Genomic DNA, 113729 nt, shown 5'->3' with positions numbered 1-113729 from the left:
TTTCCCCATTGCGGAACCGCGAAAACGACAGGTCCAGACCGCCCTCAGCCAATGTACGGTCATATTGCTGCAATTCGTAGTCGCCTGTTTCGCCGATAAACAGGGAAAATACGGTTAGAGTATCACCTTGGATCCGGCCCCAGACAAAGGGTTCGCCCTGCATCGGGTCAAGCGGTACTTCGTGACCGAACACATTGCGTTTCATCGCAGCCGAAAAAACATCTGCCCGGTCGGACTGTTTGAAATCAATCGAGAATTTCTGTTCCTTGATGCGGCCATCCGCCTTGTAGGTCGTTGTGGTCCAACTGATGTTAAAACCGTTCTTCATCTCGTGAATCGACACGCTCATGTCGCGTGGCGTTTCGGTACCGTCATCATCGACAACACTTGCAGATCCAACATAGTCGCCGACAAAAGGCGAAATATCCGCCGCTTGGACAGGAACGCCAGATAATGCGATCAAAAACAGGAAGCCCAGCGAAAAGACTATATATTTCAAGAAATAAGTCTGAACCAATTTGCCCACCGGAGCCTCCAATATGGTGATCCTATTATTGTAGCGGACACGTATGCACGCACAATGCGATTCACAAGAAATTTCACCGTCCCTTCCACCTATACCTCTGGCACCCTTAAGTTTATGGTGCGCGCAACTGGCCGATTGCTCTGCAACTATGTTGCGGGTAAATGGCATACGAACGTATACACTACGGAGTGACAGATGTCTCAGACCCGCACCGAATCCGACAGCTTTGGCCCGTTGGAGGTTCCTTCTGACAAGTATTGGGGTGCCCAAACGCAGCGATCGATCATGAACTTCCCGATCGGTTGGGAAAAGCAACCCGTTGCCATCGTGCGCGCGCTGGGCGTGATCAAAAAAGCCTGTGCGATGGAAAACAAAGCCATTGGTAAGCTGGATGCAAAGATCGCGGATGCTATCATTCAAGCCGCTGGCGAAGTGATCGAAGGCAAGTTTGACGACAATTTTCCTCTGGTCGTCTGGCAGACCGGTTCGGGTACGCAGTCGAACATGAACTCGAACGAGGTGATCGCCAACCGCGCGATCGAAATCCTGGGCGGCGTTATTGGTTCGAAAGAGCCTGTTCACCCCAACGACCACTGCAACATGGGCCAATCGTCGAACGACACCTTCCCCACTGCCATGCATATCGCCACCGCGATGAGCGTGCGCGATGTGCTGTTGCCGGGTCTTGAAAAATTCGCTTCGGCGCTGGAAGCCAAAGCAAAAGAGTTTGCAGGCATCATCAAAATCGGCCGGACCCATACTCAGGACGCGACGCCACTGACGCTAGAACAGGAATTTGGCGGTTATGCGCACCAGATCCGTCAGGGTATCGCCCGTGTCCATGCGTCGATGCCCGGAATTTATGAACTGGCGCAAGGTGGTACGGCTGTTGGTACTGGCCTGAACACCCATAACGGCTGGGATGAGGCCGTGGCCAAGAACATGGCAGACATCACCGGCCTGCCCTTCATCACCGCACCGAACAAGTTCGAGGCACTGGCCGCCCATGACGCCATGGTGTTCCTGTCGGGCGCTTTGGCGACCATCGCGGGCTCTTGCTATAAAATCGCCAACGACATCCGTCTGCTGGGTTCCGGCCCGCGCTCGGGTCTGGGTGAGTTGATCTTGCCGGAAAACGAACCTGGTTCGTCAATCATGCCGGGTAAGGTGAACCCAACACAGGCCGAGGCGCTGACCCAAGTGGCCGCGCATGTCATGGGCAATGACGCAGCGATGAAGTTTGCCGGTTCGCAAGGTCACTTCCAGCTGAACGTCTATAACCCGATGATGTCCTATAACCTGCTGCAATCGATTCAACTGCTGGGCGACGCAACCGATAGCTTTACCGAGCGGATGCTGCTGGGCATCAAGGCTAATGAGCCGCGCATCGACAAGCTGATGAAGGAATCGCTGATGCTGGTGACCGCTCTGGCCCCGACGATTGGCTATGACAACGCCACAAAGGTTGCCAAAACCGCACACAAAAACGGCACCACCCTCAAGGAAGAGGCCATCGCCCTGGGTTTTGTGGATGAAGAGACCTTTGACGCCGTTGTCCGCCCCGAACATATGATCGGCCCGAAAGACTGATGGGTAAGCCGGTCAATCTGAACCGGTACAGAAAAGCAAAGGCTCGGGCCGAGAAAAAGGCCCGCGCCGACCAGAACGCTGTCAAATTCGGGCGCAACAAGGTCGAAAAGGTCGAGGCCAAGTTCGAGCAGGACAAACAGCGCCGCGACATGGACAATCACGAGTTGGATGAATGAGCGGTCGCCCGGTCAAACGCTCACTGACTTTGAAAGGTCATCGCACTTCGGTGTCCCTTGAGGATGAGTTCTGGCAAGCCTTTCGCGACATTTCGAAAGAAAAAGAAATGGCAATAAATGCGTTGGCGGCTGAGATTGACGTCGAACGTGACCCCGATATCGGTCTAGCTTCAGCCATTCGCGTCTATGTTCTGAATTGGTACCGCACCCGCGATTGATGCTTGTCACCCTGTTTCCTTTGCATGTACCCTGATCCGGAACAAAAGGGGTACATCATATGAGCAAGACTGTAACCGGACCCGATGGACAACCGCGCTGCGCTTGGTGCCAAGCCGCCCCTGAGTTCTTTGAGTATCACGATCAAGAATGGGGCTATCCGGTCGCGGACGATCAGCGATTGTTCGAAAAGCTGTGCCTTGAAAGCTTTCAGTCCGGACTTAGTTGGCGAACAATTCTGAACAAGCGCGAGAATTTTCGCAAAGCGTTTAATCAATTCGATTTTAACGCTGTAGCTGCATTTACTAATGCAGACATCGAGCGTCTCTTACAGAACGAAGGCATCATACGTCATCGCGGCAAGATCGAGGCCGTGATCAACAATGCCCGCTGCGCGCAGGACCTTATCGTGGCCGAGGGGTCTCTGGCCGCTTATGTGTGGCGATACGAGGCCGACAACCCGCCTGCGCCGCAAACTGCGTCAACCTCGGCCGAGTCCATTGCAATGTCGAAGGATTTGAAAAAGCGGGGTTGGAAGTTTGTTGGGCCAACCACGGTATTTGCTTTCATGCAGGCCATGGGGTTGGTCAACGACCACGCAATCGGCTGTACCATGCGTGAAAAAGCGGCGCAGATGCGCCGCGAATTCATCAAGCCGGAATAGCGCCTCTTAGACTGAGGCGCGGAAGATCTTGTCGATATTGCCGCCCAGAGCCGTATTGAACTCAGCATCTGATTGCTGTTTGGACAGCCCTTCGGTCAACGCGCGCGAAAACGACGCAATCATCTTGCCGTTCTGGTTCAGCAGATCACAGGCTTGCTCGGTCGAATAACCACCAGACAAGGCCACTACGCGGACAACACGAGGGTGGTCGGCCAGTTCGTCGAACAGGTTGGCATTGGTGGGGATGGTCAGTTTCAACATGATGTCCTGCCCCTCGTCCAGTTGATCGAGGTTCTTCAGGATTTCGGCCTTCAGAATATCCTCGGCCTCGGCCTTGGTGGCGGAATTGATGTTCACTTCGGGCTCGACAATCGGAACCATGCCTGCGGCAACAACCACGCGCGCGACGTCAAATTGCTGGGCAACTACGGCGGCAATTCCTTCGGCGTTGGCTTCATGGATCACCGAGCGTTCCTTGGTGCCGAACACGCCATCCACCTTGGCCAGTGTTTCCGTCAGGCCAGGAATCGGTTTCATCATCTGTACACCGTTGGCCTGATCTTCCAGACCCTTGTCGATCTTCAGGAACGGCACGATACCTTTCTGCGACCACAGGTAATCGGCGACTTTGCGGCCATCGATTTCCTCGCCCAGCGTGCGTTCGAACAGGATCGCGCCGATCACTTTGTCCTTGGTAAAGTCGTCAGCCAGAATAATGCGGGCGCGCATCTTCTGGATTTCACCGAACATTTCCTCGTCCGAGCTATAGTCCGAGGCCTCAACCCCATAAAGAGCCAGCGCCTTGGGCGTCGACCCGCCGCTTTGATCCAGGGCCGCAATGAAACCCGCGCCGTTGGACATCTGCTCGCGCTGTTCTGCTTTGGACATAAGACTTTCCCGTTTAACAATGATTCCGCATTTTGCACTCGCATACAGCAAGGCGGCGGGCGATGGTAGCGTGTTAGCGCTCAACCACGCGCAGCCAGATGCCATCTTTGGACCGTACCGTCAGATGCGCCACTGGCACTGGTGTGCGATCTTCAACCAGTTCGAACCGGAAATTTCGCAACAACATCGACAACAGCAATGGCCCTTCGACCATGGCGAACCCGGCCCCGGTACACACGCGGGGACCGGCGGAAAACGGGATATATGCGTAGCGCTGGCAGGTTTTACCGTTTTCGGTAGACCATCGAGTAGGATCGAAATCATCGGGTCGATCCCACAAACGCTCTTGCCGATGCAGGTGCCAGGGGCTGATAACGATCTGCGCGCCCTTGGGAATGTCCCGCCCCCGGAATTGTTCAGGGCACGTCGCCTCGCGCACCATCATCGGTACCGGAGGGTACAGGCGCAGCGCCTCGCGAAATACATCGCGGCTGAGCTTCAATCTGGACACTGCGCTAAAGCTGGGATCATTCAGAATATCCGCCTCAGCGCTTAGTTTTTCCTGCCATTCGGGGTAAAGCGCCATCAAATACAGCGTCCAGGCCAGCGCTGATGCACTGGTTTCATGCCCAGCCAGGAAAAAGATGGCGACCTGATCCACCATCTCCTGCGTGTCGAAACAATGACCGGTTTTCGGATCAGGTGTGGTCATGATCTTGGTTGCCAAGTCGTCCGGCGCTTGACCCGTGGCGATCAGATCGGCACGCTCTGCTATTAGACCCGAAATCAAAGCCCGGATATCCTGCGCGTTTCTGCGTGTATTGCGCGCATGCAACCGGGGCACCCACTTCGGTACCGGAATAAAGGCCGCCAGGTTCAACAAAGGCTGTTGCCGCTGATAGGCTCGGAACTTTTCGAACACCTGCGCGGCTACTTCATGTTCAATCGGAACTGAGAAGAGCGTTCGGAAAATCACGTCCGCCGCGGCGTGGCTGGTAACCTCCTCGCATTCAATCACCTGCCCCGCTTGCCCTTTCAACCGCGTGACACAGGCTTGCACGGCTTCCAGCATGGCTGGGAATGTGTCTTTCAACCGCCCGCCTTCAAAGGCCGGGTCGATGATGCGGCGCTGCCGTTTCCAGGTCTCACCATTGGTCAGAAAGACCGAGTCACCCAATAGCGGGCGCAACCCCTCGCTTATGCGACCAGATTTCGGGAAATCGTCGGGGCGCTGCTTAAGGACGGTTTCCACAAGCTCGGGCTGGTTGATCATGTAGGACCGAAAGAACGGCGTTCGGAACTCGGCCATCCAGGCCCGGTACAGGCGCTGTGGCTGGGCCGATAACAGGTCCTTGCGGAACAGTTTCAGATAGCGCCACAGAGAGACCTTATCCGGGCGGGATGTTGGTTTGGGCGGCTTCACGGAAGAACCGACCTGTATTTCGAAACCGGCTGGTCGATACGCGATTTTGACGGATCACGGCCTTGAAACCTTTGCGCCAATGAAAGCGGCCCTGCGGTAACGCGGAAATAGTCATAATCGCCAGGGCGATCAAACGCGCAGAGATACTGAAAATGCAGCCGGAAAAACCGCCAGCGCAGCTCGTGCCAGCGTTCTGGCGACAGAGTCTGTGTAAAGGCCGCGGACAGCACCAGCGGCCAACGTTTTTGATCGGGGGCAACGCCACTGACGCCCACTGGGTCACATAGAGCAAAGGCACACCCGTCCCCCGGGGCGGACACGTCAACCCAGGTGAGTTCACTTCGGGTCGACAGAAATTGCAGATCGGTGCGCAAATCCCTGGCGCTTGGCAGGAATGAGACCATAGGCACCACCTGCCCAAGGCTTAGAAAGGACAGGATCGGGCCGTCACTGGGAAGGTTTTGCGAACGGATCAGATCAGCCAGCACCATCACACCAAGATGCGCCCCCGATGAATGGCCAACGACCAGAACCTCATCCACATCCGTCTCAAGTGCGCATTGAATATGTTCGGCAAAGTCGGCCAGACGTGAGCGTAACTCGGCTGGGGTGGCGCCATTCAACGCGGCCGAATAGGCATAGTCGTGCATCAGGTAATACGCAAACAAGCGATTATCGATCTTGCGAAACCAATGCAGCAAGCCATAAGCGGCCGCTATTGCCGGCACCATGGCCAACCACCCAGCAACAGGCCATAGCAACGCCGCAAATATCCACAGCACGCCTAGCGACAGGGCCAATTGCGCAATCAGCATGCCGACAGGATACAACGCTGCAATCACTGGCCCTTTGCGCAAGCGCATAAGGCGCCACAATGCCCCTGACTCAATGTAAATCCAGGCCGTGCGCACAAGCTGCAAGTAGGCCGCGGGGATCGAATTCGACATGCTGTCGCGCACGATGTCCGACCAGACCAAGACCTCAATATCTGCCTCGACGTCGACGCCATCCTGGTGCGAGCGGACATGCCAGCCGTACGGACCGTCACCTGATTTGGGCGCCAGTGAGATCTCGTAGCCTGAGATTTTCGCCTGCGTCCGACCTTCTTTTCGGTACAGCTCTCGGTATCGCCGAGGGTGAATCGGATCGTAGCCGGGTATGTAGAAAACCCGACGCCGTCTTACTTGAGGCTGATTTGTGTGACTGCTCATGGCCTTACCTTCTGCGGCGCAGGTTAACGCAGCCTTGCCGCCAAGGTAAGTCAGATCATCCGAAATTGGCGAGTGCGGGGAAGGTTTCCAACAGCCACCAGCTGAACTCGGTGAACAGGCCAGTGATCAGCATGATGCCGACGAACAGCAGCAGACCCCCCATGACCTTTTCAATCGTTCCCATGTAAGGCTTGATCCGGTTCATCACTGACATCGACCGGTTTAGGAACATCGCGGCCAGTAGGAACGGAATACCCAGACCTGCCGCATAAACACCCAGCAACAACGTACCCCGCGCCACCGAGGACTCGGACGCCGCCAGCGACAGGATCGCACCCAGTTGCGGTCCGATGCACGGAGTCCAGCCGAACGCAAAGGCCAGACCCAGGATATAGGCACCAAAAACCGAGCCACCGGAATCTCCGGTTTCGATCCGCGCCTCACGATCCAGGAAAGGAATGCGGAAAACATTCAGGAAATGCAGACCAAAGACAATCACCACTGCACCGGAGAGTTTGGCGAAAAGCACCTGGTTCTGCAGCACGAATACCCCAAAGGCCGATGCTGTGAACCCCAATAACAAGAACACCGTGGACAGACCCAGCACAAAGAACAGCGCCGACATCGTCGCCTTACGCCGCGCACGCGCCTCATCCTGCATCTCGTTGATGGTCACACCGCTCATATACGCCAGATAAGGTGGCACGATGGGCAGAACGCAAGGCGACAAGAAGCTGATCAGCCCGCCCAGCATCGCGATGAACATGGCGGGCAGCAGGCCCGCGTCTATGATATCAATTCCGAACATAAATCAGCACATATGGTATCAACCCCGCCACGTCACGGGGCCATTCGGTCACATCCCCGTGCTTGGACGCTGGACACTGCGTCAACTTGGAAATATCTGCACATTATGTCTAGCCCCACTGAAACATTGGATGCGCTGGGTCTTTTGTGCCCTTTGCCCGTCCTGAAAGCCAGAAAACGCCTTAAATCTATGCCCTCGGGGGCAATTTTGCGCGTGTTGGCCGATGATCCTGCCGCCATCATCGATGTTCCGCATTTCTGCACCGAAAGTGGGCACCAGCTGGTGTCACAAGAGGATGCGGACGGACATCAGATCTACCTGATACAAAAATCAGGCTGAGGTGGAAACACGTCTGGTTCAAGAAAAAGGCGGGCTCAAAGCCCGCCTTTCTTATTTATTGCCCCAAGGACCACCACCCGCGCCGTTTCGGCTTGGGCGGTTCGCTGGGTTGCTCAGGCTCTTCGGCCACAACTTCCAGAACAGGCTCAGGCGTTTCTGCAACCGGCTCTTCCAGCGCTACTTCGACTTCAGCGGTCTGGACAGTCTCGGCAACCTCTTCCACAGCTTCTTCAGCTTCGACAGCTACTTCGGTAATCACTTCTGTCTCGGTTACCTCATTCGCTGTCGGCGCATCGGGTTCCGCTGAAACCGGTTCGGTCACCACCTCAGCAGCTTCGGGCTGTTCAACGGCTTGTTCCGGCGCAGGTTCTTCTGCAGTGGTTTCCTCGGCCTGCTTAGCGACTGCTTCCTCAGCTTTATCAGCGGGTGTTTCGTCAGTTGCTTCAACCGTTTCCGCGTCCTTCTTACGACGGCGCGGCGCACGGCGGCGCTTCGGTTTTTCAGCCTTTTCTTCCGCAGCAGGTTCTTCGGGTTGAGCCTCAGCAGATGCTTCATCCGTAGCTTCGGCTGCGGTCTCACCGTCCTCTGCACCAGTTTCAGGTGTATCCCCCGAGCCGTTGCTTTTCTTACGACGACGGCGGCGACGTTTGCGCTTGGGCTTAGTCTCTTCTTCGGCCTGAACCGCCGTTTCTTCTTCGACGGCTTCGTCCTCGTCCGCATCCACCAGATCCATCAGCGTTGCGTCCACGGATACAACCGGCGCTGTCGCCTCAGGCACGATACGGCTGGCGGTCTTAAACTTCTCCATCGAGAAATCGGGACTGACCAGATGCACGTCGCCTTCGATGCGAACTGACAAGCCATAACGTGCTTCGATCTGCGCAATATGTTCCCGCTTTTGGTTCATCAGGAAGTTAGAGATACTGACCGGGCAGCGCACCAGAACCTCGCGCGAGCGGCGGCGAGTGCCCTCCTCTTCGATCTGACGCAGGATGGTCAGCGCCATGTTGTCATCCGACCGGATCAACCCGGTGCCATGACAGGATGGGCACGGCTGTGTTGTCGCCTCCAGCATGCCAGGGCGCAGACGCTGTCGGCTCATCTCCATCAGGCCAAAGCCGGATATCCGACCCACCTGAATACGCGCGCGGTCTGTCTTGAGCTTGTCTTTCAGACGCTTTTCAACGGCCGAGTTGTTCTTACGCTCGTCCATGTCGATAAAGTCGATGACAATCAGACCTGCAAGATCGCGCAACCGAAGTTGCCGCGCCACTTCTTCAGCGGCCTCAAGATTGGTCTTAAGCGCGGTTTCCTCGATCGAACCTTCCTTGGTCGCCCGACCCGAGTTCACGTCAATCGCCACCAGCGCTTCGGTCACGCCGATCACAATATAACCGCCGGATTTCAACTGTACCGTCGGATTGAACATGCCGGTCAGATAGCTTTCGACCTGATAGCGTGCGAACAGCGGCAGGGCGTCTTCATACCGTTTCACGTTCTTCGCGTGGGACGGCATGATCATTTTCATGAAGTCCTTGGCGATGCGGTAACCGCCTTCACCCTCGACCAGAACCTCATCAATCTCACGATTATAGAGATCGCGGATCGACCGTTTGATCAGGTCGCCCTCTTCATAAATCTTGGCGGGCGCGATGGACTTCAGCGTCAGCTCGCGGATCTGCTCCCACATGCGCTGCAGATACTCATAGTCGCGTTTGATTTCGGACTTGGTGCGCTTGGCCCCCGCAGTCCGAATGATCAGGCCCGCACCAGTCGGCACGTCAATTTCAGCCGCGATTTCCTTTAGTTTCTTACGATCCGGGGCATTGGTGATCTTGCGGCTGATGCCACCGCCACGCGCGGTGTTGGGCATCAGAACGCAATAGCGACCCGCCAGCGACAGGTATGTGGTCAACGCGGCGCCCTTGTTGCCACGCTCTTCCTTGACGACTTGTACCAGCAGAACCTGGCGTACCTTGATCACTTCTTGAATCTTATAGCGACGCGGACGCGGCTTGCGCGGCGGACGGATGTCCTCGCTGTCGTCCTCATCAGCAACTGACTCAATGCTGTCATCTTTAGCCGATGCATCTGAACGAGGTTTTTCTTCGGCCTCGTCTTCGTCTTCGGCGTCGGTTTTGGTGGCTTCCGCAGCAGGCGCGTCGTCTGCGTTGTCGTCCGCAGCGCTTTCGGCTTCAGCTTCCCCTTCGGGAGAGGCATCTTTCGCCTCTACGTCTGCAGTTTCTTCTACAGGCACCGCAGATTCCTCTTCCGTGGCGGCTTCCTCAGCCTCGGCAGCAGGCTCCTCCGCGGTCGCAGGCTCTTCTGCCTCAGCGGCAGGTGCCTCAACTTCATCCGAGGCTTCTGCGTCATCGCTGGGTTCCTCAACCGGCGTCTCAGCGACATGATCCATCGGAGAGGTGCCTTCTGGAACAGACAGATCAGCCCCTTCTTCGCCCTCATCCAGATCAATCGTTTCCATGCCTGTTGGCTCAGACGAAACCTCGATGGATTCGACTGCGTCGTCAGATTTCACATCCGCCGCCTTGGTCCGCGACCGGGACCGGCGCTTTTTAGGCTTGGCTTCTTCCGCCTCGTCCCGCGCCTTCATCGCCTCGGCATAGGCGCGCTCTTCTTCCATCAGCGCTTCGCGGTCGGCGACCGGAATCTGATAGTAATCCGGGTGGATTTCCGAGAACGCGAGGAACCCATGCCGGTTCCCGCCGTAATCCACAAAGGCCGCCTGAAGGGACGGTTCTACTCGCGTAACTTTTGCTAGATAGATATTGCCAGCAAGCTGACGTTTGTTTTCGGACTCAAAATCGAACTCCTCGACCTTGTTTCCGTCGACCACCACAACGCGGGTTTCCTCCGCGTGGGTGGCATCGATAAGCATTTTCTTAGCCATTTGTCCTTGGTGCACCGCGCCAAACGCGTTGTCCTGTCCCGTCCGGGAGGACAGGCGCTTTTGGGGTGGTGTCTTGTCAGGGCGATATCGGACGGCGCGCGGCAGGGTCTGGCGCTGTGGCCCCCTGCCCGTACACTCGATCGTTGCGCGCGCGTCATCGCGGTTCTTCTCCGACAGGCGCGGAATGCCGCGTCCTGCCCATTTTTTCCTTTCGCCCGCTCAGGCGGGCTCAGGCGTTCAACTGCCCGGTTAAGGGCATAATCGGTCTGCTTTGCCTCGTGGGGATCATCACCATCCGCGGCAGAGCAGCGAAACTCAAAGCTTGGGGTTTAAGAGCGCAAAAAGGCCCGGCCCGTTCCGCCACCATAAAGGTAGTCCTGTGGAAAAGACAATGGGCAAACTGCACGGTTCACTCCGAACACCGGCCAGGATCGCTTCATCTGGCCAAAAATACCTGGGGGAGTGAATTGGTCCAAAGGGCCAAGAGAGGGGTTGACCCCTCTCTGGTGTTTACAGGTAATCCGAACGCTGCAGGCTGTATTTGGCCATTTTCTCGTTCAACGTCCGTCGCGGCAGGCATAGCTCTTCCATCACGGACGCAATCGAGCCCTTGTGACGGCGCATCGTGTTGTCGATCAGCATCCGTTCGAACGCCTCGACATATTCCTTCAGCGGCTTGCCCTCAGTCGTCATAACCGGCTGCATTTCTTCGTGATCCGACATCAGCAACGAGGCAATCGTCCCGGAGCCCCGGCGAGATTGCAGCACGGCGCGTTCGGCGATGTTGATCAACTGGCGCACATTGCCTGGCCACGGGGCCTGCAGCAACTGCGCGGCCTCCTGCGCGCTGACCTGCGGTGCGTCACAGCCATATTCTTCAGCAAATTGCTCACTCAAGCGCGTGAACAGCGTCAGGATATCTTCTCCGCGCTGGCGCAAGGGCGGCATGGTGATCCGAAGCGCGGCCAGGCGATAAAACAGGTCCGGGCGCAGGACATCTTCGCTGGTCTTACCCGCCTCCTGCAGGTTCGAAATCGCAACGATCCGCGTCTCGGCCGGTGTACCCTGATCATTCATGACGCTCAGCAGTCGGGCCTGAAGCGTGTCACTGAGGGCTTCGACATCTTCCAGCACCAACGTCCCACCGCGCGCCTCTTCAATCGCGGGCAGTTGCGCGTCTTCGGGCATCATCGGACCGAACAGACGTTTCGACAGCGCCTCTTCTTCCAGCGCTGCGCACGAAACCAGAACGAATTTCTTGCCCGCCCGGCTGCCAACAGCATGCAGAGCATGCGCAACCAGGGTTTTACCCGTGCCGGTCTCACCGTCGATCAGAACATGGCCGTCCGCCTGCCCCAAATCCAGGATATCCTCTCGCAAGCGCTCCATCACCGGGCTGGCCCCGATCAGTTTGTTCATGATCTGAGTGCCGCCGGACAGCTCGCGCCGCAAGGCCCGGTTGTCCAATGTCAGACGGCGTGCATTGCTGGCGCGTTTTGCCAGTTCTGACATGCGGTCCGGGTTGAAAGGCTTTTCAAGAAAGTCGAACGCGCCCACGCGCATCGCCTCAACCGCCATCGGAACATCGCCGTGACCGGTGATCATGATGACCGGTAAGGTGCTATCAGCCCCCATCAGCTTTTTCAGCAATTGAATGCCATCCATTCCCGGCATCTTGATGTCCGAGATGACAATGCCCGGATAATCCGGTCCCAGTACCTTCAGCGCGTCCTCGGCGCTCGAGAACGTTTCAGTGTCATATCCCGACAGTGCCAGCCATTGGCTGATCGACTGGCGCATGTCCTGTTCGTCATCCACAATGGCGATTTTCATGGCCTGTGCCATAGTCATTCCTTTGTTATTCAGCGGCCTCCAGGCCGTCGCTTCCTAGTATCGGCAATTGCATCTCAAACACCGCGCCGCCGTGCTGGCCGTTGCGCGCAGTCAACCGTCCCCCATGGTCGTTCACGATACCCGACGAGATGGCAAGCCCCAACCCGACCCCATCGCCGGGCTGCTTGGTGGTGTAGAAGGGCTCGAACAGATTCTCGATATTCTTGATCCCGTGACCATTGTCGCGGACGGTCAGCACCGCCATGTCACCAGCTGCCAGGATGATTTCAACATCCGGCTCTGATACAGATTTGGTGGCGTCCAGCGCATTGCGCAAGAGGTTCACCATCACTTGTTCGATCCGCATCCGGTCCCCCATCACTATAACGGGTTCTTCGGGCAGGATCTGCGTTATTTTAACGTGTCGCTGCCGCAGCTGCGGTTCCATCATTGACAGGCTGGAAGCCAGCGCTTCGCCAAGATTTACTGGTGAAAACGCATCCGCGCCCTTGCGCGCATAGGATTTAAGCTGTCGGGTGATCGCCCCCATCCGTTCGATCAAGCCGTCGATGCGACCAAAGCTGGCCAACGCCTCTTCGGGGCGGTTTCTGCGCAGCAACAGACGCGCGCCTGCCAGATAAGTTTTCATTGCAGCCAGCGGTTGATTCAGCTCGTGGCTGACAGCGGCCGACATCTCACCCAAGGCCGCAAGTTTCGAACTCTGCGCCAGCGTTTGCTCGGCAACTTCCAGTGTCTTTTCAACCCGTTCACGTTCAGCAATTTCCCGCTGTAGCCGCATGTTCAATGCGCGAAGCTCTGCCGACTCGCGCTGGAACAACGCCATCCGCAGCGTCGCCCGGCGGCTCAGCGCGTAAAAGGCCAGCGCCAGCAGAATAGCGAATCCCATGATTTCGAGCGCCAGAACGCTGTTCACCTTTTCCCGGATCGACGCATAGGTGGTGAATGACGTCATTTGCCAACCGCGGAATGGAATGCGCGTCTCCATGCGCATCACGGCCTCACCCTGCAGGTAGGCATCAGGCGGCAAGGCGGTCCAATCGGTCGTTGCCCGGATTGCGCGCTGGATGGCCCCTTCGGGCGGCTGACGCAGCATCGCCTCGCCTTCTTGCACGCCGCGCCACTGTGGTTCGGTCGACAAGATGATCGTGCCGGTACTATCCGCCACCATCACCGCGTCCGAAATCCCTGCCCAGGCCAGTTCGAATTTGTGCAAATCGACCTCAACCACGATGACGCCAAGGATTTCGGCGTTGGCTTCCATACGACGCGAATAGACAAAGCTATAGCCGCCGGATTCCTTCGGGATTACCGTAAAGATCGTGGCGTTTGAGCGTACAGCATCAATGAAATAAGGCAAACTCCTGTGTGCCTCCCCCAAACGGTTGCGATCGGTGGAGGCGACCGAACGCCCATCCCCATCCAACAGCATCAGCGAGGCTGCTCCAATTTCTTCCACAAATGAGATCAGTCGCTGGGTCGACAGAGAATAATCGCTGGATTGAAGCGCTGAGATCAGCGTGGGATCCCGCGAAAGCAGCTGCGGCACAATCGCATTTCTGCGTAGTTCGCTCAGCAGGTTGCCGGAATACAGGGCTAGACGCAACTCGGCGCGGTTGCGGGTGGACTCAGTAAATCTGTCCGTTAGCAGCCGGTTTGTGACCCAAATTGTCGCTACAGCGACCACCAGCAGTGTAATGACAGCCAATCGCAGGCGCCACCCAAGGGGCGCGCCGCGAAAAGGTTTTGTCAGAATGGACCAGCCAGAGCGAACATCAGAACTCATCCCGGGAAATTACGCGGGCTTGATCGCAACCTCAAGTCACGCAGGTGCGAGGACCCCCGACAATGCGCGGAACAATGCCGTTCCGTCAGTGCCGCCGTGACCTTCATCCGCCGCCCGTTCAGGATGCGGCATCATCCCCAACACCCGGCGGTTTTCCGACAGGATACCAGCAATATCACCGACCGAGCCGTTTGGATTCTCGGTATAGGTGAATGCAATCCGATCCTGATCCCGTAACGCAGCCAGAGTGGTGTCATCCGCGAAATAATTGCCGTCATGGTGTGCAATCGGAATACCGATCACATCACCGGCGTTGTAACCTTGGGTAAAGGCGCTGTCGCTGGTTTCCACCTTCAGACCGACAGTTTTGCAGATGTATTTCAGACCCGCATTGCGCAGCAATGCACCCGGTAGAACGCCGGTTTCTGTCAGAATCTGGAAGCCATTACAGACACCCACGGCATAACCACCACGGTTGGTATGTTCGACGACCGCCTTGCAGATCGGCGATTGCGCGGCAATCGCGCCGCAACGCAGGTAGTCACCATAGGAAAACCCGCCGGGAACGCCCACGATGTCGATGCCCGCGGGCAGCGCGGCATCCTTGTGCCAGACCATGTCGACCTGAAACCCCGCCTGTTCAAAAGCGACGGCAAGGTCCCGGTCACAGTTGGACCCAGGGAATACAATAACAGCAGCGCGCATGGCGGGGCCTCCGGAGTAAAGGGTCAGACCAGTTCGATTTCGTAGCGTTCGATGACCGTGTTGGCCAACAGCTTTTCGCACATCTCGGTGATGTCGGCCTCGGTCGCGCCTGCAGCCAGCTCAAGGTCGATCACCTTGCCTTGACGCACGCCTTCGACCTGGTCGAAGCCCATAGCGCCCAATGCGTGCCGCACTGCTTCACCCTGCGGGTCAAGGACCCCATTCTTGAGCATCACATGCACCCGTGCTTTCATTCCTGCAACTCCAGCTAAGGGCCATGGTTCCGGGCCCGTTCCGTTGCGCGGGGGATAACGCGACAAACCGCGTTCGACAACCCTTGTCCGCACACAGTTTGCCGCAGGTGTGACGCTCAGCCACTGCCGGTTAATCCGGGGTAACGCGCATCAATGGCGTTAAACGTTCCAGTCAGCACCATTTCAACAGCCACGGCCACAAGAATGATTGCCATAACGCGGGTGATCACGTTAATCATTGTCGGCCCGAAAAACCGTGAGATCGGGTCGGCGAACAGCAGCCCCAGCCCCACAATGGCGCAGGCGATCAGTACGGCGGAGCCTAGTGTCACGATCTCGGCCCCATCCGACAGCGTATGAGCAAACACGATGGTCGTGGCAATCGTGCCGGGTCCGATGGTCAGGGGTATTGCCAACGGTACGACGGCAATGTTGCTTTTCTTCTTTTCGCCCTCTGCAACCGCCCTTTGATCACCTTTTGGCGGGTCAGACGCGTTCAGCATCGACATGCCGACCCCCAGAATGATCAACCCGCCGGCAATGCGGAAGGACGGGATGTCGATGCCGAAGACCGCCAGAATCTCTTCGCCAACCAATACCGCGATCAAGGCCACGACAACCACTGTTCCGGTTACGACCAGTGCCACGCGCTTGCGTTCGGGACCCGAGTAGCCTTCGGTCATACTTAGAAAGATCGGGATACCGTAAAGCGGATTGAAGATCGCCAGTAACGCCGCGAGGAATTTCAGAAAAACCGCCTGATCGAACAATTCGGCCATTTCGTGACTATCCTTGATTGCACCTGCCCCGACAATGCGAAGGTGCGGACCGTCTGTCAAACCACCAGAGCAAAAGAAAAAAGCGCCGTCTTAGAAACGGCGCTTTTGACAGAATTTACATCTGAAAACCGGCTTAGTTGATCAGCGTGGGCTTGGTCACGTTGCTTTTTGGCAGAACGCCCAGACGTCGTGCGACCTCTGAATAGGCATCAGTCAGATTGCCCAGATCGCGGCGGAACACGTCCTTGTCCAGTTTCTGTCCGGTTTCGATATCCCATAGGCGGCAGCTGTCCGGACTGATCTCGTCCGCGATAATCAGACGCTGATAGTCGCCGTCATAAACGCGGCCAATCTCAATCTTGAAATCGACCAGACGGATGCCCACGGCCAGCATCACGCCGCTCAGGAAATCATTCACGCGCAGCGCAAGGCTCAGGATATCTTCCATGTCCTGCTGGCTCGCCCAGCCAAAGGCGGCAATGTGTTCCTCGGTTACCAGAGGATCACCCAGCGCATCATCCTTATAGCAGTATTCCACGATCGGGCGCGGTAACTGCGTTCCTTCGGCAATGCCAAGACGTTTCGACATCGTACCGGCGGCATAGTTGCGCACGATCACTTCAAGCGGCACGATCTCGCAGCTGCGCACTAACTGTTCGCGCATGTTCAGGCGGCGAATAAAGTGGGTCGGTACGCCGATCTGGGTCAGGCCGTTCATGAAGAACTCGCTCAGGCGGTTGTTCAGCACGCCCTTGCCGTCGATCACGTCCTTTTTCTCGGCGTTGAACGCGGTGGCATCATCCTTGAAATATTGCACGATGGTGCCCGGCTCTGGGCCTTCATACAGAATCTTAGCTTTACCTTCGTAGATTTTCTTGCGACGCGCCATAAGCGACCCTTCCAGTCTGGTAAGAGGGAATGAGTCCCCTCACGTTGGCGTCCTCATAGTGCAAGCCCCCCTTTCCCGCAAGTTCGCACACAAGAAAGACTTTGATACAACGCAAATCCCTTGCACGCGGCGTCCTGTATGGTCATATCAACATCAACGATATGTTACTCGAAGAGGTCCCCAACCTATGACGACGTTTGACGAACGCGAATACGCATTTGAAGCCAAGTTTGCGCATGATGAAGAGATGCAGTTCAAGGCACAGGCCCGCTGCAACAAACTGCTTGGCCTATGGGCCGCGGAAAAGCTGGGCAAAACCGGTGACGAAGCGGAAGAATACGCCAAAGCCGTCGTGAAATCCGATTTTGAAGAAGCCGGTCACGAAGACGTCGTGCGCAAGGTTTCCGGCGATCTGGGTGCTTTGTCGTCTGACGATGAAATTCGCGCCAAGATGGCCGAGCTTCTGCCCGAAGCCAAGTCGCAGATTCTTAGCGAGACTGACTAAGGGCTTTTGCCCCACCTCATGATCTTCATGAGATTTATGAGTTTGCTTTGGCGTCCCGGTCATGAGACACGGGGCGCCTCTGTTATTATCAGGCCACTTGCGCCTTTTTCCGGATAACCCCAATGACAAATGCATTGACCGAACTTCTCAAGACCAAAGATGCCATTTTGGCAGACGGTGCAACTGGGACCAACCTGTTCAACATGGGTTTGCAATCGGGTGATGCGCCCGAATTGTGGAACGTGGACGCGCCGAATAAAATCCGCGCTCTATATCAAAGCTCGGTGGACGCGGGCAGTGATCTTTTCTTGACCAATACTTTCGGGGGCACGTCGGCCCGGTTAAAGCTGCATGATGCGCAAAACCGCGTGGCCGAGTTGAACCGGATCGGTGCCGAGTTGGGACGTGAGGTTGCTGACAAAGCCGGACGCCCGATCGTTGTGGCCGGATCGGTCGGCCCAACCGGCGAGATTCTGGTGCCCGTTGGCAGCCTGACCCATGCCGACGCCGTCGAAATGTTCCATGAACAGGCCGACGCGCTCAAGGCTGGTGGCGCCGATGTTGTGTGGCTGGAAACCATAAGCGCCCCTGAAGAATTCCGCGCCGCTGCCGAGGCGTTCGCTTTGGCCGATATGCCCTGGTGCGGCACCATGAGCTTTGACACCGCTGGGCGTACCATGATGGGTGTTACTTCGTCCGACCTGGCCCAACTGGTCGAAACCCTGCCCAACCCGCCGATTGCTTTCGGGGCCAACTGCGGCACCGGTGCGTCGGATATCCTACGCACCGTTCTGGGCTTTGCCGCGCAAGGCACCGAGCGGCCCGTGATCTCGAAGGGCAATGCCGGTATTCCGAAATACGTGGATGGCCACATCCACTATGACGGGACGCCCGAGTTGATGGGTGAATACGCCGCCATGGCGCGCGATGCTGGGGCCACAATCATCGGCGGTTGCTGCGGTACCATGCCCGACCACCTGCGCAAAATGCGCGAAGCGTTGGACACAAAACCGCGCGGGTCACGCCCGACCTTGGATCAGATTACGGATGCCCTGGGGCCGTTTTCCTCGGCTTCGGATGGTACCGGCGACGAAGCCAACGCGCCCGAGCGGCGCACGCGCCGCCGCCGCCGCGCCTGAACGGTTCAGCGCCCCTCGAATTTCGGGGGGCGTTTTTCCATGAAGGCGACGACACCTTCGGCAAAATCACGGCTGCGCCCGCATTCCCCTTGTAAATGTGCTTCGGCGGCCAATTGCTGTGGCAGCGTTTTCTCATACGTCCCGCGGATGGCCTGTTTGATCGCGCCAAAGCCGGCTGTGGGACCATTCGCCAGATAGGCTGCACGTTTGCGCCAATGGGCATCGAATGTGTCGTCGGACACGGCTTCCCAGATCAGACCCCATTCATCAGCCTGCCGTGCGCTGATCTTGTCCGCGAATAAGGCGGCCCCCATCGCTTTGGCGAACCCCATCTGACGCGGCATGAACCACGTACCGCCCGCATCCGGCAACAACCCGATCCGGGCGAACGCCTGCAGGAAGTATGCGCTTTCGGTGGCGATCACCACATCAGCGCACAGCGCAAGGTTTGCCCCTGCCCCGGCTGCCGGTCCGTTCACAGCCGCAATGGTGGGCACCGGGCAATCATAGATCGTTTCCAGCATCGGTTCATATTCATCACGCAGCGTGCGTTCTAAATCGACCTTGCCGGTGCTGGACGCATCACCCAGATCCTGTCCTGAACAAAAGGCGCTTCCCGCTCCGGTCAGAACGATCGCCCTTGCATGACGCGCCGCATGTTTCATTGCATGAGTGACTTCGGCCCGCATCTGCGCGGTCATCGCGTTCATCTTGTCGGGCCGGTTCAGGGTGACAACAGCCAAATCATCCGTGATGTCCAAAAGGATTGTTTCGTATTCCATGAACCTTCCCCCAATTCCAAACTTTTCGGAACCCTGACCGAAATGGAGGGGAAGGAAAAGATGAACGCGGGGTCAGTCTTCAAGAATCTGGCGCAAACGCTCTTTCTCAGCCTCGCTGAGCGTGTCCTTTTCACCCGTGATCTGAACCCGGGACCGTTTTCGCAGGAAACTCCAGCCCATGACGGCTGCGATCAACAACATGATCGGGCCCGCAAGCCACAGCATCAGATTCGATCCCGAAGTGGTTGGCTTCAGCAAGACATATTCACCGTAGCGATCGACAATGAAAGCGATTGCCTCGTCATCCGTGTCCCCGGCCACTAGTCGCTCACGCAACAACAGGCGCAAGTCACGGGCCAGTTCGGCGTTGCTTTCGTCGATGCTCTCGTTGCGGCAAACCAGACAGCGAAGGCCGGTGCTAAGGTCGCGCGCCCGTTGTTCCAGCGCTGGATCGTCCAGCACTTCGTCCGGCTGTACGGCAAACAGGGGCGACGCGATGAGGGACAGGATCAGGACCAGGACCAGACGTTTCATTCCGCAGGTACTCCGCCCGATGGCGCCTTGCGCGCACCTGCCGCCACACGGAACCGGCGGTCCGACAGGCTGAGCAGCCCGCCCAGAGCCATCAGGATACACCCACCCCAGATCCAGTTGGCCAGCGGCTTGATATAGGTCCGCATGACCCAGCCACCATCCGCTTGCTGATCGCCGATTACCACGTAAAGATCCCCCAGGAACCGATAATCAATTGCAGCTTCGGTCGTGGGCATCCGTGCCACTGGGTAATCGCGCTTTTCAGGATGCAATGTTCCCATAGGCCGTCCATGCTTTTCGATCCGAACGTCAGCAGTGGTCGAGAAATAGTTTGGCCCTTCCACAAGCCGGACATCTTCCAAGGTCAGAATAAACTGCCCCACCTCGAACGGCTGACCTGGCTGTGCAACACGAATGTCTTCGACCTCCCACGCGGTCAACCCGGCGATGGCGAACATGGTCACGCCCATACCTGTATGAGCAACGGCCTTGCCCCAATCCGCACCGGGCAAACGAAACAGACGTTTCAGATTGCCTTTGCGGCCCGTACGGCTCCACAAATCAACCGCCGCGCCAAAGGTGATCCACGCGCCAAGGAACAGCCCAACCGGACCCAACGCACTGCGCCCTGTTTGCATTGCCCAGACCAGCAATGCCAGCGCAACGGCCAGAACAAAGGCATAGCGCAGCGAATAGGCAGTTTTGCCAAGCTTGCCGCGCTTCCACGGCAACATCGCACCCACTGGCAAAGCAATCCCTAACGCCACCATGAAGGGCGTAAATGCCGAATTGAAGAACGGCGCGCCGACCGAGAGTTTGCGGTCAAAGGCCATCTCAGCCACCATCGGCCACATTGTTCCGACGAATACGACGAAACAGCTGACGGCCAGCAGGATATTGTTCAGCACCAGCGCGCTTTCACGGCTGACCATGCCAAAAACGCCCTTGGCCTCCATCGCCTGCGCCCGCGCGGCAAACAGGGTCAGCGCGCCGCCGATGAAGATCACGAGGATGATCAGGATGAATACGCCACGCTCGGGGTCATTGGCAAACGCATGGACCGAAGTCAGAAGACCCGAACGCACAATGAAGGTACCAATCAGCGAAAAGCCAAAAGCAATGATTGCCAGCAGGATCGTCCAGCTTTTCAACGACTCGCGTTTTTCCACGACGATGGCCGAATGCAACAGCGCAGCGGCCAGCAGCCATGGCATGAACGAGGCATTTTCGACAGGGTCCCAGAACCAGAACCCGCCCCAGCCGAGCTCGTAATAGGCCCACCAGGACCCCAACGCGATACCGATGGTCAGAAATACCCAAGCCGCCAGCGTCCATGGGCGTACCCAGCGGCCCCACGCGGCGTCTACGCGCCCTTCGATCAGGGCGGCGACGGCAAAGCTGAACGCCATGCTCAGCCCCACATAGCCCAGATACAGAAACGGCGGATGAAAGGCCAAACCGGGGTCTTGCAGCAACGGGTTTAGATCGCGCCCGTCAAAGGGGGCCACGATCAGCCGGTCAAACGGGTTCGAGGTGAATAGGATAAACGCGAAAAACGCCACCCCAATTGCCCCTTGCACCGCCAATACCCGCGCCTTCAAAGTCGGCGGCAAACCGCCCCCAAAAAACGCGGCCATCGCGCCAAACAAGGACACGATAAGAACCCACAACAGCATAGAGCCTTCGTGGTTACCCCATGTTCCGCTGATCTTGTACAACATTGGTTTGGCCGAGTGACTGTTTTCAACCACGATCCTCAGCGAGAAATCGGACGTCACAAAGGCCCAGACCAGCGCACCGAACGAAAAGGCAACCATCGTAAATTGAATGATTGCCGCCGGTTCAGCGAAATTCATCCAGCTAGGCCAGCGTTTCGCTGCGCCTATCAGTGGAACCACCGATTGCACGATGGCAACCAGAAAAGCGAGGATCAGGGCAAAGTGGCCAAGTTCGGTAATCATGGCCCGGGTATATTCCTGTTCCGGGGCAAGCACCAATCACTTTCGCCCCTTTGGGGCGAGCATAGTGTCGCGGTTTAGGCCACGCGATTGCGTCGCCAATCCTCAAGCGCCGGATTTGCGTCCGGACGGCCTGCCTTTTCCGCCAACTCGGCGTCCGTTCCGGGATTTGCTGCGCCGACAGCGTCGCCATGCATTGCCTTCAGGGCTTGCAGGTTTTCTAAAACCTGAGGCGTGCGCTGCATCGTTGCGGTGATCTCTCGCTGCAGGTCTTGCACCTTGGCCTGATGACGCGCGCCGAAATAGAAGGACACAATCACCCCCAGCAACCACCACAGGGGTTCCGGTACCAGGGCAATCCCCTGCATTCGGGCCGCAAACCACAGCGGATCGACCATCGCCGCGACAAACAAACCCAAAGTACCAAGTGCCATAGCCGGTCGCGGCAGACGGTTGAGCCCATCCATGAACCGGTCAAACGCGCCCTTATTAGGGCCCTCAAATTCATCTCCGAACTGAACCATCGCCTGCTGTCGCAAAGCCAGACCACGCTCTGCCCCGTTTTCAGCATTTTCCCTGAATATTTCAGCAGTTTCCCGCACGACATTTCGGCTACCGCCAAACAAAAACGTCAACACGTCCGTGATCAAACCCATCCTGAAACCCTCGCTTGAAATTCCGCGTCACTCAGGTGGTAAATCGGCGAAACAAATTCCTCGGCCCGGCGAATCCAACCGCCCTTGCGGCCCGCCCGAGTGCGGGCATATTTGCGTGACGCAGGTCGATGATCTGCCAGACGGAAATAGTAGTTCCGCCGCGCCACACCGTACGCATCCCTGAGTGCATCCGGATCGGGGTCAGCCGCATCCCGGCAGGCCCGCGCGGTTTTGGGACCAATTGCCCCATCAACCACGATTTCGAACCCCATATCGCGCAACAGACGTTGCAGGATATTGACCGCGTGACTGCCAGCGTTGACATACATGTCAAAAACCGAAGCCCGCAATTCGTGCGGCAAGAGGTCCAACCGCGGTTGTTCAAAATAATGCTGCACGAAAATATCAATGGCCTGAGATTTGCTGAGCATCCAAACATCGGTGCGGTTGATTATCCCGTCACCTGAAAGATCAAGCCCGAGACGCCGCATCGTGTGAATGGTCACCCCGTATTTCGTCGCGCCACCGGGATCGTCCGAATCGTCCACAAAGCCACCTTCTCGCGCCACGATCTCAGTTGCAATCTGTCGCACCGTCTGCATCGCACCCTCCGCCTGCCGTTGACCAAACGCTGAGGCTAACCGGTTAATTTGGCGCAATGAAAAAGGGCGCTGCATGCGCAACGCCCATCAGTTCTTGCTTGTTAGCTAAGGTAAATCAGCTTTCACCAGCCTCTTTGTAAACACCCTGTTCTTTCAGGGCATCCACCACCTCTTTCGGCATGTACGTTTCGTCGTGTTTTGCAAGAATTTCTGTGGCTTCGAATACACCGTTCACGTAAGAACCCGTCCCTACCATGCCCTGGTTTTCCGCAAACAGATCCGGCAGAACCCCGGTAAACGCCACCGGCACACTTTCACCGCCATCGGTCACGACGAAACGCACCGTCTCGCCCTGCCCGCGAATGATCGAGCCTTCCTCGACCAGACCGCCGATACGAAACACTTCTGTCGGTTTCGGGGGTTCAGCAATCACCTGGCTGGGAGAGCGGAAAAAGTTAATGCCATCGCGCATCGCAAACCCAATCAACCCCGTCGCCAAGACCAATGCCACGACGGCCAGAAGAATGACTTGTACTCGACGACGTTTCTTGAGCGTTTTCATACCGTCCTCACGGGAATAGCGGGGCCATCATCAGCCCCCGGGTTTCATCTTCACCTAACATCAGGTTGGCGTTCTGCAAGGCTTGGCCGCTGCTACCTTTTGTCAGGTTATCCAATGCGCCGATCACGATGGCGCGGCGTTCGATCCGATCGCCGACAACACCGATATGGCAGAAATTCGAACCGCGCACATGGTGGGTCGAAGGTGTTTCGCCGAACGGCAACATCTGAATAAAGGGTTCATCTTCATAGGCTTTGGCAAGTGTCTCATACACACTTGCCGAGTCCCCTTTGACGTAAGTCGTCGCAAGAATTCCCCGGTTAGCCGGGATCAGGTGCGGCGTGAACTGCACATGCACCGTACGCCCCGCCAGTGCCGAGAATTCCTGATCGAACTCACCCAGATGCCGGTGCGTACCGCCAACGGCATACGCATTGTAGCCTTCGCTGAGTTCCGCATGCAGCAGATTTTCCTTCAGCGACCGGCCTGCGCCCGAAACGGCGCATTTCAGATCCAGCACAATATCATCCAAATCGATAACACCTGCAGAAATCAACGGACGCAGCACATACTGACCCGTCGCTGCATTACACCCGGTTCCCGCGACCAACCGCGCATTGCGGATGTCATCCCGGTAGAACTCGGTCAGGCCATAGACGGCCTCGTCCTGCTGTTGCAGCGCGGTGTGCGGGTTTCCGTACCATTTTTCGTATTCATCCGGGTCACGCAGACGGAAATCCGCGGACAGATCAACGATTTTGAGGTTTTGCGGCAGGTCACGAATGACCTCTTGGCTAGTTTTGTGTGGCAAGGCGCAGAAACACAGGTCGACCGTGGAAAAGTCGATCTCAGAGATTTTGCACAGGTCTGGCAAATCCATGTGACGCAGATGCGGAAAGACCTGTGCCATTGACATGCCGGCCTTCCGCTCGGCGGCCAAGGCAGTGATTTCCATATTCGGATGCTCTGCGATCAGCCGCACCAGTTCGGCGCCGGTATAGCCGGATGCGCCCAAAATTGCGATTTTATGGGTCATGTCAGACCTCTTGTTCCAGTGTGTCACAAATCACGACCGCCGATGTGACGGTCTTCGAATAAAGGAGAGTGTGCAGCAGCGTCCTTGACCTAAGTCAGGCGGCCTCGAACGAAATTTGTCGTCGGAGGAACTGCGTCGCCCGGTCGCTGACAAAATCTGGCTTTCCAGTAGTCAAGAAGCCACCCTTGCCTTCGCCCTGCATGTTGGGGTGACGTTGAAGGTAATCCCCAAGGCTTTCAGCAACCAAGGCGCCCTGACTATAAACCTGAACATCCGGGCCCAAGGCGGCCTGAAAGGTTTCCGCCATCAACGGATAATGCGTGCAACCCAGAATGGCTGCTTGCGGTTCTGGCATTTTCCGTTTCAGCGCATCTACATGGCTGCGTACCAGTGCCTCGGCCAAGATCATGTCGCCGTCTTCGATGGCATCGACCACGCCGCCGCACGCTTGCGCCTCGACGTCTACGCCGATGGCTCGGAACGCCAGCTCTCGCTGGAAGGCTCGGCTAGACACCGTTGCGGGCGTGGCAAACAAGGCAACGTGCTTTACGGCAACCTCACGCGGAGGGCTGTTGTCGCCCCACTGCCGCTCAGTCAATGCCTCGATCAAAGGCACAAAGACTCCCAGGACACGCTTGCCGGCAGGCACACCCTCTTCCTGCATCCGACGCAGCGCGGCGGCGCTGGCGGTGTTACAGGCCAGAATCACCAGATCGCAGCCACGGTCCCACAAGTTGTAAACAGCGTGCCGTGTCAGAGCATAAATATTCTCGGCGTCCCGCACGCCATAGGGCGCATGCGCGCTGTCCGCAAAGTACAGAAAATCCACGTCCGGCAGACGTTTCTGCGCGGCGTCAAGAACGGTTAAACCGCCCAAACCAGAATCAAAAATGCCTACTGCCATTAGCCTCTTTAGGCGCGATGCCGTTCCTCGAATTCATAGCCGTAATCATAAGATTTCAACGGCGTCGGGGACAGCTCATACGTGGCTTTGCGCAAGAAATCCATCATCTTGCGCGTATCCGTGGCCAATGGGTCCAGAACGTCGCGGCCGATGGGCTCTCCGATCACCACTTTGACAGGCGTATCCACGCGTTTTTTGAACTCTTTGATCAGCAGTCCCATGCGTAAAGTATTGTGCAAATGACTGGCAATCTGGAACAAGCGCGACGTGTGACCGTCAAAGAAGACCGGCACTACAGTGGCGTTCGATTTGGCCACCATTCTTGCCGTGAACCCACGCCAGCCTGGATCCATCGGGTGTGAAAAGGGTTTGAGCCCGGTGCTGACCGTACCACCCGGAAATATCCCGATGGCTCCGCCCTCGTCCAAATATTTCAACGCCGCTTTGCGCGTCTCAAGGTTCTGTCTCATCGCCTCTTTGGTTTCGTCAAACGCAATCGGCAGGACGATCTTGTTCAGATCCTCGGCTTTGCGAAACACGTGATTGGCCAAAATTCGGAAATCGCCACGTGTCTGAGACAGGATGTGGCCCATCATCAACCCGTCCAGAATACCGTAAGGATGATTGGCAATCAGAATTAGAGGCCCGGTCGTCGGAATATTCGTCAACGAACCGTCAACAATATCCAACGACAGACCATAGCGACCCACCATGACCGACCAAAAGTCGCGCCCTTTAGCGACCTCTTTCTCATACCCGTCTGCGCGCTTGATCAGGCGCAAACGCCCAGTGGTGTTCTCCATCAGCTTGATCACCATCCGCCCCCCTTTGGTTGCGGCGGAATAGGCATAGGATATGTCACGAGCGATATGGCGGCGCGAGGGCATACGACTCTCCGAGAGTTTGCGGCCTGCAAGATAAGTATAAGCGGCAATTTTGCCTAGGTTTCGTGACAATCCCGTTACGGTTTATTCGGCGGCAGCGCGCAGCTCTGGCCCTCCGTTCCGTATGGTGGCCAGTAATTCCTCGCGCCGTTTGGCCGCCTTGGCCTCGTTGGCCTGCAACACCGGCCCGAACCCGCGAATGTCCAGCGGCAATTGCGCCAGCGCAATCACTGCGTCGCGGGTCTGAGGTGTAACAAGAGGTTTTATCTCATTAAGGTCATTTTCATATTGCTTGATCAAGGCGCGTTCCATCCGCCGTTCTGCACTGTAACCAAAAATATCCAGAGGTGTTCCCCGCAGTGACTTCAACCGCGTGAGCAGTTTCATCGGCTTCAAAATCCACTCACCGAAGGAACGTTTGCGAGGACGTCCGTCAGCACCAGTTCCGCCAAGGATGGGCGGGGCCAGGTGAAAGGTCATTTTGAAATCCCCGTCAAACTCGGCTACAGCTTTTTCGCGGCTGCCCAACATCAACCGGGCAACCTCGTATTCATCCTTGTATGACAACAACTTATGATAGCCTTTTGCCACGGCTTCGCGGATTGCTTCATCATCAAACATGTCCACCATTTTGCGATATCGTTTGGCCAACCGACCGCTTTGATACTCTGTCAGGTGCTGCGCACGATAGTCGATCTTTTGCTCTAAAGATTTTGGCATATCTGACACGTTAGGCTCTAAAATGCCTGCAACCTCCTGCGAGTGCAGAACCGCCCAACGCCCTATGTCAAAAGCACGCTTGTTGCGCTCGACCGCAGTTCCATTCAGTTCGATGGCCTGAATTACGGCATCATGGCTGATGGGCAGCAAGCCCTTCTGCCAGGCCGCACCAAAAACCATCATGTTGGAATAGATCGAGTCGCCCATCACCGCGCGCGCCAGATCGGTTGCGTCAAACAGTGAGACGTCATCCTTCAACCGCGCCTGCAAGGCCAGTTCAAGCCGGTCACCCGGAATGCGGAAATCGGTATCGCGGGTGAAATCTCCGGTCACCGTCTCATGATTGTTGATCACGGCCCCGGTTTGACCCGCGCGCGTCAGACCCAGCGTCTTGGCCCCGGCAGAGACAACCAGATCGCCCCCGATCAGTGCATGTGCCTCACCTGTGGCAACGCGAATAGCGCTGATATCCTCGGGCCGGTTTGCCAAGCGACAATGGATATGAACGGCACCACCTTTTTGAGCAAGGCCTGCCATCTCCATCATTCCGGCGCCTTTACCGTCGATCTGTGCCGCCTGTGCCAAAATCGCACCCAGCGTCACCACACCTGTGCCGCCAACACCAGTGATCACCACGTTATGTGTCCCTTTGATTTCAGGCAGCACTGGTTCAGGTAGATCCGGTAGATCGATATCGGTGGTTGCTTCCTTACGGATTTTTGCACCTTCAAAGGTTACGAACGACGGGCAAAACCCGTTGAGGCAAGAGAAATCCTTGTTGCAGCTTGATTGATCAATAGCCCGTTTGCGACCGAACTCCGTCTCTTTCGGCACAATCGAGACGCAGTTCGATTGCACGCCGCAATCGCCGCATCCCTCGCAAATGTCAGTATTGATGAATACGCGCTTATCGGGGTCTGGAAACTCACCTCGTTTGCGCCGACGCCGTTTTTCGGCCGCGCAGGTTTGGATGTAGACGATGACCGAAACACCCTCGGTCTCGCGGAACTGTTCTTGTACCCACATCAAATCCGCACGCTCAAAGGTTTCCACACCAGCAGGCATCGCCTTGAAATTCACATCTTCCTTTTCATCATAGACTACGGCCACGTTCTGCACGCCCATAGCCTTGACCTCGGCAACAATCCGTTCCGCCGACAGTCCTCCCTCGTTTTCCTGACCGCCGGTCATGGCGACAGCGTCGTTGAACAGGATTTTGAAAGTGATGTTGGTGCCCGCAGCCAACGCCGCCCGGATCGCCTGCACGCCGGAATGGTTATACGTCCCGTCACCAAGGTTCTGGAACACGTGCTTGGTGGTCGAAAATGGCGCTTCGCCAATCCAGTTTGCGCCCTCACCCCCCATCTGCGTGAACCCGGTGGTCTCGCGGTCCATCCATTGCACCATATAATGACAGCCAATACCCGCATAGGCGCGACTGCCGTCGGGCAACCGGGTAGAACTGTTATGCGGACAGCCCGAACAGAAATACGGCAGACGAGTCGCGATTTCTTCGGCGTTGTCGGCTCGGCGGGCCTCGGACAGTTTGGCCAAACCGGCGCGGACGCCTTCTGTGTCGTGGCCCTCTTCGATCAGAATCTCACCCAGCTTCTCGGCGATCATATTCGGATCAAGCGCACCACGGGTCGGAAACAGCTCTTCACGGTGAAGGGTCCCGGCCCCGCCCTTATACCAGCCGTACACACGGCGGCCGCGACGGTCGTCAAAGATGGCTTCTTTGACCTGAACCTCGATCAATTTTCGCTTTTCTTCAACGATAACAATCAGGTCCAGTCCTTCAGCCCAGTCATGAAATCCAGTCATGTTTAGCGGGAAGGTCTGACCAATCTTGTAGGTCGTGATCCCCAACCGTTCAGCCTCATCCGCGTCGATGTTCAGCAACGACATGGCATGGGACAGATCCAGCCAGTTCTTGCCGGCCGCAACAAACCCGATCTTGGCGCCGGGTTTGCCCCACACACGCTTGTCCATCTTGTTGGCGTGCGAGAACATCTCCGCCGCGAAACGTTTGTGGTCGATGATCCGCCCTTCTTGCAGGTGCGGCGTGTCGCCCAAACGTATGTTCAATCCGCCCTCGGGCATGTCGAACTCGGGCACGACAAGCTTCATCCGGTCAGCACTGCCATCAACGACCGACGTGACCTCAATCGTGTCCTTCATCGTCTTCAGGCCAACCCAAAGCCCCGAAAACCGGCTGAGCGCGAAACCGTAAACGCCATAGTCTAAAATCTCTTGCACACCCGCAGGGCTGACAATTGGCATGTACATATCAACCAAAGACCATTCCGACTGATGCAGAACGGTCGAGCTTTCGCCAGTATGGTCATCACCCATCGCCACCAGCACGCCGCCATGTTTGGCCGTACCCGCCATATTGGCGTGGCGCATCACGTCACCGGACCGGTCTACACCCGGCCCCTTGCCGTACCAGAGACCGAAAACACCATCGAACCGCCCATCCCCGCGCAGTCCAGCCTGCTGGCTGCCCCAAAGCGCTGTGGCGGCTAGGTCCTCGTTCAAACCGTACTGGAATGTGATGTCGCTTTCAGTCAGCTGTTTCTGTGCCCGCGTCATCTGTAGGTCCACCGCGCCCAGCGGTGAGCCGCGGTACCCGGTAACCAATCCAGCTGTATTCAGTCCTGCCTGCGTATCCCGGGACTTTTGCATCAGCATCAGGCGAACCAGCGCCTGCGTGCCGTTCAAAAGAATTGGGTTCTTATCCAGATCGTAACGATCATTTAGCGATATTTGCGGCTGACTCATCAAACGCCTCCCCACGTCAGATCAGTGTGCTATATATTTCTACATTTTAGGTCATAAATTCTGACCTGTATAGGGTTTATCCCCTGAAACCTAAGGATTTCACCGTTTGAATGTAGAAGTTGCTACCTATTTCATATAGGCAGTTCGAAAGATAACGAAAGTTGCGGCGATGGATTGGGACAAGCTTAGAATATTTCACGCAGTTGCGGATGCAGGCAGCCTGACTCATGCAGGTGACAAGCTGAACTTGTCGCAATCGGCCGTCAGCCGACAGATCAGAGCGTTGGAAGAGTCGCTTGATTCGACGCTGTTCCACCGCCACGCGCGCGGGTTGATCCTGACAGAACAGGGCGAGTTGTTGTTTGACGCAACCTCGGCCATGACAAAACGTCTGGACGCTGCTGCTGCGCGCATTCGCGACAGCGAAGAAGAAGTGTTTGGCGTTCTGCGCGTCACAACTACGTACGGCTTTGGCACGCTTTGGCTGGCACCGCGCCTGCCGAAACTGTACGAGCAGTTCCCCGATCTCAATATCGACCTGATGCTGGAAGAGCGCGTGCTAGACCTGCCCATGCGCGAGGCTGATGTCGCCATCCGCATGAAAGAGCCCAGCCAGGCCGATCTGGTCCGCAAACGCCTGATGACCGTGCAGATGCAGCTGTACGCGACGCAGGAATACATCGATACCCATGGCGGTATGCTGAAATCTTTGGACGAAATTAAAAATCACCGGCTGATCTGTCAGACACCTTCGGCACCGCAGGTTGGTGCGGGTGCTGCGATGGTGCGCCATCTGATGACGTACAATCCAGGATCCCTGCTGACCGTGAACAATTATTTTGGTGTGCTTCAGGGTGTGCTGCATAACTTGGGTATTGGCGTCCTGCCAGACTACGTTACCCAAGGGCTTCCCAATGTCGCGCCGATCCTGTCGGATATCGAAAGTGCGGATGTTCCCGTATACCTCGCCTATCCCGAGGAACTGCGCCATTCCAAGCGCGTCGCGGCCTTCCGTGACTTTGTTCAGGATGAGATCATAACGCAGCGCAAACAATTGAAGCAGATGGGAAAACTCTAGCTATGCACCACTGGCATAGCGGGGTTGATCAGCAATCATTCTGAAATCTCTTGATCGTTCACAAAGTGATCCCTAAATGAACTCTCGAAGGCGGTGATGCTGAAACGCTCATCATCTTCATACCTCCCTGTTGGACTACGGCCGAGCTTAGTGCTCGGCCTTTTTTTTGGCCATTCGGCAACGCGCGCTGTGTTCGGCTGGCAAAACATCTGGGAAACTCGGGCACTTAGACCTATGATCACGAAAAATTCACGAAGACTTGTGTTCGAGGACAGATTCGATGTTTCAGCCCCTTCGCCTTTTGTTGGCGATACTTTCCGTCATTTGCCTTTCAGGGCCGGTTCTTGCGCAGGATAGCGGATCGACCGGTTCCTCAACCACTATCAGCATTCCCGATGATCTGACGCCTGAACAGGTGGACGATCTGGTCGCGCGTATGTCTGACGATCAGGTCCGCGCTATTTTGCTTGAGCGTTTGGACGCGGTCGCTGAACAAAAGGCTGCCGAAGCAGAGGATCGCGAAGATCCCATCAAGGAAATCGGCGCAATTTGGGCGGCAATGGTGACGTCCTGGACGCAGGTCGTGGTCACGGTGCCGAATATATTCAGTGCTCAGGCCCATGCGGCCGAGAACTTTATAAGCACATTCGGATCAAGCGGCGCTCTTACGCTGATGGGTTTGATTCTGAGCGTTTTGATTGCAGGCTACATTGCGGAAAAGCTTTTCTACCTGCTCACCAACAGATGGCACAGTCAAGCAAGTGCGACCGAGGAAAGTGACCTTTGGGGTGCGGTAAGCTTCCTGTTTCGCCGCTTTTGCCGCGAGATTGCTGGGCTAGTTGTTTTTTATGTCGTGATCCGCGCCTTGGGACGCGGATTGTTGACGCCTGAACAACTGACCTACGCCGCACCTTTCGTCCTTTACCTGATCTGGGTTCCACGCCTTGGCGCGGCTGCCTCGCGGTTCATACTGGCCCCGAACCAACCCCAATATCGGCTGGTCAACATTGACGACCACTGGGCAAAATACCTGCACCGTAATCTGATCGGGCTGTTGATCCTGATCGGGTTGACGTTGTTCATTATCCATTTCAACGAATTGAACGGCATCACCGGGCGTGAAACCCGGATCGGGTTCTGGCTGAACGGTGCAATCCACATCTATATCGGAGTGATTGCCTGGAAAGCCCGTGAAGGCCTGTCCCAGATGATGCTGGGGACAGACCCGGACCACACCAAGTTCGACGAGGAAGTCGCTCATTATTACCCATATTTCGCCATCGGCGTATCTGCGGTGATCTGGCTACTTGTCGAGTTCCTGGCTGCTCAGCGCGACCCGATGTTGCGCGCCTTGTTGCTGCAGGGTGCACATTTCACCACCATGTTCTGGCTGCTGATTGCACCCGCTCTGGACACGCTGATACGTGGTTTGGTGCGCCATCTGCAGCCGCCGATGCAGGGCGAAGGCCCCGTGGCCGAAAAGGCGTATAAATCGACCAAGCGCAGCTATATCCGCATCGGACGGGTCTTGGCTGGCATTCTGGTCATCTTGATGATCGCCAACGCCTGGGACCTTGATCTTCGGGAAATCGCAGGCGGCGGCGATGAATCCGGCAGCAAGGTTATCCAGTTCTTTATTATTATTGCCGTTGGCTACATCCTCAATGAGCTTGTGTCGCTTTGGGTCAATCGCCGTCTGGCCAAAGAACAAGCAGCCGATCAAAGCCCGGATGAAGAGGCTGGCGAAGGTGGTGGCTCGGGCGGGTCACGGTTAGCCACTGTACTGCCCCTGCTGCGTGTGACCGCTCAGGTCGCTATCGCGGTCATCTTTGTGCTGCTGGCGCTTGGGGCGTTGGGGATCAACATCACCCCCCTGCTGGCCGGTGCTGGTGTCCTGGGTCTGGCCATTGGTTTTGGTGCACAAAAGCTGGTGGCCGATATCGTGGGCGGTATCTTCTTCCTGGTCGATGACGCCTTCCGTGTTGGAGAATACGTGGATGTCGGCGGCACCACCGGTACGGTCGAAAAAATCTCGATCCGTTCGATGCAACTGCGCCACCACCGCGGGCCGGTTCACACTATTCCCTACGGTGAGATTCAAAAGCTGACCAACTACAGCCGTGACTGGGTCATCATGAAGCTGAAGTTCACCGTGCCCTTCGACACCGACCCCAACAAGGTCAAGAAGATCTTTAAGAAGATCGGTGCCGAGATGATGGAGGACGAAACCCACAAGGACGGTTTCCTGCAGCCCTTCAAGTCTCAAGGCGTGTTCGACTTTGATGATGTCGGCATGATCATCCGCGGTAAGTTCATGGCCAAGCCGGGTAAGCAGTTCACCCTGCGCAAGGAAATCTTCAACCGTGTGAAGGCCGCGTTCAAGGAAAACGGCATCGACTTTGCCCGCCGCGAGGTGCGCGTTGCGATCCCCGGCCTGGATGACGTGGATAACCTAAACGAGGAACAAAAGGCCGCTATCGGTGCAGCAGCCGGAGAAGCAGCAAACCAACAAGCGGAACAGCAGGGTCAGAAATCGGGTTCGGAACACGGTGCGCCAAAATAACGACCTGACACTACAAACACGCAAAGGCCGCCCTGAGGGCGGCCTTTTTTCATCGGATTGGCACAGGAAACCATCAGACCCCGGTCTTAACCCTTTCCACCGACGCGCCCTTGCCCTAAAAGGCGCGCAATCTCGGCCACCTTGAGAACAGGACAGACGATGCAAGAGCCCGCCATCACACCGGATCTGATTGCCGCCCACGGATTGAAGCCCGACGAATACGACATGATCCTTGAGATCATCGGCCGCGAGCCGACATTCACCGAGCTGGGCATCTTTTCCGCCATGTGGAATGAGCATTGCTCGTACAAATCCTCGAAAAAGTGGCTGCGCACCCTGCCCACTTCGGGTCCGCAGGTGATCTGCGGTCCGGGTGAGAACGCCGGTGTCGTGGATATTGGCGATGGGCAAGCGGTTGTTTTCAAAATGGAAAGCCACAACCACCCGTCTTACATCGAACCCTACCAGGGCGCGGCGACCGGGGTTGGTGGTATCTTGCGCGATGTCTTTACCATGGGTGCGCGTCCCATTGCGTCAATGAACGCACTGTCCTTTGGCGAGCCCGGCCACCACAAGACCCGCCAGCTGGTCAATGGCGTTGTCGAAGGCATCGGCGGCTATGGCAACTGCTTCGGCGTGCCTTGTGTCGGTGGCGAAGTGCGATTCCATCCTGCCTATAACGGCAACTGCCTTGTGAACGCCTTTGCTGCAGGTCTGGCCGACAGCGACAAGATATTCTACTCGGCAGCCTCGGGTGTTGGCATGCCCGTCGTTTATCTGGGTGCCAAAACCGGGCGCGACGGGGTTGGTGGTGCAACCATGGCCTCGGCCGAGTTTGACGACACGATCGAAGAAAAACGTCCAACCGTTCAGGTCGGTGACCCCTTCACCGAAAAGCGCCTGATGGAGGCGACGCTGGAATTGATGCGAACCGGTGCCGTGATTTCGATTCAGGACATGGGTGCGGCTGGTCTGACCTGTTCCGCCGTTGAAATGGGCGACAAAGGTGGTCTGGGTGTGCGCCTCGATCTGGAGAACGTCCCTCAGCGCGAAGAGGATATGACAGCGTACGAGATGATGCTGTCTGAGTCTCAGGAACGCATGCTGATGGTCCTGAAGCCTGAGCTAGAGGCCGAAGCCCGCGCCGTGTTCGAGAAATGGGATCTGGATTTTGCCATTGTCGGCGAGACCATCGCCGAAGATCGCTTCCTGATTGTCCATAACGGCGAGGTTAAAGCCGATCTTGTGCTGTCGAAGCTGTCTTCCACCGCACCGGAATACGACCGCCCGTGGGAGCCTACACCCGAAGCTGAAGAACTGGCCGAGGTTCCGCAGATCGACCCGATCGACGGCCTGCGCGCCCTCCTCGCTTCGCCGAACTATGCGGGCAAGCAATGGGTGTACGAACAATACGACACCATGGTCATGGCCGACACCGCGCGCACGCCGGGTCTGGGTGCGGGCATGGTTCGCGTGCATGGCACAGACAAGGCATTGGCCTTCACCAGTGATGTCACCCCCCGCTATGTGCGCGCCAACCCGGTTGAGGGTGGCAAGCAGGCCGTCGCCGAAGCGTACCGCAACCTGACTGCCGTTGGGGCAAAACCACTGGCCACCACCGACAACCTGAATTTTGGCAACCCCGAAAAGCCCGAGATCATGGGCCAGTTTGTTGGCGCAATTCAGGGTATCGGCGCTGCGGTCGCCGCGCTGGACATGCCCATCGTGTCGGGCAACGTGTCGCTGTATAATGAGACCGACGGTCAAGCGATCCTGCCTACCCCGACCATTGGCGCGGTTGGCCTGTTGGACCACACCGACGAAATCATCGGTAACGAGGTCCGCGAAGGCCACGTCGCGTTGGTCATTGGCGAAACAAATGGGCATCTGGGTCAGTCGGCCCTTCTGGTCGAAGTGTTCAACCGCGAAGACGGCGACGCGCCGCATGTCGATCTCGACGCCGAAAAGCGCAATGGTGAGTTTATCCGCGCCAATCGCGAGATGATCAAAGCCTGCACCGATCTGGGTGATGGTGGTCTGGCCCTGGCGGCTTTCGAACTGGCCGAAGCCGCAGGCGTTGGCGTTCACCTCGACGAAGCCTCGACCGAGTTTTTGTTTGGCGAAGATCAGGCCCGTTATCTGGTCGCCTGCAACTTTGACCAGGCCGAGGCGCTGATGATCGCAGCAGGTCAGGCCGGTGTTCCACTGGTCTCGGTCGGTCGCTTTACTGGTGACGTTGTCAAAGTCGGCAATTCCGAGGCCCCTCTGGCCGAGTTGACGAACACGTTCCGCGACAGCTTTGCCGCCGCCGTGGCTTGATCATATCTTGAAGCTAATTCGCGAAACCTGCGCCCATATTGGCGCAGGTTTTGTCGTTTCAAGCCCCTCATCACACCCTTGCACGCCCTGTCCGAGCGCTCTACATCTTGAGAAAGATCTTCAGGAGTTATCTACATGCCGATGAGCACCCACGAAATCGAACACTTGCTGCGCGAAGCCTTTCCGGATGCGGAAATTCAGGTCGGCGGGCACGACGGCGTTCATATGTCCGCCATGGTCGTGGACGAAAGCTTTCGCGGGAAAAACCGGGTGCAGCAACAACGCGCGGTTTACGCAGCGTTGAAGGGTAAAATGGATGGCCCGGATGGAGAGCTTCACGCGCTGGCGTTGACAACGAAAGTGCCTGAATGACGATCACGTTCTGGATTTATACAATTAGCGGCTTATTGACATGCGCCGGTTTCGTGTTGATTCTGAAATCAACTTTCGGCAAATCCCGATACAAACAGAAGCGCGGCGCAACACCCAGCCAGAACGCGAGCTTAGTTGCGTCTACAACAGACACGGGTAAAGGCGGTGGCGTTAGTGCAATGCCAATACCTGGAGATCCTCAGCAATATACTAAAGCAATGTCCCCGAAAAAATGAGCGGCTGGCTGTTCTGGATAGGTGTAATCGCAACATTGATAGTTGCCGCTGCTCTGATCGAAGCCTATGTGAAGCGGAACAGAAAACGCAACCTCGCCGATATGCGTCCGGACCCGGACAAAATCAGTAAGGTCGGCGGCATTGAAAGATACGGGCTGGACCCGCTGGCCCTGGCGCAAGCCGAACACCGGCGGTTAGAGGAAGAAGGATGGGACCCCGACCCGTCACAGAATGAAATTACTGCCCCCGATGCGGGCAAAGAGGACAAGCAAGATGACCGACGTTAAGACCCAGATCGACGACACAGTCAAAGCCAACGACGTGGTGCTGTACATGAAAGGCACCAAAGAGATGCCGCAATGCGGGTTCTCGTCCCGCGTGGCCGGTGTGCTGAACTATATGGGTGTGGATTTCACTGACGTGAACGTTCTGGCCGATGAAGACGTGCGTCAGGGCATCAAGGATTATTCCGACTGGCCGACCGTGCCTCAGTTGTACGTCAAAGGCGAGTTCGTTGGTGGCTGCGATATCATCACCGAGATGACCCTTTCTGGCGAGTTGGACACGCTGTTTGACGACAACGGTGTCGGCTACAACAAAGAAGCAGCCGACAAGATCCGCGAAGCAAACGCTTGATCAGCGGCTGACGCAATTATCCAGAATGACCTGCTCACTGGCGGCATCCGATCCTGTCGCCAGAAAGCTCACGGTTGCGTCCCATCCTTTTGAGCGCAGGATGTACGTCCCTGTCTCTCCGTCGGATTCATAGCGTATGCCGGAACCGCTTTGGACCTGACGCAGAGTGACCAATTGGTTATCCACCATCATTGCTGCTGCACTCGACCCGTCCGGCGCGTTGAAATAGGCCACTTCCAATGGCACGCCGTTCTGGCATGTGAATGTCACTGGCAGAATGTCGATCTCAGCCCAAGCCAAGCCACTGGGCAAAGCAAATGCCACGGCGCAGGCGACCGTCTTTACAGAGTTCATCCCGCTGACTTCTCCTCGATCACGGATGCCAAGGCTTCGGCCCGCGCGGCTATTTCCGCCAGCGTGTCCGTCACTGACGGAGGTACCACGGCCACCTCGATACGCTCAGGCTCGGGCTGTGGCATGTTTCTGAGGGTTCGAAGCTCGGTCTCAACCTCGGCCAGCTTTGCCTCGAGCGCCTTGATCTTGTCATCGGTTCCGGCGGCCTTGTCGGCCAGCATCAGCCCAGCCATCAGCAGCATCCGCGATTCTGGCATGCGCCCGATCTGATCGGACAAAACTTGCGCCTCGTCATCCAGCAATTTGGCAGCCGAATGCAGGAACGCCTCTTCCCCCTCCTGGCACGAAACATCAAAGCCGCGGCCACCGATTTGAATAGTCAATTCGGGCATTATTCAACCTCTCCTTCCGCCAGTTTCGCCTTCGACAGCAGCGGCTCTAATCGCGCCAGAACTGCGTGCGCTTCGGCAGCGTCGGTTGCTTGTGCAGCGCGCGTCGCCTCAAGTTCGGCCACTGTTGCGCGGTTAAGCAGATCAGCATCCGGCACGCCGTCTTCGGCGGCGGCGCGCAGTTCATCCACCGATTGCCGCAACTGTTCATTCGCCTTGCGCATGCGTTGCAGATCGTCATCCAGACGGGACATCGCCGCCCCATGACTGGATCGCTCAGCGCGCAACATATCCAGCTCGGCGCTCAACTCGGCGACGCGTTCGCTGTCCGCCAGTTCAGACCGCAGGCGCGCGTTTTCTGCTTCGACACCCTGTGTCGCAGCCGCTGCGGCCTTGAGCTGCGCATTTTCGGCCTTTAGCGCCTCAACCTCATCCTGATTTTCCAACGCGGCCTTAGCCGCGGCCAACTCGGCGCGGGCGGCCTCAACCGAGGCCAGTTTTGCCTGCGCCTCTGCCAATTGCTCGCGCAATGCCCCGTTTTCCGGGCTTTCAACGGGCGTGGTCCGCAGCCGTTCCATGTCCGAACGCATGGCGTCGACTTCTAGTTCGTGGCGCTCTTTCAGCGATTTCAGACGTTCTTCCAACTGCGCATTGGCGACACGTTCATCATCCAATGCCGTCCGCAGAGCGTCATCTGCACCACCGCTGACCGGAGACGTATCCCGCAGCGTATCGACGCCGGTCCCTATCCGATCCATTGCAGCAACAATACGGCGATGTAATTCTTCGATCTGGCTCATGCCCCTGCCACCTCTTAACCAAGGTTCCTTGTATCGCGGATAGTCCGAATCAATATCATCCACGTCTTGCCCTAGTCTAACCTAACGAGGCGGAAAATACCCACTGTTTGCTTTCAACAACTTGGGCAGCTTTCTTGAACCACTACCTCATCAGAAATCCCGGTTCTACTTGCACTTTGGAGGCTGGATGGTATTGAGCGCCACATCTGCCTGTAATCCAAAGGAACAACGCCCGTGGACCTGACTGCGCTGCGCAATGCAAACCCCGAACACTGGGACAAAGCTGCGGCCATCCGCACCCTGACCCTTGACGCCGTCGCCGCCGCCAATTCCGGCCATTCCGGTATGCCGATGGGCATGGCCGACGTTGCGACCGTGCTGTTCGAAAAGCACCTGAAATTCGACGCCTCGGCCCCGAATTGGCCTGACCGCGACCGGTTCATCCTGTCGGCCGGTCACGGTTCGATGCTGATCTATTCGCTGCTGTATTTGACCGGCCACGGCGATGTGACCCTTGAGGAAATCAAGAACTTCCGCCAGTTGGGTGCAAAGACAGCCGGTCACCCGGAGAACTTCCTGGTTGATGGCATCGAAACCACGACCGGCCCGCTGGGCCAAGGCATCTCGAACGCTGTGGGCTTTGCCATGGCCGAAGAAATCCAGCGCGCGCATTATGGCAAGAAGGTTGTGGATCACTATACCTATGTGATCGCCGGCGACGGCTGCCTGATGGAAGGCGTCAGCCAAGAGGCAATCACCTTGGCCGGTCGTCATGAGCTGAGCAAGCTGATCGTCTTCTGGGACAACAACAACATCACAATCGACGGCACCGTCGATATGGCTGATCGCACCGATCAGGTGCGCCGTTTCGCAGCTTCGGGCTGGCACGTGATCGAGATTGACGGGCATGATCCGCAAGCCATCGATACAGCCATCGTGCAGGCAAAAAAGTCGAACAAGCCGACTATGATCGCCTGCGAAAGTCACATCGCTTTGGGTCACGCAGCTCAGGATACCTCGAAAGGTCACGGTGCGCTGACCGATCAGGACCAACTGAAGGCTGCGAAAGAAGGCTATGGCTGGCCGCATGACGCGTTCCATGTTCCCGCCGAAGTGAAATCCGCATGGGAGGCCATCGGTTCCCGCGGCGTCGCCGAGCGTAAGGCTTGGGAAGAACGTTTCGCGCAATTGTCCGAGCGCAAGCAAGCCGAATTCAACCGCGCCTATGCGTTTGAAGCGCCCAAAAAACTGGCCGGTGCGATCCGCGCGTTCAAAAAGCAGATCTCGGAAGATCAACCGAAACTGGCCACCCGCGCTTCGTCCGAAAAGGTTCTGAATGTCGTGAACCCGATCATGACCGAAACCGTGGGCGGTTCGGCTGATCTGACCGGGTCGAACAACACCAAATCAGCTGATATGGGTGTCTTCCTGCCGGAAAATCGTAAGGGTCGTTACATCCATTACGGAATCCGCGAACACGGCATGGCCGCGGCAATGAATGGTATGGCGCTGCACGGCGGCATTCGCCCCTATGGCGGCACGTTTATGGCCTTCACCGACTATGCCCGTCCGTCCATGCGTCTGGCGGCGCTTATGAAGGTTCCTTCGGTCTTCGTGATGACTCACGACTCGATCGGCTTGGGCGAAGACGGTCCGACCCACCAGCCGGTCGAGCATCTGGCAATTTCGCGCGCGACCCCGAACACCTATGTGTTCCGCCCCGCAGATTCTGTGGAAACCGCCGAAGCGTGGGAACTGGCGCTGACGTTCAAGGACAGCCCCTCGGTTCTGTCGCTGACCCGTCAGGGCGTTCCGACCGTACGCACGGAACACAAAGCCAAGAACCTGACCGCGCAAGGTGCATATGTGCTGGCTGATGCCGAAGGCAAACGTCAGGCCATCCTGATCGCAACGGGTTCCGAGGTTTCTTTGGCTATGGAAGCCAAAGCGATGCTTGAGGCTGAAGGTATCGGTACTCGCGTCGTGTCCATGCCCTGTATGGAGTTGTTCGCACAGCAGGACGAAGCCTATCGCAAGCGCGTTCTGCCTGGTGGTCCGGTCCGCGTCGGTATCGAAGCCGCCGTTCGCGCCGGTGGCTGGGATCGCTGGCTATTGGGTGAGCGTGGCCGCGAAGCCAAGGCCGGCTTCATCGGTATGTCCAGCTTCGGCGCGTCCGCTCCGGCGAATGAGCTGTACAAGCATTTTGGCATCACTGCCGAGGCGACCGTTGCTAAGGTCAAGGAATTGCTGGGACTGTAATCCAGCACACGAAGAATAAGTCAAAGGGCGGCATCAGCCGCCCTTTTTATTTTTATTTCAATGTGTTGCGGCCTTCTTTGACAGCAATGGCCCGATCACCTTGGTGGCTACAGGGATCAGAACAAAGCCCCACGCCAGACCAAACACACCATCCATTGCTGCTTTGGAAATCCATTCGACAGCCCCTACCCAGCCGTCTGACACGGAATGCCCAATCGCATATGCCCAGTCGTGGATGTGATGGCCCAGCCAGCCGAAGCCCAGAACTTCCATCCCGTGAATGATGATCGACCCGCCGACCCACAGCATCGCCGCGGTTCCAACAATAGACAGGGTCTTCATCACACCGGGCATTGCCTTGACCAATCCACGCCCCAGCCCGCGCCCGACAGGTGTCGGGGCATTGTTTGCCAGAAACAATCCGACATCATCCATCTTCACGATCAACGCGACCGAGCCATAGACGGCCACCGTCACCCCGATGCCCACAACCGCCAGAGTCGCCGCCTGCATCCACAGATTCGGCGCCTCGATCGCGGCCAGTGCGATGGTCATGATTTCGGCGGACAGGATGAAATCCGTTTTGATCGCACCTTTGACTTTCTGCTCCTCTAGATGACCAGGGTCGCGCACGTTCATGTCTTCATCAATGGCATGGCTGCCATGTGGAAACAGAACATGAAATATTTTTTCAGCCCCCTCGAAGCATAAGTAAGACCCACCGATCATAAGCAGCGGCGTAATAAGCCAGGGCGCAAAATTGGCCAGCAAAAGGGCCACAGGCAGCAACAGCACGATCTTGTTGAATACCGATCCACGCGCAATCCGCCAGATGATTGGCAACTCGCGCGCAGGCGCAAAACCCTGAACGTATTTCGGAGTGACGGCTGCATCGTCAATAATCACCCCTGCCGTCTTGGCCCCGGCCTTTCCCGCCGCCGCCACCACGTCGTCCACCGACGCCGCTGCAACCTTGGCGATCCCCGCCACGTCATCCAAAAGAGCCAAAAGACCGCTCATCGCGCTACCTTTCCTGTCACCTGCCGCCTCAGGAACCTACCCAATCTTACAGCCAGTGCAAGCGTTAGCGCAATCGTACGAAGTTTGCGCTAACACATTAAAAATATGCCGCTTTTGCTCTTTTGAGATTCACCAATCGCGGCTATATGGCCTGCAAGGCAAGCGCATTTGGAGACGTCACATGACCATAAAGGTCGGCATCAATGGTTTTGGCCGTATCGGCCGCTGTACCCTGTCGCATATCGCAGCGTCAGGCCGGAACGATATCGAAGTTATCAAGGTCAACGCGACCGGGCCGCTGGAAACTTCGGCTCATCTGCTGAAATACGACAGCGTTCATGGACGGTTTCCGCGCGACATCGCCATCAATGGCAACACCATGGATCTGGGCCGCGGCCCGATGGAGATGTTCTCGACCTACGACATGAACGAGCTGGATTGGGAAGGCTGCGACGTCGTTCTGGAATGCACCGGCAAATTCAATGACGGCACCAAGGCAAAAACGCACCTCGAGCGTGGCGCCGGCAAGGTTCTGTTGTCCGCACCGGGCAAGAACGTCGACAAAACCATCGTGTTTGGTGTGAACCACAACACGCTGACCGCCAACGACAACATGGTCTCGAATGGGTCTTGCACCACAAACTGCCTTGCTCCGCTTGCCAAGGTTCTGGACGAAGGTGTCGGCATCGAAAACGGCATCATGACCACGATCCACGCCTATACTGGCGACCAGCCGACCCTGGATCGCCGTCACAGCGATCTGTATCGTGCCCGTGCCGCTGCCATGTCGATGATCCCGACATCGACCGGAGCTGCGAAAGCACTTGGTGAGGTTCTGCCGAACCTGAAAGGCCGTCTGGACGGTTCCGCCATCCGCGTACCTACCCCGAACGTGTCGGCGGTGGACCTGACTTTCCGCGCCTCACGCGAAGTGTCTGTCGAAGAGGTCAATGAAATCGTTCGCGAAGCCGCGCTTGGCCCGATGCAGCGCGTTCTGGGTTATGAACCCGCGCCGCTGGTTTCGACCGATTTTAATCACACCGAAGAAAGCTCGATCTTTGCGCCGGAACAAACCCGCGTTGTAGACGGCCGCCTTGTCCGGGTTCTGGCCTGGTACGACAACGAATGGGGCTTCTCGGTTCGCATGGCCGATGTCGCCGTTGCCATGGGTCGGCTTAACTAAGACCGGTTTGAAATCTTGAACATTTTTGCCCGCTCAGGTTATCTGGGCGGGCATTTTCGTTCGGGGCCGCTATGACCAACCAAATCGCTATCTGGCTTGGCCTCTTGATCCTTGGTGGGTTGATTCTGGACTACGCCATCTTTGGACCCGAACATTTGGTTTTCCTCGGGAAAAAGCTTTACGCCTTTCTGGATTGGCTGGCTTTCTGGCGCTGACAGAGGTTTTGCTTGACTTTTCCGCTCATCTGGCTTTGTTAGCGCTAACTTTACTAAAGTCGAAATTCGGACGGAGCGGAACATGACACTCAAGCTGGCAATCAACGGATTTGGTCGGATCGGACGCGGAGTTCTGCGTGCAGTGATGGAATCGGGACGCACAGATGTAGAAATTGTTGCCATCAACGATTTGGCAAAACCCGAGATGAACGCTCATCTGTTCGAGTTCGACAGCGTACATGGCCGTTATTCCAACAAGGTGACATTGACCGACGAACGCCTGGACGTTGGCGCAGGCCCCATTCGTCTGTCCAGCGAGCGCGACCCCGAAGCGCTAGATTGGTCGGATATCGACGTAGTTCTGGAATGCACAGGCGTTTTCCGCACCCGCGAAGCGGCTGAACGTCACCTGAAAAACGGTGCCAAGAAAGTCCTGATCTCTGCGCCTGCGCGGGGCGAAGGTGCCGTCAAAACAATCGTCTATGGTGTGAATGAGCATGAGCTGACAGCCGGGGATACCGTTGTTTCAAATGCTTCATGTACCACCAACTGCTTGTCGCCAGTTGCCGCCGCGCTGGATGCCGGGCTTGGCATCGTCCATGGCAACATGACCACGGTCCATGCGTATACCGCCAGCCAGCCAGTTCACGATGCCGCGGGTAAAGACCCCTATCTGTCGCGCGCTGCGGCTTTGTCGATGATCCCGACCACCACGGGTGCCGCAGCGGCTGTCGGTCTTGTCCTGCCGCAATTGGCAGGCAAGCTGACCGGTCAGGCCATCCGTGTTCCGACGCCCAACGTGTCTGTTGTCGATCTGGTGGCCGAAGTATCGCGCCCCACCAGCGAAGAAGAGGTCAACGCGCTGTTCGTCGAAGCCGCCGCCAAAATACCGGGCGTTCTGGCCGCCGAAAGCCGCCCACTGGTGTCGATGGATTTCAACCACGATTCCCATAGCTCGACTGTGTCATTGGCCGAGACCAAAGTCACCGACGGCACATTGGTGCGCGTTCTGGCCTGGTATGACAATGAGTGGGGCTTTTCGAACCGGATGCTGGACACAGCCGCCGCGATGGGCGCGTTAGCCTAACCTTTCGCTCAATGCAGTATGAACGCGGGGCGTCACGAATTTCGACACGTCCCCGTTCAGGCGCGCGATTTCCTTAACCAGTTTCGATGCGATGGCCTGATGCCGTGCTTCGGCCATTAGAAAGACGGTTTCGATTGAATCGTCCAAAGCACGGTTCATTCCGACCATCTGGAATTCATACTCGAAATCCGCCACGGCCCGCAGCCCGCGAACAATGATTTGTGCACCCACATCGCGGGCGCAATCGATCAGAAGGTTTTCGAACGGATGAGCGACAATTTCGGTTCCGGTTTGTTCAGACAACAGCGCACATTCCGCCTCGATCATGGCCACGCGCTCTTCCAGAGAAAACAACGGTCCCTTATCGCGGTTGATCGCTACTCCGATCACCAGCTTGTCGACCAAAGCCGAGGCGCGCCGGATAATGTCAATATGGCCCAGAGTTATCGGGTCAAAGGTTCCGGGGTATAGACCAACCCGCATCACGCTCTCCTGCGTTCTGGAAATTCTGCGTCAGCAAACATAACTTTGCTGTCGGCGCAAGAGGTTGCTATCGCAACCAGCCCCGTCAGTGACCCATAATCATACCTTGAAGGGCATCCTTTTCCATCGCCAGCTCGGCCAATTGCGCCTTGACCACATCGCCCAGGGTCACAATGCCTATCAGCTTACCCTCTTCGACCACGGGCATGTGGCGAAAGCGGCCTTCGGTCATGCGGGCCATGATGTCTTGTACCGTGGCCTGTCGTGTGGTCGTGATCAGATCCTTTGTCATGTAAGAGCTGACCGGCTGCGTCAAACATCCGCTGCCACTGGCAGCCAATTCACGAACGATATCGCGTTCAGACAGAATGCCGGCTGCCGTCTGACCACCATCTTCGGAAACGATGACGGTACCAATGCGCTTTTCCGCAAGGATTTTCGCAGCCTCCGACACAGTCATCGAAGGCTCGACCGTCACGACGCTGTCTGTCGCCTTGGATTTTAGAATGCCCTGAACGAGCATGAAAGCACCTCCGGAATAATGAATTTATCCAAAGCGTTGCGCGATTGTGTCGACCTGTCAAGCGTTGGCATCGGCTTCAAGCCGCGCAACTTCGTCACGGATGCCTTGCGTTAAAGCCTCGGCAAAGCGGTTTAACCGTTCGTTGCGCTGATCGCCCTGATGCCGGACAAGATAGAAGCTTCGCGTCAAACCCACTTGATCCGTCAAGATTTTCCGCAGGTTTGGATGGAACGGCAAAGTAAAGTCATGGGCAACACAAACACCGGTACCCAACGAAACCTGTCGCAATTGAACTGAGACCGAATTCGATGCAAGTGCGACACGGTCAACGCCAATATCGTTGAGATAGTCCAGCTCTCGGTCAAAGATCATATCCGGGATGTAACCAATCAGGCGGTGCCCCTTAAGATCGTTGATTGAACCAATAGGCGCATGGCGATCCAGATAATCCTGCGTGGCCACCATATGCAGCTTATAATCGCTGATCTTCTTGACCAGCAACCTTCCTGCTGTGGGCGCGCTGACAGTTACGGCCATGTCGGCCTCGCGCCGGGATAGGTTGATGATCCTTGGCAGCGCCAGGATCTGGATGTCCAGATCAGGGTTGGCATCACTGATTTTCGCACAAACCTGAGGCAACAGGTAATTGGCGCTGCCATCGGGCGCACCAATCCGTATCTGCCCACTGAGGGATTTGGTTGACCCAGTGACCACACCAGCCGCCGCGCGCATCGCCTCTTCGGCCTGCAAACCGTGGTCCAACAGGCGTTCACCTGCGGCGGTCAGGATGTATCCCTGTTGCGACTTCGTAAACAACAGCGCATCCAATGTTGTCTCAAGCCGCGCAATGCGCCGCCCTACAGTTGCAGGATCAATCTTGAGGATACGGCCCGCCGATGACAGGCTTTCCTCGCGCGCGACGGCCAGGAAAACCCGCATATCATCCCAGTTCGGATTCATATTTTCCCTTTTGCATTTTTGCAAAGCAATTTTGAAACATTGCCTCTGTTCACCAAATTTTTGCAAGTCTATTTTGCCGGCAGGTCTACCCGGAAGGAATTTGTCATGCAGAACCTGACCCACTATATCAACGGCGAGAATGTAGAAGGTACATCTGGCCGTTTCGCCGACGTGTTCAACCCCGCCACCGGCGAGGTTCAGGCCCATTGCCCGATGGCCAGTGTTGCCGAAACCGAAGCTGCGATTGCCGATGCCGCTGCTGCTCAGCCTAAATGGGGAGCAACGAACCCCCAGAAACGTGCCCGCGTGATGATGGCAATGGTTGGCTTGATGAACCGCGACATGGACAAACTGGCCGAAGCGCTGAGCCGCGAGCACGGCAAAACCATCCCCGATGCCAAGGGTGATCTTCAGCGCGGTCTGGAAGTTATCGAATACTGCATCGGCGCACCGCAGATGCTGAAGGGTGAGTTTACCGACAGCGCAGGTCCCGGCATTGACATGTATTCGATGCGCCAGCCTTTGGGTGTTGTCGCCTCGATCATGCCGTTCAACTTCCCGGCCATGATGCCTCTGTGGCATGTCGGCCCGGCTTTGGCCTGCGGCAACGCGGTGGTACTGAAACCGTCCGAGCGCGATCCTACCGTGCCGCTGATGCTGGCAGAACTGTTCGTCGAAGCTGGCCTTCCCAAGGGCGTATTCCAGGTCGTGAACGGCGATAAGGAAGCGGTCGACACTCTGCTTGACAGCGAAATCATTCAAGGCGTCAGCTTTGTCGGTTCAACACCGATCGCGCAATATATCTATTCCCGCGCAACCGCAAACGGGAAGCGTGCACAATGCTTTGGCGGTGCGAAGAACCATATGATCATCATGCCGGATGCCGATCTGGATCAAGCCGCCGACGCGCTGGTCGGAGCTGGTTTCGGAGCAGCTGGCGAACGCTGCATGGCAATTTCGGTTGCTGTACCCGTAGGCGAAGAGACCGCCGACGCGTTGATCGAGAAACTGATCCCGCGTGTCGAGAAACTGAAGGTTGGCCCCTACACCGCCGGGGACGATGTTGATATGGGACCGGTTGTAACCGGTGCTGCCAAAGAGCGTATTCTTGGCCTTATTAACTCGGGTGTTGAACAAGGTGCAAAGCTGGTCGTCGACAACCGCGATTTCAGCTTGCAGGGATATGAAGACGGCTTCTTTGTTGGCCCGCACCTCTTCGACCATGTCACACCCGACATGGACATATACACCCAAGAAATCTTTGGCCCAGTTCTGTCCACCGTTCGCGCAGGTTCGTATGAAGAAGCGCTGAAGTTGGCGATGGACCATGAATATGGCAATGGTACCGCGATCTACACCCGCGATGGCGATACCGCGCGTGACTTTGCGAGCCGTGTCAACATCGGCATGGTCGGCGTCAACGTTCCGATCCCGGTTCCGCTGGCCTATCACACCTTTGGTGGTTGGAAAAAGTCCATGTTTGGTGACCTGAACCAGCACGGCCCAGACAGCTTCAAGTTCTACACCCGCACCAAAACCGTGACCTCGCGCTGGCCGTCGGGCATCAAAGAAGGTGGCGAGTTCAACTTCAAAGCGATGGACTGATCTGCATTCGCAAAACTGCCTACCACCAATACCGGCCCCCAACGGGCCGGTATTTTTTGGCGAAGTATTGCCACAGTGGATAAGAAATTCCGGGCTTCACGATAATTTCACAGCTCTGGCACTGGAAAAGCAACTAAGACGACAATAGTTTGTTGCCAATTTCCTAGTTTCGAGCAGTACGAATACCGGAGGCCGCTTTGTCAAATCCGTACATGACCCGCCGCTCTGCCCTGTTGGGCGCAGCTTCTCTTTTGGCGACGCCCGCCTTGGTGCGCGCTCAAAGCTCTGATGCCTTCCCGGTGGATGAAGAGGCCATCAGCACGCAATTGCCAGTACGCCGCAATGTATCATCGTTCTCACAGCAGAACTGGCAGGATCACTTCGATAAGCTGGGCGTTGGCTGCCTGCTGGCCGATATCACCAGCCGAGCAGTGCATTACTGGGGACCGGACGGAACGTATAAGCTGTACCCCAGCTCAGTTCCGATGAGCGAAGAGCTTACCAAGCGCGGCTATACCGAGGTCAAGCGCAAGACTGAAAATCCAAGCTGGACTCCAACCGCGTCTATGCGTGAACGTGATCCGTCCCTGCCCGTACGCATGGAAGGTGGCGATCCCGGCAACCCGTTGGGGACTCGCGCCATGTATCTGGGCTGGCCCGCTTATCTGGTGCATGGCACCCATGACACGCGCAAGATTGGCCGCCAAAGCTCGTCAGGGTGTATCGGCCTTTACAACCAGCACGTTGAGGAACTGTACCCTCTGGTCCAGGTTGGAACTCAGGTCAGACTGGTTTGACAAAAAAGCCCCGGCCACCAGGACCGGGGCTTTCTACTTAGCGGGGGTCGTTATTCCGGCAGGATCACCGCATCAATTACATGAATCACGCCATTGCTGGCTTCAATGTCGGCCTGCACAACTTTGGCGTCATTGACCTTGACGCCTTTTTTGGCGTTCACGCTCAGCTGGTCGCCCTGTACCGTGCGAACCTTGGCGCGTTTGCCGGCAATATCACCTGACATCACCTTGGCCGGGACCACGTGATAGGTCAAAATCTCGACCAGTTGATCCTTATTTTCCGGCAACAGCAGCGTTTCAACCGTGCCTTCAGGCAACGCGGCAAAAGCTTCGTCTGTGGGTGCAAAAACGGTGAACGGTCCATCACCTTTTAACGTGTCAACCAGACCTGCGGCCTGCACAGCGGCGACCAGAGTGTTGAACGATCCGGCCGAAACGGCGGTGTCCACGATGTCGGCAGCTTGTGCCTTGACGGGCAGTGCAAGTGCAAGTGCGGCGGCGGCGCCCATGAATGTGCGGCGAAACATGGCTGTTATCTCCTCTCCAGCTTGTTATGAAAAGGGTTACGGAGGTTCAGCCAGCCCGGATCACTTTTCTTTGACTTGAATCCAGATACTCTGCGCGCGCCCGTCCTTCAGAAACGGCAATGCTTCAACCGCATCAGGACGATCCTGTTGCAGGAAGTATCCCGGCCAAAGCAATGAATACGCGCCAGATTGCAACAAAGCATGCAGGATGTACTGCTCTCCCCAGCCGGGGCAATCATAGAAGAACCGCTTGGGGTATTCGTAGGGTAGAAAAACATCATGCACGTGAATCACCACACCCGGCTTTAGCGCAGGAATGATGCGGCAGAACAGGTGTGCCACGTCGTTGCTCATCCGTACGACGTGGCTGGAATCGATGAACAGAATGTCACCTGCTTCAAGCTGATCAAACAGCGCAGGGTCGACCTCTTCCAACCGCTTCTGTTCAAAGTGATCGACGACATGCACGATATCCGCTCGTGGATACGGATCAATTGCAGTGATCTGCGTATCCATACCGCCGTCGATGATGGCCTGCCGGGTGACGCGGGTTGAATTGCCGCAGCCGACCTCAATCACGCGTTTGGGCGCGAACCGCCGGATCATCAGGTACAACGCGTCAGCATCCGGGCTGTCGTAATATCCATTGCCCAGGCGATAACCGGTTTGATTGCGCGCAGGGTCTTTCAACGCCTCCAGTGCGGCAGCGTGCTGACCATATTCTGCAACCAGCTCGGTGATATCAAATCCCTCCATCCCCGGCGACAAGGCATAGGCCGGGCGGGTCAACCCGCCTGCCCTTTCAAACGCCTCAAGCCGCGCACGCTCGTCCAGTTCCGTGACCTTATCGACGAGCTTCACCCCCAACTCATCAAGGGCTGCATTGATCTGTGGGAATTTTCTGGGTTTCACGGACGGCTCCAATTTGCGGTTCGCGTGTTCCATACCCGTGCGGGCCGGGCTTGTGCAAGATGAGCCACCCCAAACGCTTGGCAAAACAGAAATTTCCGTATTCACTGGTCGGATTAGTAGTACGAGGGTCGCCATGCAGCAGGAATTCACGCTGGGCATAGAAGAAGAGTATTTGCTGGTTGATCGCGACAGCCTGCAACTTGCGCAAGCGCCCACCGCTCTGATGGAGGCTTGCCAAGCGGATTTCGAAGGACAGGTCAGCCCCGAATTCCTGCAATGCCAGATCGAAGTCGGCACCCGGCCACATTCAACAGTCAAGTCAGCCCGAGAAGACTTGAAACGCCTGCGTTCATGCGTTGCGGGCCGGGCCGCAGAATACAACCTCGCGCCAATTGCCGTGTCCTGCCACCCGTTTGCCGACTGGAAGAAACAGCACCACACCCGCAAGGATCGCTATGACGCGCTGCAACATGCCCTTGGTGGCGTGGCCCGGCGCATGTTGATCTGCGGGATGCACGTTCATGTAGGTGTCGAAGACCCTGCCATGCGCGCTGACCTGATGCCTCAGCTGTCCTACTTCCTGCCGCATCTGTTGGCCTTGTCGACGTCGTCGCCCTATTGGAACGGAGAGGACACTGGCCTGTCATCATATCGCCTGACCGTTTTTGACAACCTGCCGCGCACGGGTTTGCCGCCGGTTTTGGCCAGCTGGTCGGATTATGAACGCACTACCGGTATTCTGGTTGAACTTGGCGTGATCGAAGACACGACAAAAATCTGGTGGGACCTTCGCCCGTCACACCGATTTCCCACGCTGGAAACGCGCATCATGGATGTGCAGCCACGGTTAGAGCACACACTATCGTTGGCGGCCCTGGTCCAGGCGTTGACCCGCATGCTGTGCCGCCTGAAGGACCGCAATCTGCGCTGGCGGCATTACGATCAGTTCCTGATCAGCGAAAACCGTTGGCGCGCGCAGCGCTACGGCGTGGGCGAAGGTCTGATCGACTTTGGCGACCGTTCAATAAAACCCATGCCCGAGTTGATGGGTGAACTGATGGGAATGCTGGCTGAAGACGCCGAGGCACTAGGCACCATGACCGAGCTGGCGCGCCTGCAGCAAATCGCACAGACCGGCACGTCGGCCACCCGACAGCGCCGCGTCCATGCCGAAGCTGCAGCACGCGGCGATGATCCCGGCAAAGCCGTCGTGCAGCACCTGATCGAAGAATTTCATCACGATCTTTAATGCCGCTGCCGATTGCTGGCCGTGCAAAATTTCTGTAAGAATTCGGAAATAAACAGTCGTTCAATTCATTCGGCAGCGTGGGAGGCAAGCCTTGGATTTCGCACTGACAGAAGAGCAAACCGCAATCTTCGACATGGCGTATGATTTCGGGCAGGACAAGATCGCCCCGAACGCACGCCAGTGGGAGGCTGACGGAACCATACCCAAAGACCTTTGGCCGCAAATCGGCGAGTTGGGGTTCGGCGGGCTTTATGTCTCGGAAGACGGCGGCGGGTCCGGCCTTACCCGTCTGGACGCGACATTGGTGTTCGAAGCGCTGTCAATGGCTTGCCCTTCCGTCGCGGCCTTTCTGTCGATCCACAACATGTGCGCCAAAATGTTGGACAGTTTCGGAAGCGACGATCTGAAATCCCGCATCATGCCGGATGTGCTAAGCCTCAATACCATCCTCAGCTATTGCCTGACGGAACCCGGATCAGGCTCGGACGCAGCTGCACTGAAAACCCGCGCGGATCGCACGAATGAGGGCTATACGCTGAACGGCACCAAGGCCTTTATCTCGGGTGGTGGTTACTCTGATGCCTATGTCTGCATGGTGCGCACCGGCCAGGATGGGCCAAAGGGCATTTCAACGGTTTATGTCGAGGACGGCACGCCGGGCCTCAGCTTTGGCGCGCTGGAACAAAAGATGGGTTGGAAAAGCCAGCCGACAGCGCAGGTGCAATTCGATGACTGCCACATCCCGGCCGGAAATCTGGTGGGCACCGAAGGGGATGGGTTTAAATATGCGATGAAAGGTCTGGATGGCGGGCGGCTCAATATCGCCTCTTGTTCCCTGGGGGCTGCCCAGTCCGGGCTCAACATGACCTTGCAATACATGTCTGAACGCAAGGCATTCGGCCAATCGATCGACCAGTTTCAGGCGCTACAATTCCGGCTGGCGGATATGGAGATCGAACTGCAAGCCGCACGTACCTTCCTGCGGCAGGCCGCCTGGAAGTTGGATCAGGGCACGCCCGATGCCACCAAGTTTTGCGCCATGGCCAAGAAATTTGTGACCGAGACTGGATCGAAAGTTGTCGACCAATGCCTGCAATTGCACGGTGGCTATGGTTATCTGGCCGATTATGGCATCGAAAAACTGGTGCGTGATCTGCGCGTTCACCAGATTCTGGAAGGCACCAATGAAATCATGCGGGTCATCGTCGCTCGTCAAATGCTTGCCGAACACTGAGGAACTCATGCCAGACATCGACATCCGCATCACTGGTCGCGCCGGGCGCATCACCCTGACCCGACCAAAGGCCCTGAACGCGATGACCTATGATATGTGCATGGCCATCGACACGGCCCTGCGCAACTGGCGCGAAGATGATGCCGTGGATCTGGTCGTCATGGACGCCGAAGGCGACAAGGCCTTTTGTGCGGGCGGCGATATCGCCGACCTTTACGCGTCAGGCAGCAAGGGGGATTTCGATTTTGGACGTACCTTCTGGCGCGATGAATACCGGCTGAATGCGCTGATCTTCGAATACCCCAAACCGGTCATCAGCTTTCTTCAGGGTTTCACCATGGGCGGTGGCGTGGGCATTGGATGCCATGGCAGCCACCGGATCGTTGGGGAAAGCTCGAAGATTGCTCTGCCGGAATGTTCGATTGGGCTTTTGCCGGATGTGGGCAGCACATTGATGCTGGCGCTGGCCCCCGGTCGTCTAGGCGAATACCTAGGCACAACCGGTCATCGCATGGGCCCCGGAGACGCCGTCTTTGCCGGTTTTGCCGACCACTTCATCCCGATATCGGATTGGTCAGCCTTAATCGAGATGCTCGAGGCTTCGGGTGATGCCGAACTGATTGCAAAACATTCCACGCCGCCGCCCGAAAGCACGTTGGAACAACAGCACTCCGTTATCGAAGCCCTATTCGCCGGGGAAAGCCTGGGCGATGTCCTAAACGCATTGACCCATTCCAACGACGCAATGGCTGCGGACGCGCTGACGCTGATGGGCCGCAATTCGCCGCTGTCGATGGCTTGTACGATCGAAGCGTTGCATCGCCTACGGGGGCCCAGCCTGACGCTGCGCAAGGCGTTGGAACTGGAATACCGCTATACGTTCCGCGCGATGGAGCATGGCGACTTTCTGGAAGGAATTCGCGCCCAGATCATCGACAAGGACCGTAATCCACAATGGCGGTTTGCCGACCAATCCGTACCAGCGGTGGCGGTGTCGAAAATGCTGCAGCCACTGGGCAAAGACATGCTGACATTTGAGGAGGTTTGAGAGATGAAAATCGGGTTTATCGGTCTGGGCAACATGGGCAATCCAATGGCCGCCAATCTGGCAAAAGCCGGGCATGAGGTGACTGGTTTTGACATGGCCGAGGTCAGTGTCGTTGGTGTCGCCATGACCGGTTCGGGTGCCGAAGCTGCCGCAAACGCCGATATCGTCATCACCATGCTGCCAAACGGAAAAATCTTGCGCGCTGTCGGGGATGAGATCATCCCTGCAATGCAATCCGGGTCTGTGTGGATCGATTGTTCAACCGTCGATGTCGACAGCGCCCGCGCTGTCGCGGATCAGGCAAAACAGGCTGGAATTCTGGCGGTAGATGCCCCTGTTTCGGGTGGGATCGGCGGCGCAGCGGCTGGTACTTTGACTTTCATGGCAGGTGGCAGCGATGCCGCATTTGCGAAAGCCGCGCCGCTGTTCGATATCATGGGTCAAAAAGCCGTTCATTGCGGTGAATCCGGCGCCGGGCAGGCTGCCAAGATCTGCAATAACATGATCCTCGGTGTCACCATGATTGCCACGTGCGAAGCATTTGCGCTGGCAGATAAACTGGGCCTGGACAGGCAAAAGATGTTTGATGTGGTCAGCACATCCTCGGGCTATAGCTGGACCATGAACGCCTATTGTCCCGCGCCCGGCGTGGGGCCGGAAAGCCCGGCAGACAACAATTACCAACCCGGTTTCGCCGCTGAATTGATGCTGAAGGACCTGCGTCTAAGCCAACAGGCCGCCGAAAGCTCGGATGCCGATACGCCGATGGGCCAGGCCGCAACCGCGCTTTATGAACAGTTCGTTGAGTCTGAGGGCGGATTGGGCATGGACTTCTCTGCCATGCTGCCGCGGTTCGAAAAGCGCGGTCGCAGTTAGGCGCGCTGCGTGGGCGGCTTCTTGCCCACGGGGTTGACCATACAGGAACCAACGGCCATTTGTCTTTAACTACAGCATGTTTGCAGAGGGAAGTTAGATGTCGCGAGTCTTAACTATTTCCACGTCAATCCTCGCGCTCGCGCTCAGCGCTGGGCTTGCCGCCGCCGGGAACGGCAAAGGGAAAGCCGGGCATTGCCCTCCTGGACTGGCCAAGAAAGCCGTTCCGTGTGTGCCGCCGGGTCAGGTTAAGAACCTCTATCGCACGGGCGACTACATCAACCGCGACTATCGCTGGATCAACGACCCGTATCGCTATGGGCTGAACCGTGGCAGCTACATCCGCGCAGGTGACTATGTCTATCGCGTCGATCCTGATACACGAAAAGTGCTGAACCTGATCGGTGCGGTGGCTGACATCCTCAACTGAGGATCAGCCCCCTATTCCGCAGCAACACGCGCGCCCTCAAGCATCTGCTTCAGATACCGCCCCGTATGGCTGCGTTCCACTGCAGCCACATCCTCGGGCGTGCCGGTCGCGACGATTTCACCACCACCATCGCCACCTTCGGGGCCGATATCAATGATGTGGTCGGCGGTTTTCACAACGTCCAGGTTGTGTTCGATCACCACAACCGTATTGCCCTGATCGACCAGTTCATGCAGCACTTCCAACAGCTTACGGACGTCTTCGAAATGAAGACCGGTGGTCGGCTCGTCCAGGATATACAAAGTCCGCCCGGTTGAACGCTTGGACAACTCCTTTGACAGCTTCACCCGCTGCGCCTCACCACCAGACAGCGTAGTCGCCTGCTGACCGACCTTGATATAGCCAAGCCCGACTCGTGCCAGCGCATCCATCTTGTCGCGGATCGAGGGCACGGCCTTAAAGAACTCCTGCGCATCTTCCACTGTCATATCAAGAACATCGGCGATGGACTTACCCTTGAACTTGATCTCAAGCGTTTCGCGGTTGTAGCGCGCGCCCTTGCAGGTTTCGCAGGTTACGTAAACATCGGGCAGAAAGTGCATCTCGATCTTAATGACGCCGTCACCTTGACAGGCTTCGCACCGGCCGCCCTTGACGTTAAAGCTGAACCGACCCGGCTTGTAACCACGCGCCTTGGCTTCGGGTAAACCGGCGAACCAATCACGGATCGGGGTGAAGGCCCCAGTGTAAGTTGCTGGATTCGAACGCGGAGTCCGCCCGATAGGCCGCTGGTCAATGTCGATGACCTTGTCCAGATGTTCCAGTCCCTTGATCGTCTCACAGGGTGCCGGAGTTTGGCGCGCACCGTTCAGACGCATCGAAGCAGTTTTGAACAACGTCTCAATCGTCAATGTCGATTTGCCACCGCCCGACACTCCGGTAACGCAGACAAACTTACCCAGCGGGAAATCGGCGGTGACGTTCTTCAGGTTGTTGCCCGTCGCCTTAACCACCGAGACCTTTTTCTTATTCCCCTTGCGCCGTTCAGTTGGAACGGCAATTTCCCGTGTGCCTGCCAAATACTGACCGGTCATAGAGGCTGCATCTGAAGCGATCTGTTCAGGTGTGCCCTTACTGACCACCTGTCCGCCATGAACACCGGCTCCAGGTCCTATATCAAACACATAGTCGGCCTCACGGATTGCCTCTTCGTCATGTTCGACGACGATCACCGTGTTGCCCTGATCGCGCAGGTTCTTGAGCGTGCCCAGAAGGCGGTCGTTGTCCCGCTGGTGCAGCCCGATTGAGGGCTCGTCCAGCACGTACAGAACGCCGGTCAGGCCGGAACCGATCTGGCTGGCCAGACGAATCCGCTGGCTTTCGCCCCCAGACAGTGTTCCACTTGAACGGGACAACGTAAGATATTCTAATCCAACGTTATTCAGGAATCCCAACCGTTCACGAATCTCTTTAAGGATTGCCCGTGCGATCTCATTATTCTGAACGCTGAGATGGTTCGGAGCATCCTCGACCCAAGCCAGAGCCTCTTTGATCGACATCTGTACGACCTGCCCCACATGCAAGCCTGCGATCTTGACGGCCAGTGCCTCGGGACGCAGGCGATAGCCGTGGCATGCGCCGCACGGCCGGTTGTTCTGGTATCGCTCAAACTCTTCACGTATCCAAGCGCTGTCGGTTTCGCGATAGCGGCGTTCCATATTGGGAATCACGCCCTCAAAGCTGCGTGTCACCTGATAGACCCGGCCACCTTCGTCGTAACGGAACTGGATTTCTTCGTCGCCCGAGCCGCGCAGAAACACCCGTTGTACCTTTGCAGGCAGATCTTTCCATGGGGTGTTCTTGTCGAATTCGTAATGGCGGGCAATCGCCTCGATCGTCTGCAGGAAATAGGGTGACTTGCCCTTGCGCCACGGGGCCAGTGCCCCGTCGTAAAGCTTCAGCGTCTGATCCGGCACCACAAGACGTTCGTCAAAAAACAGTTCGACCCCCAGGCCGTCACAGTCCGGGCAGGCACCAAAAGGCGCATTGAATGAGAATAGGCGCGGTTCAATCTCGGGGATCGTGAAGCCGCTGACCGGGCAGGCAAAATTTTCACTGAATGTAATGCGTTCTGGATCACCTTCGCGCGGGGCGGTTTCCAGAACCGCGATCCCATCTGCCAAATCCAAAGCGGTGCGCAAACTGTCGGCCAGTCGAGTCTCCATCCCTTCGCGCACGACTAGGCGGTCAACCACAACGTCAATGTCGTGGCGGAATTTCTTGTCCAGCGTGGGCGGCTCGTCCAATTCGTAGAACTCGCCATCCACCTTGACGCGCTGGAATCCCTGTTTGCGCAGTTCGAGGAATTCCTTTTTGTATTCCCCCTTGCGGTCCCGCACGATGGGGGCCAGCAGATAGCCGCGCGTGCCCTCCTCCATCGTCATGATGCGGTCGACCATGTCCTGCACCTGCTGTGCTTCGATGGGCTGCCCAGTAGCCGGACTATAGGGTGTCCCCGCGCGCGCAAATAACAGACGCATATAGTCGTAAATCTCGGTCACCGTCCCAACGGTCGAACGCGGATTTTTCGACGTGGTTTTCTGTTCAATCGAAATCGCCGGGGACAGGCCGCTGATATGGTCTACATCCGGCTTTTCCATCATATCCAGGAACTGACGCGCATAAGCCGACAGGCTTTCGACATAGCGACGCTGACCTTCGGCATAAATCGTATCAAACGCCAAAGACGACTTGCCAGAACCCGACAACCCGGTGATCACCACCAGCTGATCGCGCGGGATATCCACGTCAATGCCCTTGAGGTTATGCTCGCGCGCGCCGCGCACCTCGATATTTTTCAGCTCAGCCATTTTGGCCCCCAACACACAAGTGTCCTAGAAATAGGCGAGCGGCTCCGAGTCTCCAACAAAAAAGTTAGAACAAAGTGTGAACGACCGGATTATTGCCGACATCTCCTGACAGTATGACCCCGATCCGATATGTGCCCCGGAAGGGGTTGATTGAATATTCGGTATTTCAGGAAAATGGCGCGGTTGACGGGGCTCGAACCCGCGACCCCCGGCGTGACAGGCCGGTACTCTAACCAACTGAGCTACAACCGCGCATTTAGGGTCTATGTGCGATCCATTAACCCGGATCAAAGGCTGGCAGCGATGGCGCGGTTGACGGGGCTCGAACCCGCGACCCCCGGCGTGACAGGCCGGTACTCTAACCAACTGAGCTACAACCGCCCGCTGCCCGTTCGTTGCTGAACGTTTGGGTGTATTATGGCCACGCCCCGGCATCGTCAAGCGGGGTTTTGAAGTTTTTTTAAAGAAGGCAGAAATTGTTTCCGGGCTTCGCGACACACCTTCTTCGTAACCAGACCTTTCCGAAGCTACCGCAAGACCCCAAACACACTTTCTCTAAAATGATTCTTAAATTTGGAAATGTCGAAATATCCAAGGATTTTCTTTCAAACGATTCCTTCGAAAGGCACTCATAGGCTGTATGCTTTCTGAAAAACCCGAACATAATCCTCGATATATCTGTATCTAGCAAAACGACCTTTTGAGCGGCTTGAAACCCCCGCAATTATTCAGCCACATTGCGTGTGCAAGAGGCGACACTGCCCCCACAAAATCAAAAATACGTGTCGGCAAACTTGCACAGGCAAGTCTCGAAGTGAAGTATCCCAGCGGATAACAAAATCTCGGCTTACGAGATCGGAAGGAAGCTTAACGCAATCAAAAGTCATGATTTGTGATGACCTATCGGTTGCGTTGTTAATGATGGAAATAGCTGAATGTCAGTTGCAAATCAGAATTACCCGGGCGCCAGCCCAACCGGTCATGAATATGTTGACGGATTGATTTGGGGGACCTCTTGGAACCTTGGCACAAATAACGGAGGACCGGCTGGCACGATTACCTATTCATTCGGGGACTCGTCGGTTCAGGGCTTCGTAGATTTTCTCCCCCATGAAAAACAGGCGTTCCGCCAAGCCCTGGCCGTGATCGAACAATACATCCCGATTGATTTTGTCGAGGTCAATTTCCTATCGCCTCAGGGGACGCCCTATTACGAAAACATCTCGTGGGGTCTAGTTACAACCCAATCCCTTGATGGCGGCCTCGGCGCACACCAAGTGCCCGGAAGCGATCCCATTCTGCAAGGGTTTGGTATCAACACCCTGTTTGGCTGGTTCGCATACGATACTCCTCTGTTCAGCCAATCCGCGCTGGCAAAGGGCGGCGAAGGATTTGCAACCATTGTGCATGAGATCCTGCATGGCCTCGGCCTTGCACATCCGCATGACAATGGTGGACAATCAACCGTCTTCGACGGTGTGACACAAGCGTTCGATGACTATGGAACCGATGGTCAGAACCAAGCCGTCTACACGATCATGTCCTATAACTCTGGCTACCCGCAGGTTGTGCCGCTGCCTTCGTTCAACTACGGCGGCGTGGCCTCGCCCATGGCACTGGACATCGCCGCTCTTCAAGCGATTTACGGAACCAAATCAAACAATACCGGCAACAACATCTATTCTTTGAAAGGCTCCAATGCTCCCGGAACATATTGGGAAGCCATTTGGGATACTGGAGGCAATGACGCGATTTCGGCCATCGGAGTAAATCGAAAAGTGGTCATCAACCTCAATGATGCTGATCTCGAGGGAAGTGATGCAGGTGGCGCAGTTTCTCTTGCGAAGGCCGTATCAGGAGGGTTCACCATCGCCAACAGCGTAAAGATCGAAAACGCTTTTGGTGGAAACGGCAATGATTTTCTAATCGGTAACGAATACAATAACTTCCTTAACGGCGCCAACGGCAACGACAGCCTCTTTGGCGGGGCGGGTAACGATCGGATTTTTGGCTCTTTCGGCAACGACAAAATCTCTGGCGGCACCGGCAATGACACCCTTTCAGGTGAGCACGGAAACGACACTTTCATTAACAAAGACGGGGACGGCAACGACACAATAAATGGCAACGAAGGCAATAATTGGTTGCGGTACACGGGCACCAGCGGAGCCAACGTGGACCTGTCGGATACCTCTGCACAAAACACCGGCTATGGGACTGACACCATTGTCAACATCGGACATGTTGTTGGGTCGGCGCAGGACGACATCATAACTGGCAATGATCAGATCAACTATTTACTCGGCGGTGCCGGTAACGATGTCCTTGATGGCGGTATTAAAGACGACGTTCTGCGAGGCAGTAAGGGTGATGACCTAGTAATGGGCGCTCGCGGTTGGGATACTCTCTATGGGGGAAACGGTAATGACACCATCGTCGGGGGCATTGGTCGTGATATCATGACAGGCGGTGCTGACGCAGACACATTCGTTTTCAATTCCATTACAGAAGGTTCTGCTATTCGCCAAAAAGCTGACCTGATTATGGACTTCACACGCGGCGTAGACAAAATCGATCTGAGCGCCATTGATGCAAGCGAAGTCCTAGCGGGAGATGACACTTTTCTCTTCAACGGTGCGGCACCGGCAACCGCTTCTGATGAGGGTGAGGTTTTCTATGTCCAAAGCAACCCAGCGGGCACAATCTACGACCGAACTTTTGTCTATATTGATACTGACGGCGATCAGGATCCGGAAATGATGATCAAAATTGTCGGCCTACACGACCTGACAGCGAACGACTTCATCCTGTAAGGCTGTATGCGAAATCAACAGGCAGCAGGTTTATGCTGCCTGTTTTTTTGTGTCCGCAGCATAGAAAATTTACACTTCGGGCACCCTTGCAAGCCTGCGGGACACTCTGTATTAGGCGCGCTTATGGGTGATTAGCTCAGTGGTAGAGCGCTTCGTTCACATCGAAGATGTCAGGAGTTCAAATCTCTTATCACCCACCATTCCTCTCATTGGTAGGCACCATCCAAATTTCCGTTTCTTGACTGATGCTTGCCAGATTTCTCCTGGGCTGCGTATCCTGCTTTGGACGGCCGCATAATTTTGTGGCGCTTTGGGATGGAGTAGGAACGTGGCCAGATTGAAGCGGGACATCGGCCTCGTTGGGCTAACCTTCATCTCGGTTGGTGGAATCATTGGCTCTGGGTGGCTATTCGGTCCGTTGCTGGCGGTGCAACATGCAGGGCCTGCTGCCATCTTTTCATGGATCATTGGCGCCGCGGCCATGTTCATTCTGGCAATCACCTTCGCCGAAATATCGGCCATGCTGCCGATCCCAGGGGGCATCGCGCGGGTGCCGCAGTTTTCACACGGCAATATCGTCTCGATGACGATGGGTTGGACCGCCTGGATCGGCTATAACACCACCGCCCCGATCGAGGTCGAGGCGATGCTGAAGTACCTGGCCCCCTACGCCCCTTGGCTCCACACAGCAGACACAGGTGACCTGACTGGCGCGGGAATCACCGTGGCGCTGTTCTTCATGCTGCTGTTCGTCGCGGTTAACGCGTTAGGCGTCAAGTTCTTCACTCAGGTGAACGCGACGCTGACATGGGCCAAGATCGCAATTCCAATCGTATTGGCCGCCTTGTTGATCGGCAATCGGTTCGACACTCAGAACTTCACTCAACCAGATGGATTCGCACCCTATGGGCTGCAAGGCATCATGGCTGCTGTCTCGACCGGAGGCGTTATCTTCTCCTTCATCGGCTTTCGTCATGTGGTTGATATGGCCGGTGAGGTTCGAAACCCCAAATTCGCCATCCCTGCCTCACTGATTCTGTCCATCGTGCTTTGCGCGTTGATCTATGTGGGCTTGCAAATCGCCTTTATCGGTGCGCTCGACTCGAAAATGCTGAGCAACGGTTGGGCCAGCCTGAGTTTCGGCGGTCAGGGCCCGTTGGACGGCGTCATCATATCGGTCGGGTTTGTCTGGTTCCTGAGCGTACTGAACATCGGATCGGTCATCGGTCCGTTCGGCAATGGCCTTGTCTCAACCGGATCAAATGCGCGGATCGCTATGGCTTTGGCAAAAAACGGATTTTTACCGTCGCGCCTGATGATGTTGTCGTCGTTCGGAGTGCCCCTTTGGGCACTGGCACTAAACTTCTTGATCGGCACCTTGTTTCTTTTGACGGTTCCCTTCACCACCGTCATCGCCTTGAATGGCGCCGCCATCGTGCTGTCTTTTGCGGTCGGTCCTATAGCCGTCGTGTGCCTGCGCCATCTGATGCCGGATCACCCCAGATCCATCCGCATCCCCGCCGTGAAACTGGTTGCTGTCTCGGCCTTCGCCATCGCAACCCTTGTGGTTTATTGGAGCGGTTGGGACACGGTCTGGCGTCTGGGTATCGCCCTTGCCATCGGGATGGCCCTGCTGCTGGTACGGTTCCGCAATAGGTTGGATGAGATGGACGTGACCGAAGCGCTATGGCTGCTCCCTTATCTGGTGGGTGTCGGCCTGATCTCATATCTCGGACAGTTCGGGGATGGCGCGCTGAAGCAAATCCCGTTTGGGTGGGATATTGCGCTGTGCGTGTTGTTTTCTGCTGTGATCTTTGGGTTGGCAGTACGTTCTGCCCTGCCCCAGGAAAAGTTCAAGGAATACATCGACGAAGAAGAGATTCTGGACCCGAAAAAACCCATCATCGGGTTGTAAAAAAGGCGGGGTCTCCCCCGCCTTTGATCTGCTCAATGCGCTGTTGCCGACGGGCTGGCACCTTCGGCCGCCTTGGCTGCTGCTGCGGCGGCCTCTTCTGCGGCTTCATCCCATTCGACCGGCTCAGGCTCGCGGATCAGCGCGTGTTTCAGAACTTCCGAGACATGTGTAACCGGGATGATTTCCAACCCTTCTTTCACGTTGTCCGGAATTTCCGCCAGATCCTTTTCGTTTTCTTCCGGGATCAGAACGGTCTTGATACCACCACGCAGAGCCGCCAGCAGCTTTTCTTTCAAACCACCAATCGGCATCGCGTTACCGCGCAGTGAAACCTCACCCGTCATCGCGATATCCTTGCGCACCGGAATACCGGTCAGCACAGACACGATCGAGGTCACCATCGCCAGACCGGCGCTTGGGCCATCCTTGGGCGTGGCACCATCCGGCACGTGGACGTGAATATCCAACGTGTCGAATTTCGGCGGCTTCACCCCAATCTGAGGCGAGATTGACCGCACATAGGACGAGGCCGCGTCGATGGATTCTTTCATCACATCGCCTAGCTTACCGGTGGTCTTCATCCGACCCTTACCCGGCAGTTTCAGCGCCTCGATATGCAGCAGGTCGCCACCTACGGATGTCCACGCCAGACCGGTGACCACACCGACCTGATCATCCTGTTCGGCCAGACCATAACGGAATTTCGGCACGCCCAGGAATTCATCCAGATTGTCAGGCGTAACAATGACTTCTTCCGCCTCATTCTTGATGATCTTGGTCAGCGATTTCCGCGCTACCTTGGCGATCTCACGCTCAAGGTTCCGCACGCCCGCTTCGCGAGTGTAAGTGCGGATCATCTTTTGCAGCGCCTCATCCGTCAGTTCAAACTCCTTGGCTTTCAGACCATGGTTTTTCACTTGTTTGCTGATCAGGTGCTGCTTGGCGATCTCGCTCTTTTCTTCTTCGGTGTAACCGGCCAGCGGGATGATCTCCATCCGGTCCAGAAGAGGCCCTGGCATGTTGTAACTGTTCGACGTGGTCAGGAACATCACATTGGACAGGTCATATTCGACCTCAAGGTAATGGTCCATGAACGTGCTGTTTTGCTCAGGATCCAACACCTCAAGCATGGCCGAGGCCGGATCGCCACGGAAGTCCTGACCCATCTTGTCGATCTCGTCGAGCAGGATGAGCGGGTTCGTAGTTTTTGCCTTTTTCAGCGCCTGGATGATCTTGCCGGGCATCGAGCCGATATAGGTCCGACGGTGGCCGCGAATCTCGGATTCGTCGCGCACGCCACCCAGCGAGATGCGAATGAACTCGCGCCCCGTTGCCCGTGCAACCGATTTACCCAAGCTGGTCTTACCAACACCCGGAGGACCGACAAGGCACAGGATCGGGCCCTTCAGCTTTTTCGAACGCTGTTGAACTGCCAGATATTCGACGATCCGTTCCTTGACCTTTTCCAGACCATAGTGATCGGCATCCAGAATGTCCTGCGCCCGGCCCAAATCCTTTTTGACGCGGGATTTGGTGCCCCACGGCAGTGACAGAATCCAGTCCAGATAGTTACGAACAACGGTGGCCTCAGCCGACATTGGGCTCATGTTGCGCAGCTTTTTCAGCTCGCCTTCGGCCTTTTCACGCGCCTCTTGCGACAGCTTGGTCTCGTTGATCTTGGCTTCTAGCTCAGCGACTTCATTACTGCCGTCCTCGCCGTCGCCAAGCTCCTTCTGAATGGCCTTCATCTGCTCATTCAGATAATACTCGCGCTGCGTCTTCTCCATCTGGGACTTGACGCGCGTCTTGATCTTTTTCTCGACCTGCAGAACCGACATTTCGCCCTGCATCAGACCATAGACCTTCTCAAGCCGCTCGCTAACGCTGAGGGTTTCCAGCAGTTCCTGCTTTTGCTCGACCTCGATACCCAGATGACCTGACACAAGGTCGGCCAGCTTGGCGGGTTCGGCGGTTTCACCAACGGCGGTCAAGGCTTCTTCGGGGATGTTTTTGCGCACTTTTGCGTAGCGCTCGAACTCATCCGCAACGGTTCGCAGAAGCGCCTCGGTCGTGGTGACATCGCCCGGAATTTCGGTCAAATATTCGGCACGAGCCTCGAAAAACTCTTCATTTTCAAGGAACTCGGTGATCTGCACGCGTGCTTGACCTTCGACCAGCACCTTTACGGTACCATCGGGCAGCTTCAGCAACTGCAAAACATTGGCCAGAACACCCGAGCGGTAAATTCCGTCTTCTGCCGGGTCATCATCACCCGGATCAATCTGGCTAGACAGCAAAATCTGTTTGTCGTCCTGCATCACCTCTTCCAGTGCGCGGACGGATTTTTCCCGACCCACGAACAGCGGTACGATCATGTGCGGGAACACCACAATATCGCGCAGCGGAAGTACGGGGTATGAGGAATTAAGGGGCTCTTGCATGCTCAATCCTTATCGTTGGCAAGATGGCTCCGGTCCCTGTTCAGGCAACGCTCGGCCATCTCCTGTCTTGGACGATAAAGGTGGGGCCTCATCGCCCTTTTTCAACCTTACCGCCATGTATCGCGATTCAGAATGGCCCGAGGTTTAGCGGACTGCAAGGCGTCCAACGAACATATCCACGGAATTTAACAAAACATGCCAACAAGGCTTAGAATGCGTGCGTTAGAACACCCTTTGAACTGCACGAGACAGAAAAAACCCGTGCCCGTCCTCATTTTTGCACTCCAAACCCGTCTTCGAGGAATGGCAAACAAATCCACCGAATTTACCAGTCACACCATATTCGGCCCGATCAAATCCGTCGCGATGACGGTTGAGAGGACGGCACAGCATTTCGACCGGCCCGGTATTTGCCATGAAGAAATCATGCCCCCAATCGGATTGGCAATTAGACGGGCGCGGCAGGGCTGGGTCACCCCGGCGCTCAATGATGGTGCAGTAGATATCTGCGGTGTTCAGCTCTTGTCCAACCGAGCATTGGATGTTTTCCGACGGAGTTTCAAAAGTCCAGACGTCGGCATAAGCCGACGTCACAATCACAGATAGAACAAGTAAGAATCCAAATAAGCGAGGCATCGTAACCCCCCACGAAAAACAGAAAATTTCTTGGTTAATCAGTCCGTAGATTACCAAAAAATCAACGTTCTGTCATCAAGGGTTCAGCGCTACAGCGGTTCGATATCGCCTTGCGCCCGCTGTGCGTGAAACTCTGCCTGCCAAGCCTCGAACATACCGGCTGCAATGGCGTCTCGCATGCCCTGCATGATTTCCTGAAAGTAATGCAGGTTGTGCCAGGTCAACAGCATGCCCGAGATCATCTCGTTAGACCGGAACACGTGATGAAGGTAGGCCCGCGAATAGTTCGAACAGGCCGGGCAAGAGCATGCCTCATCCAGCGGTCGCGGATCATCGGCGTGACGGGCGTTCTTGATGTTCACAACGCCATAGCGAGTGAACACCTGGCCAGTGCGCCCCGAACGTGAAGGCAAGACGCAGTCCATCATGTCGATGCCACGCGCAACTGCGCCGACGATGTCGTCCGGCTTGCCGACCCCCATCAGATAACGCGGTTTATCGGTGGGCAAGAAGTCAGGCGCATAGTCGAGGCAATCGAACATCGCTTCCTGCCCCTCACCCACAGCCAGACCACCGACTGCGTAACCTTCGAAACCGATGGCTTTCAGGGCCTCAGCGCTTTCTTCGCGCAAGTCCTGTTCCAAACCGCCTTGCATAATGCCGAACAACGCGTGACCAGGGCGATCCCCGAAGGCATCGCGTGAGCGTTCGGCCCAACGCATCGACAGGCGCATCGACTCGGCGATGCGGTCGCGGTCGGCAGGCAAGGCGGGGCATTCGTCGAAACACATGACAATGTCAGACCCCAGCAAGCGCTGAATCTCCATCGACCGTTCCGGCGTCAGCTCGTGTTTGGATCCATCGACATGGGATTTGAACGTCACGCCCTTTTCGGTCAGCTTGCGCAGACCGGCCAGTGACATGACCTGAAACCCACCCGAGTCCGTCAGAATGGGTCGGTCCCAGTTCATGAATTTGTGCAACCCACCCAACCGGTCGATACGTTCCGCCGTGGGACGCAGCATCAGGTGATAGGTGTTGCCCAGCAGAATATCCGCCCCGGTCGCCCGCACACTTTCCGGCATCATCGCCTTGACCGTCGCTGCGGTGCCCACTGGCATAAAGGCCGGCGTGCGCACTTCACCCCGCGGCGTGTTAATCACACCGGTTCTGGCCTTGCCATCGGTGGCTTTCAGGTCAAATGAAAAACGCTCGGTCATGGGGGGGTGCCTCGGGGTCTCTGAACCGGGCAGCATTTGCCCGATCTGTCGGTCCAATGCAACCCGTCAGGGAAGCGAGGCGACGCGGTCTGTGAACAGATTCACCACCCCTGCCCCATCTACATCCCGACACACACGAACCGGAGGTCGCGAAGGATCGGGACGAGTCGCGCCAACTTCAGCCCCCTCGGTCGCCACGCGCAAACCTGTTTCGACCATATCGAACATTGGTTCATGGGTGCAGGCAATCACAGCCGTCGAGTCGTGTAACCCACATCCCTCTAGCCCGCCAACCTCTTTGTAGAACTTCAAATAGAACCGAGAGATATCGCGCAGGAACCCACCCATATTTGGTGATCGGCCCGCCAACGCCTCGAAATTCGCGGTTTCATAAAGGGTTTTCAACGTCACATCCAAACCCACCAATACGGTCTGTGGTGGTGCAGCGAATACCTTATCTGCAGCCTGGGCGTCGTGATAGATGTTTGCTTCGGCGAATTGAGTGACGTTTCCGGGGCAGTAAACCGCGCCCCCCATAATCACCAACCGTTTGATATTTGTCGCAAACTGCGGATCCAAACGCATAGCAGCGGCGACATTCGTCAGTGGACCAACTGCGCAAACGACTAACTCGTCCTTATGTTCACGCGCCATATCGACCAAAAACTCAGCTGCTGTCAGCGTATGATTGGCTCCAATCTCTGGAATCTCGGTCACATCGCCAAAACCTTCAGGCCCATGCACATGATCCGAGGGGTCATGACTACTTTGTCCCACTGCAAAGGCCGCACCTTCGGCCACTGGTACTTCCAACCCAAGTTTGTCCAGCAAATACCGCGCATTGCGGCTGGATTGATGAATATGTGTATTGCCGAAGACCGTCGTCAGACCGATCAGGTCAATTTCTGGCGCGGCAGCGGCATAAGCGATGGCCATGGCATCGTCGATGCCGGGATCTGTATCGATGATCAGTTTCATAGCGCCCGATACCGCAAACAAGTCGGGATGCAAAGCGGTCACATTCCTGAATTTCCACCCCGCATCCGCAGCTTCAAAGATTTGCATCTGCGACCGTTCACCCCATACCAGAGTTGAAATCGGGCGACTCAATCCCCACATGTATACCATAGTACACAATAAAAGAGGACAGATATGATCGAAGACCAGATTATTGGCTTGCTGACGTCCAATATCATTTACGTGCTGGCGGCGGTGCTGATCGTCGTTGTCATTTTCAAGGGCATTAAAATCGTCCCTCAATCGGAAAAATACGTGGTCGAACGGTTTGGCCGCCTGCATTCGGTGCTTGGCCCCGGCATCAATTTTATCGTTCCTTTTCTGGATGTTGCACGTCACAAGATATCTATTTTGGAACGCCAGTTGCCCAACGCGACCCAAGATGCGATTACCAAAGACAATGTTCTTGTGCAGATCGACACCTCGGTGTTTTATCGCATTCTCGAACCGGAAAAGACGGTGTATCGTATCCGTGATGTAGACGGTGCGATTGCGACAACTGTGGCCGGCATTGTACGGGCGGAAATCGGTAAAATGGACTTGGATGAGGTCCAATCGAACCGCGCACAACTGATCGAACGCATTCAGGAAAGTGTCGAAACCGCCGTGGATGACTGGGGTATCGAAGTGACCCGGGCCGAGATTCTGGACGTGAACTTGGATCAGGCCACCCGCGACGCGATGCTGCAGCAGCTGAACGCGGAACGCGCCCGCCGTGCGCAGGTAACCGAGGCCGAAGGTCAAAAGCGCTCGGTCGAGTTGCAGGCAGATGCCGAACTGTATGCCGCCGAGCAAACCGCCAAGGCCCGCCGCATTCAGGCCGAGGCTGAAGCTTATGCAACCGGCGTGGTCGCCAAGGCCATTCAGGACAACGGCATTGAAGCCGCGCAATATCAGGTTGCCCTGAAGCAGGTCGAGGCTCTGAACGCCCTGGGCAACGGAACCGGTTCGCAAACGATCGTTGTGCCCGCCAATGCGCTGGAGGCCTTTGGCGACGCCTTCAAGATGCTAAAAGGAGGAAAATAATGGCCGATCCCTTCTGGCTGACCTGGTGGTTATGGCTGGCCGGAGCGCTGGCCTTGGGTATCCTTGAGATCGTACTGCCCGGCTTTATCTTTCTGGGCTTTGCGATCGGGGCCGCTGTTACAGGGGTGTTGCTGGTTATCCCCGGTCTCACACCATCACTGCCAATCCTTCTGTTGATCTTTGCGGCATTGTCGCTGATCGCCTGGTTGGTGTTGCGCCGGGTGTATTCCCTGCCCCATGGTCAGGTGAAAACCTTCCGGCACGACATTAACGATTAAAAGTTTCTGGCGCCCCTCAGGGGGCGTCATTGCGCCTCTGGACGCTGCCGTTGGCTTTCCCTATATAATTGCTCAGGTAACAGACCCGAGGCACAAATGACTCATCCGAGTGAACACCTAGAAGGCACCCCGCTGATTGCACCTTCGAGCGTTGAACACCCCCTATATGACAACGTGGTAGAAGCCTGCCGCTCGGTCTTTGACCCTGAAATTCCGGTTAATATCTACGACCTTGGTCTGATCTACACGATCGATATCAATCAAGAAAACGCAGTGAAAATCATCATGACGCTGACCGCACCCGGCTGCCCGGTTGCCGGTGAAATGCCTGGTTGGATCGTCGAAGCGGTAGAGCCCGTCGCAGGCATCAAAGAGGTTGACGTCGAGCTGACATGGGAACCCCCCTGGGGCATGGAAATGATGTCCGACGAAGCGCGACTTGAGCTTGGCTTTATGTAAGCCGGGCAAATATCCCCCTGACATAAAAGCTTTATATTTCTGTCATCACCGCGTTGAAAAACCGTTACCAAAACCTGGTGATAGTTTCCACGTGTCCATGCTTGCACCCCACCAAGCGCTGGCCGGGCCTGTGCTTGCCCCCCCGTTAAAGACCCGGCTTAACGACCAGAACACTAGACCGCTCTTGCCCGAGAGCGGTCTTTTTCATGCCAAAGCGCAACTTATTGCACGCCACATTTGGATTTAATTTCCGCCGCTCGTTCATCTAAGGCTTTTACGTAATCGCCTGACAACATGGACAATCTCTTGTTTTCGGTTCCTGTTATAAGACCCAAAAGCGCCCCAGCGGGCAGAATTGATACGACACTTTCCACCTGTTGATCTTGCGCATGCTTTTTTTCGGCCGCAATTGCGCGCAGGTCACCTTCGGCAGTTGCACAATTAACGGGGTGTCTTTCCAGCTTTGCCTCAGCTAAAGCCACGCTTGCAAGTAACGGAGACATGGCAACAACCGACGCCAATGCAATGCTTTTGCAGGTAAAATTAATCTTGGTCATTTTGCTTCACCCTATATCTAACTGCCTGAAATTACCCGTGCTCAGCTAAGGTCAGCATGTTTCAAAACGCAAGAACAATCACCAACGCTCCGAATTGTTAGGTAAGAATGGCTGCTATGCCTTGAGCCATTGTCCTGTCGGTACTAAATTGAGGGCTACGCGCGACAACGGAGATCACAATGTTCGGCATTCCCGGCAAACAGGCCGTGACCATGACGCCTAAGGCGGCAGAGCAGATTGCCCGCCTGATGGATACTGGCGGCCATGCGGGCCTGCGCATCGGCATCAAAAAAGGTGGCTGCGCTGGCATGGAATACACGATGGACTATGTCGATCAGCCAGAAACGAACGACGAAGTCGTAGAACAGGATGGCGCACGGATCATGATTGCACCGATGGCGCAGATGTTCTTGTTCGGAACCGAGATCGACTATGAGGTCTCGCTGCTGGAATCCGGGTTCAAGTTCCGCAATCCAAATGTCGTTGACGCTTGTGGGTGTGGCGAATCGATTAAGTTCGACGAAAAACTGTCTTCTCAATCTTAAGTCCCCCGAAGTTAACGACCCCCTACCTTCGACTGCGGTGGAAGCTGCCGTTTTGATGGCTGCGCTGGAACCGCAATTGTCAGCCCGAGCTGGCAATGCTATCCGGTTCCAGAATTTACGAATTTCAAGGAGATCGGGATATGCGGCGCAAGCTGGCAGCTGGGAATTGGAAGATGAACGGAACCACAGCAGCGCTGAGCGAGTTGGACGCTCTGGCGCGCGCCTTTCCTTCGCCGACGATCGACATTCTGATCTGCCCGCCTGCAACAATGCTGCACCGTGCCGCCGAAACTGTACGCGAGACCGGTGTCGCCACGGGAGGACAGGACTGTCACGCTGCGCCCTCGGGCGCGCACACGGGTGATATCAGCGCGGATATGCTAGTCGATGCCGGAGCCAATGCCGTCATTCTGGGCCATTCCGAACGTCGCGAAGATCACGGTGAACAGAACGAAACCGTCCGCGCCAAGGCCCGCGCAGCCATGGATGCCGGGTTGAAGGCGATCATTTGCGTCGGCGAAAGTCTGGAACAGCGTGAGGCCGCCAATACGCTGGATATCATCGGCGGCCAATTGTCGGGTTCGATCCCGGATCAGTCGACCGGTGAGAATCTGATCGTCGCTTATGAGCCGATCTGGGCCATCGGCACTGGAAAGGTGCCTACGCTGGACGAAATCGGAGAGGTTCACGATTTTATCCGCAACCGTCTGGAGCGGCGCTTCGGTGAAGGAGTCGGGCGGTCCGTGCGCCTGCTGTATGGGGGGTCGGTCAAGCCCGACAATGCCGCCGATATCTTTGCCGTGTCGAATGTGGACGGCGCGCTTGTCGGTGGCGCCAGCCTGAAGGCGCAGGACTTCTCGGGCATTATTGATGCGCTGCAAAAGGCCTGAGCGGCAGCTCAGGCCAGTTTCATTGTCACCAGACCTGTCACGATCAGAACCGCCGCGATGATACGCGCGGCATTTACTGTTTCGCCCAACAGCATGATTCCGACAAGAAACGCCCCTACTGCGCCGATGCCGGTCCAGATGACGTAGGCCGTGCCCAAGGGCAGTGTACGCATCGCCATGGCCAGCAAACCGAACGAGCCAACCATGGACACCCCCATGATGGCGGTCGGCCAAAGCCGCGTGAAACCCGCGGATTGCTTCATGGCGACGGCCCACACGATTTCAAGCAGGCCAGCGAACAACAGATAAATCCAGGACATAAGGACACCTCGAAACTCTTCGGGTCGTCCCGAATGATCACCCTAATGGGGAGGTCGTCCTCTGCCACCGATGTGGGAAGGTTGGCCACAACTTCAAGTGGCTGGCAAAGAAAAAGGCCGGGCAGATTGCGCTGCCCGGCCTGAACGAAGGGTTCTCTTCGCTAGTTCGTTATGATTTCCGGCCCCATGAAGGTATTGGGCAGGAAGGTCGATATCCACGGGATATACGTCACCATGATCAGGAAGACGAACAGAACGGCCAGGAACGGCAGCGCCGCCTTCACCACACCCATCATCGGCATGCCCGCCACGCCGGATGTCACGAACAGGTTCAAACCGACTGGGGGCGTGATCATCCCGATCTCCATGTTCACCACCATGATGATGCCCAGATGGATTGGGTCGATGCCCAGCTCAATCGCAATCGGAAAGACCAGTGGTGCAACGATGACCAGCAGGCCCGAGGGCTCCATGAACTGACCACCGATCAGCAAGATCACGTTTACCACGATCAGGAACGTCACCGGTCCCAGACCCGCCGACAACATGGCGCTGGCGATATGCTGTGGCACCTGTTCGTCCGTCAACACGTGCTTGAGGATCAGGGCGTTGGCAATGACGAACAGCAGCGTGACGGTCAGTTTACCAGCCTCGAACAAGGTGTGTTTGGTGTCAGGGTGGAAGAAGGCCGTGATCAGTGCATAGGGTTTCTTGATCAGCGGCAGGTTCGCCTGACCATCTTCCGTGCTAAGCGGCCCCATATCCTTGTAGACAAAGCTAGCAATCAGGAACGCATAGACGGCAGCCACAGCCGCAGCTTCGGTTGGGGTAAAGATACCGCCATAGATCCCGCCAAGGATGATGACGATCAGGAACAGACCCCAACCGGCTTCGCGCGCCGAAGTAAAGACCTCGCCCCACCCTTTCCATTCACCTTTCGGCAGGTTCTTGACCTTTGCCATGACATAGATGGTGATCATCAGCATCAGACCGGCCATCAGGCCCGGAATAACACCGGCAAGGAACATACGCCCGACCGAGACTTCAACGGCCGCGGCATACACAACCATCACGATTGACGGTGGGATCAGAATGCCCAGCGTACCCGCGTTACAGATCACACCGGCGGCGAATTCCTTGGAATAGCCCACCTGGCGCATCCCGGCGATCACAATCGAGCCGATGGCCACAACAGTCGCCGGAGACGATCCGGACAGCGCCGCGAACAACATACAGGCAAACACGCCCGCAATTGCAAGACCGCCCGGCAAATGGCCCACACAGGCAATCGAAAACCGGATGATCCGCCGCGCTACACCGCCCGTCGTCATGAATGATGACGCGAGGATAAAGAACGGGATCGCCAGCAGTGTGAAATGCCCCTCAAACGCTTCGAACAACGTGCCAGCCACCGAAGCCAGCGAACTGTCGGAATACATCAGCAGGAACAGGGTCGAGCTTAGGCCCAGAGCCACCGCAATCGGAACCCCGATCAGCAGCAGGCCGATGACCATCGAGAAAAGGAATACAACGTCCATCAGTCATGCTCTCCTTGCTGAGCGCGCACTTCTTCGATCTCGTCCTCAACCTCATGGCTGGCGACAATGCGATCGGCCTCGCCCCGCCAAATCTGAATGGCGGCCTGCGTAAAGCGGATCACCAGCAGCAGCATCGACAACGGTAGGATGAAATACGGGACGACTTTAGGCAGTTTCTCGTAGGCCTCGTCGTAGTTGATCATCGCTTCCAGGAATCGCAGCGGCGCGACCATGGGGATATCGTCGACCTCGTAGAAACTCTGACTACGGGCGTCGAAATTGAAACCTGTCGGGAACCAACGGCCCGACGTGGGCGGCAGATCAGCGAATACAGCCCAATAGTCATACGCGCCTTTGAGCATCAGCAGCGAAAACACCAGACAGCACCCCACTGCAACTAACGCCAGAACACGACGTGGCGCCGGGGCCAGCATATTCAGGATGGCATCCACACCCAGATGCGCGTGCTTTTTCACCGCATATGACGCCCCCAGCAGCACCAGCCAGCCAAAGGTGAACACCGTCAGCTCAAGCGCCCACAGAATGTTGGAATTGAACACGAACCGCGCGATCACATTGGCAAAGGTCACGACCGTCATCAGGCCCAGCAACAACGCGATCAGGGTTTCTTCGATATGGTCGACCAGCCCGCCTTGGCCGGATTTCGCACCAGACATCTCTTTAGTCCCCGCAAATTTTTTGTGATGAGAGTGATAGCGGGCGGGCCTGTTATGTCGGCCCGCCCGGCCTGCGCGTCAGCAACTCCCCAGCCCCCTGACGCGCGGCCTCAACCGGGATCAGAACCCGGCGTTGATTGCCTGAGCAGCGTCGATCTTGTCCTGACCCACGTCGTCGGCGAACTTGTCCCAAACCGGTTTCATCGCATCGACCCAGGCCTGACGCTGTTCGGGGTTCAGATCACGAATGATTCCACCCGCGTCGGTGATCGAGGCTTTGGCCGCTTCGTTCACAGAAAAGGCTTCTTTGTTCCGGGTCTCGGTAACCTCTGCCAGAATGGTCAGAAACTGTTCACGCACTTCAGGATCAAGGCTGTCCAGCCAATCCACCGAGGTCACGACCAGATAGTCGATAATGCCGTGGTTGGTCTCGGTGATGCCGTCCTGCACCTCAAAGAACTTCTTGCCATAGATGTTCGACCAGGTGTTTTCCTGCCCGTCCACAACGCCCTGTTGCAGCGCGCCGTACACTTCCGAGAATGCCATTTTCTGCGGGCTGCCGCCGATGGCCTCCATCTGTGCAACCAGCACGTCCGAAGACTGAACGCGGAACTTCAGGCCATCCGCATCCGACGGATCAACCAGCGGTTTGTTGGCCGACATCTGCTTCATACCATTGTGCCAGAACGCCAGACCTTGCAGGCCACGGCGCTGCATGCTGTCTTTCATTGCCTGACCTTCCGCCGAGGCCTGGAATGCATCCACAGCGTCGATGTTCTTGAACATGAACGGCAGGTCAAACAGGCGGAACTGCTTAGTGAACTTCTCGAATTTCGACAGCGACGGTGCAGCCAATTGCACGTCGCCCTGCAGCATCGCCTCAAGCACCTTGTCGTCGTTATAAAGTGTTGAGTTCGGATAGACCTCAACGCACATCACGCCGTTCATCTCATCATTCACGCGCTGTTCCAGCAGCGATGCCGCGATGCCTTTGGGGTGCTTATCAGTGTTCGTCACATGCGCAAACTTCACAACGATTTCACCATCGTCGCAAGCCGCCATGCCAGTCGTCGCAATTGCGGACAGTGCAATCGCCGTTGCAGCGGTTGTCAGAAATTTCATCAGCCTTTTCCTCCCGGACTTCCTAGATACTCCAATTGGCGCTTGATCAGCGCCGGATGCCGGGAAGTGAACTGAATCAGCAGGTACGGCTCAACGATTTGTTACAGCGCGCCACATTCGAATTTTTTCCCTTTTAAATTAATCTGTTAAATGGTGCGCTTTCGATTTACCTATAACGAAACATGACCCGCTGTGTGAAAATCCGCACACGCCTGACGATCGTTGTGCGGATTCTCGCACTTCTCTCGAATCACTTCGAAAGAATCACGTCTCTCTTGGCTTGATCCAACCGCAGCTCGCACCAGCGGGCTGCCCTGCCCAACGCATTTAACCGCATGATAATGCGGTCAAAGGGGGGGCGGGAGAACCTGTGACTACCTGCGGTAATCCTCTGGGCGAATCTGATATCTGGCCAGTTTGTCATAGAAGGTTTTGCGCGGCAGCTTCAGCGCCTTTGCCGCCTCTGATGCCTTGCCGTTGTGCCGCCCCAGCGCTGCAATCAGCAATGACCTCTCAACCCGCGCCATCTGTTCGCTCAGCCCCAAGTCGACGGCTTGTGAAACCTCTTCGGGCATCCCCAGAACAAACCGCATCGCCGCTGACATCAAGGATCGCGCGTTCCCTGGCCATTCTCTGACCATGAGCGTGGCGAGATGATCCGAAGTTATCTCGGGTTCCGCAATGCCCGACTGTTCGGCGGCCTGAGCCACATAATGGCGAAAGATCACCGGTATATCCTCAGGCCGTTCCGCCAAAGACGGAATGCGCACGCGCATCACATCCAAGCGATAGAACAGGTCCGCATGAAACCGCCCCTCAGCAGACAGTGCGGCCAAATCCGCCGTTGTGCCCGCCAAAATACGCGCGCCCACGCCCTGCTCGACCAACTCCAGCGCGGCATACTGAGTGGCCTCTGGCATAGCTGAAATCTCATCCAAAAACAGTGATCCCCCCGCGGCATCTTCGCAGACCTGGATCAGCGCCTCAGGCGTCAAACCCGATGACGGCTGTTTCACGAACGAGCCATGAACCTGCGGCGACATCAGATGAACGACCTCGGCCACTTTCGAAATCCCGCTGCCTGCGGGCCCGGTAACCAGCACCTCGGCCCCGGTGGGGGCGACAGTCCGAACACGCTCTCTCAACGCTTCGGCCTGTGCGGATAGACCGAACAGCAACCGCGCGGCCGGATCTCCGCGCATCAGTTCGTTCTTCAAGGCTCGCCGTTCCAGAACCTGAGCGCGAGCAGCAAAAGCCTTATTCAACACCTCAAGCAGGTCCGCAGCCGCACAGGGTTTTTCCAGAAAATCGAAAGCGCCCTGTCCCATGGCCCGCACTGCCATGGGAATATCCCCTTCGCCTGTCAACAGAACAACCGGCAGTTCCGGGTCGACCTCATTCGCGTAGTTCAAAAGATGAAACCCGTCCCGCCCCGGCATGCGGATATCCGAAACGATCACACCCGGAAAATCATCGCGAATGTGGTCCTTGGCCGCCACAAACGACCCCGCCGTGACCGGATGGTATTCTGCTAATTCCAGCGTCTGCGCCAATGCCTCGCGCACGGCGGCGTCATCATCGACCAATAGAACCTTGCGCGTCATGCCACTTTATCTTCCCGGTAATATTCAAGCTCGACTGTAAACATCGCACCTGTTCCGGCGTTGGACCCCCGAATGTTACCGCCAAAACTCTGTACCAGACCATACGAGATCGAAAGGCCAAGACCCATCCCTTCGGACGAACCAACAGCCTTTGTCGTGTAGAACGGCTCGAACAGTTTTTCCGTGTTTTCAATGCCCGGCCCGATATCTCGCACAGTAACAGTCAGCTTCTTTCCGTTGTTGATTGCAATTCGAATAAGCCGATCATCCTGCTGGCTCATCGCGTCTGCGGCGTTGTTGATCAGGTTTACAAAGACCTGAACCAGTCGCACTTCCCCGCCCCACGCATATACCGGCGTTTCCGGGGGATGCCATTCCATCGTGACGCTCTCGGCACGCAAGCGCGCTTCGGTCAGCTCCACAGCCGTGTCAATCACCTGCACCAGATCGACCTTGCCCATTGGTTCACTTTCATTGCGGGCAAAAGCGCGCAGGTTTTTGATGATCCGCGCCATCCGGGCGGCCATATCAGAAATGCGTGTCAGGTTTTCGCCAGCCTTTTCTGCGCGGCCTCGCGACAGGAACGCAGCCCCATTGTCAGCAAATTGACGGATCGCCATCAGAGGTTGATTCAATTCATGACTGATGCCTGCCGACATCTGACCCAATGCGCTTAGTTTGCCGGCCTGAATAAGTTCCTCCTGTGCGTGTTTCAACGCGGCCTCAGCCTCTTGCCGCTCGTGAACCTCGCGGCGCAAAGCAGTGTTGACCGCCGTCAGAGCATGGGTGCGCTCGGCGACGCGAATCTCAAGTTCCGAATTGGCCTCGGCCAGGGTACGCCTGCGCTCGGTCGCCAGAAACAGCAGGGCGCCAAAGGCCAGGCAGATCGCCGCAACGGTAGCCGCCTGCAATCCGGCCAGTCGCCGTGCGGGCGCCACATCCATGACCACTTCGCCCGTCATACCGATCACCGGCAAATCCCGACTGAGATGTAAGGCGCGCTGCGGCAGATATGGCCCCCACCCAAGCTGCCATAACTCGAACGAACCAAGGCGGGTTTCGGAAAACACAACCCTTTCACCGCTCGGAGGGATCAATCCCAATTGCCCCTCTGTGCGTTGCCAAAACAACAATTCAGATCGGTTGGAAATGAACACCAAGCCGGTGCGATCAACAAAGTATACGGCTTCGGTGCTACCGCGCCAGGTCTGCTCGATACCCTCGACATCGGCGATGACGATCAAAGCGCCTAAGACTTTACCATTGGGTGCAAAGTCCGGCGCAGCGTAGGTGAAAATCCGGCTTCCCATCTTGGGCAGGACGCCGTGGGAACTGCCTAATGCGCCTTGCATCGCACGTTCGAACGCAGGTTGACCCGAAACATTGCCGCCTACAACGTCATGCGCTGCCGCCAATACGCGCCCCGAAGCATCAGCATACAAAACATCGACAGCCGCAGTTTTGTCAGCAACCTCCAGCAACAAGGCACGGGCAACAGCCAAATCCACAGGATTGTTCAGGTTGCGCAATTCAGGGTGCCCTGACATTAGAACGGCCAGCTCCTGATACACCTGCAACTGAGTACTGAGCCGATCTGCAGCCAATTCCAGATCCGCTTCGGCCTTTTCACTCAGCTGCGACAGCGCCTGCCGATACCCATAAGACCACACCCCGGCGGACAACAGCCCGACGACACACAGAAAACCCAAGATCAACCAAACCCTTTGCATGACTTAGGGTCTTGCATTCGACGGACCACATGGCAAGTCTGCCGAGCATGAAGACGGTGTTCCAATCCCCGGTCGAACCGGTTTTTGTTCAAAACCCCTATCAGTTCTATGACGCCGTTCGTGCGCATGGGGACCTTGTATATTGGGAGGATTACCAGAAGGTCGCAGCAGTTTCGCACCGGGCTGTACAGGCCTTCCTGAAAGATCGCCGCTTTGGTCGGGAAGTTCCCACCGAACTGCAACGCCCTGGGCCCGAACACTTGGCGCCCTGGTTGATGACCGAGGCGCATTCCCTGCTTGAGGCTGAACCACCCCGCCACACGCGGCTGCGCGCGTTGGTCATGCGCGCCTTTACGTCGCGTGCGATTGTCGCGTTGGAACCTTCCATCCAAGACCTCAGCCACAGCTTGATCGACCAATTCCCCGGCACGCCTTTCAACCTGCTGGACGCGTTTTGCACGCAGGTTCCCGTGATCACCATCTGCCGTCTTCTGGGTGTACCCGAAGAAATGTCGCCGGATCTGTTACGATGGTCGCATGCCATGGTGGCAATGTATCAGGCCAGCTGGACACGCCAGACCGAGGACAAAGCCGCAGACGCCGCGCGTGATTTTACACTTTTCCTCACTGACTATATCGAACAGCGCCGGACCGATCCCCAGGACGATCTGATCACCCGCTTGATCGCGGCCGAGGAAGAGGGTGAAAAGCTTTCGCACGATGAACTGGTCGCCACCTGCATATTGCTGCTGAATGCGGGGCATGAGGCGACGGTTCATTCATTGGGCAACGGTGTGAAAACGGTTCTGCAACTGGGATTTGATCCCCGAACTTGTGATCCGGACAGGTTGGTCGAGGAAATCCTGCGTTACGATCCGCCCCTGCATTTGTTCACCCGCTATGCGTATGAAGATGTTGAGGTTTTCGGCCACGACTTCAAACGTGGAGAAGAGGTTGCCCTACTACTGGGTGCCGCAAACCGTGACCCTTTGATCTGGAGCGATCCGGGGCGCTTTGACCCCTCGCGCCCGATTGTCACCAATACCAGTTTCGGTGGCGGTTTGCATTTCTGCGTCGGTGCCCCGCTGGCCCGGTTAGAGATGCGAATTGCGTTACAAGCGTTGTTCGACCGATGCCCAGAGCTGCGCTTGGTCGACGAACCGGAGTATTCGAATACCTATCATTTCCACGGGCTGACCCGGTTGATAGTTCAGCTCTAAGCGGCTTTAGCTTTCGATCAGCGCATTCAGCGGCAGCATTGTGGTGGATTTGATCTCTTCCATCGACAGCAAGGCGGTCACGTTATGCACGCGCACCTCAGAAATTAGGGTCTGATAGAAGACGTCATAGGCCCGCGCGTTTTTGACCCGCACCTTCAGGATATAATCAATGTCGCCGGCCAGTCGGTGTGCCTCTTGCACTTCGGGCCGGTCACGCAGGGCCTTGAGGAACTTGCGCTGCCATTCTGCCTCATGTTCAGAGGTTCGGATCAGAACGAAGAATGTGGCCTCAAACCCCAGCGCTTCGGCGTCCAGCAAAACGGTCTGCTGACCGATGACTCCGGCCCCTTTCAGCTTGCGGATTCGATTCCAGACGGGGGTCTTGGAGCTGCCGACACGGGCGGCTATTTCATCCAGCGATTGGCTGGCATCGCGCTGTAGCTCGGCCAAAATTTTCCGATCCGTGTCATCTATCCGCACCGACATTCCAATTTTCCCTTTGTTTCGAAACCAACGTCCCAATTGGCGATGCCAGAAGAACATTTGTCCTTATTTGGTCGCCCATATGGCGCAATACCGGGAATATTTCCTATATTGCAGGTCAAGTCAAACCAAGCGGAACAGAACATGCAGTTTACGCATTCATATGATGGCACAGGGCACGTCGACTTTGTCGGCGCAGGTCCGGGCGATCCGGAATTGCTGACGCTCAAGGCGCTGAAAGCCTTCGCGCGCGCTGACGTCGTACTGCATGACCGCCTGATCAGCGCCGAGGTTCTGGAACTGGCTGGAAAGACCGCTGTTCTGGTCGATGTCGGCAAGGCCGGGTTTGGTTCGTCATGGAAGCAGGAAGACATTGATGCCCTGCTTGTGGATTACGCTCTGAAAGGTCAGCGCGTGGTACGGTTGAAGTCTGGCGATCCGACCGTTTTCGGGCGCTTGGATGAAGAGATCGAAGCAGTTGAGGCCGCAGGCATCACCTGGCAAATCGTGCCTGGCATCACTGCTGCGTCGGCAGCTGTCGCCGGGATTGGTCAAAGCCTGACCCGCCGTGGCCGCAACTCGTCCGTGCGCATCCTGACAGGCCATGACATGAAAGGATTTGCCGATCACGACTGGACCGCACTGGCACGTGCTGGTTCCGTAGCGGCGATCTATATGGGTAAGAAATCCGCCCGCTTCATTCAGGGCCGCCTGATCATGCACGGTGCCGACCGGGACACGCCGGTGACGCTGGTCGAAAATGCCTCGCGCCCCGACCAACGCATTCTGGCCACCAATCTGGACCAACTGCCTAATGACCTGGCCGCCGCTGAAATGGACGGCCCCGCCCTGACCTTTTATGGCCTCGCCCCGCGCCAAGCGGCCCAGGCCCTGACCGAATTCAAGAAGGAGCACGCCTGATGGCCCGCGCTTTTACCCCCAAAGTAGTGACTGCCAACGATCTGTTGGAAGGTGACGTTATTTACCTGACCGAGGACGACCGCTGGTCGCGTGATCTGCGCGAAGCGGAACTGATCACTGACGAAGCACATGCGCAGGTTCGCTTGCTGGATGCCCAACGCCAGGCCAACAAGATTGTCGGTGCCTATCTGGCGGATGCCGTCGCTGGCGCAACCGGCCCCGAACCCACCCATTTCCGCGAGGATTTCCGCCGTACCGGCCCGTCAAACTATGCCCACGGCAAGCAGGAAACAGCAACGCAGCCCCGGGCCTGACCTCTGGCCTACTCTCTCCCCTTCAAGGCCCCTTGGTATCGGGGCTGCAACTAAGGACAGCTAGACATGTATCGCTACTCCGAATTTGACCACGATTTTCTGGCAGAGCGTAACGCACAGTTCCGCGCCCAGGTCGAGCGCCGCATTGACGGTTCGCTGACCGAAGATGAATTCAAGCCCTTGCGCCTGATGAACGGCCTGTATCTGCAGTTGCACGCCTATATGCTGCGCGTCGCGATCCCTTACGGCACGCTGTCCAGTGCGCAAATGCGCCAGCTGGCTCTGCTGGCCGAGAAATGGGACAAGGGCTATGGCCATTTCACCACCCGCCAGAACATTCAGTACAACTGGCCGAAACTGAACGACGTTCCGGATATGCTGGACGCGCTGGCCGAGGTTGGCATGCATGCCATCCAGACCTCGGGCAACACCATCCGCAACGTGACAGCCGACCATTTTGCCGGCGCCGCGGCTGATGAGGTCGCCGATCCACGCCCCTATGCCGAACTTCTGCGCCAGTGGTCCACCGACCACCCGGAATTCCAGTTCATGCCGCGTAAGTTCAAGATTGCCATCACCGGCTCGGAAGAGGACCGCGCCGTGATCAAGGCGCATGACATTGGCCTGCAACTGATCGAGCGTGACGGCGTTCTGGGTGCCCGCGTCATCGTGGGTGGTGGTCTGGGCCGCACGCCGATGATTGGCAAGGAACTATCCGAATTCGTCGCCTTTGACGACCTGTTGGCGTATCTCGAAGCCACCGTTTCTGTGTGGAACCAGATCGGTCGCCGCGACAACAAGTACAAGGCGCGCATCAAGATCACCGTGCATGAACACGGCATTGACGCAATCCGCGCGAAGGTTAACGAACGCTTCCTGCAGGTTCGCTCGCAGTTCAAAGGGGCCGATATGGCCCTGCTGGAGGAAATCAAGGGCCACTTCGCCCCGCCTGCCTTCCGCGAAGGTTCGGTTGCGTCGTTTGAAAGCGCCTACACCAACGATCCGGTCTTCCGCTCGTGGGTCGACACCAACATCGCGCCGCACAAGAACGCGGATCATGCGATTGTTACGATCTCGATCAAAAAACACGGCGCGACACCGGGTGACGCGACTGCCGAGCAGATGCGCGTGATGGCCGATCTGGCCGAAGAGTTTGCCTATGACGAGCTGCGCATCAGCCATGAGCAGAACGTGATCCTGCCGCACGTCCACAAGTCGGACCTGCCCGCGATCCACGCGAAGCTGAAAGAGTACGAGCTGGCGACCGCCAACATCGGCCTGATCAGCGACATCATCGCCTGCCCTGGCATGGACTACTGCGCCCTGGCGACAGCGCGCTCAATCCCTGTTGCCCAGGAAATCGCGACTCGCTTTGATGACCTCAAGCTTGAGCATGATATCGGCCACTTGAAGATCAAGATCTCGGGCTGCATCAACGCCTGTGGTCACCACCACGTTGGTCATATCGGTATTCTGGGTCTAGACCGTGCAGGCGTCGAAAACTACCAAATCACTCTGGGTGGTGACGGCACCGAGAACGCGGCCATCGGCGATCGCACGGGTCCCGGCTTTGCCTATGACGAAATCGTGCCTGCCGTGGAACGCATCGTTGACACGTATCTTGAGCAACGCGAAAGCGCAGAGGAAGAATTCCTGCAAACCTATCGCCGGGTAGGCATGGCACCATTCAAGGCTGCCCTCTACCCCGAGGCGCAGGCCAATGCCGCTTGACCTAATCCAGACGGAACTGGGTAAAGATCGTGCTGAACTGACCGAACAGGTCGAAGCACTGAACGCCCAGTTCCGCCATCACAGCGCTCATGATGTGATGCACGGTGCGATTGAAGAGATCGACGAGCTTGCTCTGGTCTCAAGCTTTGGAGCTGAATCGGTTGTGCTGCTGCATATGGCGGCAGTGGTGAACAAGGCCACACCGGTTTTGTTTGTGGATACGCAAATGCTGTTTACCGAAACGCTGGAATACCAGCAGGAGGTGAGCGAGCGTTTGGGCCTGTCGAATGTCCGCATCATTCGGGCCGAGGACGAAGACCTTGAGCGTGACGACCCATACGGTGCTTTGCGGCTGAACGACATGGATGCGTGCTGCAACCTGCGCAAGACCTTCCCGCTGCAAAAGGCACTGGCGGGATTCGACGGCTGGATTACCGGGCGCAAACGGTTCCAGTCCGGCTCGCGGTCCGCCCTGGATTTCTTTGAGGTCGAGGACGGAACCGGTCGGATCAAGGTCAACCCGCTGGCCCATTGGGCGCCCGAAGATGTGCGCGCCTATATGGAAGAGAACAACCTGCCCCGGCATCCGCTGGTGGCCAAAGGATACCCTTCGATCGGTTGTGCGCCCTGCACCTCGCCGGTCAAAGAAGGCGAAGATCCCCGCGCCGGACGTTGGCGCGATCAGAACAAGGAAGAATGCGGCATCCATTTTGTCGATGGTAAGATGGTGCGCGCAGGAGAGAAAACATGAACGTAATCGTAACGGATACGGGGTTCGCCCCCGATGACTGGACCGATGGCTTTGTCACACTGGAAGATGCGGCCAATGATGTGGTCGCACTTGACGTGGCCTCGGATACGGACCCGGATGAGTTGTTTGACCGCCTAGGCAACGCCAAAATGGTGCGTGTAGACTTTCCATCCTCGGCCGATGGTCGCGGCTTCACCATTGCGCGTGTCCTGCGCCTGAAAGGTTACACCGGTCGCCTGCGTGCCAAGGGTCATGTGCTGGCCGACCAATACGCGATGGCCCGCCGCAGTGGCTTTGACGAGGTTGAAATCGATCACGCGCTTGCCAATCGTCAGACCGAAGATCAGTGGCTGGCCCGCGCCAACTGGAAAGATCACCACTATCAGGACCGCCTGCGCGGCTGAGATCGCAATCGCCAGCTTGTGACTAAAGGGGGCAAACTGTCCCCTTTTCCTGCCTTGAAACAACGTTTAAACGGAGATGCCGGTCACGCTGACCGACAGTGAAACCATGACAGAGATGAAGCCCGTGACCGAAGCAACCGCCGTGAAGGCCCCCGTTCTGCCGGACGCCCAGACCGTAACCGACGTCAAACACTGGACCGACAGCCTGTTCTCGTTCAAGGTGTCGCGCCCTGCCTCGCTGCGGTTCCGCTCGGGTGAGTTCGTGATGATCGGCCTGTTGGGCGACAACGGCAAGCCGCTGTTGCGCGCATATTCCATCGCCTCGCCATCTTGGGACGAAGAGTTGGAGTTCTACTCGATCAAGGTGCAGGACGGCCCGCTGACTTCGAAACTGCAGCACATCAAGCCAGGTGACCAGATCATCCTGCGGCCCAAACCCGTTGGCACGCTGGTCCATGACGCCCTGCTGCCTGGCAAACGCCTGTGGTTCTTCGCCACCGGCACCGGCTTTGCCCCCTTCGCTTCGCTGCTGCGCGAGCCGCAGACCTATGAGGATTATGACGAGGTCATCATCACACACACCTGCCGCGAAGTGGCGGAACTGGAATACGGCCGTCAGTTGATCGAAAGCATCCGTCAGGACGAGATGCTGGCCGAATTGATGGGTGAAGGCTTTGCCGACAAGATTCGCTATTACCCCACCACGACCCGCGAAGAGAGCCCCAAGATGGGCCGCATCACCAACCTGCTGAAGGACGGGACCGTGTTTGCCGATCTGGGCATCGAAGGCGGCATCAACCCTGACACCGACCGTGCCATGGTCTGCGGTTCGCTGGCCTTCAACCTGGACATCAAGGCGATCCTGGAAGAGTTCGGCCTGCGCGAAGGCGCCAATTCCGAACCCAAGGAATTCGTGATCGAAAAGGCCTTTGTGGGCTGATCTTCTGTCGCGGGCCGCTGGAATTACCGTGGCTCGCGCATAAACCCGCTGCAAACCTGTGAATTTCAGCCATTTCCGCGCGGATGGCGCTTGAAACGGGCCGCGCAGCAGTCTAAATTTCGGGCTCGAAATTCTGCAATCATCAAAGGAATGAACCAATAGCTCGCAGACCTCACAACGCGCCGCCGCAGCGAGACACCGGCCCGCGCGTCAATGATAAGATCCGTGCCCCCGAAATTCGCCTGATTGGCGCCGAAGGTGAAAACGTCGGGGTGGTTCATCCCGCCAAAGCAATGCAAATGGCCGCCGATGTCGGACTTGATTTGGTTGAAATCTCGCCCAATGCGAACCCGCCTGTCTGCAAGATCATGGATTTCGGCAAGTTCAAGTACGAACAGCAGAAACGCGAAAGCGAAGCACGCAAAAAGCAAAAAATCATCGAGGTGAAAGAGGTCAAATTCCGACCCAACACCGATACGCATGATTATGATGTGAAAATGCGCAACGTGTTCAAGTTTCTTGAAAACGGCGACAAGGTCAAAGTCACCCTGCGTTTCCGTGGTCGTGAAATGGCGCACCAGAACCTGGGCCGTGAGTTGTTGGAACGCGTGGCCGAAGACGTCAAGGATCTGGGCAAGATCGAAAACATGCCCAAAATGGAGGGCCGTCAGATGATCATGATGATCGGGCCTCTGCCACAGAAATAAAGTTCTCACAGAATGAATGATCAAAGCCCCCTTTTCATAAGGGGGCTTTTTTCATTTCAAGCGCGCTGTCCCATACCGCTAGATCACGGACGCAATAGCCTTGCTCAGCTTGCTGACCATCTCATCAATCTGCGCGTCTTCGATGATGAAGGGCGGTGCCAACAGGATGTGATCCCCCAGCTGCCCATCGCGTGTGCCAGACATGGGATAGCAGATCAGGCCTTCGGCCAGCGCGGCCTTTTTGATCTTGCTAGCCACCCCAAGCGCGGGGTCAAGCGGTGCCTTGGTGTCACGATCCGCCACCAGTTCAATGCCCCGAAACAATCCCCGACCCCGGATATCTCCGACATTCGGATGCTGGCCCAAAGCAGCCTCAAGTTTGGATTGAACCCTTTGACCCATGACCGCCACCCGAGCAGGCAGATCGCGTTGTGTCATTTCGCGGACAACTGCCAGGGCTGCCGCTGTCGCGACCGGATGGCCGATATAGGTGTGGCCGTGCTGAAAAAAACCAGACCCATTGCGGATCGCTTCAAAAATCTGTGCGGTACACATCATCGCGCCGATGGGTTGGTATCCAGCGCCCAACCCTTTGGCGATACATAGAATATCCGGGGCAACCCCTTCGTGATCACAGGCAAACAGATGCCCGGTCCGACCCATACCGCACATCACCTCATCCAGGATCAACAACACACCATACTGGTCGCAGATTTCGCGGATGCGTTTGAAATACCCCTCAACCGCTGGCACCGCGCCCAAGGTCGCGCCAACAACCGGCTCGGCCATGAACGCCATCACGGTATCAGGGCCCAGCCGCAGGATCTCGGCTTCAAGCTCATTGGCCACGCGCTGACCGTAGTCAAAGCTGCTCTCGCCGTCGGGTTTCTCCGCGTATTCATAACAGGGCGCGATATGAGTCATCTCGATCAGCATCGGTGCGAACTGCGCCCGCCGCCACGCGTTACCTCCGGCTGACAAAGCCCCCAGAGTGTTCCCGTGATAGCTCTGCCGCCGGGCAATTACATGTCGCCGCTCAGGCTGGCCAATTTCCAAATAGTACTGCCGCGCCAGCTTGATCGCAGCCTCGGTCGCCTCGGATCCACCCGACACGAAATACACCCGGTCCAAGTCACCCGGAGCATGCTCGACCAGCAAATCCGCCAACGCTTCGGCCGGTTCCGAGGTCATGAACCCGGTATGCGCAAAGGCGATCTGTTCCACCTGTTCCTGCACTGCCCGGATGACGGATGGATTGGAATGCCCCAGACACGACACCGCAGCATCACCACAATCCAGATAGCGGCGGCCCTGCGCATCAAACAGGTAACACCCGTCCCCACCAGCCGCGATCGGCAGCTCTGATTTTGTATGGCGTGGAAATACGTGACTCATTTGACTGCCCCTTCCAACTTGGCAACAAGCGCCGACACCGACTCGGCATTGTCTTTCCAAGGGGTTCCGCTCTCATCGGTCAGGCTGTTTTCAAACCCGACGCGAACGTCCCCGCCCTCCCCAGCAGCGTATGCCAGACAGGCATGTTCATGCGAGCCAAAGGCACACACCATCCATGGCGACGACCCTTTGGTAAATCTGTCCAGGTCCTGCGGGGTAGATTGCTGGCCGGCCGTATAGCGCCCCAGAACAAAAATACACTCCGCCTGATTTTCACGCACAATTCCGGCCTTTTGCCATTGCGCCAGCAAGTCGGCATCGTCAGCATCGTACAGAATATGCTGCACCCGTGTCCCCTGCGCAGCACACAGGCCGTAAACCCGGTCGGCCGATTCAGTCGAGCGCGCAATCTCCCGTATGGAAATCGACGCCCAATCCGGGCACACCTGCTCCAGACACGCAAACTGGGCGACCACATCGAACACGCCCGCGGCCTCGGTCGTGATTTGCAAGTCCAGCCCGGGTACACTCTGACGCAGCGCGGCCATCGTTTCCCGGTATTGACCAGCGTCCAGAGAATGCTGCCCCTCCGCATCCCTGATATGCAGATGCAATCCGTTCGCGCCCGCCGCAAAACAGGCGCGTGCGGTCTGGATGATCTGATCAGTGGATACCGGTAATTCCGGGTGATCCGACACCCCACGCCGCGCGCCATTTGGGGCGACAAGAACATAGGGCCGTCCAACAGTTTGGATTTTTGATTGCGAGTCCGACATGCACATTCCTCGGCTAATACTTGCCCTATCTAATCTGCAAAAAATTGTTTTTTACTTGCTAATTGCATAACATTTGTTCTTTTACAGCTATGAACAGCACACCAACCCAGATCATCGACCATCTGCGTCAAGAGATTGAACAGATGCCAGCTGCCCTGCAAGCTGCTGCCAAATACATCATCGACTACCCCGGAGACTTCGGCCTTGATCCGATTCGTACCACAGCCACCCGGATCGGCGTCAGCTCGAATGTTCTGGTTCGATTGGCGCAACGCATGGGTTTCGATGGTTTCGAGGCCTTCCGCACCCCGTTCCGAAATGCTCTGGTTACCGACAGGGAAAGCGATCTGGGACAAGATTGGCTGACAGCCCTTCAATCCGAGGATACTTTTGGCACCTTTCAAGCCAAACTGGTGCAGAACGAACAGAACGTCGTCACACGGTCGCTGCGCCTTATGAAACTCGAAGGAGTGCGCGAGGCCATCCAGTACATGAACACGTCTCACCGGTGTTTCGTGACGGCCACGCGTGCCAGCTATGCGCTGGCATATTATTTTTCCTATACAGGACGCATGGCGCATCCGGGCATTCAACTTGTGCCGCGCCATGTAGGATCTGCAACTGATGATCTGTTGGACGCAGACCATCGCGATTGCCTGATTGCCATCACTGTTCATCCCTACTCGGCAGATACAATCCAATCGATGCGAATTGCGAAGCAACAGGGGCTGCGCCTGATCCTGATCTCGGACAGTGACGTGATTGCACCAGGTGTCGAGCCTGATGTTGCCTTCACCGTCAGCACCCGCGCCCTGCATCCGTTTTCCTGTTTCGCCGGCGCAATGGCCGTACTGGAGTGCCTGCTGGGTCATCTTTTCGACGCAGGAGGTGAAGCGGCCCGTCAACGGCTGGAAGCCTATCAAAAAGCCCGCGAAGACACCGGCGCGTATTGGCAGCCCTCAAAACCTCCAAGACTACGCCGCACGTAAAAAGCCCCGACTTGCGGCCGGGGCTTCAAGGGTTTTCTACCATTCACATACAGGCTTCGACGGCCCGTTTTGTCATGACACCAACAAGATGCGCGCGGTATTCTTTGCTACCATGCAGATCACCGATCATGTTTGCCGGATTGATACGTAGATCCATCAGAGCATCGGCCCTGAACTCTTTGTTCAAAGCTTCCTCCGCTTCGGACCAACGGAAGACACCGTCTTCACTGGCGCCGGTCACAGCAACGCGCACCCCATCCGCAAAACGTGCAAGGTAGACGCCAACCAGTGCAAACCGCGACGCAGGCTGGAGGAACTTCTGGTAGCTCGCCGCCTGTGGCACCGGAAACCGGACTGTGGTGATGATCTCACCTTCATCCAGCGCGGTTGAGAACATCCCTTCAAAGAAATCATCCGCCGCAATCTGGCGCGTATTGGTGATAATTGTCGCGCCCGACCCCAAAACGCCCGCCGGATAGCAAGCTGCAGGATCGTTATTGGCAACCGAACCGCCAATGGTGCCGCGATTGCGCACCGCGGGGTCACCAATCTGACCAGCCAACGCCGCCAGTGCAGGATAGCTGCCCGCCGCCTCTGCCGCGACGGTTGCATGTGTTGTCGCTCCCCCAATCGACACCGAGCCGTCGTCGTCGACACATACACCCTTCATCTCGGCAATCCCGCTCAGCGAGACCAGAGCGGAAGGTGCCGCCAGCCGTTGTTTCAGCGTCGGAATCAGTGTTTGCCCGCCTCCTAGGGCTTGGGCATCCTCAACCGCCAGAGCAGCAACCGCATCCGCAATGGTCGAGGGTTTCTCAAACTCGAAATTGTACATTTCGTCTTCCTTTCCGAAAGGCGCGGAACCGCCCTTCATCTGGCTGTAATTATTTCGGAGAGCGCGAGGGATGGCCCCTCGCACCCCAAACCACTCAGCTGTTCATCGCCGCCCAAACGCGCGATGGGCTCATTGGCATGTCGATGTGATCCACCGCCTTGCCACCCGAGTTCAGCGCATCCAGCACCGCGTTCACCACTGCGGGCGGCGAACCGATCGCGCCAGCCTCACCACAGCCTTTGACACCCAGCGGGTTGTGCGTGCAGGGCGTTTGGCTGGAGTGGTCGACCGCATAGAACGGAACATCATCGGCACGCGGCATGGCGTAATCCATGTAGGAGGCGCTCAGCAGCTGGCCGTTCTCGTCATATGCGCAATTCTCTAACAGCGCTTGGCCAATTCCCTGACCGATACCACCGTGCACTTGGCCATCCACAATCATCGGGTTGACGATGTTGCCGAAATCGTCCGCGGCAGTGAACTTTTCGATGCTGACCTGTCCAGTTTCCGGGTCGACCTCAACTTCACAGGCATAGGCCCCTGCGGGGAAAGTAAAGTTGGCCGGATCATAGAACGCGGTTTCCTCCAGTCCCGGTTCGACCTCCAGCGGGTAATTGTGCGGAACATAAGCCGTGAGGGTCACATCTCCCCAAGCAACCGATTTATCGGTTCCTGCGACACTAAACTGACCGTCCTTGAGTTCGATATCAGCCTCGGACGCTTCAAGCAGGTGCGCCGCGATCCGCTTGGCTTTATCGATTACTTTCTCGGTTGCTTTGACCATGGCCGAGCCGCAAACCGCCAACGAACGAGAACCATAAGTGCCCATGCCGAATGGAATCTTGGAGGTATCGCCATGCACGATCTCAACCATCGACTCGTCAATGCCGATCATGTCAGCCACAACCTGCGGAAAGGCGGTTTCATGCCCTTGCCCATGGCTGTGTGCACCAACCATGACACTGATCGAACCGGTCGCGTTCACCCGAACGGTCGCCGCATCATAAAGACCCGCACGAGCGCCAAGCATGCCAACGATGTTCGAAGGCGCGATACCGCAAGCCTCAATATAGCAGTTGATGCCCAAACCTCGCAGCTTGCCCTTTGCCTCGCTTTCCGCACGACGCGCGGCAAACCCTGCAAGATCGGCCGCAGTCTCAAGCTTGTCCATCGTCCCGTTGTAGTCCCCGGTGTCATAGGTTAGCGCCACCGGCGTGTCATAGGGGAACTGGGTGACAAAGTTCTGACGGCGCAGGGCAATCGGATCGACGCCCAACTCGCGCGCAGCCTTGTCCACGACACGCTCCAGTTGGAATGTCGCCTCGGGCCGCCCTGCTCCCCGGTACGCATCCACCGGCACCGTATTGGTGAACATCGCCTTCACGTTGACCTGAATAACCGGCGTCTTGTAATTGCCTGCCATCAGCGTGCCGTGCAGCCATGTTGGAACCGAGCTTGAGAACGTCGACAGATAAGCGCCCAGATTGGCAAAGGTGTTGGTGCGCAGACCGACAAAGTTATTATCTGCATCAAGCGCCAGCTCAATGGTGCTGACGTGATCGCGGCCATGGGCGTCCGACATAAAAGCCTCGGACCGGCTGGACGACCATTTGACCGCACGGTTGCAGGCCTTGGCGGCGAAGGTGCAGAACGCCTCTTCGGCATAGTGGAAAATTTTGGTGCCAAAGCCGCCGCCGACATCCGGGGCCACAACGCGCACCTTATGTTCGGGCAAGCCCAGAACAAATGCACACATCAGCAATCGGATCACATGCGGGTTTTGTGACGTTGTGTACAGCGTGTATTCATCCGTGCTGCGCTTGTATTCGGCTACGGCCACGCGCGGCTCCATCGGGTTCGCCACCAGACGGTTGTTCACAAGATCCAATGTGGTCACATGCGCCGCATTGGCGAAAACCTCATTTACCTTGGCATCATCTGCCTCACCCAACTGCCAGTCATAGCAGATGTTGTTCTTCAGATCGTCATGAACCAGCGTCGCGCCATCCTGCGCGGCGGCTTTCATATCCATGACGGCAGGCAATTCCTCGATGTCGACGTCAATCGCCTCGGCGGCATCACGTGCCTGTTCAAGACTGTCAGCGACAACCGCCACAATCGGGTCGCCCACATGGCGTACCTTGCCTTGCGCCAGTATGGGGTGCGGCGGCTCTTGCATAGGCGCGCCATGCTTGTCGGTGACTTCCCAGCCGCAGGGCATCCCCCCCACACCTTCGAAATCTTTACCGGTGAATACCTTGACCACGCCGGGCATACCCTCGGCGGCCGAGGTGTCGACGCTTTTGATCCGTCCATGCGCGATGTCGGAACGCAGAAAATGTACATAGGCCTGGCCGGCCACGTTAATATCGTCGGTATAATTGCCGTCTCCGGTCAGAAAGCGCACGTCTTCGCGGCGCTTGGAACTGGCTCCGATGCCACTGTCTTTGGGCATTGCTTGTTCTCCTCCCAATAACGGATGCTTATGCACCCTTTGTCATCCCACGGGCGTCTCGCTTACGCCCGCAGCGGCATCATTCGGCAGCGATGCTGCTGACGTCCTGGCCTGACGCGGCCATGATCGCCTTGACGATGTTGTGGTATCCGGTGCAGCGGCACAGGTTGCCTTCCAGATACTTGCGGATTTCAGCTTCGGTCGGGCGCGGATTGTCTTTCAGCAACGCCGCCGTACTCATCACCATGCCTGGCGTACAGAAACCGCATTGCAACCCGTGATGATCCTGAAAGGCCTGTTGGATAGTGTTGAGCGAACCATCGTCGTTGGCCTGCCCTTCAATCGTGCCGACATCTGCGCCGTCAGCTTCCAGCGCCAGCATGTTGCAGGATTTGACCGCCTCGCCATTCACATGGACCACACACGCGCCGCATTGTGCAGTGTCGCATCCTACATGCGTTCCGGTCAGTGACAGATGATCGCGCAGAAAACTGGACAGCAATGTCCGGCCCTCGACATCACCGCTCACGGATTTTCCGTTCACGGTCATTGAGACCTGTGTCATTCGCTCCTCCCAAAATGAAACTCCCTGGCCCGAGTTAAACACGGGAATTTTTGTTTGAGAACAAAAATATTTAGCGATTTGCCTAGGAGGTCATTTGGTTAGCCTTCATAAGTATTACGTTGACTCAGAAAGGCAAACTATCGCCGCGATGCCCGCGGTTGCGGCCGCGTCGGAATCTCTTTAAGCAACCCACCCACGCCCATTGCGGCAATGTCTGTTCCGGTCGTGTTGATCCCGCAGGCCACACGGGACAGCACCCAATCGGCCCCGTTCAACGCTGGTGACCGCGCGCATCCCGGCAACCCGATCACCGGTCGCGATCCGAGCGAGCCAAGAAATAGCAGATTGCCCGGATCGACCGGCATGCCGAACCGATCCACTTGCCCACCTGCAGCCCGCACCGCCTGAGGGGCGACATCAGCCACATCCGAGGTGGCCGACCCGGTCAGGATCATCGCTACCTGGCCTTGTATCTCAGAGACAGCTTGCGCAATCGCATCCGTCTGGTGCGGGACGATGCGGACATCGGTCATCTCCATCCCCAGTGCCTCGACCCGGCCCCGGATTGCGGCAATGCCTTTTTCATTCGAAGGCCCGCCGGGAATGTCGGTCACCACCAGCCCGGCTTTTTTGTAAACTGGTGTGGCAAGGCGGATGGCACCCTTTGCCACTTGTGAGGCTTCAAGAACATCCGCGCTTGGAACGGCATAGGATATGACTTTGATCGTCGCGACCATACCTCCTGTGCCCATCTGCTGATGTTGCGGCACGGTGGCAACTGTGATCATTGGGTTGACCTGATTGAACGCCTCAAGCGCTTCGACTTTTAGAACCACAACACCCGGCCCGTCCGCCAACAGGTTCACGCGCCCGGTGAATGGCTGGGTCACCCTTAGCGCGGCAGCTTTCGGATCGGGCGCCAGGGCATCGGCCAGCATCCCAGCGGCCTTGTCCTCATGACAATCTCCGGGCTCCAACCGGGCGACCGTGACGGCCTCATACCCAGCGGCGGCCAGTTGTTCCTGATGCTCGGGTGTCAGAACGATCCCTTTGCGCAGTTTGGCGTCCTGGACCTGCACGGAATGCGCAAGGATGGCTCCGGCAGCTTGATCGACGGGAACGGAGCCGAACTTCACGCTTTGCCTCGCAGCACGGCTGTCATTTGCGCCAAAATGGCCACGGCGATTTCCGAAGGCCCCGCAGCCCCGATATCCAACCCGATGGGGCCATGAATGCGGGCGATCTGTGCGTCGGTAAAGCCGGCCTCTTTCATCCGTACCACCCGCTTGGCATGAGTTCGGGTCGATCCCAGAGCGCCGATATAGAACACGCCCGCCTGCAAAGCTGATTCCAAGGCTGGATCGTCCAGCTTTGGGTCATGGGTCAACAGCACCACCGCCGTGCGCGCGTCCAAGCCCAGTTTGGCCACCGCCTCATCCGGCCAATCGGTCAAAATCTTCTCACCCGGAAATCGTGCGTCCGAGGCAAAGGCGTCGCGAGGATCGATGATAGCCGGGTCATACCCAGCGATCCGCGCCATCGGCACCAACGCCTGCGCAATATGGACCGCGCCAACAATGATAAGCCGCAGCGGGGGATTATGGACCGCGACGAATGTTTGGCCATCTTCCTCAAACCCCGAACGGTCCATACGCAACCGGTCTGCATAAGCGTTGCGGCGCAGGGCTCGATGACCGGTTTCGATGTTCACTTCGTATGCCACGGGGTCACGCCCGGCACGCGCCTTAACCAGCTCACGCAGCATAGGTTCGGGCAGCACGCTGCCCACCGGCTCGACCAGAACCCGGATAGTACCACCACAGGCCAGACCCACGGCAAAGGCGTCCTCGTCGCTGACGCCGAATTCCAACAGGCGCGCTTCGCCTTCGTCGATCGCCTCCAGCGCCTCGACCACAACTGCGCCTTCGACACAACCGCCCGAGACCGAGCCTTCGATCCGTCCATCCGCACCTATGACCAGTTGCGCGCCAACACGGCGCGGGGCACTGCCCCAGGTCTCCACCACTGTGGCCAGGGCTGTGGGCTGCCCTTCACTGAACCAGCGCAAGGCCGCTTCCGGGCTGTTGTCGAATCTGTCCATTAACACTCTCCGCCAGCGTTCTGACCCAACATAGGCAGGTTTCGCCATATGAAAAGGAAACCCGGTCATCAACTCTGTGCGTGAGTTCGAAGTTCGGAACCTTCGGCGCAATTTAGCCCGGATACCCGCCATAACCGCAAGGGATTGATTGTCACGGAGCCTGATTCTAGCTTACACGCGCGACTAGTGCATTCTAGTATGCGCATATTTTATTTTCGCAAGGGAGACAGAGACTTGAAACGCATTTTTACACTCGGAACAGCAATCGCCCTGTTGGCTTCAACCGCCGTAAGCGCGGACACATTCCTGCGTTATGGCGAAGTTGAAGGGTGGAAGGTCTTCATCGACCAAGAAAAGAAATCCTGCTTGATCGAGGCCGTAGATAGCGCTGAAAACGTGGTGCAGATGGGGCTGACCGAAGATCGTGGCGTAGGCTATGTGGGCGTATTCACCAAAGCCAAGACCGACATCAAGCGTGGCGAAAAAGAAGCTGTGGCGATTCTGCTGGGCGACAACGTTTATGTCGGCGAAGCCACCGGCATGAAGGGTAACATTACCAAGGGCTATTCTGGCGGCTATGTTCTGTCAGATGATCCCCAATTCGCTGAGGATATTGCAAAACAAAAGGTCATGGTCGTGTTCCCGGAAAAGGAATTCGCCTTCACCGTTGATTTGACCGGCACCTACAAGGCCATGGAAATGGCGCGTAAGTGCAACGAAGAACAGCTGGGCTAAGGGTCAGCCGGAAAGCGCGGTCATCAGCCGCGCTTTCTCACCCATATCATCAGGCTTTGAGATTGCGGCGGCTAGGTCTTCCAGTGACGCAATTGAATGACCGGCACGGAAACTGTCCACATGCGGCAGCATGGCCACCACGCCCTGCGCCTTGGGCATGAACCCATCCCAACGCAACAGCGGATTTAGCCAGATCAGGCGGCGAGACGACAGATGTAGCCGCTCCACCTCTCGACCCAAGGCATCGGGGTCACCGCGATCCAGCCCGTCCGAGATCAGCAAAACCACCGCCCCCTGCCCCATAACCCTGCGCGACCAATCGCGGTTGAACGCGTGCAGGCATTCTCCGATCCGGGTTCCGCCCTCCCAGTCTTGCGCTTCGGCACCAGCCGCAGCAAGTGCTGCATCCACATCGCGTTGTTGCAAATGACGGGTGATGTTGGTCAGGCGTGTGCCAAAGGTAAAGGCATGCACCTTGGCCCATCCCGCCCCCTTGGTGTTCGAAACAGAGTGCAGGAAGTGCAAGATAAGCCGGCTGTATTGGCTCATCGATCCCGAAATATCACACAGCACCACAAGGTTGGGCCAACGCGGCTTGGGCTTTAGGCGGGCGATATCGCGCAGTTCTCCGCCTTGACGCATGGCCGCTCGTAAGGTCCGCGCACAGTCAATCCGGTGCCCCAGATGGCTGGCTTGCCCACGGCGAGATTCGATCGGCTTTACGGGCAAAGCCAATCGCGCCAGCATGCGTTTGGCCTGCGCGATCTCGGCAGTACTCATCTGTTCGAAATCCAGGCTGCGCAACAATTCCTCGGTCGACGCGGTTTTTGAGGCGTCGATCTCCAGCTCTGTATCGCCCTCGTCCTCATCAACGTCTGGCGGGTCACGTTCGACTCCGTCCAACAACGCCTCAGCCGCACGCTTTTCGGCGGCGTCGGCCTTGCGTTCCTCTTGCACGCCACGGATCGCGGGCAACATCAAGGACATCATATGTTCAAGATACCGCGGGTCGCGCCAATACAGGCGAAAGACCTGCGCAAACACCGTGCGATGTTCGGGGCGGTTCACGAAACAAGCGTGCAAGGTCCAGTAGAAATCCTGTTTCTCTGTAAATCCTGCTGCCTGAACGGCACGTATGGCATCAACCACCCGACCTGTCCCGATGGGCAAACCGGCCTTGCGCAAGGCTCGCGCAAAATGAGTGATGTTTTGCGCCAGCTTTGGATTGTCGGGGATATCAAGCGGTAGTTGTTCGGCCATCAGGCCAATTCCAGATCAGCTTTCGCCTGATCCAAAATCCGCTTAGCCTCGGACCCCTGCAGCTTTTGAATGTCGTCTTGGTATTTCAGGATCGCGCCCAACGTGTCGCCGATCACTTCGGGGCTTAGGTTGATCACGTCCAGCGCCAGCAAGCATTTGGCCCAGTCTACCGTCTCGGCCACGCCGGGTTTCTTGAACAGATCCTCGGTGCGCAGACGTTGGACAAAAGCAACGACCTCACGGCTGAGCGCCTCGGTCGCTTCAGGGGCTCTGGTGTGAAGGATTTCGATCTCACGGTCGAAATCGGGATAGTCGACCCAGTGATATAAGCAACGCCGTTTCAGCGCGTCATGCACTTCGCGCGTGCGGTTTGAGGTCACGATCACGATCGGTGGCTGGGGCGCTTTAACAGTACCCAGTTCGGGAATGGTGACCTGAAAATCGCTGAGCGCTTCAAGCAAAAAGGCCTCAAAGGGTTCGTCGGTTCGGTCCAACTCGTCAATCAGCAGGACCGGCGCACCATTTTCATCCGGGCGCATGGCCTGCAGCAATGGGCGCTCGACAAGGTACTCATCCGAGAACAACTCAGACTGCAAGGTCCCGCGGTCTGCCCCGCCCGCCGCCTCGGCCGTGCGGATCGCCACCATCTGTGCCGGGAAATTCCATTCATATACGGCCGAGGACGCATCCAACCCCTCGTAACACTGCAACCGGATCAGGCGTCGGTTCAGCCCAGCGGCCATTGCCTTTGCGATTTCGGTTTTTCCGACCCCGGCCTCACCTTCCAGAAACAACGGCCGGCCCAATTTTAGCGACAGAAACACAACCGTAGCCAAGGCCCGCCCGCAGACATAGCCCTGCGCGCCCAGCATTTTTTGAACGGCGTCGATGGAATCCGGCTGTGTCATGTCAATCTTCTCCTTCGCCTCAACTGGTCATGGCTGTGTTCAAGCGTCAAGGCCATAACCTTTCCAGACATACGGTGATCTGAGTCGTTGACAAGGTCTTTTCCGGCGGCGGGCTCTGTGCTAGCCGGTGCGCCATGACCGATAGCATCACGATCCGCCGCCCCGACGACTGGCATCTGCACTTGCGCGACGGCGCTATGCTGCAGGCCGTCTTGCCCGAAACCGCGCGACATTTTGCCCGTGCCATCATCATGCCGAACTTGGTGCCGCCTGTCGTGCGCGGCGATCAGGCCGCCGCTTATCGCGACCGTATCCTGGCTGCCCTGCCCGATGGCATGAGCTTTGAGCCGCTGATGACGCTGTATCTGACCGAAGACACCGATGCCGACGATGTCGCCGCCGCGCATGCCAGCGGGTTGGTCAAAGCGGTCAAACTGTATCCGGCGGGCGCCACGACCAACTCAGCCTCGGGCGTGCAGGATTTCGACAATGTCCGCTCGGTGTTGGAAAAGATGGCCGAGATCGGACTGCCCTTGTGCGTCCATGGCGAGGTCACCGACCCTGAGGTCGACATCTTCGACCGTGAGGCCGTGTTCATCGACCGTATTCTGGATCCGATCCGCAAGGCGACACCCGGACTGCGCGTGGTGATGGAACACATCACCACCAAAGACGGTGTGGACTATGTGAAATCGAACAACGCTGATCTGGGCGCGACCATCACGGCGCACCACCTGATCATCAACCGCAACCACATTCTGGTCGGTGGGATCAAACCGCACTATTACTGCTTGCCTGTCGCCAAGCGAGAGGAACACCGACTGGCGCTGCTGGCCGCTGCAACCTCGGGCGATGCGCGGTATTTCCTGGGCACCGACAGCGCGCCGCATACGGATGCCAATAAGGAAATGGCCTGCGGTTGTGCCGGCTGTTTCACCGCGACAAACACAATATCGCTGGTGGCCGAGATGTTCGAATCCCAAGGTGCGCTGGACAAGCTGGAAGGCTTCGTCTCGCTCAACGGGCCTGCGTTCTACCGCCTACCGGTGAACGAAGACACCATTACCCTGACCAAAGGCGCCCCCGTGGAATACCCGAACAAAATCGAGACCGAGGACGGCCCCGTGACGGTGTTTGAGCCGGGCTTCGCTTTGCACTGGCGCGTGGTTTAACCCGCCAGCATCCGTGCCAAATCGCGGGCGCGACCGCCGGTGCGCAGCATCGACCAGATCGCGTCCGCCTCTTCGCCACCGATCAGCTTGCCTGCCTTACCGCGCACGCGGTCTTCGCGATCAGACAGGGTCATCGGTGCCATCAGGTCATGCGTTACCTCAAGCTGCGCACCGTCACGGCGCAGCAGGGTCAGATGCGCCTGCGTTTCTGTCAGGGTCTCATCCGCCTCAACCGCGATCCTGTCGCGTAAAGATATCAGTCGCGGGTCAGCACAGACCTTTTCCGAATAGCTCCCCGGCAAGGCCGTATCATGGCCAAGCGCCTGCATGGCGATCACGGTGCGATATGAAAACTTCGCCCCCAGCCCGGTCGTCGGAGACATCTGGTTACAAACGCTCATCCAGCGCGGGTGGGTCTTGATCTTGATCTCGGCCACTTCGGGTTCGGCGATGTCCAGATCACGCGCGGCCTCAAGCGCGGCGTGTAGGCCGTGGCAACAGGCGTGGAACTTATGGCTGACTGTTTCGAACAGCCATTCATCACCCAACCCATCTAAAGCGGTTTGCGCATCCGCCTGGCCGCTATGGGTCGCACCAAACCCATACTGACCTTCCAAAGCGTTCATGTTCGGCGTGAAGCCTTTAGCGATCAGCAACGCTGCCTCGACCCCGGCCGAGGCCGCAAGCCCAGCATTATAGGGTTTGCCCATTGTTCCGAATTGCGTCTTGAGGCCAGCCGCGCGGGTGGCCGTCAACCCAAGCGTTTTTTGCATCTGATCCGCGTCGAAGCCGAGGATACGCCCTGCCGCAACGGCCGCACCGAACGCGCCTGCCGTAGCGGTTTGGTGAAACCCCGCCTGATAGTGATCCCGTCCAAGCCACAGCCCTACACGGATCGAAACCTCCATCCCCACCAGCGCGGCCTCAAGGAAATCGACCAGGATGCGGTCATCCCATTCGCTCAGCGCCAGCGCGGCGGGCAGAATCGCAACAGAAGGGTGACCGATATGGGCAAAGTGCGTGTCATCGTAATCCAATGCATGCGACACGGTGCCATTGACCAATGCCGCCCCACGCAACGGCGCCGACCTACCGCCAAAAAGATGCGCCTGCGCGGCGCCCTCTTCGCCTAACACAAGGTCACGCACCGTCTTAGAGACAGGCTCATCAACCCCAGCCCGACCTACAGCAATCCAGTCTAATACAGACAAAGACGTGACGACTCGCGTTTGCATTGTCGTCTCGACGGGTCCGGCAGCAAACCCTGCAAGTGATGTGGAAAAATCGCTCATGGGCGCAGTCTAGCGTGCGCCGTATGCGGGTAAAGACCTAGCCGTACAAATCCGCAGCACGGGTTTCGAACGCCTGCACGATCCGGTGCATGGCCTCGTTGAACACAACACCGATGATACCTTGCAGGATGGCGTTCTTGAATTCAAAATCCACATGGAAGGACACATTGCAGCCCCCCTGGGGCGCGTCTTCGAACTGCCAATCGGATTTCATGTATTTGAACGGGCCGTCCAGATATTCCGTGTCGATCTTCATCTGATCAGGAAACAGCGTCACCCGGCTGCCAAACCTTTCACGGAAAACTTTGAACGAGATGATCAGGTCCGCCTCCATCACCTGCGCCTCGCCCGCGGCATAGGTCCGGCGAATACGGGCCGCGGCACACCAGGGTAGAAATTCGGGATACTTCGCCACGTCCGCGATCAGGTCGTACATCTGCTGCGCCGTATACGGCAGGTGGCGGGTTTCCGAATGAGTAGGCATGGCGTCCAGTATTAACAGGTGACAATGGCGCGTGATTTCGTATGTTGCGCGCCAAAGATCAAGGGGGCAGCGATGAGCGACCGTGCATATGTGATAGATGAGATGATCTCGGCGAAGGCCATCGCCGCCCGGATCGAGGAGTTGTGTCGCGAAATCAGCTCTGAATACAAAGACACCGACAAGCTAGTCGTGGTCGGCCTGTTGCGCGGCAGTTTCGTCTTTATCGCCGACCTAGTGCGCGAGCTGGACCTGCCGATCGAGGTGGATTTCCTTGAAGCGTCATCCTATGGCGATTCAATGGAGAGCAGTCGAGAAGTTCGCATTCTGAAGGACTTGCGCGGCGCTATCGAAGGGCGCGACGTTCTGGTCGTCGAGGATATCGTCGATACCGGTCACACACTGAACCACGTCACCCATTTGCTGCAAAGCCGTAAACCCGCGCGACTGAGATCTATCGCTCTGCTAGACAAACCCAGCAGGCGCGAGGTCGATTTCCGATCCGACTGGATCGGGTTCGAGATTCCGGATGAATTTGTTGTGGGTTATGGAATCGACTATGCGCAGCGCAACCGAAACCTGCCATTCATCGGCAAGGTGCGCTTTACCGAGGATTGAGTTCACTCAACAAATTCTCAATTCGGAATATTAATGGACATTTGGGTGGACTGCGGATTAACCTCGCAAAATTATGGGAGGTTTTCGCACATGAAATTATTGCCAGTAGGTATTCTTGCCGCCAGCGCCGTAGTCCTGTTTTCAGGGTTTGCCGATGCCAAAGACAACAAAGGCAAGGGTAAAGGGGCGGACAAAGCCAAAATCGAAAAGCCGATTAAGTCCAACAACGGGGTCGCTGTTCCACCGGGACAGATCAAGCGGTACACGCGCGGCCAGAAACTGCCTGACGATTTGGATTTCGACTACCTTGATGATTTGAACGGCTGGAAGCTCAAACCTCTGCCCAAAGGGCAACGTTATATTCGTGTCGATGATGAAATTCTCTCGATCTCGAATGATACGCAAACCGTCATCGAAGCGGTTGGAATTGTCAGCGACCTTGTAAACTGAGCGTTCACCTCAGCAGGGATTGGATTGTCGCCACGAACACTGAGACCCCCACCGGTGTGAGTTCATCCGGGAAATCGTAATCCGGGTTATGTAGTTGCGGGTGCTTCTCACCCGACCCCAGCCAGAACATCGCCGCTTTAGCGTCTTTGCCAAACTGTCCGAAATCTTCCGAGAACTTTTGCGGGTAAGGTGTCACTTCACAGTTCACTCCTGCGCGCGCGCAAGACCCGCTTAGGATATCGACGGCGTCAGGTGCGTTCACACAGGCTTCGAACACATCTTCATAGGTGATCTCATATCCCAACCCTTGATCCGAAGCCGCCTGCGCAACCAGCGCTTCGGCCTCATCGATCAGGCTTTGCATCCGCGCATCAGCGACGGTGCGCAATGTAACCCACAGCTCAGCCCGGCCCGGCGCCACACCAAAGGTCGGTTCACCAAGATTAACATGCGTCACGGTCGTCAGCGCGAAATCGGCGTCCAGCGAACCGCCTCTTCCCAGCCGTGCCATTTGCGGCATCAACGCGGCCAGCGTCCCAGCCGGAGAAACGCCATCCTGCGGCGCCGCCGCATGCGAGGTCTTGCCCGACAGAACAACCTTCATTCCGCGAGACGCGCAGTTCGCTGGTCCTTCGCACAACTGCACATCACCCAATGGTAGCCCCGGCAGATTGTGCAGGGAAAACACATAATCCGGCGCTACCTCGGGAAACTTGGGATCGGTCCGATAGGCAATGGCCCCCTGCCCGGTTTCCTCTGCGGGTTGGAAGATCAAAACCACCCGGCCTAGCTGAGGACGATTCTGGTTCAGATGGTCTGCGACACCCAGAACCATCACCATATGCCCGTCATGCCCACACAGATGTCCTTTGCCTGGAATGCGCGAGGCATAGGCTGCGCCGGACAGCTCTTGAATGGGCAAACCATCAAGCTCGCATCGAATGGCAACTGTCGGCCCGGCCTGCCCGCTGTCGAACACGCCCGCCACGCCGTGCCCGCCGATTCCAGTCAAAACCTGATCTGCGCCACGGGCACGCAATTCGTCCGCGATCCGAGCCGCCGTCAGCTCTTCTTGGCCCGAAAGTTCCGGGGATTGGTGCAGTTCGTGACGCAGGCGGGTAAGCTGCGCGCGTGTGTCAGGTGTCACCCTTGCTCCAGCTTCTTCTGGCGTGCATCGCGCAGGCGGGCAAAATCGTCGCCCGCGTGGTAGGACGACCGGGTCAGAGGCGTTGCCGACACCATCAGGAAGCCTTTGCCAAAGGCCGCTTTCTCATAAGATGCGAACTCTTCAGGCGTGACAAAACGGTCGACGCCATGGTGTTTCGGCGTGGGCTGCAGGTATTGGCCGATGGTCAGAAAATCGATGTCAGCGGCGCGCATGTCATCCATGACTTGCCGGACCTGCTGTTCGTCTTCGCCCAGACCAACCATGATGCCCGATTTGGTGAAAATCGACGGGTCCAATTCCTTGACCCGCTGCAACAGGCGCAGCGAATGGAAATAGCGCGCACCGGGGCGTACTTCGGGATACAGACCCGGAACGGTTTCGAGGTTGTGGTTAAACACGTCCGGCTTGGCTTCGACCACAATTTCCAGAACCGAGGGGTCACATTTCAGAAAATCAGGCGTCAGAATTTCGATCGTTGTCTTGGGCGAACGGTGCCGTACGGCGCGAATGGTCTGCGCGAAATGTTCCGCCCCACCGTCGGTCAGGTCATCACGGTCTACGGATGTAATAACGACATGGTTCAGCCCCAATTTCTGCACGGCGTGTGCCACGCGTCCGGGCTCAAACGCGTCCAGATCATCTGGGCGGCCGGTGGCAATGTTGCAGAATGTACAGCCGCGGGTACAGATCTCACCCATGATCATCATGGTAGCGTGGCCCTGGCTCCAGCATTCGCCCACATTCGGACACCCGGCCTCTTCGCAGACCGTAACCAGATTGTTCTCGCGCATGATTTTGTGAGTTTCGGCATAGCCCTTACCACCGGGTGCCTTTACGCGAATCCACTTCGGCTTTTTCGGTTGCGCATTGTCCTGACGATGCGCCTTTTCGGGATGACGTTGTTCGGGGATCTTCAGATCACGCACGGTTTGCTTTCCTGACTTTGGGTCATTTTGCTTCGACATAATATAAACTGCAGCGGTTAGCTACGCCACCCATGCATAGCTGCCATAACAGCGCACTATGCAATTGCAGAAGAGCACCCAGCAAATCCCGACAAAGTTTCATTGAAAACAGCACGCTTTGAGGACTTCACAAGAATTCGCGTTCGCAGCAACAATCACGTTGAAGCCAATTTAGAACTGTTTTAAATCTTCGGCAGTTCACAGATGAATCACAGGAAATTGAGCATGAAATCCGGTACTAAACTGCCTGACGTAACCTTTCACACCCGCGTCCGTGACGAGGCTGTCGAAGGCCCTAACCCGTTCCGTTGGGAAGACAAGACCACTGCAGATTACTTTGCCGGTAAACGGGTGATCCTGTTCTCGTTGCCCGGTGCATTCACCCCAACCTGTTCGACCTACCAACTGCCCGGGTTTGAAAACGGCTATGCCGAATTCAAGGAAAAAGGCATCGACGACATCTATTGCATGTCAGTGAATGACAGCTTTGTCATGAACAAATGGGCACAGGACCAATGTCTGGAAAACGTCAAGGTCATTCCAGACGGATCTGGCGAGTTCACTCGCAAGATGGGCATGCTGGTCGACAAGGACAATCTGGGTTTCGGTATGCGCTCGTGGCGCTATGCCGCCATCGTCAATGACGGCGTGGTTGAGGCATGGTTCGAAGAGCCCGGCCTGATGGACAACTGCCCCGAAGACCCCTATGGCGTTTCGTCCCCGGACAACCTTAAAAAGCACCTGAACGAAGCCAAAGAGCTCGCACTGGCCTAAGCTTCGCGCTAAATCAAAACAAAGGCCCGCCCATGGCGGGTCTTTTCATTTCAGGCGCGTGTTGCGGTGACGATGTCCTCTCCGACTTGGCGGATGACCTGAGCCAGACCGTCGAACCAATCCTCGCCCACAGTCGATGCACGCCGGACCAGACCAACCGTTCGCGCCGGTTGCGGCGTGCCAAAGCGCAGCAGTTTCAATCCGGGAACAGCGTCAGATTCCGCGCGCGCGGCCAGTTCGGGCATGAGAGTCAGACCAAACCCCTCAGCCACCAATCGTGACAACGTCGCAAGCGATGACGCACCCATATTGATCAGGCCGCTGCTTCGATCCCGACCGCAGACCTCAAGCGCCTGATCGGTCAGACAGTGACCGTCATCAAGCAACATCAGTTGCGCGGTCTGCAGGTCCAGCGGCCGTAATGCTTCGGGGTTGGGGACCATGCCCTTCAAGCGCGCTGAGCTGCCAGCCAACAGGAAGCGATCCTGAAACAGAGGCAGTTCGAACAACTCACTCCCACCGGCGGGCAAAGCCATGACGCCGGCGTCGATTTCCCCGGCGCGCAGCATAGTCAGCAAACGCTCAGTTCTGGCTTCGCGCACCTGCACGCGCAACGACACATCGGACGATCGCAACCCAGCCAGCACACCCGGCAGTAAATACGGCGCGATCGTTGGGATGATCCCGATCGCCAACGACCTGTGCCCCCCAGAGCGATCCTTGGCAAACTGATCTAACCTGTCCGCCGCTCCAAGAACCTGACGCGCATGATCCAGCACGTCGCGCCCTAGCGGGGTCAGCAGAATGTCACGCGCCTGACGTTCGAAAAGCGGACCGCCCAAACTGTCCTCTAACGCCTTGATCTGCACGGACAAGGCGGGCTGAGACACGTGGCACACCTGGGCGGCCCGACCGAAATTGCGCTGTTCTGCGACTGCACTGAAGTATTTCAGCTGTCTAAGGGTAAAATTCATAACCTTTGATTATCACCCATCCACCCAAGTGCAACCAAAACATATCGCACCGTTAACCGATCATGCGATTGCGCTCGGACTGCCCTTCATAATGTCGCTTGAGCCGCTGCAACGCGATCCGCAACACGATCTTGCCCGAGCGCGCCGACCAGCCCATCCGCTTTTCCGCAAGCTCTAGCCCTTCGAGGTAGCAACAGCAGCGCAAAGCAACATCGCTGAGACCCGGACCCAGATCCGACAAAGCATGTTCAACCCGATCCCGTGCGTCCGACGCCCCATGCCCAGCATGGGCTTCACTGTTGAAACCACCGCGCCCCCCTGCAGTCAGAAAATGGTCCCAATTCTGTGCGACCTGAGGGCCAATCTGCGCCAGTTCGAAATCCTCACGCAGGCGTTCGCCCGCCGCCACAAGTGTTTCATCAAGAAAAGGCTTTCCGTCCCGATCTCGCCGACGTGCCAATGCGATCAGGGGGCTTTCCGCTGCACTATAGCGAATCCGCCGAGGCCGGTCGGGTTTTGCAGTCACGCTCTGACAGGGCGCCATTTGCGCTTGGAACGGCGCTTGTGCATCTGCCATTCCAAATCCAAATTCACTACGCTCACGCGCTTTGTTCTCGGCCTCGGCAATAAGGCGACTCAGCGCCGTGCGGCCCGACGAAGAAATCCGATACCGCGAAATCCGTCCGGGATTGTCGCAGGAAATCCAGTCTTTCAGCGCCAGCGCCTGCGCAATCTTGCAATCCACAACAGCTGTTCGTGTGGCGCCGCTGTCTCCGGTGTCGCGGACCACCACGGCCTTGTCCATTTCCTCAGCCACTGCAAGCACTGACCCCGTTTCACACAAACGACGCAAAATTCGCAGTGCCTCGCGGTTGAATTCTTCGTCCTTGGCGGCGGCGGTTTCCTGTTCGGTCACAGCCAAGGCCCCGAATTGGATCGAGCCCGTGCCATCGGCTGAATCCGAGAAATGCGTTTCCGCCAGAGATTGCAGCGCGGCATCCACCAAGGGATCGTCCCGTCGCATTTCGATGCGCCTGATTTGTCTGAGTATGGTCGAAGCATGGCACCCTGCAGATCGCGCAATATCGCGGATCGACTGTCCGGTCTCTGTGTGGGCAAGATATCGTTGTGCCCCCTCAGGTACCCAAGCCGGAATGGTGAATGCCATGTTGTTTTCCATAGTTACTTGCCCTCGTCGACACAACAATCTGTTTTCAATCGCCCCCGATGAATTTGTTAACCAATTCTAACTAGAGTTGCTTTCGTTACTCGTTCGTTAACCCGCGGCGACAAGGACCAGATTTGATTCAAAAACATAAACACTCATGAAGTCAGAGTTCGGCGCGAACCCAATCAAGGCAACACCCGTTTAGGTTGTGTCACACATTCAGGGACGTTCACTCACACAAGGGAACCCCGGAATGCAGGACCTGATGACCATGATTACCACTCTCCGCCGCCCTCGCCTGTTGGCACGAGCCGCGAAACACGGGGCGCAGGACTATGACCGGGATCGGCACCTGCAGCGCATCCTTGGCTATGGATCACTGCCCGGCACGGGCGCGGCACTGATGCGTCTGATGGAAATGGAGCGAGAGGTTAACACGCAGCGCGTAGAAGAGGACGCAGCCTATTCGCTGGTCCGTCATTTGGACCTGCTGATCGCGTTGTTGGGCGAGGCGCAGCTGTTTCAGGCCAGCCGCGCCGCGCAAAATCAGTGATCAGGTAAAGGCATCCGGCATGGATGCTTTTTTCTTGTCAATGTACTCGTTCAGAGCAGCATTGATTGCCGGGTCGAGTTGTGGCTGCTGGTAGTTGGCCAGCAGATGCTCGACCCGGGCAGAGGCCAGCTGACGCGTGTCACGCGCGCCTTCATCTTCCCAGGTTTCGAACGGTTTATAGTCCAGCAATTCCGACTTCCAGAACGCGTCCTTGAAGTTCGCCTGCGTATGCGCACAACCCAGATAGTGGCCGCCAGGACCGACTTCGCGGATCGCATCCATCGCCTGCGCGTTCTCGTCGTAAGCCACGCCTTTGGCCAAGCCGTGCAGCACGCCAAGTTGATCCGCATCCATGACGAACTTCTCGAAATCCGCAACCAGACCGCCTTCGAGCCAACCGCAGGAATGCAGCATGAAGTTCACGCCTGACATCAGGCCCATGTTTAGCGAGTTTGCTGTTTCGTAAGCAGCCTGCGCGTCGGGCAGTTTCGAGCCACAGAACGACCCGGCCGAGCGGAACGGCAGGTTTAGGCGACGCGCCAGCTGACCCGCACCATAGGTGACCATCGACGCCTCAGGCGTACCAAAGGTCGGCGCGCCCGAGTTCATATCAATCGACGACACGAAGGCCCCAAAGATCGCCGGGGCACCCGGACGGATGATCTGGCTATACGCGACACCGGCCAGAACTTCGGCCAGGACCTGCGTCAGCGTCCCTGCCACCGAAACCGGTGCCATCGCGCCACCCACGATAAAGGGAGAGATAATGCAGGCCTGATTGTTAGCCGCGTAAACTTCAAGTGAACCCATCATCACATCGTCGAAGGTCATCGGCGAGTTGATGTTGGTCAGCGAGGTCATCACTGTGTTTTCCTGCACGAACTCTTTTCCGAACAGGATCTCGCACATCTCTACCGAATCCTGCGCCCGGCTGGGGTCGGTGACCGAGCCCATGAATGGCTTGTCCGACAGGGTCATGTGCGCCATCAGCATGTCCAGGTGACGCTTGTTCACCGGCACGTCGGTAGGTTCGCACACAGTCCCGCCCGAGTGGTGCAACCACTTGGACATGTAGGCCAGTTTCACGAACTTGTTGAAATCGTCCATGGTCGCATAGCGACGGCCACCTTGCGCGTCGCGCACGAATGGAGGGCCGTAGACCGGCGCCAGCACCAGATTGCGCCCCCCGATGACAACCGATTTTTCGGGGTTGCGCGCGTGTTGTGTGAACTCGCTGGGGGCAGTTTTGATCAGCTCGCGCGCCAGACCGCGCGGGATGCGAACACGTTCCCCATCGACATCAGCCCCGGCATCTTTCCAGCGCTGCAACGCACCCGGATTGTCGACGAAATTGACGCCGACCTCAGCCAGAATGGTTTCCGCATTGGTTTCAATGATCTCCAACGCTTCCGCGTTGAGGACCTCGAAATTCGGAATATTCCGTTCGATGTATTTTGCAGTTTCGATTCGAACTGCGGTGCGCTCGGCCCTGCGGGCGGCACCACCACCGCCTCTGGCTCTGCGTCGGGTGTTTGCCTCTGCCATGAGATAATCCCGTTAGTCATGTTCACGTTGCAAATCGTGTTACCGGAACCGCAGATCACAACAGACGTGGATTACGGCGCTATAGGGGTAAAAGCGACATGATCGCCTATTCGATGTTGTTTGAACCCCTAATTCCTGACGCTAATGATAGAAGCATGGAACCGAAATCGCAAAATCCGTCTAACCACTAGCTGAGCGAAAACTCCTTTACGTGACAGAATTTGGGTACGTCGCATTTCGCAAGATGGTTGTGAGAAATCTAAATTGACGGGCTGACAAACCTCAAAGGTTTTTACGCATCGCAACCGAATTCCCGGCCACTTCAGTTTCGATCCAGCCGAGATGCGCGTAAATCGCCCTCGTATCCTGCATCAAACGATGGGTGCGCAATTCCATATGGGTGCAGCCAGCCTCGCGCGCTTCGGCTTCGGCGCGTGACAGCAGTTTTCCAGCGACACCTTGCCCTTGGGCCGACGGTGACACGGCCAGATTGATAACCTTCATCACAGCACCCTGTTGCGCAAACACAATCACACCAGCCAACCCATCATCGCTGCGGGCCAGGACCACGTGACGTTCCGCAATATCTTGCGCCAAACCACTCGTCACATCAGGCAGATCATCAATAGAACTGCGCGCTTTGGCATAAGCCGCCCTGATGCAGTCTGTGACCGCCTCGACGTCATCCTGCGTTGCATCCGTGAAACGAATGACGGCCATTGATCCCATCTCCTTCCGCATCTGACTGAAATCGCCTTCATAACGCTTGCACATAACCGCCGCGCGACCTAAGAGCCAGTCATGAGCCAGACATCCCATGACCGCCTTCTGATCATCGACTTCGGCAGCCAGGTGACGCAGCTGATCGCACGCCGCCTGCGCGAGTTGAATGTCTATTGTGAAATCCACCCCTATCAAAACGTCACGATGGACTTTGTACGCGAAATGGCGCCCAAGGCCGTGATCTTCTCGGGCGGACCGGACAGCGTGACGCGCGAAGGGTCCCCCCGCGCCCCGCAAGAGATTTTTGACTATGGCGTGCCGATCCTTGGCATCTGCTATGGACAGCAAGTCATGATGCATCAGCTTGGCGGCAAGGTCGAAAGCGGCCACGGCACTGCCGAGTTCGGTCGCGCCTTTGTCACTCCGAAAAACCAACTGGATATTCTGAACGGCTGGTTCGCGGATGGCGACGAACAAGTCTGGATGAGCCACGGCGACCACGTCAGCGAAATCGCCCCCGGGTTCGAGGTCTTCGGCACCTCACCCAACGCGCCCTATGCGATCACGGCTGATGCCAACCGTCACTTCTATGCCGTTCAGTTCCACCCCGAGGTGCACCACACGCCCAGAGGCGCGAAACTGTACGAAAACTTCGTAAAGCTGGCTGGCTTCAACGGCGATTGGACCATGGGTGCCTATCGCGAACAGATGATCGAAAAGATTCGCGAGCAAGTCGGCGACAAAAAAGTCATCTGCGGCCTGTCCGGCGGCGTCGACAGCTCGGTCGCGGCGATCCTGATCCATGAAGCGATTGGTGATCAACTGACTTGCGTGTTTGTCGATCACGGCCTGTTGCGCAAGAACGAGGCCGAAGAAGTCGTCGGTATGTTCCGCGACAACTACAACATTCAGCTGATACACGCAGATGAAAGCGACCTTTTTTTGGGAGAGCTGGACGGCCAATCCGACCCGGAAACCAAACGCAAGATCATCGGAAAGCTGTTCATCGACGTGTTCCAGAAACACGCTGATACGATCGAAGGGGCCGAATTCCTGGCCCAGGGCACGCTCTATCCCGACGTGATCGAATCGGTTTCGTTCTCGGGCGGCCCCTCGGTCACGATCAAATCGCACCACAATGTCGGAGGCCTGCCTGAAAAGATGGGTCTGAAACTGGTCGAACCTCTGCGAGAGCTGTTCAAAGACGAGGTTCGCGCACTGGGCCGCGAACTTGGCCTGCCGCAGAGCTTCATCGGGCGCCACCCCTTCCCCGGGCCGGGTCTGGCGATTCGCTGCCCAGGCGAGATCACCCGTGAAAAACTGGAAATCCTGCGCGAAGCCGACGCCATCTATATCGACCAGATTCGCAAACACGGTCTGTATGATGATATCTGGCAGGCTTTTGTTGCCATCCTTCCGGTACGCACCGTCGGTGTGATGGGTGACGGGCGCACATATGATTATGCATGTGCGCTGCGGGCTGTAACCTCGGTCGATGGCATGACCGCCGACTACTATCCGTTCAGCCACGAATTCCTCGGTGAGACCGCCACGCGGATCATCAACGAGGTCAAGGGCATCAACCGATGCACTTATGACATCACCTCGAAACCTCCGGGAACGATTGAGTGGGAATGACAAAAAGCCGGGCTTTGACCCGGCTTTTTTGTTTAAGTCCTGCAAGAAACCCATAGGTTTTAAATTAGAATTCCGCGATTCCCGCAGGCAGGTAAATGGACAGCAGCAGACCGCAGATCGGCAAAGCCGCGCTTTGGATGACGGGGGCAATTGCCTCTTTCTCATCGATGGCGGTTGCCGGCCGCGAATTGAGCGTGGCCCACGATACATTCGAAATCATGTTTTACCGCAGCCTCGTCGGCATCTTCGTTGTAGCGGTGATTCTGACCCTGTCGCGCAAATGGGATCAGGTCTCGACATACAGACTGGGGCTGCACGGTGTCCGTAACCTGACGCATTTTATTGGTCAGAATTTGTGGTTCTACGCGGTAACCGTCATTCCTCTGGCACAGGTTTTTGCGCTTGAGTTTACGCAACCCATCTGGGTGATCCTGCTGTCTCCGCTGCTGCTGAAGGAACGGCTAACACCTGTACGCGCGCTGTCTGCCTTGATTGGTTTTGCCGGTGTCCTGCTTATTACCCGCCCCGGTGCCGTGCCTCTGAGCGCTGGCATTATAGCTGCTGCTTTGTCTGCGGTATTCTTCGCATTTACAACGATTTCCACCAAAACCCTGACCCGTTTTGCCAGCATTGGATGCATCATGTTCTGGCTGACCGTCATGCAGGCTGTCCTGGGATTGATGGCCGCAGGGATCGATGGGCAGATCGCTCTGCCAACCGCGAACACGATCCCCTTCCTGGTATTGATTGGGTTGGCAGGACTACTGGCACATTATTGCATCACCAACGCTCTGGCTATTGCGCCTGCGACCGTGGTTGTACCGTTCGATTTTGTCCGCCTGCCCACAATCGCCGTGATCGGAATGATTCTGTACCACGAGCCGCTGGATCACTGGACGCTGCTAGGGGCCGTCGTGATCTTTTCGGGTATCTTTTTGAACGTGCATGCCGAAAATCGTAACAGTTTGGCAACAGTTTCCCGGCACACTCACCCTGAATAACGCACCGTCACTAGTTGACGGTAATATAACCCTCAAGAAAGTATCGAGCACCACAAGACAGATCGGCCTTCACCACTCGATAGTCCGGTCTGAATAACAGGACACCTTTTGGGAGGACAGAATGAAAAAAGCGCTTCTACAGGCGTGCGCGGTGTGCGTTGGGACAACAGGAGCTTACGCCGGCGGTCTGGATCGTAGCGGACAGGGTGTCAATATCCTGTTCGAAGAGGGATCAGTTGTACAATTCCGTCTCGGCTATACTGATCCAAGCGTAAGCGGCACTCAAAATGGCGTAGATTCCGGCAACGTTGCCGAGTCATTCTTCACACCGCATTTAGCCTATAAACATGCTTTTACAGACAGGCTGGATTTCGCACTGGTCTATGATGAGCCCTTCGGCGCGGATATCGAGTATCCGTCAAACTACCCGTTGTCGATCAACCCGACAACGCCGTTTGGTGGGCGCACGGATGTTCTGCGCGCCAAAGCAGATGTGGACGCAATTACTGCGCTTGTTCGGTATAAATTCGACGGTGGCTTCAGCGCTATCGGAGGTCTGCGCGCGCAACGTTTGAAAGCCAACGTGGCAGTGCCCGCCGCTGCGGGGTACGAAGTCGACACAGATTCTGACATCGCATTTGGGTATGTCGTCGGCGTCGCGTGGGAAAAGCCAGAAATTGCCGCACGTGTGGCTCTGACTTACAACTCAAAAATCACACACGATTTTTCCCAGACAGAGTCATTCAACTTCGTGCCGCCTGTATTCCCGCCTAGTGCGGTACTGGTCACAGCGGAAACCGAGTCTGAGATTGAATCACCTCAATCCAT

At 56.9% G+C, this 113729-nt stretch carries 110 protein-coding genes and 3 tRNA genes (2 of these 113 cut by a window edge); 50 read left to right on the top strand and 63 right to left on the bottom strand.

Features of this window, described 5'->3' with window-relative positions; all coding sequences use genetic code 11:
• A protein-coding gene (locus tag ACR0B8_RS04475; protein ID WP_226688805.1) for a PH domain-containing protein crosses the window boundary here: on the bottom strand, window positions 1-490 show its 5' portion. Its footprint begins 38 nt before the window's first position; the window shows 490 of its 528 coding nt (coding positions 1-490); the start codon lies at window positions 488-490; its stop codon lies off the left edge, out of view.
• 231 nt (window positions 491-721) lie between these two features.
• On the opposite strand from ACR0B8_RS04475, the gene fumC reads away from it, so the two are divergent.
• From fumC to ACR0B8_RS04455, 4 genes are read left to right on the top strand one after another with little or no spacing between them, the layout of a single operon-like run.
• Window positions 722-2116: a class II fumarate hydratase gene (fumC, locus tag ACR0B8_RS04470; RefSeq protein WP_170358351.1), complete on the top strand. Its 1395-nt coding sequence runs from the start codon at window positions 722-724 to the stop codon at window positions 2114-2116.
• Window positions 2116-2292 carry a DUF4169 family protein gene (locus tag ACR0B8_RS04465; RefSeq protein WP_170358349.1) on the top strand — a complete coding sequence of 59 codons (177 nt, stop codon included), beginning with the start codon at window positions 2116-2118 and terminating at the stop codon, window positions 2290-2292. The genes fumC and ACR0B8_RS04465 overlap by 1 nt, the downstream gene beginning before the upstream one ends.
• The gene (locus ACR0B8_RS04460; protein ID WP_170348623.1) at window positions 2289-2510 is read left to right on the top strand and encodes a ribbon-helix-helix domain-containing protein; all 222 of its coding nucleotides are present in this window, start codon (window positions 2289-2291) and stop codon (window positions 2508-2510) included. The genes ACR0B8_RS04465 and ACR0B8_RS04460 overlap by 4 nt, the downstream gene beginning before the upstream one ends.
• 59 nt (window positions 2511-2569) lie before the next feature.
• Complete coding sequence (locus tag ACR0B8_RS04455) at window positions 2570-3172, top strand: DNA-3-methyladenine glycosylase I (RefSeq protein WP_170358347.1); 603 nt, start codon at window positions 2570-2572, stop codon at window positions 3170-3172.
• A gap of 6 nt (window positions 3173-3178) precedes the next feature.
• Here the strand turns inward: ACR0B8_RS04455 and ACR0B8_RS04450 are convergent, their stop codons facing one another.
• The 4 genes from ACR0B8_RS04450 to ACR0B8_RS04435 all read right to left on the bottom strand — a co-directional run bounded on the left by ACR0B8_RS04450 (window position 3179) and on the right by ACR0B8_RS04435 (window position 7502).
• On the bottom strand, window positions 3179-4060 hold the full coding sequence (locus ACR0B8_RS04450) for a fructose bisphosphate aldolase (RefSeq protein WP_226688486.1): 882 nt from the start codon (window positions 4058-4060) through the stop codon (window positions 3179-3181).
• 73 nt (window positions 4061-4133) lie between these two features.
• The gene (locus ACR0B8_RS04445) at window positions 4134-5483 is read right to left on the bottom strand and encodes a cytochrome P450 (RefSeq protein ID WP_226688487.1); all 1350 of its coding nucleotides are present in this window, start codon (window positions 5481-5483) and stop codon (window positions 4134-4136) included.
• The gene (locus tag ACR0B8_RS04440; protein WP_480657657.1) at window positions 5480-6694 is read right to left on the bottom strand and encodes a hypothetical protein; all 1215 of its coding nucleotides are present in this window, start codon (window positions 6692-6694) and stop codon (window positions 5480-5482) included. Before ACR0B8_RS04440 ends, ACR0B8_RS04445 begins: the two co-directional genes overlap by 4 nt.
• 55 nt (window positions 6695-6749) lie before the next feature.
• Window positions 6750-7502: a cytochrome c biogenesis CcdA family protein gene (locus tag ACR0B8_RS04435; protein WP_170348618.1), complete on the bottom strand. Its 753-nt coding sequence runs from the start codon at window positions 7500-7502 to the stop codon at window positions 6750-6752.
• 105 nt (window positions 7503-7607) lie between these two features.
• On the opposite strand from ACR0B8_RS04435, the gene ACR0B8_RS04430 reads away from it, so the two are divergent.
• Window positions 7608-7841, top strand: a complete 234-nt coding sequence (locus ACR0B8_RS04430; RefSeq protein ID WP_170348617.1) for a sulfurtransferase TusA family protein — start codon at window positions 7608-7610, stop codon at window positions 7839-7841.
• Window positions 7842-7896: 55 nt separating this feature from the next.
• Here the strand turns inward: ACR0B8_RS04430 and ACR0B8_RS04425 are convergent, their stop codons facing one another.
• The 7 genes from ACR0B8_RS04425 to purC all read right to left on the bottom strand — a co-directional run bounded on the left by ACR0B8_RS04425 (window position 7897) and on the right by purC (window position 17013).
• The gene (locus ACR0B8_RS04425) at window positions 7897-10749 is read right to left on the bottom strand and encodes an Rne/Rng family ribonuclease (RefSeq protein ID WP_480657659.1); all 2853 of its coding nucleotides are present in this window, start codon (window positions 10747-10749) and stop codon (window positions 7897-7899) included.
• Between the two features lie 510 nt (window positions 10750-11259).
• A complete protein-coding gene (locus ACR0B8_RS04420) occupies window positions 11260-12594 on the bottom strand; it encodes a sigma-54-dependent transcriptional regulator (protein WP_170348615.1) in 1335 nt (444 codons plus the stop codon).
• Window positions 12595-12607: 13 nt separating this feature from the next.
• On the bottom strand, window positions 12608-14386 hold the full coding sequence (locus ACR0B8_RS04415) for a sensor histidine kinase (RefSeq protein ID WP_170409737.1): 1779 nt from the start codon (window positions 14384-14386) through the stop codon (window positions 12608-12610).
• 36 nt (window positions 14387-14422) lie between these two features.
• Window positions 14423-15091, bottom strand: a complete 669-nt coding sequence (gene purQ / locus ACR0B8_RS04410; RefSeq protein ID WP_170358336.1) for a phosphoribosylformylglycinamidine synthase subunit PurQ — start codon at window positions 15089-15091, stop codon at window positions 14423-14425.
• 23 nt (window positions 15092-15114) lie between these two features.
• Window positions 15115-15345, bottom strand: coding sequence for a phosphoribosylformylglycinamidine synthase subunit PurS (purS, locus tag ACR0B8_RS04405; protein ID WP_170348612.1), 231 nt, complete (start codon window positions 15343-15345; stop codon window positions 15115-15117).
• A 116-nt stretch (window positions 15346-15461) separates the two neighbouring features.
• The gene (locus tag ACR0B8_RS04400; protein WP_170358334.1) at window positions 15462-16124 is read right to left on the bottom strand and encodes a MarC family protein; all 663 of its coding nucleotides are present in this window, start codon (window positions 16122-16124) and stop codon (window positions 15462-15464) included.
• A 133-nt stretch (window positions 16125-16257) separates the two neighbouring features.
• Entirely contained in the window at window positions 16258-17013 is a 756-nt protein-coding gene (purC, locus tag ACR0B8_RS04395; RefSeq protein ID WP_170358332.1) for a phosphoribosylaminoimidazolesuccinocarboxamide synthase, read from the bottom strand.
• A 187-nt stretch (window positions 17014-17200) separates the two neighbouring features.
• Here purC and ACR0B8_RS04390 point away from each other — a divergent pair, with 187 nt between their 5' ends.
• Window positions 17201-17518 (top strand): DUF1476 domain-containing protein, encoded by a 318-nt coding sequence (locus ACR0B8_RS04390; RefSeq protein ID WP_170358330.1) that lies wholly within the window; start codon window positions 17201-17203, stop codon window positions 17516-17518.
• Window positions 17519-17640: 122 nt separating this feature from the next.
• Window positions 17641-18657 (top strand): betaine--homocysteine S-methyltransferase, encoded by a 1017-nt coding sequence (gene bmt, locus ACR0B8_RS04385; protein WP_170358328.1) that lies wholly within the window; start codon window positions 17641-17643, stop codon window positions 18655-18657.
• Window positions 18658-18662: 5 nt separating this feature from the next.
• On the opposite strand, the gene ACR0B8_RS04380 is transcribed toward bmt, so the two are convergent.
• The 10 genes from ACR0B8_RS04380 to ACR0B8_RS04335 all read right to left on the bottom strand — a co-directional run bounded on the left by ACR0B8_RS04380 (window position 18663) and on the right by ACR0B8_RS04335 (window position 30079).
• The gene (locus ACR0B8_RS04380; protein WP_170348607.1) at window positions 18663-19439 is read right to left on the bottom strand and encodes an enoyl-CoA hydratase-related protein; all 777 of its coding nucleotides are present in this window, start codon (window positions 19437-19439) and stop codon (window positions 18663-18665) included.
• A 72-nt stretch (window positions 19440-19511) separates the two neighbouring features.
• On the bottom strand, window positions 19512-19973 hold the full coding sequence (locus ACR0B8_RS04375; RefSeq protein ID WP_170358326.1) for a cytochrome c-type biogenesis protein: 462 nt from the start codon (window positions 19971-19973) through the stop codon (window positions 19512-19514).
• A complete protein-coding gene (locus ACR0B8_RS04370; RefSeq protein WP_226688489.1) occupies window positions 19970-21934 on the bottom strand; it encodes a heme lyase CcmF/NrfE family subunit in 1965 nt (654 codons plus the stop codon). The genes ACR0B8_RS04375 and ACR0B8_RS04370 overlap by 4 nt, the downstream gene beginning before the upstream one ends.
• Window positions 21935-22008: 74 nt before the next feature.
• The gene (locus tag ACR0B8_RS04365) at window positions 22009-22587 is read right to left on the bottom strand and encodes a holin family protein (RefSeq protein WP_226688490.1); all 579 of its coding nucleotides are present in this window, start codon (window positions 22585-22587) and stop codon (window positions 22009-22011) included.
• Window positions 22578-23189 carry a holin-associated N-acetylmuramidase gene (locus tag ACR0B8_RS04360; RefSeq protein ID WP_170358320.1) on the bottom strand — a complete coding sequence of 204 codons (612 nt, stop codon included), beginning with the start codon at window positions 23187-23189 and terminating at the stop codon, window positions 22578-22580. Before ACR0B8_RS04360 ends, ACR0B8_RS04365 begins: the two co-directional genes overlap by 10 nt.
• 115 nt (window positions 23190-23304) lie before the next feature.
• On the bottom strand, window positions 23305-23751 hold the full coding sequence (gene ccmE / locus ACR0B8_RS04355; RefSeq protein WP_170348602.1) for a cytochrome c maturation protein CcmE: 447 nt from the start codon (window positions 23749-23751) through the stop codon (window positions 23305-23307).
• A 7-nt stretch (window positions 23752-23758) separates the two neighbouring features.
• Window positions 23759-24787 carry an N-acetyl-gamma-glutamyl-phosphate reductase gene (gene argC, locus ACR0B8_RS04350; RefSeq protein WP_226688491.1) on the bottom strand — a complete coding sequence of 343 codons (1029 nt, stop codon included), beginning with the start codon at window positions 24785-24787 and terminating at the stop codon, window positions 23759-23761.
• A 94-nt stretch (window positions 24788-24881) separates the two neighbouring features.
• A complete protein-coding gene (locus tag ACR0B8_RS04345) occupies window positions 24882-25691 on the bottom strand; it encodes a glutamate racemase (RefSeq protein ID WP_170375186.1) in 810 nt (269 codons plus the stop codon).
• A gap of 8 nt (window positions 25692-25699) precedes the next feature.
• Complete coding sequence (locus ACR0B8_RS04340; protein ID WP_170409714.1) at window positions 25700-26578, bottom strand: lysophospholipid acyltransferase family protein; 879 nt, start codon at window positions 26576-26578, stop codon at window positions 25700-25702.
• Between the two features lie 81 nt (window positions 26579-26659).
• Window positions 26660-30079, bottom strand: coding sequence for an indolepyruvate ferredoxin oxidoreductase family protein (locus ACR0B8_RS04335; protein WP_226688492.1), 3420 nt, complete (start codon window positions 30077-30079; stop codon window positions 26660-26662).
• Window positions 30080-30248: 169 nt separating this feature from the next.
• Here ACR0B8_RS04335 and ACR0B8_RS04330 point away from each other — a divergent pair, with 169 nt between their 5' ends.
• From ACR0B8_RS04330 to grxD, 6 genes are all read left to right on the top strand, one after another.
• Window positions 30249-31157 carry a LysR family transcriptional regulator gene (locus ACR0B8_RS04330; RefSeq protein ID WP_226688493.1) on the top strand — a complete coding sequence of 303 codons (909 nt, stop codon included), beginning with the start codon at window positions 30249-30251 and terminating at the stop codon, window positions 31155-31157.
• Window positions 31158-31437: 280 nt separating this feature from the next.
• On the top strand, window positions 31438-33720 hold the full coding sequence (locus ACR0B8_RS04325) for a mechanosensitive ion channel family protein (protein WP_480657664.1): 2283 nt from the start codon (window positions 31438-31440) through the stop codon (window positions 33718-33720).
• A gap of 159 nt (window positions 33721-33879) precedes the next feature.
• On the top strand, window positions 33880-36039 hold the full coding sequence (purL, locus tag ACR0B8_RS04320) for a phosphoribosylformylglycinamidine synthase subunit PurL (RefSeq protein ID WP_226688494.1): 2160 nt from the start codon (window positions 33880-33882) through the stop codon (window positions 36037-36039).
• Window positions 36040-36174: 135 nt separating this feature from the next.
• Entirely contained in the window at window positions 36175-36411 is a 237-nt protein-coding gene (locus tag ACR0B8_RS04315) for a BolA/IbaG family iron-sulfur metabolism protein (protein ID WP_170348594.1), read from the top strand.
• A gap of 232 nt (window positions 36412-36643) precedes the next feature.
• A complete protein-coding gene (locus ACR0B8_RS04310; RefSeq protein ID WP_170358306.1) occupies window positions 36644-36934 on the top strand; it encodes a hypothetical protein in 291 nt (96 codons plus the stop codon).
• Complete coding sequence (gene grxD / locus ACR0B8_RS04305; RefSeq protein WP_170358304.1) at window positions 36921-37283, top strand: Grx4 family monothiol glutaredoxin; 363 nt, start codon at window positions 36921-36923, stop codon at window positions 37281-37283. The genes ACR0B8_RS04310 and grxD overlap by 14 nt, the downstream gene beginning before the upstream one ends.
• Here the strand turns inward: grxD and ACR0B8_RS04300 are convergent, their stop codons facing one another.
• The 3 genes from ACR0B8_RS04300 to ACR0B8_RS04290 are packed head-to-tail and all read right to left on the bottom strand — an operon-like array spanning window position 37284 to window position 38826.
• Window positions 37284-37637 carry an MliC family protein gene (locus ACR0B8_RS04300; protein ID WP_226688495.1) on the bottom strand — a complete coding sequence of 118 codons (354 nt, stop codon included), beginning with the start codon at window positions 37635-37637 and terminating at the stop codon, window positions 37284-37286. It lies immediately after the preceding gene.
• Window positions 37634-38029: a cell division protein ZapA gene (locus ACR0B8_RS04295; RefSeq protein WP_170358299.1), complete on the bottom strand. Its 396-nt coding sequence runs from the start codon at window positions 38027-38029 to the stop codon at window positions 37634-37636. Before ACR0B8_RS04295 ends, ACR0B8_RS04300 begins: the two co-directional genes overlap by 4 nt.
• Complete coding sequence (locus ACR0B8_RS04290; RefSeq protein WP_170348589.1) at window positions 38029-38826, bottom strand: hypothetical protein; 798 nt, start codon at window positions 38824-38826, stop codon at window positions 38029-38031. The genes ACR0B8_RS04295 and ACR0B8_RS04290 overlap by 1 nt, the downstream gene beginning before the upstream one ends.
• 234 nt (window positions 38827-39060) lie before the next feature.
• Between ACR0B8_RS04290 and tkt the strand changes: the two genes are divergently transcribed.
• Window positions 39061-41085 (top strand): transketolase, encoded by a 2025-nt coding sequence (tkt, locus tag ACR0B8_RS04285; RefSeq protein WP_480657667.1) that lies wholly within the window; start codon window positions 39061-39063, stop codon window positions 41083-41085.
• A 57-nt stretch (window positions 41086-41142) separates the two neighbouring features.
• Here the strand turns inward: tkt and ACR0B8_RS04280 are convergent, their stop codons facing one another.
• On the bottom strand, window positions 41143-42105 hold the full coding sequence (locus ACR0B8_RS04280; protein ID WP_480646553.1) for a DUF808 domain-containing protein: 963 nt from the start codon (window positions 42103-42105) through the stop codon (window positions 41143-41145).
• 181 nt (window positions 42106-42286) lie between these two features.
• On the opposite strand from ACR0B8_RS04280, the gene gap (ACR0B8_RS04275) reads away from it, so the two are divergent.
• The 3 genes from gap (ACR0B8_RS04275) to gap (ACR0B8_RS04265) all read left to right on the top strand — a co-directional run bounded on the left by gap (ACR0B8_RS04275) (window position 42287) and on the right by gap (ACR0B8_RS04265) (window position 44590).
• Window positions 42287-43288: a type I glyceraldehyde-3-phosphate dehydrogenase gene (gene gap, locus ACR0B8_RS04275; RefSeq protein WP_170393912.1), complete on the top strand. Its 1002-nt coding sequence runs from the start codon at window positions 42287-42289 to the stop codon at window positions 43286-43288.
• 71 nt (window positions 43289-43359) lie between these two features.
• Entirely contained in the window at window positions 43360-43503 is a 144-nt protein-coding gene (locus ACR0B8_RS04270) for a hypothetical protein (RefSeq protein ID WP_170348585.1), read from the top strand.
• Between the two features lie 82 nt (window positions 43504-43585).
• Window positions 43586-44590 (top strand): type I glyceraldehyde-3-phosphate dehydrogenase, encoded by a 1005-nt coding sequence (gap, locus tag ACR0B8_RS04265; protein ID WP_226688498.1) that lies wholly within the window; start codon window positions 43586-43588, stop codon window positions 44588-44590.
• On the opposite strand, the gene coaD is transcribed toward gap (ACR0B8_RS04265), so the two are convergent.
• The 3 genes from coaD to ACR0B8_RS04250 all read right to left on the bottom strand — a co-directional run bounded on the left by coaD (window position 44582) and on the right by ACR0B8_RS04250 (window position 46556).
• Window positions 44582-45073, bottom strand: coding sequence for a pantetheine-phosphate adenylyltransferase (coaD, locus tag ACR0B8_RS04260; RefSeq protein ID WP_226688499.1), 492 nt, complete (start codon window positions 45071-45073; stop codon window positions 44582-44584). The genes gap (ACR0B8_RS04265) and coaD overlap by 9 nt on opposite strands.
• Before the next feature lie 85 nt (window positions 45074-45158).
• Complete coding sequence (locus ACR0B8_RS04255; RefSeq protein WP_170358288.1) at window positions 45159-45596, bottom strand: CBS domain-containing protein; 438 nt, start codon at window positions 45594-45596, stop codon at window positions 45159-45161.
• Between the two features lie 57 nt (window positions 45597-45653).
• Window positions 45654-46556, bottom strand: coding sequence for a LysR family transcriptional regulator (locus ACR0B8_RS04250; protein WP_170358286.1), 903 nt, complete (start codon window positions 46554-46556; stop codon window positions 45654-45656).
• A gap of 105 nt (window positions 46557-46661) precedes the next feature.
• On the opposite strand from ACR0B8_RS04250, the gene ACR0B8_RS04245 reads away from it, so the two are divergent.
• A complete protein-coding gene (locus ACR0B8_RS04245; RefSeq protein ID WP_480657670.1) occupies window positions 46662-48161 on the top strand; it encodes a CoA-acylating methylmalonate-semialdehyde dehydrogenase in 1500 nt (499 codons plus the stop codon).
• 212 nt (window positions 48162-48373) lie between these two features.
• Window positions 48374-48958, top strand: coding sequence for a L,D-transpeptidase (locus ACR0B8_RS04240; RefSeq protein ID WP_170549773.1), 585 nt, complete (start codon window positions 48374-48376; stop codon window positions 48956-48958).
• 50 nt (window positions 48959-49008) lie between these two features.
• Here the strand turns inward: ACR0B8_RS04240 and ACR0B8_RS04235 are convergent, their stop codons facing one another.
• Together ACR0B8_RS04235 and ACR0B8_RS04230 are read right to left on the bottom strand one after the other, a co-directional pair.
• Window positions 49009-49485: a fasciclin domain-containing protein gene (locus ACR0B8_RS04235; protein ID WP_170348579.1), complete on the bottom strand. Its 477-nt coding sequence runs from the start codon at window positions 49483-49485 to the stop codon at window positions 49009-49011.
• Between the two features lie 60 nt (window positions 49486-49545).
• Entirely contained in the window at window positions 49546-50397 is an 852-nt protein-coding gene (locus ACR0B8_RS04230; RefSeq protein ID WP_170358282.1) for a class I SAM-dependent methyltransferase, read from the bottom strand.
• 133 nt (window positions 50398-50530) lie between these two features.
• On the opposite strand from ACR0B8_RS04230, the gene ACR0B8_RS04225 reads away from it, so the two are divergent.
• The 5 genes from ACR0B8_RS04225 to ACR0B8_RS04205 all read left to right on the top strand — a co-directional run bounded on the left by ACR0B8_RS04225 (window position 50531) and on the right by ACR0B8_RS04205 (window position 55231).
• Window positions 50531-51646: a carboxylate-amine ligase gene (locus tag ACR0B8_RS04225; protein WP_170358280.1), complete on the top strand. Its 1116-nt coding sequence runs from the start codon at window positions 50531-50533 to the stop codon at window positions 51644-51646.
• Window positions 51647-51737: 91 nt separating this feature from the next.
• Window positions 51738-52880 carry an acyl-CoA dehydrogenase family protein gene (locus tag ACR0B8_RS04220; protein WP_170358277.1) on the top strand — a complete coding sequence of 381 codons (1143 nt, stop codon included), beginning with the start codon at window positions 51738-51740 and terminating at the stop codon, window positions 52878-52880.
• A 7-nt stretch (window positions 52881-52887) separates the two neighbouring features.
• The gene (locus ACR0B8_RS04215; protein ID WP_170348575.1) at window positions 52888-53928 is read left to right on the top strand and encodes an enoyl-CoA hydratase/isomerase family protein; all 1041 of its coding nucleotides are present in this window, start codon (window positions 52888-52890) and stop codon (window positions 53926-53928) included.
• A gap of 3 nt (window positions 53929-53931) precedes the next feature.
• On the top strand, window positions 53932-54804 hold the full coding sequence (mmsB, locus tag ACR0B8_RS04210) for a 3-hydroxyisobutyrate dehydrogenase (protein WP_170358275.1): 873 nt from the start codon (window positions 53932-53934) through the stop codon (window positions 54802-54804).
• A gap of 97 nt (window positions 54805-54901) precedes the next feature.
• Complete coding sequence (locus ACR0B8_RS04205; protein WP_170358274.1) at window positions 54902-55231, top strand: hypothetical protein; 330 nt, start codon at window positions 54902-54904, stop codon at window positions 55229-55231.
• Between the two features lie 11 nt (window positions 55232-55242).
• Here the strand turns inward: ACR0B8_RS04205 and uvrA are convergent, their stop codons facing one another.
• From uvrA to ACR0B8_RS04190, 3 genes are all read right to left on the bottom strand, one after another.
• The gene (uvrA, locus tag ACR0B8_RS04200; RefSeq protein ID WP_226688501.1) at window positions 55243-58101 is read right to left on the bottom strand and encodes an excinuclease ABC subunit UvrA; all 2859 of its coding nucleotides are present in this window, start codon (window positions 58099-58101) and stop codon (window positions 55243-55245) included.
• Between the two features lie 175 nt (window positions 58102-58276).
• A tRNA-Asp gene (locus ACR0B8_RS04195) sits at window positions 58277-58353 on the bottom strand.
• A 52-nt stretch (window positions 58354-58405) separates the two neighbouring features.
• Window positions 58406-58482, bottom strand: a tRNA-Asp gene (locus tag ACR0B8_RS04190).
• A gap of 554 nt (window positions 58483-59036) precedes the next feature.
• Between ACR0B8_RS04190 and ACR0B8_RS04185 the strand changes: the two genes are divergently transcribed.
• The 3 genes from ACR0B8_RS04185 (at window position 59037) to ACR0B8_RS04175 (ending at window position 62829) form a co-directional block, all read left to right on the top strand.
• Entirely contained in the window at window positions 59037-60914 is a 1878-nt protein-coding gene (locus tag ACR0B8_RS04185; protein ID WP_170548653.1) for a M10 family metallopeptidase, read from the top strand.
• Between the two features lie 125 nt (window positions 60915-61039).
• Window positions 61040-61114 (top strand) — tRNA-Val (locus tag ACR0B8_RS04180).
• Window positions 61115-61242: 128 nt separating this feature from the next.
• Entirely contained in the window at window positions 61243-62829 is a 1587-nt protein-coding gene (locus ACR0B8_RS04175) for an APC family permease (RefSeq protein ID WP_226688502.1), read from the top strand.
• 32 nt (window positions 62830-62861) lie between these two features.
• Here ACR0B8_RS04175 and lon read toward each other — a convergent pair whose 3' ends face one another.
• The 4 genes from lon to ACR0B8_RS04155 form a co-directional block, all read right to left on the bottom strand.
• Window positions 62862-65270 (bottom strand): endopeptidase La, encoded by a 2409-nt coding sequence (gene lon / locus ACR0B8_RS04170; RefSeq protein ID WP_170358266.1) that lies wholly within the window; start codon window positions 65268-65270, stop codon window positions 62862-62864.
• Window positions 65271-65492: 222 nt separating this feature from the next.
• The gene (locus tag ACR0B8_RS04165; protein ID WP_170358264.1) at window positions 65493-65906 is read right to left on the bottom strand and encodes a DUF6636 domain-containing protein; all 414 of its coding nucleotides are present in this window, start codon (window positions 65904-65906) and stop codon (window positions 65493-65495) included.
• 89 nt (window positions 65907-65995) lie between these two features.
• Window positions 65996-67126, bottom strand: coding sequence for a tRNA guanosine(34) transglycosylase Tgt (gene tgt / locus ACR0B8_RS04160; RefSeq protein WP_170358262.1), 1131 nt, complete (start codon window positions 67124-67126; stop codon window positions 65996-65998).
• 66 nt (window positions 67127-67192) lie between these two features.
• Window positions 67193-68104, bottom strand: a complete 912-nt coding sequence (locus tag ACR0B8_RS04155; RefSeq protein WP_480657993.1) for a nucleoside hydrolase — start codon at window positions 68102-68104, stop codon at window positions 67193-67195.
• A gap of 174 nt (window positions 68105-68278) precedes the next feature.
• Here ACR0B8_RS04155 and ACR0B8_RS04150 point away from each other — a divergent pair, with 174 nt between their 5' ends.
• The 3 genes from ACR0B8_RS04150 (at window position 68279) to ACR0B8_RS04140 (ending at window position 69906) form a co-directional block, all read left to right on the top strand.
• On the top strand, window positions 68279-69169 hold the full coding sequence (locus ACR0B8_RS04150) for an SPFH domain-containing protein (RefSeq protein WP_170348566.1): 891 nt from the start codon (window positions 68279-68281) through the stop codon (window positions 69167-69169).
• Complete coding sequence (locus tag ACR0B8_RS04145; RefSeq protein WP_170348565.1) at window positions 69169-69447, top strand: NfeD family protein; 279 nt, start codon at window positions 69169-69171, stop codon at window positions 69445-69447. Before ACR0B8_RS04150 ends, ACR0B8_RS04145 begins: the two co-directional genes overlap by 1 nt.
• A gap of 96 nt (window positions 69448-69543) precedes the next feature.
• Window positions 69544-69906: an SUF system Fe-S cluster assembly protein gene (locus tag ACR0B8_RS04140; RefSeq protein WP_425080714.1), complete on the top strand. Its 363-nt coding sequence runs from the start codon at window positions 69544-69546 to the stop codon at window positions 69904-69906.
• Window positions 69907-70127: 221 nt separating this feature from the next.
• Here the strand turns inward: ACR0B8_RS04140 and ACR0B8_RS04135 are convergent, their stop codons facing one another.
• Entirely contained in the window at window positions 70128-70463 is a 336-nt protein-coding gene (locus tag ACR0B8_RS04135; RefSeq protein ID WP_170358260.1) for a hypothetical protein, read from the bottom strand.
• Window positions 70464-70642: 179 nt separating this feature from the next.
• Here ACR0B8_RS04135 and ACR0B8_RS04130 point away from each other — a divergent pair, with 179 nt between their 5' ends.
• Entirely contained in the window at window positions 70643-71008 is a 366-nt protein-coding gene (locus tag ACR0B8_RS04130; RefSeq protein ID WP_170358258.1) for a HesB/IscA family protein, read from the top strand.
• 140 nt (window positions 71009-71148) lie between these two features.
• Window positions 71149-71898, top strand: a complete 750-nt coding sequence (tpiA, locus tag ACR0B8_RS04125) for a triose-phosphate isomerase (protein WP_170505146.1) — start codon at window positions 71149-71151, stop codon at window positions 71896-71898.
• 8 nt (window positions 71899-71906) lie between these two features.
• Here tpiA and ACR0B8_RS04120 read toward each other — a convergent pair whose 3' ends face one another.
• The 6 genes from ACR0B8_RS04120 to ACR0B8_RS04095 form a co-directional block, all read right to left on the bottom strand.
• Window positions 71907-72218, bottom strand: coding sequence for a DMT family transporter (locus tag ACR0B8_RS04120; RefSeq protein ID WP_170358254.1), 312 nt, complete (start codon window positions 72216-72218; stop codon window positions 71907-71909).
• A 161-nt stretch (window positions 72219-72379) separates the two neighbouring features.
• Window positions 72380-73756, bottom strand: a complete 1377-nt coding sequence (locus tag ACR0B8_RS04115) for a TRAP transporter large permease (RefSeq protein ID WP_480636501.1) — start codon at window positions 73754-73756, stop codon at window positions 72380-72382.
• The gene (locus ACR0B8_RS04110; protein ID WP_480657675.1) at window positions 73756-74433 is read right to left on the bottom strand and encodes a TRAP transporter small permease; all 678 of its coding nucleotides are present in this window, start codon (window positions 74431-74433) and stop codon (window positions 73756-73758) included. Before ACR0B8_RS04110 ends, ACR0B8_RS04115 begins: the two co-directional genes overlap by 1 nt.
• Before the next feature lie 120 nt (window positions 74434-74553).
• Complete coding sequence (locus ACR0B8_RS04105; protein ID WP_302476798.1) at window positions 74554-75555, bottom strand: DctP family TRAP transporter solute-binding subunit; 1002 nt, start codon at window positions 75553-75555, stop codon at window positions 74554-74556.
• Window positions 75556-75929: 374 nt separating this feature from the next.
• Entirely contained in the window at window positions 75930-77159 is a 1230-nt protein-coding gene (locus tag ACR0B8_RS04100; protein ID WP_170358252.1) for a sigma-54-dependent transcriptional regulator, read from the bottom strand.
• Window positions 77156-78889 (bottom strand): sensor histidine kinase, encoded by a 1734-nt coding sequence (locus tag ACR0B8_RS04095; protein WP_480657677.1) that lies wholly within the window; start codon window positions 78887-78889, stop codon window positions 77156-77158. The genes ACR0B8_RS04100 and ACR0B8_RS04095 overlap by 4 nt, the downstream gene beginning before the upstream one ends.
• Window positions 78890-78936: 47 nt before the next feature.
• On the opposite strand from ACR0B8_RS04095, the gene ACR0B8_RS04090 reads away from it, so the two are divergent.
• Window positions 78937-80109: a cytochrome P450 gene (locus ACR0B8_RS04090; protein ID WP_226688806.1), complete on the top strand. Its 1173-nt coding sequence runs from the start codon at window positions 78937-78939 to the stop codon at window positions 80107-80109.
• Window positions 80110-80115: 6 nt separating this feature from the next.
• Here the strand turns inward: ACR0B8_RS04090 and ACR0B8_RS04085 are convergent, their stop codons facing one another.
• Window positions 80116-80595: an Lrp/AsnC family transcriptional regulator gene (locus tag ACR0B8_RS04085; RefSeq protein WP_170348555.1), complete on the bottom strand. Its 480-nt coding sequence runs from the start codon at window positions 80593-80595 to the stop codon at window positions 80116-80118.
• A 141-nt stretch (window positions 80596-80736) separates the two neighbouring features.
• Between ACR0B8_RS04085 and cobA the strand changes: the two genes are divergently transcribed.
• From cobA to infC, 7 genes are all read left to right on the top strand, one after another.
• Window positions 80737-81513 (top strand): uroporphyrinogen-III C-methyltransferase, encoded by a 777-nt coding sequence (cobA, locus tag ACR0B8_RS04080; protein ID WP_413247478.1) that lies wholly within the window; start codon window positions 80737-80739, stop codon window positions 81511-81513.
• Complete coding sequence (locus ACR0B8_RS04075; protein WP_170348553.1) at window positions 81513-81827, top strand: DUF2849 domain-containing protein; 315 nt, start codon at window positions 81513-81515, stop codon at window positions 81825-81827. Before cobA ends, ACR0B8_RS04075 begins: the two co-directional genes overlap by 1 nt.
• A gap of 66 nt (window positions 81828-81893) precedes the next feature.
• Window positions 81894-83558: a nitrite/sulfite reductase gene (locus ACR0B8_RS04070; RefSeq protein ID WP_170358243.1), complete on the top strand. Its 1665-nt coding sequence runs from the start codon at window positions 81894-81896 to the stop codon at window positions 83556-83558.
• Window positions 83548-84309 carry a phosphoadenylyl-sulfate reductase gene (locus ACR0B8_RS04065; protein WP_170348551.1) on the top strand — a complete coding sequence of 254 codons (762 nt, stop codon included), beginning with the start codon at window positions 83548-83550 and terminating at the stop codon, window positions 84307-84309. Before ACR0B8_RS04070 ends, ACR0B8_RS04065 begins: the two co-directional genes overlap by 11 nt.
• On the top strand, window positions 84306-84713 hold the full coding sequence (locus tag ACR0B8_RS04060; protein ID WP_170348550.1) for a DUF934 domain-containing protein: 408 nt from the start codon (window positions 84306-84308) through the stop codon (window positions 84711-84713). The genes ACR0B8_RS04065 and ACR0B8_RS04060 overlap by 4 nt, the downstream gene beginning before the upstream one ends.
• Before the next feature lie 106 nt (window positions 84714-84819).
• Window positions 84820-85653 (top strand): ferredoxin--NADP reductase, encoded by an 834-nt coding sequence (locus ACR0B8_RS04055; RefSeq protein WP_170358241.1) that lies wholly within the window; start codon window positions 84820-84822, stop codon window positions 85651-85653.
• Window positions 85654-85769: 116 nt separating this feature from the next.
• Complete coding sequence (infC, locus tag ACR0B8_RS04050) at window positions 85770-86360, top strand: translation initiation factor IF-3 (RefSeq protein ID WP_437436676.1); 591 nt, start codon at window positions 85770-85772, stop codon at window positions 86358-86360.
• A gap of 78 nt (window positions 86361-86438) precedes the next feature.
• Here the strand turns inward: infC and ACR0B8_RS04045 are convergent, their stop codons facing one another.
• Together ACR0B8_RS04045 and ACR0B8_RS04040 are read right to left on the bottom strand one after the other, a co-directional pair.
• Window positions 86439-87755, bottom strand: coding sequence for an aspartate aminotransferase family protein (locus tag ACR0B8_RS04045; protein ID WP_226688509.1), 1317 nt, complete (start codon window positions 87753-87755; stop codon window positions 86439-86441).
• Window positions 87752-88531 carry a beta-keto acid cleavage family enzyme gene (locus ACR0B8_RS04040; protein WP_226688510.1) on the bottom strand — a complete coding sequence of 260 codons (780 nt, stop codon included), beginning with the start codon at window positions 88529-88531 and terminating at the stop codon, window positions 87752-87754. Before ACR0B8_RS04040 ends, ACR0B8_RS04045 begins: the two co-directional genes overlap by 4 nt.
• An 89-nt stretch (window positions 88532-88620) precedes the next feature.
• Here ACR0B8_RS04040 and ACR0B8_RS04035 point away from each other — a divergent pair, with 89 nt between their 5' ends.
• On the top strand, window positions 88621-89520 hold the full coding sequence (locus tag ACR0B8_RS04035) for a MurR/RpiR family transcriptional regulator (RefSeq protein ID WP_226688511.1): 900 nt from the start codon (window positions 88621-88623) through the stop codon (window positions 89518-89520).
• Between the two features lie 43 nt (window positions 89521-89563).
• Here the strand turns inward: ACR0B8_RS04035 and ACR0B8_RS04030 are convergent, their stop codons facing one another.
• From ACR0B8_RS04030 to ACR0B8_RS04010, 5 genes are all read right to left on the bottom strand, one after another.
• Window positions 89564-90355: an FAD binding domain-containing protein gene (locus ACR0B8_RS04030; protein WP_170348546.1), complete on the bottom strand. Its 792-nt coding sequence runs from the start codon at window positions 90353-90355 to the stop codon at window positions 89564-89566.
• Window positions 90356-90449: 94 nt separating this feature from the next.
• Window positions 90450-92810 (bottom strand): xanthine dehydrogenase family protein molybdopterin-binding subunit, encoded by a 2361-nt coding sequence (locus ACR0B8_RS04025; protein ID WP_480657680.1) that lies wholly within the window; start codon window positions 92808-92810, stop codon window positions 90450-90452.
• A 79-nt stretch (window positions 92811-92889) separates the two neighbouring features.
• Window positions 92890-93375: a (2Fe-2S)-binding protein gene (locus ACR0B8_RS04020; protein WP_170358232.1), complete on the bottom strand. Its 486-nt coding sequence runs from the start codon at window positions 93373-93375 to the stop codon at window positions 92890-92892.
• Between the two features lie 137 nt (window positions 93376-93512).
• A complete protein-coding gene (locus tag ACR0B8_RS04015; RefSeq protein WP_170358230.1) occupies window positions 93513-94511 on the bottom strand; it encodes a molybdopterin-binding protein in 999 nt (332 codons plus the stop codon).
• Window positions 94508-95476 carry an XdhC family protein gene (locus ACR0B8_RS04010; RefSeq protein WP_480657683.1) on the bottom strand — a complete coding sequence of 323 codons (969 nt, stop codon included), beginning with the start codon at window positions 95474-95476 and terminating at the stop codon, window positions 94508-94510. The genes ACR0B8_RS04015 and ACR0B8_RS04010 overlap by 4 nt, the downstream gene beginning before the upstream one ends.
• A 234-nt stretch (window positions 95477-95710) precedes the next feature.
• On the opposite strand from ACR0B8_RS04010, the gene ACR0B8_RS04005 reads away from it, so the two are divergent.
• Window positions 95711-96211, top strand: coding sequence for a hypothetical protein (locus ACR0B8_RS04005; RefSeq protein WP_170348541.1), 501 nt, complete (start codon window positions 95711-95713; stop codon window positions 96209-96211).
• 3 nt (window positions 96212-96214) lie between these two features.
• Here ACR0B8_RS04005 and ACR0B8_RS04000 read toward each other — a convergent pair whose 3' ends face one another.
• Both ACR0B8_RS04000 and ACR0B8_RS03995 read right to left on the bottom strand, forming a co-directional pair.
• Window positions 96215-97471: a vWA domain-containing protein gene (locus ACR0B8_RS04000; protein WP_480657685.1), complete on the bottom strand. Its 1257-nt coding sequence runs from the start codon at window positions 97469-97471 to the stop codon at window positions 96215-96217.
• Entirely contained in the window at window positions 97471-98379 is a 909-nt protein-coding gene (locus tag ACR0B8_RS03995; RefSeq protein WP_226688515.1) for an AAA family ATPase, read from the bottom strand. Before ACR0B8_RS03995 ends, ACR0B8_RS04000 begins: the two co-directional genes overlap by 1 nt.
• Before the next feature lie 134 nt (window positions 98380-98513).
• Between ACR0B8_RS03995 and pyrC the strand changes: the two genes are divergently transcribed.
• Window positions 98514-99551: a dihydroorotase gene (pyrC, locus tag ACR0B8_RS03990; RefSeq protein ID WP_226688516.1), complete on the top strand. Its 1038-nt coding sequence runs from the start codon at window positions 98514-98516 to the stop codon at window positions 99549-99551.
• Here the strand turns inward: pyrC and ACR0B8_RS03985 are convergent.
• Both ACR0B8_RS03985 and ACR0B8_RS03980 read right to left on the bottom strand, forming a co-directional pair.
• Window positions 99548-100843, bottom strand: a complete 1296-nt coding sequence (locus ACR0B8_RS03985) for an MmgE/PrpD family protein (protein ID WP_170505119.1) — start codon at window positions 100841-100843, stop codon at window positions 99548-99550. The two genes, pyrC and ACR0B8_RS03985, sit on opposite strands and share 4 nt — an antisense overlap.
• A gap of 37 nt (window positions 100844-100880) precedes the next feature.
• Window positions 100881-101327: a type II toxin-antitoxin system RatA family toxin gene (locus ACR0B8_RS03980; RefSeq protein ID WP_170393848.1), complete on the bottom strand. Its 447-nt coding sequence runs from the start codon at window positions 101325-101327 to the stop codon at window positions 100881-100883.
• 72 nt (window positions 101328-101399) lie between these two features.
• Between ACR0B8_RS03980 and hpt the strand changes: the two genes are divergently transcribed.
• Together hpt and ACR0B8_RS03970 are read left to right on the top strand one after the other, a co-directional pair.
• Window positions 101400-101942 carry a hypoxanthine phosphoribosyltransferase gene (gene hpt / locus ACR0B8_RS03975; RefSeq protein WP_170513756.1) on the top strand — a complete coding sequence of 181 codons (543 nt, stop codon included), beginning with the start codon at window positions 101400-101402 and terminating at the stop codon, window positions 101940-101942.
• A gap of 90 nt (window positions 101943-102032) precedes the next feature.
• Entirely contained in the window at window positions 102033-102392 is a 360-nt protein-coding gene (locus tag ACR0B8_RS03970; protein WP_480659779.1) for a hypothetical protein, read from the top strand.
• Window positions 102393-102396: 4 nt separating this feature from the next.
• Here the strand turns inward: ACR0B8_RS03970 and ACR0B8_RS03965 are convergent, their stop codons facing one another.
• Entirely contained in the window at window positions 102397-103539 is a 1143-nt protein-coding gene (locus ACR0B8_RS03965) for an amidohydrolase (RefSeq protein ID WP_226688519.1), read from the bottom strand.
• Window positions 103536-104486, bottom strand: coding sequence for a lipoyl synthase (gene lipA, locus ACR0B8_RS03960; RefSeq protein WP_226688520.1), 951 nt, complete (start codon window positions 104484-104486; stop codon window positions 103536-103538). The genes ACR0B8_RS03965 and lipA overlap by 4 nt, the downstream gene beginning before the upstream one ends.
• 264 nt (window positions 104487-104750) lie before the next feature.
• Here lipA and ACR0B8_RS03955 point away from each other — a divergent pair, with 264 nt between their 5' ends.
• A complete protein-coding gene (locus tag ACR0B8_RS03955) occupies window positions 104751-105299 on the top strand; it encodes a peroxiredoxin (RefSeq protein ID WP_226688521.1) in 549 nt (182 codons plus the stop codon).
• 50 nt (window positions 105300-105349) lie between these two features.
• On the opposite strand, the gene ACR0B8_RS03950 is transcribed toward ACR0B8_RS03955, so the two are convergent.
• Window positions 105350-106273: a hydrogen peroxide-inducible genes activator gene (locus ACR0B8_RS03950; RefSeq protein ID WP_170358212.1), complete on the bottom strand. Its 924-nt coding sequence runs from the start codon at window positions 106271-106273 to the stop codon at window positions 105350-105352.
• A gap of 52 nt (window positions 106274-106325) precedes the next feature.
• Window positions 106326-107453, bottom strand: coding sequence for a DUF6456 domain-containing protein (locus tag ACR0B8_RS03945; RefSeq protein ID WP_170358210.1), 1128 nt, complete (start codon window positions 107451-107453; stop codon window positions 106326-106328).
• 241 nt (window positions 107454-107694) lie between these two features.
• Between ACR0B8_RS03945 and ACR0B8_RS03940 the strand changes: the two genes are divergently transcribed.
• Window positions 107695-107994 (top strand): DUF6477 family protein, encoded by a 300-nt coding sequence (locus ACR0B8_RS03940; RefSeq protein ID WP_170358209.1) that lies wholly within the window; start codon window positions 107695-107697, stop codon window positions 107992-107994.
• Here ACR0B8_RS03940 and ACR0B8_RS03935 read toward each other — a convergent pair whose 3' ends face one another.
• A complete protein-coding gene (locus ACR0B8_RS03935) occupies window positions 107995-109539 on the bottom strand; it encodes a trimethylamine methyltransferase family protein (protein ID WP_170358206.1) in 1545 nt (514 codons plus the stop codon).
• 282 nt (window positions 109540-109821) lie between these two features.
• Window positions 109822-110259 carry a GNAT family N-acetyltransferase gene (locus tag ACR0B8_RS03930; RefSeq protein WP_170358205.1) on the bottom strand — a complete coding sequence of 146 codons (438 nt, stop codon included), beginning with the start codon at window positions 110257-110259 and terminating at the stop codon, window positions 109822-109824.
• Between the two features lie 81 nt (window positions 110260-110340).
• On the opposite strand from ACR0B8_RS03930, the gene guaA reads away from it, so the two are divergent.
• From guaA to ACR0B8_RS03915, 3 genes are all read left to right on the top strand, one after another.
• Window positions 110341-111900: a glutamine-hydrolyzing GMP synthase gene (gene guaA / locus ACR0B8_RS03925; protein WP_170358203.1), complete on the top strand. Its 1560-nt coding sequence runs from the start codon at window positions 110341-110343 to the stop codon at window positions 111898-111900.
• Window positions 111901-111995: 95 nt separating this feature from the next.
• Complete coding sequence (locus ACR0B8_RS03920) at window positions 111996-112901, top strand: DMT family transporter (protein ID WP_226688523.1); 906 nt, start codon at window positions 111996-111998, stop codon at window positions 112899-112901.
• 121 nt (window positions 112902-113022) lie between these two features.
• A protein-coding gene (locus ACR0B8_RS03915; RefSeq protein ID WP_170348524.1) for an OmpP1/FadL family transporter crosses the window boundary here: on the top strand, window positions 113023-113729 show its 5' portion. It continues 427 nt past the right edge of the window; only the first 707 of its 1134 coding nucleotides appear in the window; its start codon is at window positions 113023-113025; its stop codon lies beyond the right edge, outside the window.

The sequence above is a fragment of the Ruegeria sp. BH6 genome (genome assembly GCF_056538105.1).
Note: the sequence above shows the minus strand (reverse complement) of the source record. Positions and strands in the feature narration are given on the sequence as shown.

Bases quoted from the DNA above. Each gene is read 5' to 3' on its own strand.
- cobA (WP_413247478.1), top strand. From the start codon at position 80,737: ATGCAGTTTACGCATTCATATGATGGCACAGGGCACGTCGACTTTGTC.
- ACR0B8_RS04060 (WP_170348550.1), top strand. From the start codon at position 84,306: ATGAACGTAATCGTAACGGATACGGGGTTCGCCCCCGATGACTGGACC.
- ACR0B8_RS03930 (WP_170358205.1), bottom strand. From the start codon at position 110,259: ATGGCCGTCATTCGTTTCACGGATGCAACGCAGGATGACGTCGAGGCG.
- argC (WP_226688491.1), bottom strand. From the start codon at position 24,787: ATGACCCATAAAATCGCAATTTTGGGCGCATCCGGCTATACCGGCGCC.
- ACR0B8_RS04165 (WP_170358264.1), bottom strand. From the start codon at position 65,906: ATGCCTCGCTTATTTGGATTCTTACTTGTTCTATCTGTGATTGTGACG.
- ACR0B8_RS04440 (WP_480657657.1), bottom strand. From the start codon at position 6,694: ATGAGCAGTCACACAAATCAGCCTCAAGTAAGACGGCGTCGGGTTTTC.
- lon (WP_170358266.1), bottom strand. From the start codon at position 65,270: ATGCAAGAGCCCCTTAATTCCTCATACCCCGTACTTCCGCTGCGCGAT.
- ACR0B8_RS04370 (WP_226688489.1), bottom strand. From the start codon at position 21,934: ATGATTACCGAACTTGGCCACTTTGCCCTGATCCTCGCTTTTCTGGTT.
- gap (WP_170393912.1), top strand. From the start codon at position 42,287: ATGACCATAAAGGTCGGCATCAATGGTTTTGGCCGTATCGGCCGCTGT.
- ACR0B8_RS04340 (WP_170409714.1), bottom strand. From the start codon at position 26,578: ATGCCCTCGCGCCGCCATATCGCTCGTGACATATCCTATGCCTATTCC.
- ACR0B8_RS04040 (WP_226688510.1), bottom strand. From the start codon at position 88,531: ATGTCGGACTCGCAATCAAAAATCCAAACTGTTGGACGGCCCTATGTT.
- ACR0B8_RS04375 (WP_170358326.1), bottom strand. From the start codon at position 19,973: ATGAAACGTCTGGTCCTGGTCCTGATCCTGTCCCTCATCGCGTCGCCC.
- ACR0B8_RS04330 (WP_226688493.1), top strand. From the start codon at position 30,249: ATGGATTGGGACAAGCTTAGAATATTTCACGCAGTTGCGGATGCAGGC.
- ACR0B8_RS04455 (WP_170358347.1), top strand. From the start codon at position 2,570: ATGAGCAAGACTGTAACCGGACCCGATGGACAACCGCGCTGCGCTTGG.
- ACR0B8_RS04140 (WP_425080714.1), top strand. From the start codon at position 69,544: ATGACTCATCCGAGTGAACACCTAGAAGGCACCCCGCTGATTGCACCT.
- ACR0B8_RS04400 (WP_170358334.1), bottom strand. From the start codon at position 16,124: ATGGCCGAATTGTTCGATCAGGCGGTTTTTCTGAAATTCCTCGCGGCG.
- ACR0B8_RS04135 (WP_170358260.1), bottom strand. From the start codon at position 70,463: ATGACCAAGATTAATTTTACCTGCAAAAGCATTGCATTGGCGTCGGTT.
- ACR0B8_RS03955 (WP_226688521.1), top strand. From the start codon at position 104,751: ATGAAATCCGGTACTAAACTGCCTGACGTAACCTTTCACACCCGCGTC.
- ACR0B8_RS04250 (WP_170358286.1), bottom strand. From the start codon at position 46,556: ATGAATCCGAACTGGGATGATATGCGGGTTTTCCTGGCCGTCGCGCGC.
- ACR0B8_RS04115 (WP_480636501.1), bottom strand. From the start codon at position 73,756: ATGGACGTTGTATTCCTTTTCTCGATGGTCATCGGCCTGCTGCTGATC.
- uvrA (WP_226688501.1), bottom strand. From the start codon at position 58,101: ATGGCTGAGCTGAAAAATATCGAGGTGCGCGGCGCGCGCGAGCATAAC.
- ACR0B8_RS04215 (WP_170348575.1), top strand. From the start codon at position 52,888: ATGCCAGACATCGACATCCGCATCACTGGTCGCGCCGGGCGCATCACC.
- ACR0B8_RS04155 (WP_480657993.1), bottom strand. From the start codon at position 68,104: ATGAAACTGATCATCGATACAGATCCCGGCATCGACGATGCCATGGCC.
- ACR0B8_RS04205 (WP_170358274.1), top strand. From the start codon at position 54,902: ATGTCGCGAGTCTTAACTATTTCCACGTCAATCCTCGCGCTCGCGCTC.
- fumC (WP_170358351.1), top strand. From the start codon at position 722: ATGTCTCAGACCCGCACCGAATCCGACAGCTTTGGCCCGTTGGAGGTT.
- purC (WP_170358332.1), bottom strand. From the start codon at position 17,013: ATGGCGCGTCGCAAGAAAATCTACGAAGGTAAAGCTAAGATTCTGTAT.
- ACR0B8_RS04435 (WP_170348618.1), bottom strand. From the start codon at position 7,502: ATGTTCGGAATTGATATCATAGACGCGGGCCTGCTGCCCGCCATGTTC.
- ACR0B8_RS03945 (WP_170358210.1), bottom strand. From the start codon at position 107,453: ATGGAAAACAACATGGCATTCACCATTCCGGCTTGGGTACCTGAGGGG.
- ACR0B8_RS04185 (WP_170548653.1), top strand. From the start codon at position 59,037: ATGTCAGTTGCAAATCAGAATTACCCGGGCGCCAGCCCAACCGGTCAT.
- ACR0B8_RS03980 (WP_170393848.1), bottom strand. From the start codon at position 101,327: ATGCCTACTCATTCGGAAACCCGCCACCTGCCGTATACGGCGCAGCAG.
- ACR0B8_RS04100 (WP_170358252.1), bottom strand. From the start codon at position 77,159: ATGACGCGCAAGGTTCTATTGGTCGATGATGACGCCGCCGTGCGCGAG.
- ACR0B8_RS04045 (WP_226688509.1), bottom strand. From the start codon at position 87,755: ATGAGTCACGTATTTCCACGCCATACAAAATCAGAGCTGCCGATCGCG.
- ACR0B8_RS04300 (WP_226688495.1), bottom strand. From the start codon at position 37,637: ATGAACTCTGTAAAGACGGTCGCCTGCGCCGTGGCATTTGCTTTGCCC.
- ACR0B8_RS04460 (WP_170348623.1), top strand. From the start codon at position 2,289: ATGAGCGGTCGCCCGGTCAAACGCTCACTGACTTTGAAAGGTCATCGC.
- ACR0B8_RS03950 (WP_170358212.1), bottom strand. From the start codon at position 106,273: ATGAATTTTACCCTTAGACAGCTGAAATACTTCAGTGCAGTCGCAGAA.
- ACR0B8_RS03985 (WP_170505119.1), bottom strand. From the start codon at position 100,843: ATGAGCGATTTTTCCACATCACTTGCAGGGTTTGCTGCCGGACCCGTC.
- ACR0B8_RS03940 (WP_170358209.1), top strand. From the start codon at position 107,695: ATGCAGGACCTGATGACCATGATTACCACTCTCCGCCGCCCTCGCCTG.
- ACR0B8_RS04000 (WP_480657685.1), bottom strand. From the start codon at position 97,471: ATGGCCGAACAACTACCGCTTGATATCCCCGACAATCCAAAGCTGGCG.
- ACR0B8_RS04380 (WP_170348607.1), bottom strand. From the start codon at position 19,439: ATGGAATACGAAACAATCCTTTTGGACATCACGGATGATTTGGCTGTT.
- ACR0B8_RS04365 (WP_226688490.1), bottom strand. From the start codon at position 22,587: ATGGGTTTGATCACGGACGTGTTGACGTTTTTGTTTGGCGGTAGCCGA.
- ACR0B8_RS04335 (WP_226688492.1), bottom strand. From the start codon at position 30,079: ATGAGTCAGCCGCAAATATCGCTAAATGATCGTTACGATCTGGATAAG.
- ACR0B8_RS04020 (WP_170358232.1), bottom strand. From the start codon at position 93,375: ATGACACAGGTCTCAATGACCGTGAACGGAAAATCCGTGAGCGGTGAT.
- ACR0B8_RS04095 (WP_480657677.1), bottom strand. From the start codon at position 78,889: ATGCAAAGGGTTTGGTTGATCTTGGGTTTTCTGTGTGTCGTCGGGCTG.
- ACR0B8_RS04345 (WP_170375186.1), bottom strand. From the start codon at position 25,691: ATGGCAGTAGGCATTTTTGATTCTGGTTTGGGCGGTTTAACCGTTCTT.
- ACR0B8_RS04315 (WP_170348594.1), top strand. From the start codon at position 36,175: ATGCCGATGAGCACCCACGAAATCGAACACTTGCTGCGCGAAGCCTTT.
- gap (WP_226688498.1), top strand. From the start codon at position 43,586: ATGACACTCAAGCTGGCAATCAACGGATTTGGTCGGATCGGACGCGGA.
- ACR0B8_RS04070 (WP_170358243.1), top strand. From the start codon at position 81,894: ATGTATCGCTACTCCGAATTTGACCACGATTTTCTGGCAGAGCGTAAC.
- ACR0B8_RS04420 (WP_170348615.1), bottom strand. From the start codon at position 12,594: ATGGCACAGGCCATGAAAATCGCCATTGTGGATGACGAACAGGACATG.
- ACR0B8_RS04280 (WP_480646553.1), bottom strand. From the start codon at position 42,105: ATGAGCGGTCTTTTGGCTCTTTTGGATGACGTGGCGGGGATCGCCAAG.
- ACR0B8_RS04390 (WP_170358330.1), top strand. From the start codon at position 17,201: ATGACGACGTTTGACGAACGCGAATACGCATTTGAAGCCAAGTTTGCG.
- hpt (WP_170513756.1), top strand. From the start codon at position 101,400: ATGAGCGACCGTGCATATGTGATAGATGAGATGATCTCGGCGAAGGCC.
- ACR0B8_RS04065 (WP_170348551.1), top strand. From the start codon at position 83,548: ATGCCGCTTGACCTAATCCAGACGGAACTGGGTAAAGATCGTGCTGAA.
- ACR0B8_RS04270 (WP_170348585.1), top strand. From the start codon at position 43,360: ATGACCAACCAAATCGCTATCTGGCTTGGCCTCTTGATCCTTGGTGGG.
- ACR0B8_RS04290 (WP_170348589.1), bottom strand. From the start codon at position 38,826: ATGAGCCAGATCGAAGAATTACATCGCCGTATTGTTGCTGCAATGGAT.
- pyrC (WP_226688516.1), top strand. From the start codon at position 98,514: ATGACCGATAGCATCACGATCCGCCGCCCCGACGACTGGCATCTGCAC.
- ACR0B8_RS04325 (WP_480657664.1), top strand. From the start codon at position 31,438: ATGTTTCAGCCCCTTCGCCTTTTGTTGGCGATACTTTCCGTCATTTGC.
- ACR0B8_RS04430 (WP_170348617.1), top strand. From the start codon at position 7,608: ATGTCTAGCCCCACTGAAACATTGGATGCGCTGGGTCTTTTGTGCCCT.
- grxD (WP_170358304.1), top strand. From the start codon at position 36,921: ATGACCGACGTTAAGACCCAGATCGACGACACAGTCAAAGCCAACGAC.
- ACR0B8_RS04110 (WP_480657675.1), bottom strand. From the start codon at position 74,433: ATGTCTGGTGCGAAATCCGGCCAAGGCGGGCTGGTCGACCATATCGAA.
- ACR0B8_RS04085 (WP_170348555.1), bottom strand. From the start codon at position 80,595: ATGTCGGTGCGGATAGATGACACGGATCGGAAAATTTTGGCCGAGCTA.
- ACR0B8_RS04235 (WP_170348579.1), bottom strand. From the start codon at position 49,485: ATGTTTCGCCGCACATTCATGGGCGCCGCCGCCGCACTTGCACTTGCA.
- ACR0B8_RS03970 (WP_480659779.1), top strand. From the start codon at position 102,033: ATGAAATTATTGCCAGTAGGTATTCTTGCCGCCAGCGCCGTAGTCCTG.
- ACR0B8_RS04465 (WP_170358349.1), top strand. From the start codon at position 2,116: ATGGGTAAGCCGGTCAATCTGAACCGGTACAGAAAAGCAAAGGCTCGG.
- ACR0B8_RS04255 (WP_170358288.1), bottom strand. From the start codon at position 45,596: ATGCTCGTTCAGGGCATTCTAAAATCCAAGGCGACAGACAGCGTCGTG.
- ACR0B8_RS04150 (WP_170348566.1), top strand. From the start codon at position 68,279: ATGATCGAAGACCAGATTATTGGCTTGCTGACGTCCAATATCATTTAC.
- ACR0B8_RS04090 (WP_226688806.1), top strand. From the start codon at position 78,937: ATGAAGACGGTGTTCCAATCCCCGGTCGAACCGGTTTTTGTTCAAAAC.
- bmt (WP_170358328.1), top strand. From the start codon at position 17,641: ATGACAAATGCATTGACCGAACTTCTCAAGACCAAAGATGCCATTTTG.
- ACR0B8_RS04145 (WP_170348565.1), top strand. From the start codon at position 69,169: ATGGCCGATCCCTTCTGGCTGACCTGGTGGTTATGGCTGGCCGGAGCG.
- ACR0B8_RS04075 (WP_170348553.1), top strand. From the start codon at position 81,513: ATGGCCCGCGCTTTTACCCCCAAAGTAGTGACTGCCAACGATCTGTTG.
- mmsB (WP_170358275.1), top strand. From the start codon at position 53,932: ATGAAAATCGGGTTTATCGGTCTGGGCAACATGGGCAATCCAATGGCC.
- ACR0B8_RS04010 (WP_480657683.1), bottom strand. From the start codon at position 95,476: ATGGACAGATTCGACAACAGCCCGGAAGCGGCCTTGCGCTGGTTCAGT.
- ACR0B8_RS04035 (WP_226688511.1), top strand. From the start codon at position 88,621: ATGAACAGCACACCAACCCAGATCATCGACCATCTGCGTCAAGAGATT.
- ACR0B8_RS04055 (WP_170358241.1), top strand. From the start codon at position 84,820: ATGACAGAGATGAAGCCCGTGACCGAAGCAACCGCCGTGAAGGCCCCC.
- ACR0B8_RS04450 (WP_226688486.1), bottom strand. From the start codon at position 4,060: ATGTCCAAAGCAGAACAGCGCGAGCAGATGTCCAACGGCGCGGGTTTC.
- ACR0B8_RS04360 (WP_170358320.1), bottom strand. From the start codon at position 23,189: ATGCAGACGGTGCGACAGATTGCAACTGAGATCGTGGCGCGAGAAGGT.
- guaA (WP_170358203.1), top strand. From the start codon at position 110,341: ATGAGCCAGACATCCCATGACCGCCTTCTGATCATCGACTTCGGCAGC.
- ACR0B8_RS04120 (WP_170358254.1), bottom strand. From the start codon at position 72,218: ATGTCCTGGATTTATCTGTTGTTCGCTGGCCTGCTTGAAATCGTGTGG.
- ACR0B8_RS04105 (WP_302476798.1), bottom strand. From the start codon at position 75,555: ATGAAATTTCTGACAACCGCTGCAACGGCGATTGCACTGTCCGCAATT.
- purQ (WP_170358336.1), bottom strand. From the start codon at position 15,091: ATGCGCGCTGCTGTTATTGTATTCCCTGGGTCCAACTGTGACCGGGAC.
- ACR0B8_RS04245 (WP_480657670.1), top strand. From the start codon at position 46,662: ATGCAGAACCTGACCCACTATATCAACGGCGAGAATGTAGAAGGTACA.
- ACR0B8_RS04225 (WP_170358280.1), top strand. From the start codon at position 50,531: ATGCAGCAGGAATTCACGCTGGGCATAGAAGAAGAGTATTTGCTGGTT.
- ACR0B8_RS04310 (WP_170358306.1), top strand. From the start codon at position 36,644: ATGAGCGGCTGGCTGTTCTGGATAGGTGTAATCGCAACATTGATAGTT.
- purS (WP_170348612.1), bottom strand. From the start codon at position 15,345: ATGAAAGCACGGGTGCATGTGATGCTCAAGAATGGGGTCCTTGACCCG.
- ACR0B8_RS04295 (WP_170358299.1), bottom strand. From the start codon at position 38,029: ATGCCCGAATTGACTATTCAAATCGGTGGCCGCGGCTTTGATGTTTCG.
- ACR0B8_RS04415 (WP_170409737.1), bottom strand. From the start codon at position 14,386: ATGAGTTCTGATGTTCGCTCTGGCTGGTCCATTCTGACAAAACCTTTT.
- ACR0B8_RS03995 (WP_226688515.1), bottom strand. From the start codon at position 98,379: ATGACACAGCCGGATTCCATCGACGCCGTTCAAAAAATGCTGGGCGCG.
- ACR0B8_RS04130 (WP_170358258.1), top strand. From the start codon at position 70,643: ATGTTCGGCATTCCCGGCAAACAGGCCGTGACCATGACGCCTAAGGCG.
- ACR0B8_RS04030 (WP_170348546.1), bottom strand. From the start codon at position 90,355: ATGTACAATTTCGAGTTTGAGAAACCCTCGACCATTGCGGATGCGGTT.
- ACR0B8_RS04025 (WP_480657680.1), bottom strand. From the start codon at position 92,810: ATGCCCAAAGACAGTGGCATCGGAGCCAGTTCCAAGCGCCGCGAAGAC.
- ccmE (WP_170348602.1), bottom strand. From the start codon at position 23,751: ATGAAAACGCTCAAGAAACGTCGTCGAGTACAAGTCATTCTTCTGGCC.
- tgt (WP_170358262.1), bottom strand. From the start codon at position 67,126: ATGACCGAGCGTTTTTCATTTGACCTGAAAGCCACCGATGGCAAGGCC.
- ACR0B8_RS03920 (WP_226688523.1), top strand. From the start codon at position 111,996: ATGGACAGCAGCAGACCGCAGATCGGCAAAGCCGCGCTTTGGATGACG.
- ACR0B8_RS04240 (WP_170549773.1), top strand. From the start codon at position 48,374: ATGACCCGCCGCTCTGCCCTGTTGGGCGCAGCTTCTCTTTTGGCGACG.
- coaD (WP_226688499.1), bottom strand. From the start codon at position 45,073: ATGCGGGTTGGTCTATACCCCGGAACCTTTGACCCGATAACTCTGGGC.
- ACR0B8_RS04425 (WP_480657659.1), bottom strand. From the start codon at position 10,749: ATGGCTAAGAAAATGCTTATCGATGCCACCCACGCGGAGGAAACCCGC.
- ACR0B8_RS03935 (WP_170358206.1), bottom strand. From the start codon at position 109,539: ATGGCAGAGGCAAACACCCGACGCAGAGCCAGAGGCGGTGGTGGTGCC.
- tpiA (WP_170505146.1), top strand. From the start codon at position 71,149: ATGCGGCGCAAGCTGGCAGCTGGGAATTGGAAGATGAACGGAACCACA.
- purL (WP_226688494.1), top strand. From the start codon at position 33,880: ATGCAAGAGCCCGCCATCACACCGGATCTGATTGCCGCCCACGGATTG.